Origin of the sequence: Clostridium sp. CX1 (genome assembly GCF_025398335.1) — a bacterium.
GTDB classification, from domain to species: Bacteria; Bacillota; Clostridia; order Clostridiales; family Clostridiaceae; genus Clostridium_AM; species Clostridium_AM tanneri.
Genome location: NZ_JAODOO010000001.1, coordinates 230,686 through 346,028, shown reverse-complemented (window position 1 = coordinate 346,028; position 115,343 = coordinate 230,686). Strand labels below are relative to the sequence as shown.

At 32.9% G+C, this 115,343-nt stretch carries 117 protein-coding genes, 1 pseudogene and 1 other annotated feature (2 of these 119 only partly in view); of the genes and pseudogenes, 26 read left to right on the top strand and 92 right to left on the bottom strand.

Going from position 1 to position 115,343, the window contains the following annotated elements; genetic code table 11:
- The 10 genes from N4T77_RS01605 to yeiL all read right to left on the bottom strand — a co-directional run.
- A protein-coding gene (locus tag N4T77_RS01605) for an efflux RND transporter permease subunit (RefSeq protein WP_261669960.1) crosses the window boundary here: on the bottom strand, positions 1 to 1,897 show its 5' portion. Its footprint begins 1,175 nt before the window's first position; only the first 1,897 of its 3,072 coding nucleotides appear in the window; the start codon lies at positions 1,895 to 1,897; its stop codon lies beyond the left edge, outside the window.
- A 16-nt stretch (positions 1,898 to 1,913) separates the two neighbouring features.
- Positions 1,914 to 3,149, bottom strand: coding sequence for an efflux RND transporter periplasmic adaptor subunit (locus N4T77_RS01600; protein ID WP_261669959.1), 1,236 nt, complete (start codon positions 3,147 to 3,149; stop codon positions 1,914 to 1,916).
- A 270-nt stretch (positions 3,150 to 3,419) separates the two neighbouring features.
- Complete coding sequence (locus N4T77_RS01595) at positions 3,420 to 4,106, bottom strand: ABC transporter permease (RefSeq protein ID WP_261669958.1); 687 nt, start codon at positions 4,104 to 4,106, stop codon at positions 3,420 to 3,422.
- The gene (locus N4T77_RS01590; RefSeq protein WP_261669957.1) at positions 4,099 to 5,019 is read right to left on the bottom strand and encodes an ABC transporter ATP-binding protein; all 921 of its coding nucleotides are present in this window, start codon (positions 5,017 to 5,019) and stop codon (positions 4,099 to 4,101) included. Before N4T77_RS01590 ends, N4T77_RS01595 begins: the two co-directional genes overlap by 8 nt.
- Before the next feature lie 52 nt (positions 5,020 to 5,071).
- Positions 5,072 to 5,995 carry a cell wall metabolism sensor histidine kinase WalK gene (locus tag N4T77_RS01585; RefSeq protein WP_261669956.1) on the bottom strand — a complete coding sequence of 308 codons (924 nt, stop codon included), beginning with the start codon at positions 5,993 to 5,995 and terminating at the stop codon, positions 5,072 to 5,074.
- 1 nt (position 5,996) lies between these two features.
- The gene (locus N4T77_RS01580; protein ID WP_315903153.1) at positions 5,997 to 6,668 is read right to left on the bottom strand and encodes a response regulator transcription factor; all 672 of its coding nucleotides are present in this window, start codon (positions 6,666 to 6,668) and stop codon (positions 5,997 to 5,999) included.
- A 147-nt stretch (positions 6,669 to 6,815) separates the two neighbouring features.
- Positions 6,816 to 8,237 (bottom strand): DUF4179 domain-containing protein, encoded by a 1,422-nt coding sequence (locus N4T77_RS01575; protein WP_261669955.1) that lies wholly within the window; start codon positions 8,235 to 8,237, stop codon positions 6,816 to 6,818.
- Between the two features lie 38 nt (positions 8,238 to 8,275).
- Complete coding sequence (locus tag N4T77_RS01570; protein ID WP_261669954.1) at positions 8,276 to 8,593, bottom strand: RNA polymerase sigma factor; 318 nt, start codon at positions 8,591 to 8,593, stop codon at positions 8,276 to 8,278.
- A gap of 38 nt (positions 8,594 to 8,631) precedes the next feature.
- Positions 8,632 to 8,805, bottom strand: a complete 174-nt coding sequence (locus tag N4T77_RS01565; RefSeq protein WP_261669953.1) for an RNA polymerase sigma factor — start codon at positions 8,803 to 8,805, stop codon at positions 8,632 to 8,634.
- A gap of 141 nt (positions 8,806 to 8,946) precedes the next feature.
- Positions 8,947 to 9,660, bottom strand: a complete 714-nt coding sequence (gene yeiL, locus N4T77_RS01560; RefSeq protein ID WP_261669952.1) for a transcriptional regulator YeiL — start codon at positions 9,658 to 9,660, stop codon at positions 8,947 to 8,949.
- A gap of 133 nt (positions 9,661 to 9,793) precedes the next feature.
- On the opposite strand from yeiL, the gene N4T77_RS01555 reads away from it, so the two are divergent.
- Complete coding sequence (locus N4T77_RS01555) at positions 9,794 to 10,609, top strand: purine-nucleoside phosphorylase (protein WP_261670012.1); 816 nt, start codon at positions 9,794 to 9,796, stop codon at positions 10,607 to 10,609.
- A gap of 90 nt (positions 10,610 to 10,699) precedes the next feature.
- On the opposite strand, the gene N4T77_RS01550 is transcribed toward N4T77_RS01555, so the two are convergent.
- Together N4T77_RS01550 and N4T77_RS01545 are read right to left on the bottom strand one after the other, a co-directional pair.
- Positions 10,700 to 11,389, bottom strand: a complete 690-nt coding sequence (locus tag N4T77_RS01550) for a radical SAM protein (protein WP_261669951.1) — start codon at positions 11,387 to 11,389, stop codon at positions 10,700 to 10,702.
- 17 nt (positions 11,390 to 11,406) lie between these two features.
- Positions 11,407 to 12,114 (bottom strand): B3/4 domain-containing protein, encoded by a 708-nt coding sequence (locus N4T77_RS01545; RefSeq protein WP_261669950.1) that lies wholly within the window; start codon positions 12,112 to 12,114, stop codon positions 11,407 to 11,409.
- A 443-nt stretch (positions 12,115 to 12,557) separates the two neighbouring features.
- Here N4T77_RS01545 and N4T77_RS01540 point away from each other — a divergent pair, with 443 nt between their 5' ends.
- Positions 12,558 to 14,177: a hypothetical protein gene (locus N4T77_RS01540; protein ID WP_261669949.1), complete on the top strand. Its 1,620-nt coding sequence runs from the start codon at positions 12,558 to 12,560 to the stop codon at positions 14,175 to 14,177.
- Between the two features lie 85 nt (positions 14,178 to 14,262).
- On the opposite strand, the gene N4T77_RS01535 is transcribed toward N4T77_RS01540, so the two are convergent.
- From N4T77_RS01535 to N4T77_RS01440, 20 genes are all read right to left on the bottom strand, one after another.
- The gene (locus tag N4T77_RS01535; protein WP_261669948.1) at positions 14,263 to 14,613 is read right to left on the bottom strand and encodes a DUF1048 domain-containing protein; all 351 of its coding nucleotides are present in this window, start codon (positions 14,611 to 14,613) and stop codon (positions 14,263 to 14,265) included.
- Positions 14,614 to 14,622: 9 nt separating this feature from the next.
- A complete protein-coding gene (locus N4T77_RS01530; protein WP_261669947.1) occupies positions 14,623 to 14,970 on the bottom strand; it encodes a DUF1048 domain-containing protein in 348 nt (115 codons plus the stop codon).
- Entirely contained in the window at positions 14,967 to 15,293 is a 327-nt protein-coding gene (locus N4T77_RS01525) for a PadR family transcriptional regulator (protein ID WP_261669946.1), read from the bottom strand. Before N4T77_RS01525 ends, N4T77_RS01530 begins: the two co-directional genes overlap by 4 nt.
- Positions 15,294 to 15,428: 135 nt before the next feature.
- Positions 15,429 to 16,877 (bottom strand): serine hydrolase, encoded by a 1,449-nt coding sequence (locus N4T77_RS01520; RefSeq protein ID WP_261669945.1) that lies wholly within the window; start codon positions 16,875 to 16,877, stop codon positions 15,429 to 15,431.
- Positions 16,878 to 17,262: 385 nt separating this feature from the next.
- Positions 17,263 to 18,126, bottom strand: a complete 864-nt coding sequence (locus N4T77_RS01515) for an AraC family transcriptional regulator (protein ID WP_261669944.1) — start codon at positions 18,124 to 18,126, stop codon at positions 17,263 to 17,265.
- A 144-nt stretch (positions 18,127 to 18,270) separates the two neighbouring features.
- The gene (locus N4T77_RS01510) at positions 18,271 to 19,170 is read right to left on the bottom strand and encodes a sensor histidine kinase KdpD (RefSeq protein WP_261669943.1); all 900 of its coding nucleotides are present in this window, start codon (positions 19,168 to 19,170) and stop codon (positions 18,271 to 18,273) included.
- Between the two features lie 17 nt (positions 19,171 to 19,187).
- Positions 19,188 to 19,943, bottom strand: coding sequence for an ABC transporter permease (locus N4T77_RS01505; RefSeq protein ID WP_261669942.1), 756 nt, complete (start codon positions 19,941 to 19,943; stop codon positions 19,188 to 19,190).
- Positions 19,936 to 20,859, bottom strand: a complete 924-nt coding sequence (locus N4T77_RS01500) for an ATP-binding cassette domain-containing protein (protein ID WP_261669941.1) — start codon at positions 20,857 to 20,859, stop codon at positions 19,936 to 19,938. The genes N4T77_RS01505 and N4T77_RS01500 overlap by 8 nt, the downstream gene beginning before the upstream one ends.
- 90 nt (positions 20,860 to 20,949) lie before the next feature.
- On the bottom strand, positions 20,950 to 21,642 hold the full coding sequence (locus N4T77_RS01495) for a response regulator transcription factor (RefSeq protein WP_261669940.1): 693 nt from the start codon (positions 21,640 to 21,642) through the stop codon (positions 20,950 to 20,952).
- A 33-nt stretch (positions 21,643 to 21,675) separates the two neighbouring features.
- A complete protein-coding gene (locus tag N4T77_RS01490; RefSeq protein WP_261669939.1) occupies positions 21,676 to 23,013 on the bottom strand; it encodes a sialidase family protein in 1,338 nt (445 codons plus the stop codon).
- A 292-nt stretch (positions 23,014 to 23,305) separates the two neighbouring features.
- Complete coding sequence (locus tag N4T77_RS01485) at positions 23,306 to 23,875, bottom strand: dihydrofolate reductase family protein (protein WP_261669938.1); 570 nt, start codon at positions 23,873 to 23,875, stop codon at positions 23,306 to 23,308.
- A gap of 209 nt (positions 23,876 to 24,084) precedes the next feature.
- Positions 24,085 to 24,969, bottom strand: a complete 885-nt coding sequence (locus N4T77_RS01480) for a Virginiamycin B lyase (protein ID WP_261669937.1) — start codon at positions 24,967 to 24,969, stop codon at positions 24,085 to 24,087.
- Between the two features lie 652 nt (positions 24,970 to 25,621).
- Positions 25,622 to 26,455, bottom strand: coding sequence for a nucleotidyltransferase domain-containing protein (locus N4T77_RS01475; RefSeq protein WP_261669936.1), 834 nt, complete (start codon positions 26,453 to 26,455; stop codon positions 25,622 to 25,624).
- A gap of 48 nt (positions 26,456 to 26,503) precedes the next feature.
- The gene (locus tag N4T77_RS01470) at positions 26,504 to 26,671 is read right to left on the bottom strand and encodes a hypothetical protein (protein ID WP_261669935.1); all 168 of its coding nucleotides are present in this window, start codon (positions 26,669 to 26,671) and stop codon (positions 26,504 to 26,506) included.
- Positions 26,672 to 26,712: 41 nt separating this feature from the next.
- The gene (locus N4T77_RS01465) at positions 26,713 to 27,207 is read right to left on the bottom strand and encodes a nucleotidyltransferase domain-containing protein (RefSeq protein ID WP_261669934.1); all 495 of its coding nucleotides are present in this window, start codon (positions 27,205 to 27,207) and stop codon (positions 26,713 to 26,715) included.
- A 147-nt stretch (positions 27,208 to 27,354) separates the two neighbouring features.
- The gene (locus tag N4T77_RS01460; RefSeq protein ID WP_261669933.1) at positions 27,355 to 27,879 is read right to left on the bottom strand and encodes a VanZ family protein; all 525 of its coding nucleotides are present in this window, start codon (positions 27,877 to 27,879) and stop codon (positions 27,355 to 27,357) included.
- Between the two features lie 205 nt (positions 27,880 to 28,084).
- Positions 28,085 to 28,945, bottom strand: a complete 861-nt coding sequence (locus N4T77_RS01455; RefSeq protein WP_261669932.1) for a hypothetical protein — start codon at positions 28,943 to 28,945, stop codon at positions 28,085 to 28,087.
- Positions 28,946 to 29,070: 125 nt separating this feature from the next.
- Entirely contained in the window at positions 29,071 to 29,802 is a 732-nt protein-coding gene (locus N4T77_RS01450; protein ID WP_261669931.1) for a GTP pyrophosphokinase family protein, read from the bottom strand.
- Positions 29,803 to 30,213: 411 nt separating this feature from the next.
- Positions 30,214 to 30,978: a class III extradiol ring-cleavage dioxygenase gene (locus N4T77_RS01445; protein WP_261669930.1), complete on the bottom strand. Its 765-nt coding sequence runs from the start codon at positions 30,976 to 30,978 to the stop codon at positions 30,214 to 30,216.
- Positions 30,979 to 31,156: 178 nt separating this feature from the next.
- Positions 31,157 to 31,417, bottom strand: coding sequence for a cupin domain-containing protein (locus N4T77_RS01440; RefSeq protein ID WP_261669929.1), 261 nt, complete (start codon positions 31,415 to 31,417; stop codon positions 31,157 to 31,159).
- A gap of 232 nt (positions 31,418 to 31,649) precedes the next feature.
- Between N4T77_RS01440 and N4T77_RS01435 the strand changes: the two genes are divergently transcribed.
- Positions 31,650 to 31,925: a YmaF family protein gene (locus tag N4T77_RS01435; protein WP_261669928.1), complete on the top strand. Its 276-nt coding sequence runs from the start codon at positions 31,650 to 31,652 to the stop codon at positions 31,923 to 31,925.
- 83 nt (positions 31,926 to 32,008) lie between these two features.
- Here the strand turns inward: N4T77_RS01435 and cls are convergent, their stop codons facing one another.
- The 7 genes from cls to N4T77_RS01400 all read right to left on the bottom strand — a co-directional run bounded on the left by cls (position 32,009) and on the right by N4T77_RS01400 (position 40,086).
- A complete protein-coding gene (gene cls, locus N4T77_RS01430) occupies positions 32,009 to 33,544 on the bottom strand; it encodes a cardiolipin synthase (protein ID WP_261669927.1) in 1,536 nt (511 codons plus the stop codon).
- Positions 33,545 to 33,698: 154 nt separating this feature from the next.
- Positions 33,699 to 34,121: a PPC domain-containing DNA-binding protein gene (locus tag N4T77_RS01425; protein WP_261669926.1), complete on the bottom strand. Its 423-nt coding sequence runs from the start codon at positions 34,119 to 34,121 to the stop codon at positions 33,699 to 33,701.
- 200 nt (positions 34,122 to 34,321) lie between these two features.
- Positions 34,322 to 34,837: a CBO0543 family protein gene (locus N4T77_RS01420; RefSeq protein ID WP_261669925.1), complete on the bottom strand. Its 516-nt coding sequence runs from the start codon at positions 34,835 to 34,837 to the stop codon at positions 34,322 to 34,324.
- Between the two features lie 122 nt (positions 34,838 to 34,959).
- The gene (locus N4T77_RS01415) at positions 34,960 to 36,108 is read right to left on the bottom strand and encodes an HlyD family secretion protein (protein ID WP_261669924.1); all 1,149 of its coding nucleotides are present in this window, start codon (positions 36,106 to 36,108) and stop codon (positions 34,960 to 34,962) included.
- A 19-nt stretch (positions 36,109 to 36,127) separates the two neighbouring features.
- On the bottom strand, positions 36,128 to 37,144 hold the full coding sequence (locus tag N4T77_RS01410) for an ABC transporter permease (RefSeq protein WP_261669923.1): 1,017 nt from the start codon (positions 37,142 to 37,144) through the stop codon (positions 36,128 to 36,130).
- A complete protein-coding gene (locus tag N4T77_RS01405; protein ID WP_261669922.1) occupies positions 37,141 to 37,884 on the bottom strand; it encodes an ABC transporter ATP-binding protein in 744 nt (247 codons plus the stop codon). The genes N4T77_RS01410 and N4T77_RS01405 overlap by 4 nt, the downstream gene beginning before the upstream one ends.
- Positions 37,885 to 38,166: 282 nt before the next feature.
- Positions 38,167 to 40,086: a [Fe-Fe] hydrogenase large subunit C-terminal domain-containing protein gene (locus N4T77_RS01400; RefSeq protein WP_261669921.1), complete on the bottom strand. Its 1,920-nt coding sequence runs from the start codon at positions 40,084 to 40,086 to the stop codon at positions 38,167 to 38,169.
- 224 nt (positions 40,087 to 40,310) lie between these two features.
- Here N4T77_RS01400 and N4T77_RS01395 point away from each other — a divergent pair, with 224 nt between their 5' ends.
- Positions 40,311 to 41,495, top strand: coding sequence for a cation diffusion facilitator family transporter (locus tag N4T77_RS01395; protein WP_261669920.1), 1,185 nt, complete (start codon positions 40,311 to 40,313; stop codon positions 41,493 to 41,495).
- Between the two features lie 73 nt (positions 41,496 to 41,568).
- Here the strand turns inward: N4T77_RS01395 and N4T77_RS01390 are convergent, their stop codons facing one another.
- The 5 genes from N4T77_RS01390 to N4T77_RS01375 all read right to left on the bottom strand — a co-directional run bounded on the left by N4T77_RS01390 (position 41,569) and on the right by N4T77_RS01375 (position 44,915).
- Complete coding sequence (locus N4T77_RS01390) at positions 41,569 to 42,198, bottom strand: TetR/AcrR family transcriptional regulator (RefSeq protein WP_261669919.1); 630 nt, start codon at positions 42,196 to 42,198, stop codon at positions 41,569 to 41,571.
- 101 nt (positions 42,199 to 42,299) lie between these two features.
- On the bottom strand, positions 42,300 to 42,770 hold the full coding sequence (locus tag N4T77_RS01385) for a hypothetical protein (protein ID WP_261669918.1): 471 nt from the start codon (positions 42,768 to 42,770) through the stop codon (positions 42,300 to 42,302).
- 17 nt (positions 42,771 to 42,787) lie between these two features.
- Positions 42,788 to 43,261: a hypothetical protein gene (locus N4T77_RS01380; RefSeq protein ID WP_261669917.1), complete on the bottom strand. Its 474-nt coding sequence runs from the start codon at positions 43,259 to 43,261 to the stop codon at positions 42,788 to 42,790.
- 51 nt (positions 43,262 to 43,312) lie between these two features.
- Positions 43,313 to 43,492, bottom strand: coding sequence for a nucleotidyltransferase domain-containing protein (locus tag N4T77_RS20255; protein WP_396125079.1), 180 nt, complete (start codon positions 43,490 to 43,492; stop codon positions 43,313 to 43,315).
- Positions 43,493 to 43,643: 151 nt separating this feature from the next.
- Complete coding sequence (locus N4T77_RS01375; protein ID WP_261669916.1) at positions 43,644 to 44,915, bottom strand: dicarboxylate/amino acid:cation symporter; 1,272 nt, start codon at positions 44,913 to 44,915, stop codon at positions 43,644 to 43,646.
- Positions 44,916 to 45,085: 170 nt separating this feature from the next.
- Here N4T77_RS01375 and N4T77_RS01370 point away from each other — a divergent pair, with 170 nt between their 5' ends.
- The gene (locus tag N4T77_RS01370) at positions 45,086 to 45,985 is read left to right on the top strand and encodes an AraC family transcriptional regulator (protein ID WP_261669915.1); all 900 of its coding nucleotides are present in this window, start codon (positions 45,086 to 45,088) and stop codon (positions 45,983 to 45,985) included.
- 25 nt (positions 45,986 to 46,010) lie between these two features.
- On the opposite strand, the gene kdpDN is transcribed toward N4T77_RS01370, so the two are convergent.
- The 3 genes from kdpDN to N4T77_RS01355 are packed head-to-tail and all read right to left on the bottom strand — an operon-like array spanning position 46,011 to position 49,607.
- Positions 46,011 to 47,135 (bottom strand): KdpD-like non-kinase potassium sensor, encoded by a 1,125-nt coding sequence (gene kdpDN / locus N4T77_RS01365; RefSeq protein WP_261669914.1) that lies wholly within the window; start codon positions 47,133 to 47,135, stop codon positions 46,011 to 46,013.
- A gap of 43 nt (positions 47,136 to 47,178) precedes the next feature.
- Positions 47,179 to 47,754 carry a sigma-54 dependent transcriptional regulator gene (locus N4T77_RS01360; RefSeq protein WP_261669913.1) on the bottom strand — a complete coding sequence of 192 codons (576 nt, stop codon included), beginning with the start codon at positions 47,752 to 47,754 and terminating at the stop codon, positions 47,179 to 47,181.
- 23 nt (positions 47,755 to 47,777) lie between these two features.
- A complete protein-coding gene (locus N4T77_RS01355; protein ID WP_261669912.1) occupies positions 47,778 to 49,607 on the bottom strand; it encodes an ATP-binding protein in 1,830 nt (609 codons plus the stop codon).
- 495 nt (positions 49,608 to 50,102) lie between these two features.
- On the opposite strand from N4T77_RS01355, the gene kdpF reads away from it, so the two are divergent.
- From kdpF to N4T77_RS01340, 4 genes are all read left to right on the top strand, one after another.
- A complete protein-coding gene (kdpF, locus tag N4T77_RS20250) occupies positions 50,103 to 50,180 on the top strand; it encodes a K(+)-transporting ATPase subunit F (protein ID WP_396125078.1) in 78 nt (25 codons plus the stop codon).
- Positions 50,181 to 50,196: 16 nt separating this feature from the next.
- A complete protein-coding gene (gene kdpA / locus N4T77_RS01350; protein ID WP_261669911.1) occupies positions 50,197 to 51,873 on the top strand; it encodes a potassium-transporting ATPase subunit KdpA in 1,677 nt (558 codons plus the stop codon).
- Positions 51,874 to 51,889: 16 nt separating this feature from the next.
- Positions 51,890 to 53,950, top strand: a complete 2,061-nt coding sequence (gene kdpB, locus N4T77_RS01345) for a potassium-transporting ATPase subunit KdpB (RefSeq protein WP_261669910.1) — start codon at positions 51,890 to 51,892, stop codon at positions 53,948 to 53,950.
- Positions 53,951 to 54,056: 106 nt separating this feature from the next.
- Positions 54,057 to 54,683: a K(+)-transporting ATPase subunit C gene (locus tag N4T77_RS01340; RefSeq protein ID WP_261669909.1), complete on the top strand. Its 627-nt coding sequence runs from the start codon at positions 54,057 to 54,059 to the stop codon at positions 54,681 to 54,683.
- Positions 54,684 to 54,941: 258 nt separating this feature from the next.
- Here N4T77_RS01340 and N4T77_RS01330 read toward each other — a convergent pair whose 3' ends face one another.
- Entirely contained in the window at positions 54,942 to 55,115 is a 174-nt protein-coding gene (locus N4T77_RS01330; protein ID WP_261669908.1) for a hypothetical protein, read from the bottom strand.
- A gap of 120 nt (positions 55,116 to 55,235) precedes the next feature.
- Between N4T77_RS01330 and N4T77_RS01325 the strand changes: the two genes are divergently transcribed.
- Both N4T77_RS01325 and N4T77_RS01320 read left to right on the top strand, forming a co-directional pair.
- Positions 55,236 to 56,438, top strand: a complete 1,203-nt coding sequence (locus N4T77_RS01325; RefSeq protein WP_261669907.1) for an amidase domain-containing protein — start codon at positions 55,236 to 55,238, stop codon at positions 56,436 to 56,438.
- A 262-nt stretch (positions 56,439 to 56,700) separates the two neighbouring features.
- On the top strand, positions 56,701 to 57,435 hold the full coding sequence (locus tag N4T77_RS01320) for a polysaccharide deacetylase family protein (RefSeq protein ID WP_261669906.1): 735 nt from the start codon (positions 56,701 to 56,703) through the stop codon (positions 57,433 to 57,435).
- A 183-nt stretch (positions 57,436 to 57,618) separates the two neighbouring features.
- On the opposite strand, the gene N4T77_RS01315 is transcribed toward N4T77_RS01320, so the two are convergent.
- The 9 genes and pseudogenes from N4T77_RS01315 to N4T77_RS01275 form a co-directional block, all read right to left on the bottom strand.
- The gene (locus N4T77_RS01315) at positions 57,619 to 58,263 is read right to left on the bottom strand and encodes an HD domain-containing protein (RefSeq protein WP_261669905.1); all 645 of its coding nucleotides are present in this window, start codon (positions 58,261 to 58,263) and stop codon (positions 57,619 to 57,621) included.
- A 145-nt stretch (positions 58,264 to 58,408) separates the two neighbouring features.
- Complete coding sequence (locus N4T77_RS01310) at positions 58,409 to 59,617, bottom strand: ABC transporter permease (RefSeq protein ID WP_261670011.1); 1,209 nt, start codon at positions 59,615 to 59,617, stop codon at positions 58,409 to 58,411.
- A 77-nt stretch (positions 59,618 to 59,694) separates the two neighbouring features.
- Positions 59,695 to 60,390, bottom strand: coding sequence for an ABC transporter ATP-binding protein (locus tag N4T77_RS01305; protein ID WP_261669904.1), 696 nt, complete (start codon positions 60,388 to 60,390; stop codon positions 59,695 to 59,697).
- 10 nt (positions 60,391 to 60,400) lie between these two features.
- Entirely contained in the window at positions 60,401 to 61,552 is a 1,152-nt protein-coding gene (locus tag N4T77_RS01300; protein WP_261669903.1) for an efflux RND transporter periplasmic adaptor subunit, read from the bottom strand.
- Between the two features lie 233 nt (positions 61,553 to 61,785).
- A pseudogene (locus N4T77_RS01295) lies at positions 61,786 to 62,019 on the bottom strand (DNA replication protein); the annotation flags it as partial.
- The gene (locus N4T77_RS01290) at positions 62,003 to 62,146 is read right to left on the bottom strand and encodes a hypothetical protein (protein ID WP_261669902.1); all 144 of its coding nucleotides are present in this window, start codon (positions 62,144 to 62,146) and stop codon (positions 62,003 to 62,005) included. The gene N4T77_RS01290 and the pseudogene N4T77_RS01295, both read right to left, overlap by 17 nt.
- A gap of 352 nt (positions 62,147 to 62,498) precedes the next feature.
- Positions 62,499 to 62,660 (bottom strand): YvrJ family protein, encoded by a 162-nt coding sequence (locus tag N4T77_RS01285; RefSeq protein WP_261669901.1) that lies wholly within the window; start codon positions 62,658 to 62,660, stop codon positions 62,499 to 62,501.
- 95 nt (positions 62,661 to 62,755) lie between these two features.
- A complete protein-coding gene (locus tag N4T77_RS01280) occupies positions 62,756 to 62,974 on the bottom strand; it encodes a DUF2922 domain-containing protein (RefSeq protein ID WP_261669900.1) in 219 nt (72 codons plus the stop codon).
- A 70-nt stretch (positions 62,975 to 63,044) separates the two neighbouring features.
- Positions 63,045 to 63,269, bottom strand: a complete 225-nt coding sequence (locus N4T77_RS01275) for a DUF1659 domain-containing protein (RefSeq protein WP_261669899.1) — start codon at positions 63,267 to 63,269, stop codon at positions 63,045 to 63,047.
- A 186-nt stretch (positions 63,270 to 63,455) separates the two neighbouring features.
- Between N4T77_RS01275 and N4T77_RS01270 the strand changes: the two genes are divergently transcribed.
- The 5 genes from N4T77_RS01270 (at position 63,456) to N4T77_RS01250 (ending at position 70,293) form a co-directional block, all read left to right on the top strand.
- Positions 63,456 to 65,147 carry a methyl-accepting chemotaxis protein gene (locus N4T77_RS01270; protein ID WP_261669898.1) on the top strand — a complete coding sequence of 564 codons (1,692 nt, stop codon included), beginning with the start codon at positions 63,456 to 63,458 and terminating at the stop codon, positions 65,145 to 65,147.
- A 621-nt stretch (positions 65,148 to 65,768) separates the two neighbouring features.
- Positions 65,769 to 67,463: a methyl-accepting chemotaxis protein gene (locus N4T77_RS01265; protein ID WP_261669897.1), complete on the top strand. Its 1,695-nt coding sequence runs from the start codon at positions 65,769 to 65,771 to the stop codon at positions 67,461 to 67,463.
- 207 nt (positions 67,464 to 67,670) lie between these two features.
- The gene (locus N4T77_RS01260) at positions 67,671 to 68,327 is read left to right on the top strand and encodes an ATP-binding cassette domain-containing protein (protein WP_261669896.1); all 657 of its coding nucleotides are present in this window, start codon (positions 67,671 to 67,673) and stop codon (positions 68,325 to 68,327) included.
- Positions 68,324 to 69,085, top strand: coding sequence for an ABC transporter permease (locus N4T77_RS01255; RefSeq protein WP_261669895.1), 762 nt, complete (start codon positions 68,324 to 68,326; stop codon positions 69,083 to 69,085). The genes N4T77_RS01260 and N4T77_RS01255 overlap by 4 nt, the downstream gene beginning before the upstream one ends.
- A 122-nt stretch (positions 69,086 to 69,207) precedes the next feature.
- The gene (locus N4T77_RS01250; RefSeq protein ID WP_261669894.1) at positions 69,208 to 70,293 is read left to right on the top strand and encodes a YncE family protein; all 1,086 of its coding nucleotides are present in this window, start codon (positions 69,208 to 69,210) and stop codon (positions 70,291 to 70,293) included.
- Between the two features lie 138 nt (positions 70,294 to 70,431).
- Here N4T77_RS01250 and N4T77_RS01245 read toward each other — a convergent pair whose 3' ends face one another.
- Positions 70,432 to 71,424, bottom strand: a complete 993-nt coding sequence (locus N4T77_RS01245; protein ID WP_261669893.1) for a DUF3231 family protein — start codon at positions 71,422 to 71,424, stop codon at positions 70,432 to 70,434.
- Positions 71,425 to 71,607: 183 nt separating this feature from the next.
- Between N4T77_RS01245 and N4T77_RS01240 the strand changes: the two genes are divergently transcribed.
- Complete coding sequence (locus tag N4T77_RS01240) at positions 71,608 to 72,285, top strand: TIGR01906 family membrane protein (RefSeq protein ID WP_261669892.1); 678 nt, start codon at positions 71,608 to 71,610, stop codon at positions 72,283 to 72,285.
- A gap of 137 nt (positions 72,286 to 72,422) precedes the next feature.
- Here N4T77_RS01240 and N4T77_RS01235 read toward each other — a convergent pair whose 3' ends face one another.
- From N4T77_RS01235 to N4T77_RS01200, 8 genes are all read right to left on the bottom strand, one after another.
- Complete coding sequence (locus tag N4T77_RS01235) at positions 72,423 to 72,884, bottom strand: CBO0543 family protein (RefSeq protein ID WP_261669891.1); 462 nt, start codon at positions 72,882 to 72,884, stop codon at positions 72,423 to 72,425.
- Positions 72,885 to 72,933: 49 nt separating this feature from the next.
- On the bottom strand, positions 72,934 to 74,196 hold the full coding sequence (locus N4T77_RS01230) for a hypothetical protein (protein ID WP_261669890.1): 1,263 nt from the start codon (positions 74,194 to 74,196) through the stop codon (positions 72,934 to 72,936).
- A 372-nt stretch (positions 74,197 to 74,568) separates the two neighbouring features.
- Complete coding sequence (locus tag N4T77_RS01225) at positions 74,569 to 75,630, bottom strand: C40 family peptidase (protein ID WP_261669889.1); 1,062 nt, start codon at positions 75,628 to 75,630, stop codon at positions 74,569 to 74,571.
- Between the two features lie 240 nt (positions 75,631 to 75,870).
- Positions 75,871 to 76,035 (bottom strand): hypothetical protein, encoded by a 165-nt coding sequence (locus tag N4T77_RS01220; RefSeq protein WP_261669888.1) that lies wholly within the window; start codon positions 76,033 to 76,035, stop codon positions 75,871 to 75,873.
- 160 nt (positions 76,036 to 76,195) lie between these two features.
- A complete protein-coding gene (locus tag N4T77_RS01215; protein ID WP_261669887.1) occupies positions 76,196 to 76,483 on the bottom strand; it encodes a hypothetical protein in 288 nt (95 codons plus the stop codon).
- 221 nt (positions 76,484 to 76,704) lie between these two features.
- Positions 76,705 to 78,687 (bottom strand): ABC transporter ATP-binding protein, encoded by a 1,983-nt coding sequence (locus tag N4T77_RS01210; protein ID WP_261669886.1) that lies wholly within the window; start codon positions 78,685 to 78,687, stop codon positions 76,705 to 76,707.
- Between the two features lie 18 nt (positions 78,688 to 78,705).
- Positions 78,706 to 80,436 (bottom strand): ABC transporter ATP-binding protein, encoded by a 1,731-nt coding sequence (locus N4T77_RS01205; RefSeq protein ID WP_261669885.1) that lies wholly within the window; start codon positions 80,434 to 80,436, stop codon positions 78,706 to 78,708.
- A gap of 85 nt (positions 80,437 to 80,521) precedes the next feature.
- On the bottom strand, positions 80,522 to 80,965 hold the full coding sequence (locus N4T77_RS01200) for a MarR family winged helix-turn-helix transcriptional regulator (protein ID WP_261669884.1): 444 nt from the start codon (positions 80,963 to 80,965) through the stop codon (positions 80,522 to 80,524).
- A 481-nt stretch (positions 80,966 to 81,446) separates the two neighbouring features.
- Between N4T77_RS01200 and N4T77_RS01195 the strand changes: the two genes are divergently transcribed.
- A complete protein-coding gene (locus N4T77_RS01195; protein ID WP_261669883.1) occupies positions 81,447 to 81,677 on the top strand; it encodes a glutaredoxin domain-containing protein in 231 nt (76 codons plus the stop codon).
- Between the two features lie 53 nt (positions 81,678 to 81,730).
- Here the strand turns inward: N4T77_RS01195 and N4T77_RS01190 are convergent, their stop codons facing one another.
- The 16 genes from N4T77_RS01190 to N4T77_RS01115 form a co-directional block, all read right to left on the bottom strand.
- Complete coding sequence (locus tag N4T77_RS01190; RefSeq protein ID WP_261669882.1) at positions 81,731 to 82,387, bottom strand: DUF3786 domain-containing protein; 657 nt, start codon at positions 82,385 to 82,387, stop codon at positions 81,731 to 81,733.
- A gap of 103 nt (positions 82,388 to 82,490) precedes the next feature.
- Positions 82,491 to 82,694: a hypothetical protein gene (locus N4T77_RS01185; RefSeq protein ID WP_261669881.1), complete on the bottom strand. Its 204-nt coding sequence runs from the start codon at positions 82,692 to 82,694 to the stop codon at positions 82,491 to 82,493.
- Between the two features lie 345 nt (positions 82,695 to 83,039).
- Complete coding sequence (locus N4T77_RS01180; RefSeq protein WP_261669880.1) at positions 83,040 to 84,455, bottom strand: IS200/IS605 family accessory protein TnpB-related protein; 1,416 nt, start codon at positions 84,453 to 84,455, stop codon at positions 83,040 to 83,042.
- Positions 84,415 to 84,600: a hypothetical protein gene (locus N4T77_RS01175; RefSeq protein ID WP_261669879.1), complete on the bottom strand. Its 186-nt coding sequence runs from the start codon at positions 84,598 to 84,600 to the stop codon at positions 84,415 to 84,417. Before N4T77_RS01175 ends, N4T77_RS01180 begins: the two co-directional genes overlap by 41 nt.
- 248 nt (positions 84,601 to 84,848) lie before the next feature.
- Entirely contained in the window at positions 84,849 to 85,475 is a 627-nt protein-coding gene (locus N4T77_RS01170; RefSeq protein WP_261669878.1) for a lysozyme inhibitor LprI family protein, read from the bottom strand.
- 149 nt (positions 85,476 to 85,624) lie between these two features.
- Positions 85,625 to 86,143, bottom strand: a complete 519-nt coding sequence (locus N4T77_RS01165; protein ID WP_261669877.1) for a nitroreductase family protein — start codon at positions 86,141 to 86,143, stop codon at positions 85,625 to 85,627.
- Between the two features lie 192 nt (positions 86,144 to 86,335).
- On the bottom strand, positions 86,336 to 87,826 hold the full coding sequence (locus N4T77_RS01160) for an amino acid permease (protein ID WP_261669876.1): 1,491 nt from the start codon (positions 87,824 to 87,826) through the stop codon (positions 86,336 to 86,338).
- Between the two features lie 357 nt (positions 87,827 to 88,183).
- A complete protein-coding gene (locus N4T77_RS01155; protein WP_261669875.1) occupies positions 88,184 to 89,704 on the bottom strand; it encodes a CoA-acylating methylmalonate-semialdehyde dehydrogenase in 1,521 nt (506 codons plus the stop codon).
- 81 nt (positions 89,705 to 89,785) lie between these two features.
- Positions 89,786 to 91,018 carry a PucR family transcriptional regulator gene (locus N4T77_RS01150; protein WP_261669874.1) on the bottom strand — a complete coding sequence of 411 codons (1,233 nt, stop codon included), beginning with the start codon at positions 91,016 to 91,018 and terminating at the stop codon, positions 89,786 to 89,788.
- 117 nt (positions 91,019 to 91,135) lie between these two features.
- Positions 91,136 to 92,482, bottom strand: coding sequence for an aminotransferase class III-fold pyridoxal phosphate-dependent enzyme (locus N4T77_RS01145; protein WP_261669873.1), 1,347 nt, complete (start codon positions 92,480 to 92,482; stop codon positions 91,136 to 91,138).
- 597 nt (positions 92,483 to 93,079) lie between these two features.
- Positions 93,080 to 93,682 carry an ABC transporter ATP-binding protein gene (locus N4T77_RS01140; RefSeq protein ID WP_261669872.1) on the bottom strand — a complete coding sequence of 201 codons (603 nt, stop codon included), beginning with the start codon at positions 93,680 to 93,682 and terminating at the stop codon, positions 93,080 to 93,082.
- Positions 93,672 to 94,607, bottom strand: coding sequence for an ABC transporter ATP-binding protein (locus N4T77_RS01135; RefSeq protein ID WP_261669871.1), 936 nt, complete (start codon positions 94,605 to 94,607; stop codon positions 93,672 to 93,674). Before N4T77_RS01135 ends, N4T77_RS01140 begins: the two co-directional genes overlap by 11 nt.
- Positions 94,608 to 94,617: 10 nt before the next feature.
- Entirely contained in the window at positions 94,618 to 95,484 is an 867-nt protein-coding gene (locus tag N4T77_RS01130) for an ABC transporter permease (protein ID WP_261669870.1), read from the bottom strand.
- Entirely contained in the window at positions 95,484 to 96,473 is a 990-nt protein-coding gene (locus N4T77_RS01125; protein ID WP_396125077.1) for an ABC transporter permease, read from the bottom strand. The genes N4T77_RS01130 and N4T77_RS01125 overlap by 1 nt, the downstream gene beginning before the upstream one ends.
- Before the next feature lie 54 nt (positions 96,474 to 96,527).
- Positions 96,528 to 98,132: an ABC transporter substrate-binding protein gene (locus tag N4T77_RS01120; RefSeq protein WP_261669868.1), complete on the bottom strand. Its 1,605-nt coding sequence runs from the start codon at positions 98,130 to 98,132 to the stop codon at positions 96,528 to 96,530.
- Positions 98,133 to 98,333: 201 nt separating this feature from the next.
- Entirely contained in the window at positions 98,334 to 98,684 is a 351-nt protein-coding gene (locus N4T77_RS01115; RefSeq protein ID WP_261669867.1) for a metal-sensing transcriptional repressor, read from the bottom strand.
- A gap of 746 nt (positions 98,685 to 99,430) precedes the next feature.
- On the opposite strand from N4T77_RS01115, the gene bioB reads away from it, so the two are divergent.
- A complete protein-coding gene (bioB, locus tag N4T77_RS01110; protein ID WP_261669866.1) occupies positions 99,431 to 100,387 on the top strand; it encodes a biotin synthase BioB in 957 nt (318 codons plus the stop codon).
- Between the two features lie 89 nt (positions 100,388 to 100,476).
- Here bioB and arsB read toward each other — a convergent pair whose 3' ends face one another.
- From arsB to lysS, 5 genes are all read right to left on the bottom strand, one after another.
- A complete protein-coding gene (gene arsB, locus N4T77_RS01105; protein WP_261669865.1) occupies positions 100,477 to 101,538 on the bottom strand; it encodes an ACR3 family arsenite efflux transporter in 1,062 nt (353 codons plus the stop codon).
- Positions 101,539 to 101,618: 80 nt separating this feature from the next.
- Positions 101,619 to 103,364, bottom strand: a complete 1,746-nt coding sequence (arsA, locus tag N4T77_RS01100) for an arsenical pump-driving ATPase (protein WP_261669864.1) — start codon at positions 103,362 to 103,364, stop codon at positions 101,619 to 101,621.
- 18 nt (positions 103,365 to 103,382) lie between these two features.
- The gene (gene arsD, locus N4T77_RS01095; RefSeq protein WP_261669863.1) at positions 103,383 to 103,781 is read right to left on the bottom strand and encodes an arsenite efflux transporter metallochaperone ArsD; all 399 of its coding nucleotides are present in this window, start codon (positions 103,779 to 103,781) and stop codon (positions 103,383 to 103,385) included.
- Positions 103,782 to 103,881: 100 nt separating this feature from the next.
- Positions 103,882 to 104,205, bottom strand: coding sequence for a metalloregulator ArsR/SmtB family transcription factor (locus tag N4T77_RS01090; protein WP_261669862.1), 324 nt, complete (start codon positions 104,203 to 104,205; stop codon positions 103,882 to 103,884).
- Between the two features lie 230 nt (positions 104,206 to 104,435).
- Positions 104,436 to 105,956, bottom strand: a complete 1,521-nt coding sequence (gene lysS, locus N4T77_RS01085; RefSeq protein ID WP_261669861.1) for a lysine--tRNA ligase — start codon at positions 105,954 to 105,956, stop codon at positions 104,436 to 104,438.
- Positions 105,957 to 106,041: 85 nt separating this feature from the next.
- Positions 106,042 to 106,295: a binding site (T-box leader), on the bottom strand.
- Between the two features lie 329 nt (positions 106,296 to 106,624).
- Between lysS and N4T77_RS01080 the strand changes: the two genes are divergently transcribed.
- The 6 genes from N4T77_RS01080 (at position 106,625) to N4T77_RS01055 (ending at position 111,372) form a co-directional block, all read left to right on the top strand.
- Entirely contained in the window at positions 106,625 to 107,611 is a 987-nt protein-coding gene (locus tag N4T77_RS01080; RefSeq protein ID WP_261669860.1) for an alpha/beta fold hydrolase, read from the top strand.
- Positions 107,612 to 107,983: 372 nt separating this feature from the next.
- A complete protein-coding gene (locus N4T77_RS01075; RefSeq protein WP_261669859.1) occupies positions 107,984 to 108,733 on the top strand; it encodes an N-acetyltransferase in 750 nt (249 codons plus the stop codon).
- A gap of 389 nt (positions 108,734 to 109,122) precedes the next feature.
- The gene (locus N4T77_RS01070; protein WP_261669858.1) at positions 109,123 to 109,374 is read left to right on the top strand and encodes a hypothetical protein; all 252 of its coding nucleotides are present in this window, start codon (positions 109,123 to 109,125) and stop codon (positions 109,372 to 109,374) included.
- 60 nt (positions 109,375 to 109,434) lie between these two features.
- Positions 109,435 to 109,722, top strand: coding sequence for a transposase (locus N4T77_RS01065; RefSeq protein WP_261669857.1), 288 nt, complete (start codon positions 109,435 to 109,437; stop codon positions 109,720 to 109,722).
- Positions 109,674 to 110,570 (top strand): IS3 family transposase, encoded by an 897-nt coding sequence (locus N4T77_RS01060; protein ID WP_315903152.1) that lies wholly within the window; start codon positions 109,674 to 109,676, stop codon positions 110,568 to 110,570. The genes N4T77_RS01065 and N4T77_RS01060 overlap by 49 nt, the downstream gene beginning before the upstream one ends.
- Before the next feature lie 223 nt (positions 110,571 to 110,793).
- On the top strand, positions 110,794 to 111,372 hold the full coding sequence (locus N4T77_RS01055; protein WP_261669856.1) for a hypothetical protein: 579 nt from the start codon (positions 110,794 to 110,796) through the stop codon (positions 111,370 to 111,372).
- 207 nt (positions 111,373 to 111,579) lie between these two features.
- Here N4T77_RS01055 and N4T77_RS01050 read toward each other — a convergent pair whose 3' ends face one another.
- Positions 111,580 to 112,500 (bottom strand): carbon-nitrogen hydrolase family protein, encoded by a 921-nt coding sequence (locus N4T77_RS01050; protein ID WP_261669855.1) that lies wholly within the window; start codon positions 112,498 to 112,500, stop codon positions 111,580 to 111,582.
- A 315-nt stretch (positions 112,501 to 112,815) separates the two neighbouring features.
- On the opposite strand from N4T77_RS01050, the gene N4T77_RS01045 reads away from it, so the two are divergent.
- The gene (locus N4T77_RS01045) at positions 112,816 to 113,349 is read left to right on the top strand and encodes a MaoC family dehydratase (RefSeq protein ID WP_261669854.1); all 534 of its coding nucleotides are present in this window, start codon (positions 112,816 to 112,818) and stop codon (positions 113,347 to 113,349) included.
- A gap of 155 nt (positions 113,350 to 113,504) precedes the next feature.
- On the opposite strand, the gene N4T77_RS01040 is transcribed toward N4T77_RS01045, so the two are convergent.
- The 4 genes from N4T77_RS01040 to N4T77_RS01025 form a co-directional block, all read right to left on the bottom strand.
- On the bottom strand, positions 113,505 to 113,915 hold the full coding sequence (locus N4T77_RS01040; protein ID WP_261669853.1) for an arsenate reductase ArsC: 411 nt from the start codon (positions 113,913 to 113,915) through the stop codon (positions 113,505 to 113,507).
- Between the two features lie 78 nt (positions 113,916 to 113,993).
- The gene (locus tag N4T77_RS01035; protein ID WP_261669852.1) at positions 113,994 to 114,488 is read right to left on the bottom strand and encodes an arsinothricin resistance N-acetyltransferase ArsN1 family A; all 495 of its coding nucleotides are present in this window, start codon (positions 114,486 to 114,488) and stop codon (positions 113,994 to 113,996) included.
- Between the two features lie 9 nt (positions 114,489 to 114,497).
- Positions 114,498 to 115,313, bottom strand: a complete 816-nt coding sequence (arsM, locus tag N4T77_RS01030) for an arsenite methyltransferase (RefSeq protein ID WP_261669851.1) — start codon at positions 115,311 to 115,313, stop codon at positions 114,498 to 114,500.
- A gap of 16 nt (positions 115,314 to 115,329) precedes the next feature.
- Positions 115,330 to 115,343 carry the 3' portion of a MarR family winged helix-turn-helix transcriptional regulator gene (locus tag N4T77_RS01025; protein WP_261669850.1) on the bottom strand. The gene runs 427 nt beyond the window's last position, so the window shows 14 of its 441 coding nt (coding positions 428–441); the start codon falls outside the window, past its right edge; its stop codon occupies positions 115,330 to 115,332.

The following is a 115,343-nucleotide window of genomic DNA, read 5'->3' as shown; positions in this document are numbered from 1 at the left end:
CTAAATCCTGACGGATTTTTGCTATAATTTCATCAATACCTTCTTTTCTATCTTTCTTATCTGAAAGTTTTACAGTGAGGTTAACTTTATCAGACTGAACTGTAGAATATATGTATTTTACATTCTTATTTTTCTTAACAATAGCTTCCATATCCTTACCGACTTTTGAAGCACTATTTAAGGTAGAACTTGAATCTAGACTTGCTGATATTGCTATCTGTCCATTGTCAGTTGCAGCAATAAATCCTGTTTTCAATTGTGTAGCTAATAGTAAACTTACTATTAGTAATCCTATTGGTATCATTAAAGTTATAATTCTGTGTTCTAGTGACCATTTTAGTAATTCAGAATAGGACTTAGATATTTTATCAAAGGATTCATTAAACCATTCCAGGAACCTTCCTATTATAGGTATCTCCTTTTCTTTACTGCTTAAATGCTTTGAAGAAAGCATTGGTACCAAAGTAAAGGCTACAAACAGGGAAACTAAAACACTGGCAGCTACAGTCATTCCAAATTGTACAAGGAACTTTCCTATCATACCATTAATCATAGCAATAGGAACAAATACTGCTACTATAGCAAGAGTAGTAGCTATAACTGCAAGTCCTATTTCCGAAGTACCCTCCTTTGCTGCTTGAATCGGACTTTTTCCCATGCGAAGATGACGTACAATATTTTCGATAACAACTATGGCATCGTCAATAAGTAATCCCACAGCAAGAGATAAAGCCATTAAAGAAACTGTATTAAGTGTAAAATTCATAAACTTCATTATTGCAAAGGTAGTAATTATAGATACAGGGATAGCAATGGCACTAATTGCGGTGCTGGCAATATCCTTAAGAAATATGAAAACTACAATTACTGCAAGTATGCATCCTTCTAGCATTGTGCGCTGAACATCTTTAACTGAATCTATTATAGAGGTGGAGTTATCAGCAACAAGTTCAATTCTAACTCCTGATGGCAAGCTCTTTTTAATAGTTTCAATTTCTTTTTTAACATCCTCAGCTACCTGTACTGTATTTGAGTTAGATTGCTTAACAACATCAATACCAATTGCTTCCTTACCATTATAGAAGGATAAGCTGTTCTTTTCCTTACTTCCATCTTCAACTGTTGCAATATCTTTAAGTGTAATTTCACTATTATTACGTTTTACAACTAGAACATTAAGAAAATCCTCAACCTTCTTTATAGACGAATCAGTTTTTAAACTTATTTGTGTGTCTCCACTAGAAACCTTACCACTAGATACATTAATGTTATCAGCACTTAAGCTATTGATAAGTTCTGAAACTGTAATATTAAAGGAATTCATTTTTTCTTTATCCAGCTTTATATGGATTTCTCGTTGTTGTTCACCAAAAGTGTTAACAGCTCCAACACCATTTATAGTTTGTAGTTTTTTTGCAATATTATCATCTACTATCTGTGATAACTCACTGTTAGACATTGTTCCAGTAACAGCAAAAGAAAAAATAGCTGATGCACTGGCATCAAATTTTGAAACTACAGGATCATCAATATCTCTTGGCAGACTATTACGGATATTAGATAGCTTATCTTTTACTTCCTGCATGGCCTCAGCTGAAGGCTTTTCTAGTTCAAAGGAAATAGTAGTACTTGAAACTCCTTCTGTTATAGTTGAGGTAACATGCTTCACTCCTGATATTTGCCCTACTGCATCCTCTACTTTTTTTGTTATCTTTGATTCAATTTGATCTGGGGCTGCTCCGCTTTGAATTATCCTAACAGATACCGTTGGCATGTCAACATCCGGAAGCTGATCCATAGGTAAACTTGTATAACTAACCACACCTAAGGCCAGTAAAGCAATAATTATTACAGTGATAAATACAGGTCTTTTTAAACTAACATCTGATAAAAACATAATTTAATTTCAACTCCTATTCTGCTGCTACTTTTACAGCATCACCATCTTGAAGTGTACCTACGTTAGTATAAATGATACTGTCTCCATCTTGTACTCCAGATTTTATTTCCACTGTATCTTCACTAATTTCTCCTACAGTTATATTTTGCTTTTTTGCTACTCCATTGTTGTTTACAAAGACATAATATTTTCCTTCGCTGCCTGCCAGTGCTTTTAAGGGAACCATTATTGCTTTTTTATTTTCATCAGTAGCAATTTTTATATTTCCAAATACACCGGGCTTAAGCTTTCCATCTTTGTTGTCAATTTGAATTCTACATTTAAATACTCGAGAAATAGGGTCTGCAGCTCCATCAATACTTTTCACAACACCATCATATTCCTCTGAATCTTTATCGCTGAGCTTAAACTTAGCCATTGCCCCTAATTTTACATAACTTAAGTCACTGTCTTTTACTTCAATAACAGCATTTATAGAAGATACATTTTGTACTTTTCCAAGAACTGTTCCTGGACTTAGATATTGTCCTACAGTAATGCTTTTTCCACTTATAATTCCACTAGTTGGAGCTGTAATAGTTGTATTTTTCAATGACTCTCTTAAAGTATTCAAATCTGTTTGTGATTTTTGTATATTAGCTCTTTGTGTTTCAGTGGAAAGACTTGAAGATTGTGAACTAGCCTTCGCTGATTCTAAATCAGCTTGTACTAATTTAAGACTAGATTCTGAAGTTTCAAATTCCACCTTTGAAACTGCTCCTTGATCAAAAAGAGCTTTTGTTCTATCATAATTCCTCTGGGCAGTTTCCAAATTGGTCTGCTGCTTATCAATCATTATTTGGGAAGAACTTGCTGAACTTTCTGCTGACCTTAATTGTGCTTCTGCTGCAGTAAGTTGTGCTTCACTGGATTTTATATTGTTTCTTATATCAGTATCATCTAGCTTTGCTAAAGCTTGACCTGCAGATACTGTTTGTCCATTTTCAAAGGAAACCTCAATAACTTTTCCACCTATTTTGCTACTTATAGTTCCTTCTTCAGATGCCTCTAGTGAAGCATTAAAGGATGTACTATTTGCCATTATATCTGCACTTGCCTTAACTACCTTTACAGAAGTCTTATTAATATTGGTTGTCATAGTTGAAGTGCTTTTCTTCGTTCCACCTAAAACAATACCTTTGAAAGCAAATGCTGCACAGGCAGTAATGAGTATAATCATCATACAAAGTGATTTCTTTCCTTTTAACATTTTTGAACCTCCTTATTTAATAGCAATCCTAATTATGTCTGCTCAGAATTTCTATAACAGTAAATAATTTATTTAGTGCATCTTTACTTATATTCAACTTTATTATATAGAAAATATCTTTAAAATTTATTGCTTAAATATTACATAATTCTTACATATGTTTATTCTCTTCCTGAACTGGAATATAAAAATATAATAAAAAAATGGGCATAATAGTTTAACCTGCATCAGTGTTAAACTATTATGTCCATTTTTGATTTAACTAATATTCTATTTACCCTCACTGCATATTACATCTCTATTATTTAAAGTATATACTATAGGGATAACTGTAAGAAGGCTTATTCCTAATAAAATAAGAGGCAGCCGCAAATATAACATAGGATATGAAGTCTGAAGTATTCCTTTTATTGAGTGCATTATGGTGGAAAAAATAATCATTAGAAGAAAAGATCTTTTTACTATTGCAAAAAACGAATATATCACTGTAAGCAAAGTACTTATTATTATGCCTATTAAGGTAATGTTAACTCCCTTAATAATAACCGACAGGTTAATGCTGTCTTTTATAAAAGGTTTTATGCTATTTAATGCTAGCAGTACTCCTATAGAGGAGATTGTATTGATAATAACTATAAAATAACAATATGAAAATACCACTACCATCTTTGCAATATATATTTTAGTTCTGCTAATTGGATAGCTAAACATTACATTTATAGTTTTATCCTTATACTCAGTAATAAATAATTCTGATAAAAGTACACATAAGAATATGTTAGTAACAAAATTTATACTGTGGGAATTAAATTGTATAACTTGCACCCAGTTATCTATTCTTTTACTTCTTACAGCAGGAATCAAAAGCATTGAAACTGCCAAGCAGGTAATAATAATAGCTAAACGCTTATCTCGCCTCTTCAATTTAAGAAACTCTATTTTTATAAGACTAATCATTTGATTTTCTCCTAATAAGTGAAATAAAATGTTCTTCCAATGTATCCCTTTTGATATTAATAGATTTAACTTCTACATTATTTTTACATAAGAATACATTTATTTTTCCACTATCATTTAATCTTTCATAAATTTTAATTTTGTTCAATCCAGATACGAGAAAGTTATTTATATTCATCTTCTCTGAAAGTAAAAAAGAAGCTTTATTTACATTATCAACTATAAGTTCTATGGAATGTCTGCTTTTTTCTCTAATACTTTCATAGTCTAGCTCTTCAAGGAGAATACCTTTATGAATTATACCTATAGTATCTGCAATTTGTTCTATTTCACTTAATATATGGCTTGATATTAAAATTGTGGTTCCATATTTTTTAGAAAGCATACCTAATAAATTTCTGATGTCTCTTATACCTAATGGGTCCAAACTATTGACAGGTTCATCTAATATTAATAAATCAGGTTTTGTTAATATTGCTCTTGCAATACCAAGCTTCTGTTTGGTACCAAGGGAAAGTTCACTGACTAACTTTCCTTCAAAATCCTTAAGCTGTACTATTTCTATTGCGTCATCAATGCAATTTTTTTCTTCATATCCCATGAAAGTTTTATGAATCTCTAAGTTTTCTTTAGCTGTAAGATTTTCATAAAAGGCAGGATATTCTACTACACTACCAACTTTCTTTAAAAATTCTTTACTGTTATTTGTTATAGGCTCATTAAATAATTCTATAACTCCAGAAGTAGGTTTAAGTAAATTTAGGATAAGCTTTAAGGTAGTGGTTTTTCCTGAACCATTTTGTCCAAGCAGCCCATAGATTTCTCCTTTTCTAATGTTTATATTTAAATTATTAATTATTACAGTATCCTTTATTTTCTTACATAAGTTAAAAGTCCTCACTGCATATTCCACTTTTTCACCCACATCATATAATATTCAAAATCAGCTATTAACTTATAAGTTCCTATTGTTTTTTTAAATAGAACTTGAATACAGTTCTCTCATAAGGAACACTCTTCAAATATATTTCTCCATTCATCTTGTTTATCAGTGTTTGAACAATTGTAAGTCCTAATCCACTTCCTTGATAATCCTTGTTCCTAGATTCATCTAACGTATACAACCTCTCAAAGACCTTGTTTTTCTCTGATTCTGATATGCCTTTGCCCTTATCCCACTGCTCTATCCATACTAGATCATTTTCTTCATAAAGTTTTATTCCTATTACCTTACCATCAGATCCATATTTTATTGAATTAGTTATAAGATTGTTTAAGACTCTTGTAATAGCTTCTTCGTTTCCTAAAGCCCATATATCCTTTTCCGGAATATCAATTTCTACATTAATTTTATTTGTCTCAAGAGTTTCATAAAAACTCAATATACTCTTTTTCGCAATTTCTGAAATATTTAACTTTACTATATTGATAACTTCATCCCCAGATTCCAATTTGGAAAGAGAAAAAAATTCATTCATAAGGGTTATAGTTTCATACATCTTTTTTTCTAGTTTTGTCAAATATTCTTTCTTTTCTTTTTCAGTTAGCAGAGAATTATAGTTAAGCTGGTCAATATATCCAAGCATAACTGTCATAGGTGTTCTTAAATCGTGAGATATATTAGAAATCATCTTTTTCATAGCTTCTTTTGACTCAGTTTCACTGACCTTTAATGTATAAAATCTTGAGATAAAACTATTAATTTCTAAGCACAAGCTTTTTATAATCTTGTCGCCTGTTACTAGTCTAATCCTGTCATTTACACTTTCAAAGGAAACTTTACTTAAGGAACTTATTATGAAAGATATGTCTTTGTTTTTCATATGTATTTTAGTTAAAAAAAGTATAATAGGTACAATAATTACAATAGCTATCAAAAAATTAATCATGCTATGTATCTCCTAATCTATAACCAATTCCCCAAACAGTTTTTATATACTTTGGATTGGAAGGATCTTCTTCAATTTTTTCTCTCAATCTTCTTATCTGGACTGTAACAGTGTTATCATCATTAATAAAATCACCTTTCCAAACACTGGCAAATATTTGTGCTTTGGTAAATACCTTTTTAGGGTTTTCAAAAAATAACTTTAATAATTCGAATTCCTTTGCAGTCAAATCTATATGATCTTCACCTTTTAGGATTTGATAGTTATCAAAGTTAAGTGTAAAGGGTCCTCTTGAAATTGATTTAGTACTATTTTCCTCTTTAATATAATAACCTATCCTTCTAAAGATTGCAGATATCCTTGCTGTTAGCTCAAGTACCGAAAATGGCTTGGCTATATAATCATCAGCACCTAATTCTAATCCTAAAATTTTATCAACTTCAGAATCCTTTGCAGAAACAATAAGTACAGGTACAGAACTAGACTCCCTTATTCTCTTTAATATTTCCTTTCCACTGACCTTAGGCAGCATTAAATCTAATAGGATTAAATCAAAAGTATTATTATAAAAAGCCTGTAAGGCCTTTTCACCATCATTGACTGCTACTATATCAAATCCTTCACCTTTGAGATGCCTACTTACAAGTTCAGAAATCTCCAAATCATCTTCTATTAGTAATAATTTATAAATAATTCGCCACCTCCTAATATTATATCTGCAACAGCTACAAAATTTCCCCTACCAAACCTTTAATAAGGTTATTTTAGTTCTAAGATTTAATAAAGTCAACATATGCCTCATCTTACACCGATACCATTTTTATTTTACCCATTCTATTTTCATCTCTTTCCCTACTAATTCATAACCTTCATCAAAATCTGGAGTTACAACTTCATAGTCTTTTAATCTGTTAAAATCTATTTTCCCTGTCTCTCTAGTTTCATCCTTATCTATCCTTAATACATAGTCATTATCCTTTACTCTTTCTAGCATCCCACTACCATAATAGGATTTTCTGTTGTTTCTATCTTTAGTTTTATCATATATATTAATTTGGCTATCAAAAATACTTAAATATTTACCCTGCTCAATTGTCAAATAAATATATGCATTTTCCTCTTTTTCTTCTATTTTGCTTATAATTATCTTTCCAAACTTTTCTGTATTTATTACTGCTGGAAGCTTGTCTAATGTTCCATGAGATACTTGTCCGTTTATTATTTCTTTTGGTATTACCCCGGCATTTATATCTTCCTCATTCATGTTTTGATACAGTTCATAAATTAATGGGACAGTTCTTTTTACCGGTGTTATTACTATAAACTTAGGTATTTCCTCATCTGCAGTATTAAATCTTTCCTCTCCCTTTGATTTTATTTGGTTTGTAGATGATCCTCCCCCCACCTTTTGCAGACCTCTTCCTTTATCGTCTGAGATAACAAAGTTGTAGTTTTTTTCAAATAGTGTATCTTCTCTCTCACTATCATTATTAAATGTGAAGTTCCACTTTTCAAAAACTATTCTGGATTTTATTGGACTTATCTGTAAGTCTGTTATTTTTAGCTTACCATATCCAAAATCAACATTTTTATTCACTTTTACAGCTTTTATTTTATCCTTCATACTATCAACGTTTATCTTAAAGTTAAGCTGCCAATTGCCTTCAATACCTGCTAATTTATTAATTTTTTCTTCAAAACCAAGTTCATTTATGGGTTTTCTAAAACTTTCAATTCCCAACCTTTCCTTTACTATATATGTGTTATCATCCACTTTTTCATAGCCCATATCCTCCCACTCATTCACTTCACTTCCAATGACTTTTATTTCCCTTCCGTTATATCTTACTGGCACTATAGCAGAACCGTAGATTTTATCTTCATCTATTTTTAATGCTTTATCACTCTTAACAATATACGCAATATAAATATCACTTCCATCATATACAGCTTCCTTAATTCTAAGCTCTATTCCTTTATCTTTGCATCTTGCTTCCATAGGTGTAGCATATTTAGATAACTTTTCATCCTTAAATAAGGATGTCTTACTGACTAAAGTTTTTACACCTGGTATTTCATAGGCTAAAGCAGGATTGCTATATAAGGTTCCACCTACTGCACCAATTGTCAATATTAATGCTGCCGCTGCTGCATATCCTTTTATTTTTCTCTTATCCTTGTTTCTCTTTATAATTTTATAAGTATCTTCTATTTTGTTATCAACTACAGCCGGTATATCCATATCCTTACATTTTTTTTAAAAGCTCTATTATTTCCTTATCACTTAACATTTCCTGCATAGCTTGTCCTCCTATCTGTAAATAATTCATTCAGTATCCTGCGTGCTCTATGAAGTCTTGATTTTACAGTTCCTTCTGGTATATTAGTCAGCTTAGCTATATCCTTTACTGAAATATCTTCAATATAATAAAGCTGAACTATTAATCTTAAGCTTCCATCTAAGCTATTAAAAATTTCTCTAAGCTCAATTTGCTCAAACTCCTCACACTTTGAGCTTTGCAAGACTACTTCATCTATACTCACAACTTTTTTACTACTTTTAATAAAATCCTTGCAATTGTTTATAAGAATTCTCATAAGCCAAGCTTTAAATCCACCGTAATCCTTTAAATTTCTTATATTTTTATAGCTTTTAATATGGTCTCCTGTATTAGGTCTGCTATATCTTCATCATTGTCAATCATGGACTTAGCAACGCTATACATGAGCTTTTTATGCATTTCTATAAGTTTAATAAAGGCTTCTTCATTACCTTTTTGTGCTCTTTTAACTAAAAACTCTAGCTCCACCCTGATGCCCCCTTCCAAACTTTACTGACAGCATGCTATCTATAATTAATTACATATACTAAGACGGTAAATTTGTTTATCAGGTTCAAACTAAATAAAAAATTATCTTTAAAAAAGGAAAGTGATGCCATGAGCAGAATTTTAAAAGGCTTCCCAAAGTCCGTTACCTAAGTCTGCTGCAAGGTTTTTTAATCTATCAAGATCTATAATTTTAAAGTAAGTGTTTTTCTTTTCAAGAATTTCACTTTTGCAAAGCATTTTTAATGTCCTTAAAAGATGTCTGTAGCTTGTGCCTAGTAAGTTTGCTAGTTCAGTTAAATTTTCACTGAATATCATAGCTCTTGCTTCATTTATATAAGTACTTGTTGCTGTGGCCAAAATATAGCTAGCTAACCTATTTTCTAAGGGGTAAAGTAAATTAATGGAGCTACTTTTAGATAACCTGATCAGTTTTTCACTTAAGGACCTGCACATAAATTGCATGAACTTAGTATCATCTAGTAAATATTCTCTAACTCTTTCAAGAGAAATTGCTATGCAGTAACTATCCTCTATAACCTGGAAATTTGAATTTGCCGGTTCTAATTTCATAAATTCTACATCCCCAATTATACTACCTGAATTATAAAAACATATTAATATTGTTTTACCATTGCTTAGTGATGAGTAAACTTTTGCTTTTCCTTCTACTAGAAAAAAAAGATGTCTTAAACTTTCTCCTTCTCTACAAACATGATCACCTTTACTAAATAGAAAAAGCTCAGTATAAGGTTTTATATCTTTACTGAAAAATTCATTTATATTGTATTTTTCAATGTATTGATTTATAAGTTTTGAATCATTAATTCTTTTCATTTTATGTCTTTACGCCTCCCAAAAAAATTCAAAAGAAAATTTCTTTAATCATTGTGACATATGTCATCATTACTTTCAATAATTCCATGATAAATTAATTTTATAATTTAAAGGAGGCATTAATATGAATAATATGTATGATAAGGTTGTAGAATCTGCAAAATATATAGGAGATAAGATTGGTAACTTTAATCCCAAGATTGCAGTTATTCTTGGTTCAGGATTAGGTAACTTAGTGGATGTATTAGAGGATAAAGAATATATAAATTATGAAGAAATCCCCAACTTTCCTCAGTCTACAGTAGAAGGTCATGAGGGAAGGTTAGTATTAGGAAAATTAAAAGGAATAGATGTACTAGCTATGCAGGGAAGATTTCATTACTATGAAGGGTATACAATGAAAGAGGTTACTTACCCAGTATATGTAATGCAACAGTTGGGAATAGAAAAACTAATCGTAACTAATGCTTGCGGTGGTATAAATACTGATTTTAATCCTGGTACATTAATGCTTATAAAGGATTTTATAAATTTATTTGGAGATAACCCACTGATTGGAGTTAATGATAAAAGATTTGGTACAAGATTTCCTGATATGTCTGAGCCTTATAAACTAGAGTTAATAGACAAAGCAAAATTACTAGCTGATGAAATTGGAATTGACTATAAAGAGGGAGTTTATGCTGGTTGTACAGGACCTTACTATGAAACTGCTGCAGAAATAGTAGCAATAGGCGGACAAGGAGCTGATGCTGTTGGAATGTCAACTATTCCAGAAACAATAGTTGCTAACTATTTAGGAATAGATGTCCTTGGAATAGCTTGTATTACTAACATGGCAACAGGAATACAAAAGCATAAGCATTCACACGAAAAAGTTGTGGAAATAGCTAAAAAGGCTTCAGCGGATTTATGTACTTGGGTAGCTAAGATAATAGAAAATATTTAAGTGACATTAGTAGGATACAACAAGAATGTTGTATCCTACCAAATATATTATAAATAAGCTTTAAAGTATAAGTTTCATTAAATTATCTGTCTATTCAGTTAGCAATACTTTTGAAATTTCCTCAAATCTTTCATCAGATATGCCAAGTTTTTTCTTAAACTTTTCATCATCCATTCTTGCGATAATTATCTTATCAGGAGATATTTCTTTAATAACATTTTTCAACCTCTGAATTGATTCTTCATCATCGTTATAGCCCTTAATAATTGTTATTTCAAATATAAACTTACCTTTGTATTGTTTATTAAAGGAAACCATGTTTGAAATGTATTCTTCTAAAGTATACCCTTCAATGGGTCTTTGGATTTTTTGAAAATCTTCTTCAGTTATTGTTTTTATCTCTCCAATAACTTCATCGCACATGTTAGCTATTTTTATATACTGGTCTTTACCTAGCAAATATCCATTAGAAAGCAATCTTACAGGCAGTCCTTTACCTTTGATTAATTTTATGACATCGATAACTTTATCATTAACAAAGGCTTCACCCTTTGAGTTAACAAAGATTAATTCTGCTTTAGTATTTTCTATCATGCTTTCCAGTTCTTTTAATGAGCTATCCATTTCATCAAATGACTTTTGGATATCTACTTTATTTTCTGATCTTCCAATAGGGCAAAATATACAGTCAAAGTTGCAATACTTCTCAGGAAGTATGTTAACTTCTAGTACCCTTCTTTCATTTTCAATATAAATATCTTTATAACTGAAACCACCCATCATCTTTTCCTCCCAAATTACTTTATTGATACTTCTTTATTGTTAATATCAAGAATTGAAATCTTGCATGTTCCACCTAAATTATCCTGTACTGTTTTTGCTAAATCTTTTAAAGCATTTTCAAACTCTGCTGTCCTTTTTTCGTCAACTAATTCAATGCATAGAAAAGCATTCTTCGTATTTTCAGTTAGCATTGTCCTCACTGATTCACGCCAATTCCAGCATCTACAAATTGCTCCCTGGTTATCCTTATATACTATTTCACCTTCATATGGTGGCTCACTTTTATCCGTTCCTAGTGTAACAAAATTTTCATTTCCAATTGCCTTAGTCAATCTTATATCACCAACAAAGGTATCTATATCCTCACCACCGCAAGGCAATGCATATCTTAACGAAATAGAATTGTAAATATCTACCAAAAGATTAATAGTCCCTAAGTGATTTCCATTATGCACTCTCTTTAATAATGCCTCAATAGATGACCTGGCACCTTTCTTTGTTTTAAACTTTTGAAATGCTTCTCTCCATACTTTTACTGCTTCATTACTGCTAAACTCTGGGTTTTGCAAATATTTTAAAGCTTCCTTTTCTGCCTCTAAAAGGGTTGCTTTATATTTTTCTTCGTCCTTTATACAATTATCTATCCCATTACAAATAACAATACCAATTCTCGCATTAGGAAACAGACTCCAAAAATCATCTTCAACTATAAAATATTTCATTATTACGCCTCCTAGTATAATTTGATTATTAATATTTATAAACCAGTTTCTACAACTGGTATTTAAAACTTTATTAATTTTTTCTGTAAATATTGGCCTTAAATAGCTTGTCTTAAAAAGCATATATCTAGGCTATAGTTTAGCATTTCCTTTTTTAGAATAAATTATTAGAAATTATTTTTCAATATTCACTTGTTATTATACAGTCTGTCTTATCCTACTGGACTTGCATAACTATTATCTTTTTAAAACAAATATTAAGCCAATTATGCATACTATGAAGTATCATTCTAAAACAAGTAAAAACAAAAAAGCCAAAGGAAATAATCTTAAAATATCTCCTAGGCTTTTATCCCTCCGTGAACACAATTTCTGCATATTAGTGCACATATTTTAATCCCTTATCATAAAATGATAGAGAGTCTTTGAAAGGAAAGAATCATATGTATAAGACAAATCCTACCTACTTTAACACTCCAATATACAGTTTAGCACCTTGTGCTAGCTGTAGAATGTGCTCATGCCTAAACTGTGTTAAAGCACCAATGTATGACTGGAACTTCTCAAGACAATTCTCTAATTATGCAGATGATGAAGATAAAAAGCTAACAGATTTTATCTCTACATTAGAAGAAAGAGGGTTTATTGTTCAGGAAGGAAAACTGGAGTATTTAGACATACTGAAGCTAGTTAGTGAAGGAAAATTTGACAATGCCTTTGCCAACAATGCAGGTGCTCCTTATGCAACCTATTTTCTTCCACCGGCGCCAAACCAAGATCCATCTCCCGGTCAAAAACCTCCAAAAGGATATAATCCTCAGGATCCTAATAATTACCCAGCTAATATAGAATACGCAGCACCTGGAATGGACTATAAGCTGCGTGCTGACGAAGCTATTGTATTAATCGGAAAGACACCTCCACCGGCATATAACTTTAGTTACAGAAGTTACCTTGGATTTGTAGAAAACAAACCGTCAAAAGATTACAGTGATAATATTACGGTAGGCAATGACTATACTGGTTTTTATCACGCTATCACTGCCAGCTTGGGTGATCAAATCAATAATCGTCGTATCTGGACTGATAGTACACCTTATGGGTCCCCTGGAAATCCCTTTAACAGTTCCACCATCATCATTACAACTGCAGACAGAGGCATAAATGCGCAAATGCGTGATGCTCTAGTTGCTTCAGGATTTAGTCCAGGTATTATGAACGATGACAACATCCCTATGGCAATGGTTAACATGGGTCTTGAAAAAGGAAAAGATACTTTCTCCTTTATAATGAGGGCTGCAATTTGGATAGATTATGATGTTGGCTGGGATTATATCAATAACCTCGAAAACTATGTAAAGGTATTACGTATTACTCCTAAAACTGCTTCTCCCGCTCTAGATCCTTGGCCGATACCAGCCCTTAAGAAGCATGAAACCGGCACTACTGAATTCCAGGTGGTTCCTTATGCAAGAAATGAACTGAATTATCTGCGAAATGAGATAATTAAGAAGTACCAAAATGAAGAATATGAACCTGTGGATCTGAATTCAAAACTCTGGATACTTGATGGTTATGAGGGAATATTACAGGATGTTAATGTGTATTATGATAACAGAGACGGCCTCTATATAAGGACAGATAAATTCCAATTAGAAACTGATGAGGATTTTGTGATAATATATGGCGTTGATCACGCACAAACCAGATTTGCAACATTTTTTAACATAAGCTTTTACGGCGAAGAATTATGGAATGGTGTTGTGGGAGCCAATATTACAGATGAGTTAAAGTACCCCGCAACCGAGTATTTTCCTAGAGATTATAAAAACTCAAAGTACTATTATGCAGTAAAGATGGCAAGAAAAACTGAAGAAGGTAATGAAGTTATAATACCATATAGTACAGGCAATCCTAAAGCCTCAGCATATGGTGTTGATAACAATGAGGATGCTTATTTAGGCTTCAGGATTTATGCAAATCCAGAAACAAATGTCGCCCCAGCTATCTTTGATACTATCTGGAGTCACGCAATCTTGTTTAGAAAAAAGAAAAAACAATAAATATTCAGTGAAATATAGTTTGGCATAGAAAACAGCACTAAAGCAAGTGCTGTTTTTCTTGTACCTAAGGCAACATTTTTCCCTTTTACCTTGTTTTATCCCTAACCTTTTTCATTGCCTTATTAACTTCTTGATCAACAGATTCTTGATAGATGTCAGCATAGGTTTTTGAATCTTTGATTAGATCGTCACAGAAAGCTGCTACATCACTGCCCGTTACTTCCAGCACGGCTTTCCCAAGAGCCGCGCCCTCTTCAAAAAGATCAATAATCCCGGAGAGCAAATCCGTCCCATCGGTTAGCTCAACAGGGCCGACCTTAAAGAGATATTTTTGAATCTCTTTATAAACAATCTGATAATCCTGCGGAAGCGCTTTCACACGAGCCACGTGCGCTCGCCACTTTTTTTTGCCTTCGATGATATCTTGTATGCTCATTTTATCCTCCTATTTACCTAATTTTTTTGCGATATTATTGTTGAGTTGCTGGCGCCACTTATCGCGATAAGACTTTGCTCCTTCTTCGCCAGCTAGTGCTAAGCAGAAGCCTTTGATATCGTCACCTAAAACCTCTTGAACACTTTGACCGTCCGCCGCCGTTTCTTCGAGCAGGCTAAGCACACCGTCAAGAATTGGCATGAGGTTGCGACCGGTGAAATCTGAATGCGACCAAAGATTAGAATTAATTTTTTCCCATGCATCTTGGTAATCAGCGGGCAGCTTTTTGGCACGAGCTTCAAAAGCTTTCATTTCTTTAGTCATGTCATTGCCTGTGATTTTTTCCCAAAAACTCATTGTGTTTCCTCCTTTAACTCATTAATTTTTGATGATAGGAACTCCCATTTTTCCCAGAACTTCTGTAATTCCTTGCGCCCTGCGTCATTGAGCGTGAAAAACTTTCGCGGCGGTCCCATATCCGATGGCTTTTTCGTAATTTCTACTAATTTATTCTTCTCAAGCCGCACCAAAATGGTATAAACTGTCCCATCCACAACGTCTGAAAATCCGAGGGCGTTCAGTCTCCGCGTGATCTCGTAACCGTAGGTTTCCTTCTGGCTTATGATTTCAAGAACACAGCCTTCCAGCACGCCTTTGAGCATTTCCGTAAGGTTCTCCAATGCAACTCCTCCTTGCTATTCTGTACAACCGGTATTCAGTATTACTTACTACGGCTATATAGTAACACATAGTAGTGATATCGTCAATATGATATATATGTATTTATTTTATTTAGGACTTTATATCTAAATCTATCAATTTCTACTTAATCTTCTCCTATAATATGTCCTCATAACTGTAACTACAACTCCAATTAAGAAAACTACTGTGAAAAATAACATAGCAGCTGGCCAAAGCCCAAAAGCATCTTTAATTGTAGCACTATTATTTTGTAGGTTTGGGACAATAAAAAACAACCAACCTATAAACAATACCGGAATAACTTGGGGCATTAGACGAAGATAATATCTCCAAGTGGGATGTTGTTTGCGTCTGTTGGACCACTCCCCACTGCGCAAAATACCTCTAATACCTAATATCAAGTATATTAGTGTAATGAAACCAAGTGATAAATCTATTATCGTAGGTGTAGGGGCTTTAGTATCGGGCATTTGTCCTTCAGTTAATTGGATAATTCCTGAACTAATTTCATATGAGTGTTCTAAAGTAGTTGTAAAGCTATTAAGCATCACAGCTACAGCATATCCACTGGAAGGTACAATATCTTGTTGTGCTTGTATAGTAGATAATGCCCCACTATGAGAAATACGTGCTGGTTTAATATTTGGAGAGCTTAAAGACCAACCAAGACCATATTTAGCGCTTCCCGGTTGAGGAGAATAGGATTCTTCTAGCAATGATTTTGATAGTAACCTTTCTCCATTCACATTTTTTCCCTCATTAGTGTGCATGGAAATCCATTTCCCCATGTCAGCAGCTGTTGAAATTACTCCTCCAGAACCAGCAAACATTTGCTCAAGCTCTGACCAGGGAAGTGCAGTACCGTATGCTGTTATATATCCTTTAGATAACCCTTTTACAGGATCACCAGAGTTGATAGCTGATAGTGTATCGTTCATTCCCAGTGGATAAAATATATTTTTCTTAAGATACTTAGGAAACTCCATACCGCTTATTACTTCTACTAATCGAGCAAGTACCCAATAATTAGCATTGCTATACAAATATTTATCTCCAGGCTGCCAATTAAGTTTCCAGTCATGTAGACGGTGAACACCTGCTTTTAAGGTGCTGGCTGGTGGCACAATCGTCGGATTCGGAATCCCTGATGTATGACTTAACAAATGCCTTACTGTAACCTTTTGTAATCTAGGATCATCCATTGTAAGTTCTGGCAAATACTTAACAACTGGATTATCTAGGTTAACTTTTCCTTCATCAACTAATTGCAAAACTGAAAATGCAGTGAAGGATTTGGAAACGGAACCTATTCTCATTAATGAATTTTCTGTTAAGGCTTTACCTTCAGAATCATGGCCATATCCTTTTCCATATATTACTTTACCATCCTTTACGATTACAATGGATGCCCCAGGTAGTCCGTTACGTTTTAAATAGTTAGTGACAAACTCATCAATAGCTTCTTTTTCTATAATAGCATCAGCATTAACTGATAAAGGATAAAAAATCAATGGCATTAAAAATACTATTATCATTAAGATAATATATAACCTTTTTCTCATTTTAATCTCTCCTATCTATTGTCTGTATCTTTACCTGAAGGGGTCTGGCCTGTTGTAAAAGCCTAACAAACCTGCAATTTTATCTTATCACTATTGTTTACCATGTGAGCTCTAAATAGCCCTGTTTTTTTCTTACCTTTATTCACATATTGTACTAAGTTTCCTTGTCCTCACTTGGTTAACTGATATATTCATTATGAACTATATGATTAAAGAAGCAATAAAGAAAGTCTTAAGAAAATCTTAAGTTACTGGTATGACCTACTAAATGAAAATTCCTTCAAACCACCAGTCTGAAGGAATATAAAACACACTTTGATTTTAATTTCACGTAAAATATTCCCCCTTTACTTAAAGGAGGAATACTTTCACATTAATCCTATTTTTATTTCTTGCGAACAGGAATCCAAACTTCACTATAAGCGTAATCTTTTTTATCTTTATCCATTTTAGTAAAAGAAAAAGATGGGGCATTGATTAGCTCGTAATCGGAAGAAGGAAGCCATTCTGAATATGTTTTCGCCATTGTTTCTTGTAAGGTAGAAGGAAATGGCCCTTCATTAGGAAATATAGCCCAAGTACAAGCATCCACTGGCACTTTTTCTAATAGATCACTTACTTGATTTTCAGTGGTTAAAATTCCTATCAGATGAGTTAAGTATCCTTCCTCTTTTAGGAAATTAGCGTCAGCCTCATAAGAAGCACTGACAACCTCATAAGGTTCCATATTTTGAAGAGAATGCATTTCTTCTTTTTGTTCCTCCGTTATGCTTTGTGCAAGCTTTACAATCTCGTTATTAACACCTTCAAATTGCATAGGAACACGCTTACTTACACCGACTAAATTAAACGCTGGTTTGTCTTCAATTCTAAATTCCATAGAAACTCCTCCCTTGACGGTTATTATGAATGAAAGTTTGGGAAATGATTTACTTATGCCTTTTTTCATTACATCTGAGGGTAAAAACCCACTCCATTTTTTAAATGCTCGAGTAAAGCCATCTATTGACTGATAACCATATTTAAAGGCAACATCTGTTACTTTTTCTCCATGTAATAAATCTTTACTTGCTTCCGACAGTCTTCTGTTTTTGATATATTCACTAAGTGTTAACCCTGAAAGGTAAAAAAATATCTTTCTAAAGTGATAGTCAGAAACCCCAGCATATTCAGAAATTAATTCAAAAGATAAATCATCAGTTAAATGATCTTCAATATAGTCAATTACATGATTTAATTCCTTTAACATTGCCCCCCTCCTTTCATATGTACATAATACCAAAGCTGCTTTAAGGACGCTCGACTTTTTTAATACAAAAAATATCGGACCTTTATTATAAATCATTTTATATTCTATAAATTTACAGGTCAGTAATTACTCTAGACTAGCATCCTAAAGATTGAAAGTTATATTGATAATAAGAAATGAATCCTCAACATATGCTTCAATTTCACCCTTCATCTTAATAACTAGGTTTTTTACAATTGAGAGTCCCAAGCCTGTAGTCTTCTTAGTTCTGGATTTATCAGCAGTATAAAAGCGCTTGAACAATTTCTTAGCCTCTTCATTATCTATATTAGGTGCATAATTTTTAAAACTAATACATACATGATTCCCTTCCTCTTTTACTGAAATAGATATATTTCCATTTCCATGATTTAAATAGTTCTTAATTAGATTCTGAAAAACCCTTTTTAGGGCATCTTTATCCGCATGGATATAAATCGGTGCTGAGGGCATTTGGATGCTTGGTTCCTCGCCTTTTGAAAGGAAATCATAATAAAACAGAGAAATTGCATCTGCAAGCACATTGCTCACATTAATTTTTTCAAGCTTCAATGGGTATTCATCGGATTCAATTCTAGTAAATTCAAAAAACTCGTCCAACATTTTAATTAATGTATCAATACGTCTTCTAATTATGCTGTAATATTCAGCCTTCTTCTCTCTAGGCGTATTCTCCGACTCCAACATCTGAACATATCCGGCAATAGAGGTTAGTGGTGTTCTTAAATCATGAGATATGTTGGTTATCTCCTCTTTAAATTCATGTTGAGCCTTTGAAATAGCTACTTTTTCAATTTTATAATAGTTAATTAAATGATTTAATTGAATTGCCAGTTCATTAATTTCCTTTGCTTTAATTTGAAGGTTAACTTTCCTATTTGTATCATTATTCCTAATAAACTGAAGTCTTTTAGCAATATTTCTAATCTCTCTTTTATAAAGGAAAATATAGGCGAATAGTACGCCTATGACTAATATAAGTATTATAGTAATTAACCAAAGCATAAAATCTGCCTCCAAGTCTATTTGATATCCTGCTTTTTAAAGATAAATCCTCCTATACCCAAACACAAAATCAGGTAGAATAAAGCCACCGCAATTGCTATCCTTATATCCACTACTTGTGGCTGTGGTACAGCAGTAGGCGAAAAGTTCATAAGCAGTAAAATTCTTCCTAGATAGCTATTGCCAACTACTGAACCTAAAGAGCCTAGTATTAAGCTGAAGAAAATGCTAAAAGACATTGTACCTCCTACATTTTTAATCAAAAATGCTATCATTAAAAATATAGATGCATAAGCTGTATATAACAAGCTTTGGATTAAAAACATTCGAACAAGCAGCAGCAAGTCATAAGTTGTAAAAGAACCGTATATGCCAAAAACAAAAATTGATGTAATGACCGTAAAAAATATAGCAACAAGCATCATTAAAATTGAACCTACAGATACTGTGATTAATTTAGATATATAAATTTTACTACGGCTGAAGCCTAAGGAAACAGAATCTTTAATTGTTCCTGCACTATACTCGCTTGTTATAAGCATTGTAATAAATATGGCCTGGAACATCGGAATAAAATATGGTAAAAAAGCTCTTTCCTTAAAAAGCATATATATCCAATGAAAAGTACTTTGGCTAAGCCGCTCTTTCATATGTGCTGAAGAACTAAAATCTAGTATTACATAGGCTACAAAGAAAGCAATCATAACCAAACAAATAAAAAAGGACTTGCTTCGCCTTAATTTATAAAAATCCGCTCTCAATAAGTTAAGCATAATTATTATCCCCCATCAATCTCATAAAATACCCCTCCAAGTCATCCCCCTTGGATTCAATAGAGTATATCTTTACATTATTCTTTGCAAGCTCCAAGCAAATTTCACCTGACATATCCAACAAATCATAAACCTTAATTATATTGTCTGGCAGTACCTCATAATTTGTTGTTTTAAAGGTGTCTTCTAAAACAAAAGAAGCCGCAGCGCTGTCACTCACCCTTATATCTAGATACTTTCTGCATTTTAGTTCTAACTCCTTAGCTGTAAACTCCTCTACTAACGAACCATTATTGATTACCCCATAGCGTGTTGCCATTTTAGATAATTCCCCTAATATATGGCTTGAAATTAAAATTGTTATACCCTGCTCTTCATTAAGTCTTTTTAAAAGCTTCCTCATCTCCACAATACCCTCAGGATCAAGTCCGTTTGTCGGTTCATCAAGTATGAGAAAATCCGGATTTCCAAGCAGCGCAAGAGCTAAACCCAGACGTTGTCTCATTCCTAAAGAAAAATTCTTAACCTTTTTCTTTCCCACATCTGATAACTCTACCACCTCCAATATATCGTGAATGACCTTTTTTTCAGGTATTCCCAGTAACTTGCCTCGAAGCTCCATATTCTCATATCCAGTAAAATCAGGATATAAGGCAGGGTGTTCAATTATACTTCCTATTCTAGGCAGTTCAGCATTAATATTTTTTTCACCCTTTCGTGAAAACAATTCTATTTCACCTTTTGTTGGTGTAACTAGTCCTGTAATCATTCTAATCATTGTTGTTTTACCAGCACCGTTTCTGCCAATAAAACCATATATATCTCCCTTTTTAATCTTCATATTTACATTGCTAACTGCAGTACTTTTTCCATATTTCTTTGTAAGCTCAAAGGTTTGTAATATATATTCACCCAATTTAAGCACTCTCCTCTTATTAACTTATGTACTTATTATGAATTACAGGATTTAAGAATCAATAAAAAAAGTCTTAATAAAGTCTTAAGTTTACTCACTCATTTTAAAGCCTATTCCCCAAACAGTTTGTATGTATTCCCCTATTGGATTTGCCTTTGCAAGCTTTGAGCGAATATTACTAATGTGGACATTTACAGTATTCTCATCCCCTAAAAATTCATCATTCCACACATGTTCGTAAAGATTTGACTTAGTAAACACCTTTTTAGGATATCTCATCAATAATTCCAGTATCAAAAATTCTCGCTTAGTAAGGCTTATAGGGGTATCGCCAACCTGTACCAAATAGGTTTCTGTATCTATGGATAAGTCTTTATAGATTAATTTATTGTTTTCACTAGGAATACTTAAAGCTTGATTATACCTTCGCATTTGTGCTTCAATTCTTGCAAGCAGTTCATCATTATTAAAGGGTTTTACAATATAATCGTCAGCGCCAGACTTCAGTAGATTAATTGTTGAGGCCTTATCGCTCTTTGCTGAAAGTCCAATAACTGGAACATTACTGTGTTTTCTTATTTCCTGTAGTACCAGCTCCCCACTAAGGCTTGGAAGCATAAGGTCAAGCAATATCAAATCTGTTTCAGTATCAAAAACCGTTAAAGCTTCAGTGCCTGAATAAGCTGGCTTTGCATTATAGCCATTCTGCTTAAGCAAGTCACAAATCATATTGCTTATATCTTTGTCATCTTCTATCACCAATATTGAAATTCTATTACTCATTTACTATTAACACCTACCTACATTAATTTATAATTAACCTGTTTCTTTAGAAGGCGGCTCCACCAATTCCACAAAACTCCAGGTTTTTCCCCTATCCTCTGATTTGTATTTTGCCATAACAGTGCCTCCCTTGAAATCCCCCTGTTCTCCCTGCCCTACTAAAAGAAACAATTTTCCACTTTCAACATAAGGAGTTTCTGGCTGAATAAAAGGTTCAAGAGTAACATCCATCCATTTTTCCCTGTGAACAGGCAGTATTACCGACTCAAAGGTTTTGCCTCCATCTTCTGTTCTATAAAAATTAGTAGCCGCACCGTCCACCTTTGGATAACTTATAAAACCCAGATTTTCATCTACAAAACCTGCTGACTGTAAAAGCCAGGTGCTAGGTCCATCCCCAACCTCTTTCCATGTGTCCCCGCCATTTGTTGTTTTATAGATCATTTGTCCTTCTTGAGACATAGTTCTTCCACTTGTTGCAATGACATAACCTACTGTAGCTGTTGGAAAACTGCAAAACTTCACTCTTGTACTATCTAAGGATTTACTTATTTCAGATGTTTTCCAAGTGATTCCACCGTCCTCTGAATGGATCATCATAAGAGGATGGTCTCTAGTGCCTCCATAAACAAAGGCAGTTTTTCCTGGTGTTATCACATAGCTTTTTTCCTGCAACTTATTATAATAAGGCCGTCCGTCTCCAACTGATACCAAGGTTTCCAGTGGGACAGGTACTTCTTTCCATGAACTTCCCTTATTATAGCTTACATAGACCATTTTATTTTCTATCTTATAGGTATATTGCTGATTTTCATAAGGAATTTCAGCTTCATATTTATGTTTATACTCATCTCTTTCTTTCTCACCACTACTTTGATATTTTTCTAAATCATATCCAGCAGGTCTTTGTAATTTAGTTACGGTGTAAGTGAAAGTTCCATCTGAGTTTAGTTCTTCTTTAAACCGTAAAACCCATTGACTTTTAACTCTGTTTTTCTCTATACTCCCATTCCAATTATAGGCACTTCTTTCATCTAATTTCTTTGTAACAATGGAAAAATCAACTTGAATTACATTAGTTTCTTTGATTTCAATACCATCAACAGAATACTCAATTAGCCTTTGATTCCTAGGCACATATTTCCCCCGATATTGCTCAGTATATGCTTCAAGCCACTTTGCTCCCACTACAGTAAGATCTTTTGTATTAACTTTAACAGAGAAGCCTTCTGGTGATTGAAACTTAACCTTACTTTGCTGGTATTTATAATAACCGAAATAACAAGCAGCTAGAATCACTATAACTGTGCAAAACACTGCCCCCACCCTATATAATTTCTTTTTTGGTTCTCTATTACTATTTTCAAACATGTATCTACTCTCCTACCTTAATTTTGGTGCCTTTTCACCTCTATTCTGCTACAACTAACAATATGATTTTTTAACCTAAGCATTCCATGTGCATATGGCACTGTTCCTATTCCACTGCCTAACTACCAATTCTATGGCCTCAGAAAGTTTTTTAATTTATTTTAATGGAATATAATTATAGCGGCAGCTTTATTTTATAAGCCGCCGCTATTTTATTCCCAGTATAGTGGTTTACTTTTTCCTTACCTAACATTACTTGCATATTTTTTATACATGCACTTCATCATAATGATTACTTCAATTCCCTTGGATGATAACAAAGCTGTACCACTCCGGAGGTGAATTTCCTCATATTAACAAGATTAAGTTCTACTCTCTGATTTATATTAAACAAAGGCTTGCCTGATCCCAAAACCACAGGGTGGATAGACAACCTATATTCATCAACAAGTCCTAAATTTATAAAAGTTGTTACAAGACTTGATCCTCCATAAAGCCAAATGTCTTTACCAGGTTCTTTTTTTATTTTTTCTACTTCATGCTGTAAATTTTCCTTTATCAGTGTTGCATTTCCATTAATTTCTGTAAGAGTTTTAGAAAATACATACTTCCTTTTACTGTGAACTAACTTCCAAATTTCTTTTTCCGTATCAGAAACCCCTTCATCTGGAATATATTGTCCCCACAAGTCGTAGCTTTTTCGACCATATAAAATTGTATCTATACTATTCAAAAAATCGGTAAACCCCATATCATCGTCCATTATACACCAATCAACTTCTCCCTTTGGACCTTCAATAAATCCATCCAGAGTCACTGCCAAATCTAACACTATTTTTCTCGAATTTATACTATTTGACATAGAATTTTTCTCCCTTCAAAGGTTCTATTTTAGATTTATTATAACACTACTCTTACAAGTATTATGTGGGAAACTTAAAAATATCTTGTGCCTGCGGGAAAAACAATAAGCTTTAATTAGTTTAAAATTATGCTCTCATTGGAGAGAAACCTCCTTATCTATACAGAACCCTTATTCGGTTCATATTTTTTATGAAAACTACATGGCTTCTAGAAGGTTATCTGCCCTATTTTATCTGACTCCTCGGCAAACCATATTCCTCCGTCTGGTCCAAGTACAAGTCCATGTGGCTCTGACCCTGGTGTAGGTATTTGATATTCTATAAGTTCTCCGGATAAGGTAATCCTACCAATTTTATTACGTCCCCACTCTGTAAACCAGAGGTCCCCATCTTTACCTGAAGCAATTGCATGTGGTTTAGCATTTTCTGTTGGCAGTGGATATTCAACAAATTCGCCGGATGTAGTAATTCTTCCTATTTTGTTTCCCATTATTTCAACAAACCAAAGACAATTATCTGTCCCTTTACAAATTCCAACTGGACCAGAAGCTGCAGTTGGTATGTTAAACTCAGCTATATCCCCCAACCTAGTAATTCTTCCAATTTTATTACCTTGATTCTCTGTAAACCAAAGTGCTTCATCAGGTCCTGATACAATCATTGAAGGAAATGAGCCTTGAGCAGGTAAATCATATTCACTAATTTCTCCGCTAGTGGTAATTCTACCAATCTTGTTACCAGTAATCTCCGTAAACCACATTGCACCATCAGGACCTAAGACTATTCCATATGGTCCTGCATTTGCAGTTGGTATATCATATTCTGTAATTTTACCTTCCATTGTAATTTTCCCTATCTTATTGGCTTTATATTCTGTAAACCATAAGTGACCTTCAGTTCCAATTGCTATAATCGAAAGTCCTGCATCTAAGGTTGGAACTGCATATTCTTTTATTTCACCTTCTGTTGAAATTCTTCCTATTCTGTTACCTGCATTTTCTGTAAACCATATAGCTCCATCAGGTCCTACAGTAATTCCATAAGGTCCTGATTTTTCTATTGGGAGATTATATTCACTTATCTTTATATTCATATACTTATCATCCTTTCATATCTTTAAAAAATAAAAAAACCTTTCCAACTATGAAGTTTCGGAAAGGTTATAAGTATCATCATATATAGTTAACACAAAACAACTATTCTGAATCAAGAATAGTATAATAGCGCTCTATAAAAAGTTAAATATGACATAATTATAATCCTATCCAAAACTTTTAGTAGTTTAGACCAACTCAAAGTAACATATCCTAACATTAAGAGATATGTTCGCTCTTATCTATACTACTGTAAATGCTAAAAACCGGATAAGATTATATGATCATTTTAACTAATCACCTCAAAGCTTTTATTTTAGTACATTTAGATTATATAACTTTTGAATAAAATAAGTCAAGGATCATGTCCTTGAACTTTAATTATATTAGCATTGTGCATAACCATAGTTATTTTCGCTATTATCATTATTCTCAACATCAACTAATAAGTCTTGACCAGGTCACTGTTACTATCTTGTTTTGATGTCATATTATCTACCTCACCGTATCTTCATATATTCATAAGTTTACCGTTTTCTAATAAAGTGAAAAAGTCGCTTTATTTCATTTATTTCTACCCTTAATTTTTTCTTGCTGAAACAATCAACATTATGGGATGGCGAATTTCATCCTCTATCTCTGGAATACCTTTCAAAAGTTATTTATTTCCGATACAATTTGCCTCACTTCATTATAAAGCTTCTCAGTCATGTGGTAGCATTCAAAAGGGGAAAAACCGAGTACTTCAAAAATATAATTAACCCTTTTTGCATATTTTTCAGGCTTATGTTCAAAAGTTTCAAGCAGTTTGATAGCTTTCTTTTCATTGATACAATAAGCATTATTGCATGCGAATAATACTTGGTTTAAACATGAAACTATACGAAAAACATGGCCTGCAATATAATATTTATCGTCTGCTGCCGCATTTGCCTTTACAAACATTAAAGAGAACTCAGCTTCAAACATAAAAAAGTTTATCAAGCTCTTCTTTAAAGCAGTAGGATAAATCTCTGCTTTTTTCTTCAATTCATTAAACACGCTATTTTTGTTATAAAGCACTTTGCTGATTGCTAATTCTCCACGATACATGGCGCTAATATATCCATGGGGATGTCCCGTCTGGTAATTAGCAGTAACAATTCCTTGCTCTGTATCTTTTACTATTTGTTCTACCCGTTTTATATCACGTAAAATTAAATCCACATGATGCCCATTTATGACTAACCATCCGCCGCCATTAACCCAATTACCCCATGCTCCGGGAGGTACAACAAGGTTGCTTCTATGCTCGTCATCCAACTCTGTAGCAAGTTGATTAATAGCATTCAGGTCAAATGATTCTAAATTGTAATAGATTCCAAAATCTATATCTGAATCCTTTGTATGAGTGCCTCTTGCACGTGAGCCTCCCAATACAATGCCTTCTATATAAGGCAAAGATGATAGCTTCTCTGTTACTAATTTAATAATATTATCTACCATACAAATACACTCCTTTGATGTTTATTATTGAAGGTTACACCTAAACTACTATTTTTTCTTTGCGATATAAAATACATAGCTGTAATAATCCTTAAAACGATTATACATGTCTGCTTCAATGAATTCTTTAACCTCATCAACATAATCATATTTTTTCAAGAATGCTTCCGACCATATTACATCAAAAGAACTTTTATCAAAGGCTAAGTTATCCATTATTATTCTCCTCGCAAGATATTTGTGTAACGTATAATATACTATTCTATAATAAGTCTATCAAGATTTTTCATATCGATTTTATCAACTTCTCTAGGCTCATATCCACTATGAAATAATTTTTGAGCCTCAGCAGAAATACATGGAATAATCCTACCTTCAAACACTGCAGTCGAAAACCATTTTGCTTCAAACTCATACCACCCACCTTGTGGATCAGCCTGTCTGGCACTTCCGTCTTCATTTATTATTAAAGGGTGTATATCAATGTATCCCAATTTCAGATGATATAACTCGATACGAGAAGGACTCCAATCAACTACAATCTCATAACCTATTTCTTTCAGTTTATTTAATAAAGTTTCCGTAAACTCTCCGTCAAAATCAACGTCAATATCTCGATGTTCTCTGTTTTGTTTTCCAAGTAAAATATCTATGCCCCATCCCCCATCTATCCAATATCTCATTTCCATACTATCTAATAAATCCAATACTTCTATTAAGTTTTCCTTGGTTACAATTTCTTTTTTATTCATAAAACTCTCCTTAAAATAATTATAATCCCTGTGCTTCAACTGAAATTACTTCATGGTTTTTTCAATTGCCTTTAAATTGCCATTCATTTTGTTCACCCAGTTAAGAAATAAGGTTCCCAGCAATAGCCTATCATTGCAATAAAGCTATTAGAATCTCATTTTCATCATGAATAAATAATATAATATAAGAGGTAATCCGATAGCAGATACTATTGTGATTGCAGTATGTACTTTTTTCTCATCTCGTAATATACACAATAAAAACTTGTACCCTAAAATACCAATCAATCCACCTAAACAATTTAGGATTATATCATCAATGTCTGATGATCCAATACCTAAAAGCCCTTGAATGATTTCAACAAACAAACTCACTATAAATATAAACAACGAATTGGTTATTACTCTTTTATCATTTTTGAATAATAACAAATATGCACCAAGAGGAATAAAGATAACTATATTGCCAATCACATTACCAAAGGCGAATCTTTTTATAGTAGCAGAGTTACTATATATATATTCCTTTATACTATAAAAAGGAATGAGATTGATTGACCTAGGCCCCGAATACGAAATTCTTGATACCAACAATATTTTAATTAGCAAAAGTATGTAACAAATGAAAACACCATATAAAAAGACTATTTCAATTCTCTCTCGTTTATTCATAATACCCCCATTTTTCATTTCATTCTTGCTTGTTCTCACTCATTATTATAGTACTGCAAAGTAAAAATTTATATCATAGTAATTTTATTAATAAAACCTTAAGGTTTTATTAATATAGCTTTAGATTTCCTCCTTGACTCTCAATCCATATATCTAAAAGTTCTTTTAAATCATCAACCTTTTCTTTATCTGTGGAACCTTCCTTTTAAATGCTCCTTCCACTACTCCCCCTAAACAACCTCTTACTTATAGCTCCAGACATTGTTAAAACAATCACATGGTAAAATATATAATACCACGGGTCCCACCATACATATCTTTTCAGTATTCCAATCTTCGTAAGAATTAGCGTAGTGACAAAACTAATACTTGCCATAACCAGATATTTTGATCCTCTGTGTCTCCAGTTGATCTTTATCAATATAGTAAAAATTATTGCTACCACTACATGATAAAGTGAGGCAAAGGCAGTTGTGTCATGGGCATAATCTTTAAACCACCCAGGAAAATAAGCCCTATTAGAAAGCCACATAATAGGAATAATATGCATACAGCCTAAAATCGGTGCAGTGCATAAAAATAAAAATATGGAGTGCTTAATTCCTTTTAATGGCTTTGATATTTGTCTATAAATTACCTTTCCTAAAGGAAAAAATACAAAAAGAAGGCCAAAGGTTGTATACCCTGTTTTCCACCAATTATGTTCATATATATTAAGCCTTAAAAACAGCCACTCAGTGAAAGTTAGAAATGCTGTAAAAAAGCTAATCCAAAGCCAATTCAATTTAAAGACACCTATTAAGGTAGCCAGGGCAGGTACTATTAGTAAGTTTGAAACAAGAGCACCTACATTACTATCATAATAGGAATTATATTTAATTATCTTAGGAAAGTATTGATAGCTGCCCCCAAAAATATAGATTACAGTTTCAATAAGAAAAGCAAATTCAACCATTACCAAGAATAACAATAAAAAACTAGATTTTCTTTTTTTAGAATATATAAAAATTAAAATGCCAAGGCTTATAATTGCCAATCCCATATACCACCAGGAATTAAAATTCATAATAACAACTCCTTTTACTATGGCCTTCTATATAGTATTATTATTTAGAGTTGTTTTATACTTGAGATTGACATAATTTTACCAAGGTCTTTCACCTTAACTAACCTTTAGTGCTGAAAACTCCCTTACCAAACACGTAAAAACTCGTCTGGGAGATAAAAGCTCTTATCGTCAATGAATATTTCCTGTAATTCATATTCAGGATTATCAGCTTCCTTAAAACTGTTAACTGCTTTATTTATGTTCTCCATCTTCTTGTCTAACTGAGCCACTGAAATAGCAGCCTCTCTAAGTTCATCCGTTAGATGCTTAGGTACTTCTTTATTGTATTTATAATAGATTTTATGTTCTAAACTTGCCCAAAAATCCATGCCAATAGTTCGAATTTGTACTTCCACACAGATATCTTCAACTCTGTCAGACATAAAAACAGGAACTTGCAGGATTAGGTGCAGGCTTTGGTATCCATTAGGTTTTGGGTTCTTTATGTAATCCTTACACTTAATAGTTTTTATATCCTTTTGATTTTGAAGCATTTCACTTAACTTGTAAATATCAGATACAAATGAACAAACTATACGAATTCCAGCAATATCCTGAATATTTTCTTTTATAGAAGGCAGTGAAAGTTCATATCCTTTTCTATAAATTTTCTTTAAAATACTTTCCGGTGTCTTTATTCTCGATTTAACATGTTCAATAGGATTATAGTCATGAACATACTGAAATTCCTGCTTTAAAATATCAATTTTTGTATTCAATTCGTCTAAACCAAACTTGTAAGTCATTAGAAATCTAGTCAATTCTGTCTTTAATATTCTCATATGTTTTAAACTTAGTTCCCTTTTTTCTTCCATCTTCTTACTACATTCCTTTCTTCATCTACCTGTAAATAGCACTAAATTCTAAGCCTTCTATTTCTAAACTATACCATAAGTATACAAAGTAATTGTTAAGTATTCCTAAACTTACACTAAATTATCTATTAAATCTACTTAAGTCTACATTATAAAGCTGTAATTATATAAATACTGTAAACTAATATATTAATTAGCGGAATTTAGTAATTCTCTGTCTCTATTATACCATAGAAGTTGTTGTCCTCTATTCATCATTCTAAGCTTTTATTCTTACACTTGATTAATAAGTGTCTTACTTTGTTACATAAATATAGCCTTCTCTATTGCTAGAAAAGGCATTGTTACATATTATTATATATATTATTTTTTATCTACTTTCACAAATCCTGAACATACTTTTACATTACATTAAAACTCAAAGCATATATAACTTAAGGTTCCATATACATAACTTTGATGTAAAAGCTTTGGGTTATGATTATTTCCACTTCCCATGGCTATAAACATAGGAACTATATGCTCTTCACGAGGTACAGCAAGTTTTGCATAGGGTGCTAACTGTCTATAATTAAACAAAACTTCCCTGTCATTATTTTCTACCTTTTCTATAAGCCAGTTGTCGAATTCCACTGCCCATTCTTCAGCTTTTTCTGAATTCCAGTCCACTGTAGAAAGATTATGAACAGTTGAGCCGCTTCCTATCACTAAGATATCTTCTTTCCCCAGTTCCCTAATTGCTTCTCCTATTTCATATTGTTTTTCCATTGATAACTCAGGGTTTACAGATACTTGAATAACAGGTATGTCTGCTTTTGGAAACATTAAATAAAGCACATCCCAGGCACCATGATCTAATCCCCTATTTTCATCAAGCTTACTCTCAATGCCATGATCCCTTAACATGGATTGCAACTTTGAAGCTACATCTACAGAACCTTGAGCAGGATATTTTATAGAGTATAATTCTTTTGGGAACCCATAAAAATCATATATCATATCATAAGTACTGTCTAAAGAGGAAATTGTGGTGATTTCGCTTTCCCAGTGTGCTGTAAATATGACTATAGCTTTAGGATTTAGTTTTTTCCCTAAGTCTTTAAGAAAATTAGTGTATTCATTTTTTTCCACCACAAGTGTTGGTCCTCCGTGGCATAAAAATAGCGAAGAAATCATTTTTTCACTTCCCTTTGTCTCTCATCATTTAATCATATCATTCTTATTTTATTCTGTGCTCAGGCCTATTTATTATTCATTTAATTGGAAGTACAATTACTCCACAAGATATTATTAATCCTTTTATCTAATAATAAAAAAACCTATTTCTTAACAGCGCTAAGAAATAGGGTGTTTATTATTCCACAACTGGAACTAAAAAAGAAGTTACATAGAGATTACTGTCTGTTCTAAGTGCATGCATTTCTCCCGCTGGAACAATAAATTCTCTTCCAACTGCAAGTTTTACCTCTTTATCTTCTAATACTCCAAAGCCCTCCCCTTTTATGCAATAAAAAATTTCATCATGCTTCGGGTGGTTATGTAATGCTACTTTTTTCTGAGCATCTATATGATATACATTTGTCACTATACCTTCTTTGATATCTTGTAAATTCATAATTAATTCCTCCTCAGAATATATTCCTTAAGCCAATGTAGTTTTCAATAATATCTTATCATATATTTTTACTGTCATCTACTTAATAAGAGGGAGCAAATGGAGCCTTCACTATTAGCTCCCTCCTTAGTTATCCTTTTTTATTGCACTGTATTTATGAGAATATTAAAGCACAAAACACAACATATGTCACATATTATATAAGTGTGAGCAATATTAATGGAGTGTAAAAATGTACCATACTCATTATTATTCAGGCTATACTTCAGTTAACGACAGGCACAGTCATGGATATTCTGGAAAAACCTCTCCAGCACCTACAGGAGTGCGTCATATTCATTATATAACAGGATATACGGACTTTGCTGATGGACACAGACACTATTATACAATGCAAACAAGTCCTGATTATCCAGTGCCTGGCGGACATATTCATTTTATTTCAGGTCCGACCTATATAACCGAGCAGCACTATCACTTTATTAAAGACAGAACAAGCGAAGACTAAATCGTTGTATACCGAAGATGGGAAAAAGTAGTGGGCCTTACAGCCACCTATGAGGCTCACTATTTTAAAATACATCCTCAAGCTTACATTAAGGGAGCAAAAATACGTAATACTGACCTTGCTAGTGCCTTATACCATTTAACATCTTTGAAGTCCTCTACTGTAATTTGTCTGCACATTTTTAAAGTACTAAGAAAGTCTTCCTTAATATTTACAATACCCTCAGAATTATACAGCCAAACACCACATTCAAAATGTAAATATAAGCTTCTAAAATCCATGTTTATGGTACCAACAACAGCATATTCATCATCTGCTACATAGGTTTTTGAATGAATAAACCCTGGAGTATATTCATAGATTTTAACTCCACTATCCACAAGAACTTTATAATAGGATTTGCTTACCTCATGAACATACCATTTGTCTGCATAATGAGGAGTAATTATACGAATATCCACTCCCCCTTTAGCTGCGGATGATAGTGCAGTTATCATTTCATTATCTATAATTAAATAAGGTGTAGTTATATAAAGGTATCTTTTTGCTTTGTTTATTAAGTTTAGATACACTATTTGACCAACAGTTTCATCATCTAATGGGTTATCTGTAAAAGGTTGGATATATCCATCTTTCTCCTGTGCCTTATGTGGTAAATTGTCATTCTTGAATTGGTTAAAATCCTCATAGGTTCCTCTAAGATAACCCCACATTGTTAAAAACATTACAGTGAGACTCCATACAGCCTCCCCCTTAAGCATTATAGCTGCATCCTTCCAATGACCGTGTTTTCTAAATTCATTTATGTACTCATCAGCCAGGTTAACGCCTCCTGTAAAGCCTGTGTGTCCATCAATTATTGCGATTTTACGATGATCCCTGTTATTCAATCTTGAAGACAATACAGGAATTAAAGAATTAAAAATACAGCACTTAATGCCCATTTCTTCAAGCTTTTTGTCATACCTATGGGGCAAAGTAAATATACAGCCTGCATCATCATAGATAACACGAACATCTACACCGGCAGCTGCTTTTTCTACTAGTATATCCAGTATGCTATTCCACATAACACCTTCTTCAATAATAAAGTATTCCAGAAATATATAATGTTCTGCTTTTTTTAGTTCTTCCTTCAGCCTTTCAAATTTCAATTCCCCAATTGCAAAATATTCCGTTATTGTATTCTTAAAAGGAGGGGAATAGGCATAATTTTGAATGTATCTGGACTGATTAGCAGCAGTTTCACTTTTTAATTTCATCTCTTCTAAAATAGATTGCTGTGGCTTAAGGGAATCCTTAGTCTTATCTACTATAGATTTCATTTTCTTCCTTTGTCTTTCGCTTAGTTTGTTGCCACGGTAAAAAATATAAAATAGCCCTCCAAAGATAGGAAAGAGCAGTATAGGTATTATCCAAGCAATCTTATATGCCGGATTCATATTTTTATTAATAATCCATAATAGAGCAGCTACACTTATAAATATACTTGCTCCATAGAAGATTGCAAAATAGTTATAAAACTTTAAAATTGCAGCTATTATAACTAAAAGTTGTATTAATATTGCTAAAAATACGAAAGCAACTCTGTGAAATAAAAATTTTTTAACAAATCTCATTTTTCTCATCTCTCTAAAATTACTATTTTGATATAGCTTTAACTATAAATATGGATAAAATTAAAGAAGCAGTTACCCTATTAGGAATACTGCTCTTTTATAGTATAACTATTCTATAATCTATTGTATATATCTTAACATATTAGTGTATAATTTATTTTAATTCAAAAATATTTAATCCTGAGTTGTCGTCAAACTGTCTTCCTATTTCTCCATCCACTTCTGTTAAAAGCATTTCACAAGTTCCACTTATCCAAGCTTCATTTAAATGACCGCCATAAGCTTTATACTCTTCGTCACTGACAGTTATATGTAAGTGAATGTATACTTCACCATCTTTTCTTGATACATTTCCAGTAAGATTTGTAATTTCAAAATCTCCACTTAAAGTTTCTGAATGATAAACCTTTGTATTTGTATTAAAAAGTCCAATCTTAACCTTATCTGCAGCACCAATTGCACTTATAAAGCCAGCCTTTATATTGTTTTTTTCACATATTTCTTTAATATTGCTTACGATTTCTTCACCTTTATCTATTCTTATAACCCAATTTGAACCTAATTTTTTACAAATCATTTTTATCCCCTCACTTTTCAGTTTTAACATAATTAATTGAAGCTATGTATGCAACTTCTTGTAAGCTTTGTTGAATCTTTCATTCAGCTTAAAGGAAAAATTGCCATCTTTTACCTCATTACTTTTATTATACAAGAACTTGCCTTTAGAAACAACTTATTTTCCTTTTAACAGCTTCTATTCATTTATTAACTAAAAGATTACTTCTGTAAAAAAGGGATGTTAAAGATTTTCATTATAAATCCAAGAAGAATAAAAGCGATAATCCATGCTAAAATAGGGTTCTTATGGTGAATAATCAGTGAAGGAAATACAACAACATTGTGAAGTAAGGACCACCATATATTCCAGCCATTATAATTCTTCTGCATTCCAATGGAAGTTGTAAATAATTCTATGCTTATATAAATAGCAACCCATAATGCTATATAAGCAACCTTATGTGATAACTTTTTAGGAAGATTAGATAGAAATAGTAGTGTAGTTGCAAAAAATATTGTAAATATTATAAATAGCTCATTTATAGCAGGTACTATAAGGTCAGGTTGAAATTTCCATAAAGGTTTATCGCAAAAGACCAGGTGGTAAATAAGATTTCCCATGCCAAAGAACAACATAGTGGGATAATATCTCTTCCAGTTTTTTAAGTCCCCCCATTTATATGCACTTGTAATCCATAATGAAGCCATTGTTATTCGTATTAATGTATACCTCATAGCAAATCTCCTTTAACAAATATCAACTATAGTTTTCTGCAAAATGTCAGCAGTTATTCAAAAATGCATAATATTCGTCATGAAGACTTAATCTATAGAGAAGGTTTACCTTTATCCGATGACTACTTTAAAGGAATTTGAGCTTCTCCAGTCATTCCAGACTTTAATATTCCTTTGCTGTCCTTTATGGCAATCTTTATCTTAGTAGCTATGTGCTTTCCTTCTGAGGTAGATTGTTTATCCTTAGGTGTGTATTCATTTTTTAAAGCAATATAACTAATCTTACCAGTTTGAGTACCAATGGAGGTCTTTACTGTTAAAGGCTGATTGTAATAAATTTTACCTAGATATTCATCTGGTATATAACAAAGCAGGTATAAATCATCTTTAATAGCTATATCTGCAATATTGCTTCCTACATTAACTATATCACCTAATTGAAAATTCTTACTTACTATAATTCCGTCAGCTAAAGCTACAATGCTGCAGTTATTTAAATTATTTTCAGCCTGATTTAATTGTGCAATGGTTTGATCTAAATCTCCCTGTGCTGCTTCAATAGCTTCTTTTGTTGCCCCACTTTTAAGTAAATTGACCTGTGCCTCTGCTGCATCATAATTTGCCCTTGCCTTATCAATTTCTTGAGGAGTGGAACCATTTTGTAATAAAGCTAACTGTTGTTTTGAACTTTCTAATTGATACTGTACAGTAGAAAGTTGTTTTGAGGTTGTATCTAATTTATATTTAGCATCATCTAATTCACTTTTTGATACTGCACCTACCTGGTACAGTTTTAGAGTATTGTTATACTGTGTGTTTATATGGTCATAGGTTAACTTTGTAGAGTTTAAAGCTTCTTCAGATATTGAAACAGTATTTTTAGCCTGTTCTATTTGTTCAGCTCTGTTACCAGAGGTTAAAAGATCTACCTGTGCCTTTGCTGCACGAGCCTGTGCCTCTGCCTGCTCTATTTGTTCTGGACGAGTTCCTGACTTTAACTCCTCCAGCTTTGCTTTTTTCATATTAACCACTGCCTGCAGCCCTTCAACAGTATATTTCTGATTTGTATTATCTATTACAGCTATAACTTCACCTTTTTTTACTGGTTGTCCCTGTTCTTTTTTCATTTCTATAATCTTCCCTGCAACAGTACTATTTGCTGATATAATATTATTTTCAATATCCCCTTTTAAGGTTAAAGTACCTGACTTTGAAGAACAGCCTGTGGTAATAAGAGCAGCGGATAAAAGGCATATAAATAATTTTTTCATAAAATTTCACCTCATTTACTTATATTTTTCTGTATTTCTTAAGAGCCAATATATTTGCTATGATGAAAAATATACAAATTCCTATTAGAACAAAGACATCCACTCTAATAGAATTCCAGCCCTTTCCTCTTATCATAATATTTTTAAGAGCATCTGCTATGTACCATAGAGGTGTAAACCTTCCAATAGCCTGCAGCCATGGCTCCATAGTACTTAAATCAAATAGCCCAGAAAAAAACACCTGTGGCACCACAATTATTGGTATGAATTGAATCATCTGCAATTCATTACTAGCAAAGGCAGATATAAATGTACCTATGGTAAGAGCAACCATTGCAGTTAATATTGTTATTATAAGTACCAAGGCAAAGGAGCCTATCATCATCATATTGAGAATATTAATTGAAAACCAAGCTATAAGTGCAGACTGTATTATAGTAAAGGCTCCAAAGCCTAGTAAATAACCTATAACAATTTCCCACCGCTTTATAGGTGTAGCAAGAAGTCTCTCTAAGGTACCGCTGGTACGTTCGTTAAGAAAGGCAACTCCTGCTATTAAAAAGACAAAGAAGAATACAAAGAAACCAATAAGTATAGGTCCAAAGTTATCGAAGGAAGCCATATCCTCATAACCATATAAATAAGTAATATCTGGCTCAGTAGAAGGCATTAACTGCTGGGTTGCCCCTTGCACCGACATAATGACAGCCTTGTTTTTAGTTGGGTCACTGCCTTCTAATTTTATTTTGGGAACTCCTCTTTCGAAATTAATTATTGCATCAACCTTTGAAGAGGTTAGTGCTTCATAAGCACTGCTCTCATCATACCTAATTATCCTTACATCGTCCTCCTCTAGTTTATTAACCAGATTAAGAGGTGCGTTAACTACTCCAATCTTTGGATGGTAATCTGTACCGTTAAAGACAAAGGACATTAAGGTTAATACTAGTATTGGTGCAAAAATCATTAGACCAATAGTACGCTTATCATGAGCTAGCTGAAGCAAGATTCTAATCATAACTGCTTTTATTCTCAATTTCCTTCACCTCCGTAGTACAAGAATGCCTCCTCAATATTAGATGAACCAGTGGCAGCTTTAAGCTCCTCTGGGGAACCTACCGCAATTAATTTGCCATCACGAATCATTCCAAGGTTGTTACACTTCTCAACTTCATCCATTACGTGGGTAGTAACAATTATGGTAGTACCTCTATTTTGCAGCTTGTAGAGTTCTTCCCATATAGACTTACGGAGAACAGGGTCAATACCAACGGTAGGCTCGTCCAGTATCAAAATTGGAGGTTCATGAAGTAGTGCAATGGCAAGAGATAGACGTCGTTTCATACCACCGGAATACTGTTTCACCTGTTTCTTTAAATGCTCTGACAAATTTACAAGCTCCATAACTTCCTTAATTCTCTCCCTTTGCTTTTCCTTTGTAAGATTATACATAGAGGCAAAAAACTTCAGATTTTCTTCTGCAGTAAGTTCTCCGTATAGTGCATCTGACTGTGCCATGTATCCTATTTTACTCATCATTGAAAGCTTTGGCATTTTTTCCTCTAGTACAAATACCTCTCCACTGGTAGGACTGTCAACTCCGGCAATCATTTTTACCAAGGTTGTCTTACCAGACCCTGAAGGGCCAAGCAATCCTAAAATTTGAGAATAAGGTACTGCTAGAGTAATATCAAAAAGTACTTGTTTTTCTCCGAAAGCTCTATTAACCTTTTCAATTCTAATACAGGGCGAACCTGTAATTTTTTTATTTTCCATGGATTCACTCCTCTCTAGAAAAAACTATATTATATAAAGCTAATCTAATTGATATGATTTTTATTAAAATTAATGAACGATGTGTCTATTATTTCTATGTAATCATTATAATTTAGTGTACACCTATGTTCAATAAACAGAATATCTATATGTGACTATTAATAGACAGATTCTTAAAAATTGTCTATTTTTTAAATGCAAAACTAAACCTCGAATTTCTCCGAGGTTTAAATATCAAGTCAAAACTGCAGTTTTATAACAAGGTATGACTTCAAATATGTTTTATTTTCTTAATAGATCTCTATTTAACTTTTCTGCTTCCGATACAATATGTTCTGTAGTAGAGGTCAGCTCCTCCACTGAGGCACTTGTCTCCTTTGCAGCAGCAAGTACATTTTCAATATTAGTGCTTACTCCATTTATAGAAGTTCCTAGGATGTCTATCAGTGAAACAATACTATCTAGAGCTGACTGTACTTTTTCATTATTTTCAGTAGCCATTGACACCGTATCCTTCGTTTCTTCTGCAAGGTTTCTTACCTCTGAAGCTACTACTGCAAATCCCCGGCCGGCCTCTCCAGCTCTGGCAGCTTCAATACCAGCATTAAGGGACAATAAATTTGTTTGAGAAGCAATTCCCATTATAACCTCTGACATCTGTAAGTAACCATGGAAGCTAAGTCTTAAATTACCTACCTCATCTACCGCATCCTTTGAGGCTTTGTCTATAAATTTCATTTTCTCCGTTACATTTGTCATATCCTGAGCTGTGTTATCAGTAATTGTAGTTAGTTCATTTAGAGCATTGTATATAGAAGATATATTGTTATTTAACTTGTCCAAAAATTCTTGTTGAAGTACTGAAACCTCCTGAGTTTTAGATAGTAAGGTTTCAACCTTCTTATGCTCTTCAATGGTTTTTTCATGCTCTTCAAGAACTTTCTTTCTATTATATTCAAGACAATTTTCCACCACATTGTTCCCCTGTGCAATTGCAACGGCCATAGACCTGCAATTCTTATATCCGCAAGCGGAGCAGTCAATAGTTCTTTCTTCCTCAGTAAACTTAAGAAGGCTCCTAAAACTATTGTTTATTTCCTCCTCAGACAACCTGGCTTTTGAGGATCTGTCACTGTAAGTCACTTGGAAGTCAGCCATTTTCAATATTCTATTAAAGCTTTTAACCATATCCATTAGTAAGGATTTCTTGAAAACACTCTTTTTTCTGGAGTGTATTTCTTGAGTTTTCTTTAACAGCAAAGCATCCATTTCATCTATTGTGAAGGTCTTCTCAGTGGCAGTGCCCATTGCACATCCCTCTGAACAATTTAGTATATCAACTAGCAGTGGTAAATTATAAGGTCTCTTATGTAACTCATTTAGATACTCCTGTACCAGATGAGGACCTTCTATTCTCTTAATGTGAAAACCTTTTCCAAAAACCTGCTCAACAGATTCTTTTAGTCCTCCCGGAGTAGGATACCAAAATCCAACCAGACTTTCTGGTGAGTCAAAATCAGCTTCCTCTGAGGAGCCTCCTTCTGCATTATAAATAGTCATTAGATTTTTAAAGGTTACATTGTAGTCAATAGCACCATGTCTCTGAAACTCATCAACCTTTCCAATACAAGGTGAAATAGCAGCAATCTTCCCTTTAAAATTATCATATTTCTTTAGATAAACCGCTGCACAGTGCATTGGAGAACCTATTGGGCTTAAATAAGGTATTAAGTTTGGATAGTATCTTTCTATGCTGTTTACTATTACTGGACAGGGCTGAGCAATAACTGACTTTAGTCCCTTCTCCTTAATAGCATTAATGTACAGTACAGTAGTAATATCAGCGCCAAAGCTTACGTCATATATAAGCTTTACACCCTTCTTTTTTAGCCAAGCCAAAACCTTTTTATATTCCTTAGGATAATTTAACATAAATGCCGGCGCTATAATTACAGATATTTCTTGCCCTTTTTTTAACGCTTCAGTAAAGCTGTTAGTATCATCTAGATACACTCTAGCATTATGTGGACATTGCTTTATACATTCCCCGCAGGAAACACAATTTTCCTGATTAACATTAATTTTTAACTTCCCCTCTTTATTTATTACTTTATTTGCAAGAAATTGAGGACAGGAACGAATACACTTATTGCATCCTTCACATCTATCCTCCAAAGAAACTATTAACTTTTCCCTCAACATATACTTTCCTCCCTATTGAAGTACATATCCTAAAGTTAAATGAATATTTTATAACTCCCCTTTTATAAATCCCCTACAGTATATATTCTATGAACTTACTGCAAATCCTTTTATTAGACAACTACTCTTGTGAGAGTAAAGTTTTACTTATAACGGATGTCACATTGTGGTAAGATATATATGGTACATTGTATTTAATCATAATTTTCAAATGAGGTGTGGTAATGGTTTCAGATTTATTGATAAAAAAATTTGTAAAAAACTACTCTGATGTTAAAAACAAAAAAGTTAGAGAAAGATATGGATACCTTGGTGGTATAATAGGAATCTTAGTAAATATACTTCTCTTTGGAATTAAATTTACTGTAGGAACACTTGTAAATAGTATTGCTGTAACTGCTGATGCCTTTAATAATCTCTCTGATGTAGGCTCTTCCCTGGTAACTATCTTTGGCTTTAAGCTCTCTAATAAGCCTGCAGATAGGGAACATCCTTTTGGACATGGCAGGATAGAATATATTTCTGGATTAATAGTGGCATTTTTAGTATTGTTAATAGGTTTTGAATTTATTAAAAGTTCCTTTGAGAGAATAAAAAATCCTACTCCAGTAGAGTTCTCTGTAATTCCCTTTGTTCTGCTGTTAGTTTCTATATTATTCAAGATATGGCTTAGCAGATTCTATAAGAATATAGGTACTAAAATAAATTCCTCTGCCCTTAAAGCTTCAGGAGTAGATGCCATTAGTGATGTAGTTTCTTCTTCAACGGTGGTGCTCTCCCTTTTTATTTCTAGATTTACTTCACTGCCTATAGACGGATACATAGGCATGGTTGTTTCCGCTGTTATTCTTTACGCTGGATATAACTTAATAAAGGATACACTAGACCCTCTTCTTGGTGCTGCTCCAGATAAGGAACTGGTAGAAGATATTCAAAGAATGATCTTAGATTATGACCACATAGATGGAGCCCATGATTTGCTAGTTCATAACTATGGGCCTGGAAGAATTATTGCTTCTATTCACGCAGAGGTACCTTCAAATATATCAGTAGTTAAAATTCATGAGATTATAGACAGAGCAGAGAAAGAAATATCCGCTGCTCTAGACATATACTTGGTAATACACATGGACCCTGTTACTACTGATGATGAGGAAATATTGGCTGCCAGAGAAGAGCTTACAGAAGCTTTAAAGACTATTCCTATAGTAAAATCCTTTCATGATTTTAGAGTTGTAGGAGAAGGGGAAAAGAAAAATTTAATTTTTGACGTAGTAATCGATGCAGATCATACACTTACTAAAGCTGAAGAGCTTGATTTACAGAAAAATATAAATGTTCAACTGAAGAAATTTCATCCTGAGCATAATGCAATTATAACTGTAGATAAGGATTATTTAGGAGTGTAGATAATTTCTTAAAATTAAAGAACTCTTATCACTATAGGTTAATGGTGATAAGAGTTCTTTAATTATTATATATCTAGTCATCAGATAAGTGTATTTTATTATTTAGCCCTACCACCTTCAAAGGACCAAGTAAAAACATTTTGGATAATATTGCTGCCATCTCCTCTGGAGATTCTTCCATACCATTTTCAAGCCACTGTTGAAGTACACCTAAATGGGCTGAAATTATGTATGACACAAAATAGTTTTTTGGAATTAACATATTTTCCGGGTTAAAAGTTTTAATCAGCTTCTTTTCAAATATAGTAGTCTCCATAAACTTCTTAATCTTTGCTTGAAACTTAGAATCCCCTTTTGGACCTAAAATCCCCTTCATCAACATTGAATTTTCCTTAAAGTATTCAAATATTTTTATTACAAAGGGCATAGGTTCTCTTATAGCATCTATGTTCATAAAATCTGTAGAATCGATGATCTTTATTTTCTCATAAAGTTCTTGCATTACTTCATTTTCCACCTGTTCTAGCAAATCATACTTGTCCATATAGTGAAGATAAAAGGTTCCCCTATTTATATTAGCTCTTGTAGTTAAATCAGTAATTGATATGTCATTAAAGCCTTTTTCCTGAATTAACTCTGACAAAGCCTTTCTTATCATCTCTTTTGTTCGTATAGTCCGTCTATCATTGGACGATTTTGACATTTTCCTTCTCCTTCTATGCAGGTATTTTTAGTAAGCAGTCTTGTGTATATTACAATGTACATTATAATATACACAAAGAAGATTAATCAACATAATGTCTTTTAATTTTTCTCTCTATGTAACTTAAAATAGAGAATAAGAAGAATAGAGTATACCATTAAATATATAGGAAAAGAAAATTCTATCTTATATCCATTTTTATAATGAAATACCCCTAACCTATGTCCTATCCATTCAACTCCTATAGACATTATTGCTAAAGCTAAAACATACAAGGTTACATATTGTTTTTTTAATTTAAATTTATCAAAAAAATAAGCAATAAGATAACTAAAGGAGCCATATGAGGTGTAAAGTAAAAAATCAATTATTTCATATTTTGAATTATTATTATCATCATAGTAGTCTAAAGTAGGACCACCTAATATAAAATCAAAGGTAACACCAGCTACAGCTATTCCATATAAGATGAATATTATTGATATAAATAAGGGAAATCGTTTAGGCAGCAGAAAAACTAAAATATAAAATGCTAATAATGCTATTACAAACCATTCATTTTTATTAAACATATTAGTGTCATAAGTAATCATTTATACATTGCACCTCTTTTTTCAAGGGTACCTAATCCTTTATTAAGCACTAGAGATATTAAAATATAAAAAGAATTTAGAAGTATAGAGAAGAGGTAGCTCCATTTTGCATAGGTATAGAGCCTTAATTCTATATTAATAGCTTCTAATATTGCAGTTAGTGCTATTAGTAAAATTGTCAATACTGCCTTTTTTAAATGTGTATCTGCTGTATTAAACTTATCAATAAAGATTATTATCAGAAAGGGGGTTATTGCACATACATATAAACAAAGTGCCAAGAATTTAATTTTATCTTCAGTCAGCTTAATTAATTCCATATTTAGACTAATACTGAAAATTATGTTTACCTCCACAATAACCAGTATCATACAAATTATTATACCTTTTATTACCTCGTGTTTTTCTGTACCTGTTATATAGTAAGTGATAACTAACCAGGAAACTGTAATATATAATACTAGAACCATAGGATACCTCTCAAGTTTATCTAGAAAATTTTGTTATAGCTATAGTATTACTCAACAGTGAAAAAATATGTAAAAAATAACACCACTATCTGCATCTTGATAAATCAATTTTACTTCCTTTATAATTACTAAAACATCTATGTCACTCTCAAGACTAACATTGTAAGTAAGACAACTTCCAAATAACCATACCTCCTTAACACACTGTGGTAATTCCTTGCTATTTTCCAGTAATATTGATTGGTGCTTTAAGATTAAATTACAAATAACTGCCCCCTCATCTCACACCCTTTAAGGGTGGGATGAGAGGGCAATTTATGATATAATAAACATACTTCTTTTTAATCACTCAAGAATACCACGCTTTGAAGTCTGTACTTTTTTAGGAAACTGCCTTTCCTAAGTTCTCTACCTTTCCTGCAATCCAATTCCTTCCCTCAACAAATCTTGCTACCATCATAGCACATACAGTATTTCCTGTAGAGTTAAGCAGCGTTGCAGGTGCATCAATAATTGTACTTATAACTGCTATTATTGGTAAAACTTCTGGTGGGAAGCCATAGACACTTATAATAAGCATCTCTCCAATCATTCCGCCTCCTGGAATAGCTCCCATTACAGCACCTACTAAGTAAGATACGCATATTATTCCAACTATCGCTTTAACGCTGGTCATATCTTTCCCGAAAAGCCCCATCAAGAAGACAATTTTTAAAACTCCTCCTATTACAGAACCATCCTTATGAGTATTAGCCCCAAGAGGAACTACCGTTTCTGCAATGTCATCCGTTACTCCCATCTTCTTTGCATACTCTAGGTTAACTGGTATACATGCGGCACTGGAACAGGTAGCCAGAGCGGTTATAGATGGAGCTATGGCATTTTTCCAGAAGGAGAAAAGACCTGGTTTTCCTCCAGCTATGAAGGCATATAAGGTGAACATACCAAAATAATAGATTATTGCAAGTACTACATATAGGATAAATGCTCTAAGGTATCCTTGAAGTATTTGTGAGCCAAGTTGTCCTATTACTGTAGCAAAATAGCAGCCAAGTCCTATTGGAGCATAATACATTATTATTTTTACTACATTCATTACCACTGTTGTACCAGATTCTAAAAGTTTAGCAATAGGTTTTCCCTTTTCTCCAGAAAGCACTGTTCCAATTCCAAAAATTATTGAAAATACTATTAACTGAAGCATATTTTTTCTCGAGAACAATGACACAAAATCAGAAACAGTAAAGGTGTTTACCAGCTGCTGAAGCAGCCCTGTTTGTTCTGATTTTTGAGCAGTCTCCGCTGTATCTGCTATGACCTTTTGAATAATTCCTGGGTCTACCCCTTTAGTTGGATTTGCAATTAATGCTCCAGTAACTCCAATTATCGCCGCTGCAAAGGCAGTACAGGTAAAGACTAGTACAATCCCAAGCATTATTTTCCCCAATCTTTTCATACTTCCCATATTTGCTATGGCAGAAGCAACGCTAAAAAATACTAGGGGCACAATTACAGTAAACATTAAGTTTAAGAATAGATCACCAAAAGGCTGAAGTACCGATGCCTTTGGACCCATAACCATTCCTACAATTCCTCCGATAATAATTGAACCAAGCAATATTATAGAGGACTTATATCCCTTTAAAAATTTCAATACATCCACTCCCTTTCATAAATAACTATTAGTCCTTATGGATAGAATATTATACCATGTATTCTAATATATATTATACACATAGTTTTTACTATTTTCCTAGCTAAAACTGCTTCAAATATTGCAAAAAGTGCTATAATATATCTATACTGTGTGTAAAGGAGATAATTGTGGAGAAGGAAGAAGCTATATTAAAAGTAAAAAGAGGCTATCTTAATGGTGATTTTCAGTATTTTCACCTAGCAGATAGAAAGAGTCTGGAGTTTGAATCCCATTATCATGAGTTTAATAAAATAATAATCTTTATATCCGGTGATGTAACCTATTTAATAGAAGGAAAGGCATATAAGCTGAAGCCTTGGGACTTGCTTTTCGTAGGCAGCAATGACGTTCATAGACCTATAATAAGCGCTGATGAACCTTATGAAAGAATAATTATCTGGGTAAATTCTAGGTTTTTAGAACTGCATAATGTAGAAGGCAGCAATTTACTAACCTGTTTTAGTTTTTCCTCACGAAAAAAAATAAACTTACTTACCCTTATGCCAGAGAATGTTAACAGTATTAAGGCTACTTTAGCTTCTCTTGAAGAGGCTGTTAATGATAACTCCTTTGGAAGCGCTATTCTTAAAAACTCTCTGTTCCTTCAATTTATTGTTTATATCAACAGGCTCTATCTTGCAGTGAAAACTAATAAAGAAGAAAGTGATGTTGAATATGATAAGCGGATTTCAAGTATATTGGAGTATATTAATAAAAACCTCGGTGATGACCTGTCTGTAGAGAATATTGCCTCTAAATTTTACATGAGTAAGTACTATCTCATGCATAAATTTAAAACTCAAACAGGTTATACTTTGCATAACTATATTCAGCAAAAGAGACTAATGCTTTCAGCATCGCTAATAAAAAAAGGGAAGCAAATAACAGAGGTGTCCCTGGAATGTGGTTTTAAGGACTACTCAAGCTTTGTAAGAGCTTTTAAAAAGACCTTTGAGCTCTCCCCTAAACAATATTACAAGACAATGCTAGAGATGGAAAACTCTTATGATATGAAAAAGCATAGGTAATAATATTTTCCATCCCTTTAATTCCTTATTCTCTAGGATCTGCTACTACTAATACATCTACATACTTAGTTCCCCTCATAATTTTTCTTACAATAGATCCTCTCAATATTTCATGCCACCTGGTTCTCGCAGACTGGCCAATTATAACTTGTGTTATTCCATTTTCTTTAGCAAATTTAATTATGGGAACAGCAGCATCCTTAGAGGTGGCAACCTGAAACTTTGCATCTAGTTTTGAACAAAGCTGAGTTAAATCATCAAGTTTTCTTAATTTACTTTTATCCTCTGAAATATTTTCCCTTCTCACATGAAGTACGTAAAGGGGAGCTTTTAGCATTTTTGAAATTCTGTAACCCCTTCTTATAAGATACTCTGCATTAAAGTTAACATTAACACATACAAGTATTTTTTCTTGTGCTCCAACAAGACCTTCAACATGTTTTTCCTTCTTGTACTCCATAAGGTGTTCATCTACTTCATTTGCAACTTCTCTAAGGGTAAGTTCTCTCAAGGCAGTTAAATTTCCCACTCTAAAAAAATTATTAAGAGCAGTTTCTATTTTATCTTTGCTGTAAATCTTTCCACTTTTTAGTCTATCTCTTAGGGCATCTATAGATATATCAATTACCTCGACCTCATCAGCAATCTCTAACATAGAATCGGGAATAGTTTCTCTAACCTTTACACCAGTCATTCTATTTACATAATCATTTAAGCTTTCAAGATGCTGTATGTTAACTGCAGTCATAACACTAATACCACTGTTTATAAGCTCTAAAACATCTTGATAGCGTTTTTTATTTTTAGAGGTAGGTACATTAGTATGGGCTAACTCATCTACAATAACCACCTGAGGCTTTCTTTTTGTTATCCCATCTAAATCCAATTCTTTAAGAACTACACCTTTATAGTGTATTTCCTTCAGTGGAATAAGCTCAAGATCTTTAATCTGCTCAGCAGTACCTTTTCTGCCATAGGTTTCAACTAGTCCAACAACAACATCAATATTTGTTTCTCTCATTTCGTGGGCATCTCTGAGCATTTCACAGGTTTTACCTACCCCAGGAGCAGCTCCAATATATAACTTAAGTCTGCCTTTGTTTGCGTTTTCAATTTCCTTCAAAAATTGGTCTGGAGATTTTTTAGACATAAACTACACCTCAAATTTTATATAATTAACTCTACGGCTAGTACTATTTAAACTGCCTGCTGATATTATAGAATCTTTCCGCCTCTTTTAAATCCCCTCTAAGCTCATATATCCTAGCTAAAAGTTCATATACTTCGCCATTGTTTACATTAGTGGATAAAGCCTTTTTCAATATATTAAAAGTTTCCTGAAGTTCTCCTATTTTTAATAGTTCTTTAGCTTTTTTAATGTATTTATCTGTAGAAATCGCATCACTTTCCAGCTGCGGCTCTACTTCATTAAGTACATGTCTTACCTTTTCTGCAGTAAAGGGCTTTTGAAGATATGCAATAGCTCCCAGTTTAGTACATTCCACCGCATTTTTAACTGTTCCAAAGGCTGTCATTACTATAACGGGAGTCTCTATTCCTATAGCCCTTATCCGTCTTAATACTTCTGTACCGCTTATCTCAGGCATTTTTATATCTAAAAAAATTAAATCTACTCCCTCATTTTTTAATAAATCTAAAGCTTCTGTCCCATTACTTGCTGTTAAAACCTCATAACCAGTAAACTCCAGACAAGTAGTAAGCAATAGCTTTATATTTTTTGTATCATCTACAACAAGAACCTTCTTCATAATAACCTCCTGTTATGCTAAACTTATTCATACAATTGAATGGTAAAAGTAAAAGTACTGCCTTCTCCAAAGGTGCTTTCACACCATATTTCACCACCTTGAGCCTCTACTATTTCTTTGGCTATAGCAAGACCTAAGCCAGTACCCCTGTCTTCTTTACCCTTAACTTGAACAAACTTTTCAAAAATCTTTTCTACATAGTTTTCAGGTATTCCTTCTCCGGTATCTTTAACAGATACACACATCTTGTTTTGCTTAATAAAAGAACTAATTATTATTTTATCTCCTCTATGAGTAAATTTTAAGGCATTTGATATTAAATTATTTAAAACCCAAGTTGTTTTTTCGAAATCTACTTTAACCTTTGAGACAGAATCAATTGAATTATAATGTAAGCTTATATTCCTATCATATGCCTGATTAACAAATCCTTTAATACTATTTTCAATAATAACTTCTATAGAGTAAGCTTCTAGTTTAAATATAGATTTACTAGATTCTAACTTAGAAAGATGAAGCAGGTTATTGACTAACTTTAATAGTTTTTCACTTTCTTCATTTATGGTAGATATTATCTCTTTTTGCTTTTTATTCACATTTCCAGCAATTTCGTCACAAATTAAACTTGCTCCCATCATTATGGAAGTAAGTGGAGTCTTAAACTCATGTGATATTGTGGCTATAAAATCACCTTTAAGCTTTTCAATTTCCTTAAGCTCAGTTACATTTTGAAAGAGAACTACTAAGCCGTATCTTTTATTGTCAACTTCCATAAGCTTAGTAACCAATACATTATAGTAATAATCTTTGTGATTATAGCTAAAATAAAATATTTTCTGTTGTACTTCCTTTTCATCTGAGTTATATGTATTTTTTATATAATCATACAATTCACCATTTCTCACTACTTCAAGAAAATACTTATTTAATATATTCTCTTCACTAAGGTTAAATAGCTGTTCGAAAGCATCATTTATCAGAACTATTTTATAGTCTGTGTCCATAACAAGTATGGGGTCTGAAATGCTTTTTACAATGGCTAAAGATTTATTTTTCTCCGCCAAAAGCTTGCCTAAGGTACTCTGCTCAAATTGAAGAAGTCTCTTAGTCATATCATTAAATTCCTTAGATAATTCTCCAACCTCATCCTCGCTTACTATTTCTGTTTGTTTGTCTAATTCCCCTTCTTTAAGTACTCTCATATTATCTCTTAGTGCATATAGTGGACTTAAAAATTTGTTTAGTGATAACCAAGCAACAGCAAAGCCTAATAAAACAAAAAGAACTAACAGAATTGAAATAATATACATAGACTGCTCCGAGTCTTTTATTACTCGCTCCTTGCTGTTAAACATCGCCTCTTCGTTAAGATTTGATACACCTCTAATAAGCTTTTTTAATTCACTGTACTGTGGATACATTTTATTATTGTAAAAATTTATGGTCTCATCAGTATTATTCTTTACTGCCCTCTCTTGAAGCTGAGAAAATAAAGCCAAGTATTGTACATAAGAATTTTCTATTTCCCGAACAAGCTGTTTTTCACCAACTTCTGTAAGGTTTGATTTCTCCACATGATACCACCTGTAAAAGTTATTGCTATGGTTATAAAAGTTGGCTATACCTTGATTTTTATTAATATTCATATAAGTCAAAGCGGCAGAATTCTGACCTTCTAATGCCTCAAGCATATAACTAGCTGCATCTATGCTTTTATAATTATCTGTCATTAACCCTTGGATACTTCTCTCTAAGGAATAGATATTGGCTATTGAGGCTATTCCTACTACTGCAATTGTAAATACTAAAAATAAATAAACAATTAAAAATTTGCCTTTTAAGGTCTTAATCATAGATATGCTCCCTCTTATAAACCTTTATTTAATATAGACTAGTATAAATTTTACAACTCTAAAAGTCAATTTACATATAAAAACTATATCTAAAATAAAGAAAACTTGATTCTTCATAGGAAAGAAGAAGTTAGTTTAACTACATCAGCTCTTATAAGGCGAATAGCCTTAAGGAAGCACAGGTTTTACTTTTCGAATTGTAGGAGGGCATAGGTGTATAATCTTAGTGTGTTATAGATACAGAATCATTAAGCTTGTATTTAATAATATAAATATTAATTTTTAGGAGGGATAATATGAAGGATATAATTTTTGCAGGAATATTACTCCTATGCTTTGTAGCAGCTTTTTTATTTACTAATTGGTGTGACAAACAAATATCTAGTAAAGAAGATGGTTAACATTGGTAAATTAAAGTGTTACTCTAACCTATAATTAATACAGGTAGGGATAACTCTTTAGTTATCCAGTGTTACTACTGAAAGGAGAAGGTATATGATAATTTTAATTATAGTATCAGTTTTACTGTTTATTTATCTAGGCTATGCCCTTGTTAACCCAGAAAAATTTTAGGAAGGTGGAAGCATAAATGGACATTCTACAAATTGTAATATCCTTAGGGCTGTTTATTTTAATTGCTATTCCTTTAGGAAAATACTTATATAAAGTTTCTGTAAAGAAAAAAACGTTGTTAGATTCTGTTCTAAATCCTGTGGACAAGTTAATATACAAAATTACAGGTATAAAAGAGGAAGAGATGAACTGGAAAACCTATCTTTTATCTTTATTAGTTACAAATGCAGTAATGACACTTATAGTATATTTAATTTTTAGACTTCAAGGTATGGGAATTTTTAATCCAAATGGCATAAAGCCTATGGAACAATCCCTATCCTTTAACACAGCTATAAGTTTTATAACCAACACAAACCTCCAGCACTACTCTGGAGAATCTGGACTTTCTTATTTAAGTCAAATGGCTGCTATTACTTATTTAATGTTTACCTCAGCAGGTACTGGTTATTCAGCAGCAGTAGCTTTTATAAGAGGTTTATCAGGAAAGAAAAGCTTTGGGAACTTTTTTGTAGACTTAGTAAGAATTCACACAAGAGTGCTTCTTCCACTTTCAGTAATAGTTACTTTATTATTGGTATGGCAGGGAACACCACAAACTCTATCTTCTAATCTTACAATTAATACTATAGAAGGAAAACTTCAAGATATACCCTTAGGTCCTGTAGCTTCCTTAGAAGCAATTAAGCATATAGGTACAAACGGAGGGGGATTTTTTGGGGCAAATGCAACACATCCCTTTGAGAACCCAACACCTCTTAGTAATCTAATTAACATGTTATCTATGATGATACTGCCTGGAGCTTTAGTGCTTGCATTAGGTCACATGCTAAAAAATAAAAAACAAGCCTATGCCATATTTGCGGCTATGTCTGTTTTATTTATAACTTCTCTTACCCTATGTTATATATCAGAAAAAGCAGGCAATCCTATACTTGGAAAGCTTGGCTTGAGCCAATTAATGGGAAGCATGGAGGGTAAGGAGGTAAGGTTTGGTATAGCTGGATCTTCCTTGTTTACAACTGTTACTACAGCTTTTACTACGGGAGCAGTGAACAATATGCACGATACTTTAACTCCACTTGGTGGCTTAGTTCCACTATGGCAAATGATGCTTAATGTTGTCTTTGGTGGTAAAGGTGTAGGCCTTATGAATATGCTTATGTACATCATATTGACAGTATTTCTATGCGGGCTTATGGTTGGAAGAACTCCAGAATTTCTCCAAAAAAAAATAGAAGGTAAAGAAATGAAGCTGATTGCTATAGCTATTCTTGTACACCCAGTAATAATTTTGATACCTTCTGCTATTGCTCTAATAACTCAAGGCGACATGGCGGGAATAACAAATCCCAGCTTCCATGGTTTAAGCCAAGTGCTATATGAATTTGCTTCCTCTGCTGCTAACAACGGGTCAGGCTTCGAGGGCTTAGCAGATAACACAATCTTTTGGAATACTGCTACTGGACTTGTAATGTTCTTTGGAAGATATATGAGTATAATACTTCTACTTGCAGTAGCAGCCTCTTTAGCAGAAAAGAATCCAGTTCCAGTTACAGATTCAACCTTTAGAACAGATAACTCCATGTTTGTTGTTATGCTTAGTTCTATAATTATTATCGTGGCAGCTTTAACCTTTTTCCCAGCCTTATCATTAGGGCCTATAGCAGAACACTTAACTCTTTGGAGATAGTGAGGAGAGATTATATATGAATAAAAAAGGTAAAAATAAATTTATGTCTAAAGAAATTGTTACTAAAGCAATAAAGGATGCTTTTGTTAAGCTAAACCCAGCCTACATGATTAAAAGTCCTGTTATGTTTATAGTAGAGCTTGGAGCAGCAATTACCCTGATTTTAACTATATTCCCAAATATATTTGGAGATAAAGGTGAAAATTTAAGACTCTATAATGCTTTAGTATTTATAATACTTCTTATTACCGTGTTCTTTGCAAACTTTGCAGAATCAATTGCTGAAGGCAGAGGAAAGGCACAAGCGGACAGCTTAAAGAAAACCCGTAAGGATACTAATGCAAAGCTTCTTGGTTCAAACAACAGTATAAAAATTGTCAGTTCAAATGAAGTAAAAAAAGATGACATTGTATTAGTAGAAGCTGGAGATATCATACCAAACGATGGTGAAGTTATCGAAGGCATAGCTACTGTAGATGAGTCTGCCATAACAGGGGAATCTGCTCCAGTGGTTAAGGAAGCAGGCGGTGATTTCAGCTCTGTCACAGGTGGAACGAAGGTAGTAAGTGACTTCCTAAAAATTAGGATAACTGCAACTCCAGGAGAGTCTTTTCTAGATAAAATGATATCCTTAGTTGAGGGAGCTTCAAGACAGAAGACTCCAAATGAAATTGCTTTAAATACCATATTGGTCAGTTTAACTATAATATTCTTAGTTGTTATTGTTTCATTACTTCCTATGGCTAACTATTCAGGAGTAATTATTAATGCAGCAACACTAATAGCTCTGTTAGTGTGTCTTATTCCTACTACTATAGGGGGACTGCTTTCTGCAATAGGTATAGCAGGTATGGACAGAGTTACTCGTTTTAATGTTATTGCCATGTCTGGTAAAGCTGTAGAAGCCTGCGGAGATGTAAGTACTATGATACTAGATAAAACAGGTACAATAACTTTTGGTAACAGAATGGCTGCTGATTTTTATCCCGTTGATAATATTTCTAAGAATGAGTTAACCAAATTTGCTCTTATATCTTCAATTAAAGATGAAACTCCTGAAGGAAGATCTATAGTAGAACTTGCTAGTAAGCTTGCAATTTCAGTTAACACTAAAGAATATGAAGGCTGTGACTTTATAGAATTTACAGCACAAACAAGAAAAAGCGGCTTAGACCTAAAGAACGGCACACACATTAGAAAAGGTGCTGCAGATAGTATTAAAGACTTTGTTAAAGAACTGGGAGGTATAATACCTGAAGATCTTGATAAGATAACTGAAAAAATATCAAAGCTGGGTGGCACTCCTCTTGTAGTATCTGTAGATAAAAATATTCTAGGAGTTATATACCTAAAAGATACAGTAAAGCCTGGTCTTATAGAAAGGTTCGATAGACTTAGAGAGATGGGCATAAAAACTATAATGTGTACAGGAGACAACCCTTTAACTGCTGCAACTATTGCAAAGGAAGCGGGAGTAGATGAGTTTGTTGCAGAGTGCAAGCCAGAGGATAAAATAGCGGTTATTAAAAAAGAACAGAGAGAAGGAAAGCTTGTTGCCATGACAGGAGATGGTACAAATGACGCCCCTGCCCTTGCACAAGCTGACGTTGGTCTTGCTATGAACAGCGGAACCGTTGCAGCAAAGGAAGCTGCTAATATGGTGGATTTGGATTCTGACCCAACAAAAATACTTGAAGTTGTAGAAATAGGAAAACAGCTTTTAATAACAAGAGGTGCACTTACAACCTTTAGTATAGCAAACGATGTTGCCAAATACTTTGCTATTATTCCAGCTATGTTTGCTGCTGCTATACCACAGATGAATCTTTTAAATATTATGAGGCTTCAAAGTTCACGAAGTGCTATAATTTCAGCTCTAGTTTTCAATGCTATAATTATACCTCTATTGATACCTATAGCAATGAAGGGGGTAAAATATAAGCCTATGAAGGCATCTATGCTGCTGGCAAGAAATGTGCTGATATTTGGTGTTGGTGGTTTAATTGCTCCTTTTATAGGAATTAAAATAATTGATATTGCTATTACACCACTACTTAAAATATTAAACCTTGCTTAGGGCTGATGAAAAAATAGTTTTGACTATAAATTTTCATTGTTAAAAGATTAAGAAGTGATTTATAGGTAACCTATAAATATGGCTTTAATTGAAAGGATGAAGGTCTATGAAAATTATAAAAAAGGCTTTTCTTTTAAGTATTGTTTTATTAATTATATGCGGAATAGGCTATCCACTGTTAATGACAGGATTAAGCCAGCTTGTTTTCCCAAGGCAGGCTAAGGGAAGTATTATAGAAATAGGTGGAAAAAAGGTAGGTTCTGAGGTTTTAGGGCAAAGCTTCAGTGATGCAAGATTTTTTAAAGGAAGACCATCAGCAGTAAATTACAATACCTATACAGAAGCAGACACAAAACCGGATAATGAAGGAAAAACCGCTTACTTAGGAGTTTCCTCTGGTTCTCAAAATCTTGCACCGAGCAATCCTGCCTTAGCGGAAAGAGTTCAAAAGGATATGGATGCTTTTCTAAAGGCAAATCCTGATATTAGAAAAGATCAGCTGCCTGCAGATCTTTTAACTGCTTCTGGTTCTGGGCTTGATCCCCATATAAGCCCTAAAGCTGCACAGCTTCAAATCCCTGCTATAGCTAAAGCAACGGGTATAGGCGAAGTTCAATTAAATAAAATAATTGACAAATATACAGATGGTAAACAGCTTGGAATATTTGGTGAGCCTAGAGTAAATGTTTTGAAAGCTAATTTGGAAATATATAAAATTCTAAATATGAGATAGGCTAATATTATTGGTGCAAAACTTAAAGTCTATGTATAATGCTAATGATGGAATTTTCGCAGTTTTATACTTTACCGAGGGAACAGCTACCATTTCTTCTTTTACTGATGAACCAGAAATATTTTCACTATAAAGTCATTTTAAAAGCTGGCCTTATGCTGCCAGCTTATTTTTATATAATACTAGAACTTTTCTGTCCTATAAGGTCGACATTCTTAGTTTACCTTGCTCATCTGCTTTTTACATAAACTTTTCTATTTATGGATTATTTTTAGAAACAAGCTTTTCTAGACAGGCTTTGCCGCCTGGACAGTTTTGAATATGTTCTTTAATACTTTCTGCTAACTCTACTGAGTCAACTCCCATGCTCTCAAATATGGAGCCTATTTCAATTAAACGTTTAACTTTTTCATCTTCAATATTATAATCCATCAGTATCCCCCCATAAACATTAAATTTTTCTATATTATACCATAAATATTAACAATAAAGAATTACAAAAACCAAAACTTGTATCAAGTAAATATAGTTTTTTTGGTTAAAATAATACTATTGAATTATAAAGGTTTCTACAAGGAGGAATGCAGGCTGAATACATATTTTAGTTCTATAAAAAAATTGTTGTTAGCATTATTTATTTTTTTATTTAGTTTTTCCAGTTTAAGCTATAATGCCTATGCTTCTACTAATTCTGAGCCAGTTGATCAAAATGAATTAAAACTTGAAGTTGAAAGAATATATAATGAGCGTTCAAAAGCCCTTGTCTCTGGTGATATTTCCTCTTTAAATACACTTTTTGATACTTCGAAAAAGTACGGCAAATGGTCACTCGCGCATGAAATTAAACGTGTAAAATATCTTGTTGATTGGGCAAGGGAAAGAAATATAGTATTTAGTAAAATAGAGTCTGCAATAAGAATAAAAAAAATTTACCCTAAAGGAGATACAATAAAGATAGCTTTAGAAGAATCCTATAAGTTTGACTATTCTTATAACAACGATACTGACTCTTCAATTAACTCTTTTGGTGTTGGTATAAGACACACTGCAAGCTTGATTAAAAAGAATGACAAGTGGGTTATTTATAACGATTGGTATACAGACTGCTTTGAAGATGCCTTACATAGTTATTCTAGTGATGTGTCCAATTTTTCACCAAGGTTAAATCTTATAGATACTCTCAGAGATAAGCTAGATACAACTTATCAAGCAGGAAGCTATTACAAACGTTTTTACGACCGCGAAAAGGCTGTTGCTTATGCGGATAAATACTGTGGAGCAGCTTGGGGAAGTGGTAATAATTTTAAATACAATAAAAAATATAATGATTATAACGGTATAGGTGGAGATTGTACCAATTATGTCTCCCAAGTATTAGGTGATAAAGAAGGAGGCGGTATGCCTATTGGTGGTGCTTGGACCTCAGGTAGTCGAGCTTGGGCTAATGCAGATGGTTTAAAGAGTTATTTAGTAGGCAGTGGAAGAGGAAGTGTTATTAGCGTTGGTACCTTCAAGGAGTTAACTAAGCCGTCAGAAACTCTTCCTAATGGAGCAGTTGGAAAATTACAACTTGGTGACTTAGTTGCTTATGAAAAAGGTAGAGGAAATATAGATCACTTTGCAGTAGTAACAGGTTTTGATTCTCATGGTTATCCTCTAGTAAACTCCCATACTACAGATAGATATCATGTGCCTTGGGATTTAGGCTGGGGTGACGCTAAAATCAGATTTTTTCTTATACACATAAATGGATAAAAAGTTCCTTTGTGAACAACATATGAATGATACTACAGAAAAATTTGGGTGCACTGGATACCGGTGTGTTTGATAGATGTACACACCTGTTTTTAGTGCAGTCAAAAGTTTTGTTATATCTGTCATCACATATAAAATTTATGAGGTAGTATAACTGATAACTCAAAGTGTTGGTACTACTATGCAATATAGTAGTTCTTTGACATTGGAAGTTAGGTTTATTTAAAACTTCATTAAAATCTACGGAAGGGATGAATGTATTATGAAACGAAAGATAAAAACATTATTCTTTCTTTTAATATTTTTTGCATATATACTTGTAACAACTTCTAATTATAGTATTAAAACATCTAACTCTAAGGCAGCTTTTTCAAGTGCTAATAAAAATATAATCTATTTAACCTTTGATGATGGCCCTAGTTCAATTGTAACTAATAATATCTTAGATGTTTTAAAAGAGCAAAATGTAAAAGCCACCTTTTTCATAATAGGAAACAATGTTAAAGGTAGCGAAGATGTATTAAAAAGAATTTATAAGGAAGGTCACAGTATAGGCTTACATACTTACAGCCACCAATACAAACAAATTTATTCAAGTGAAAATTCATTTATTGAGGAAATGATAAAAACATCAGAAGAAATAAATAGGGTAATAGGCATCAAACCTAACATTATTAGGTTTCCCTATGGAAGTAATTGCTACTTAAACAATGATTTTTTAGTAAAATTGCATAATAACAATTTTAAGGTCTATGATTGGAATGCTTCCATTTCAGATGGAACAAAACCCTATTCTTCTCCAGAAGAGTTTGCTAAAGAAGCAATTGCAAGAGGTAGCGGAATACCCTATATTGTCTTTCTCATGCACTGTAATAATATAAATGTGAATACATCTAAAGCATTACCTCAAATTATTCAGCATTACAAAAAACTTGGATATGAATTTAGAACTATTACAAATAATACACCAGAATTTTATTGGCGGCCTTCTAAGTAAATGTTGCTGGTACTGTTCTAAATTATAAATTGAATATTGTAGAGAAAAAATATGAATTTAAGGTAATTACAGAAGATAATCCTGAGAATTTTCAAAGGAAAGAATTAACCGTATTCTAAGGACTTAGCCCTTGGAATACGGTTAATTCATGGTGATGTTTTCATAAGATCTGCTGTATACCTCCTACATTATTCCATCCCATTCATTAAAAAACTCTGATAAAAAACTCTCCATATATTGATGTCTGGATTTAGCTATTCTTTTAGCAGTTTCTGTATTCATTAAATCTTTTAATTTTAAAAGTTTTTCATAAAAGTGGTTTATAGTAGTTCCATTAGATGAAGAATACTCCTCAAAGCTCATATTGCCCTTAGGTTTTTCATTAGGTATATGCAAAGCTCTATTTTTACTACCTCCATATGCAAAGGTTCTTGCAATACCAATAGCCCCAATTGCATCTAATCTATCTGCATCCTGTACTATTTTCCCTTCTTTGCTTGCAGGAACCTGTGTGCCTGTCCCTTTGAAAGATATTGAGGAGATTATATCACATATAGCCTTTATCTTTGTATCCTCTATATTATTGTCCCTTAAAAAGGTTTCTGCATTTGAACAGGTGCCTGGATTTCCGTGAAATAATTTATAATCATCAACATCATGCAGCAGAGAAGCTAATTGAACTATTTCTAAATCAGCCTTTTCTTCTCTGCAAATATGAGTAGCTAATTTATAAACCCTAACACTGTGATAGTAATCATGTCCACTATAATCATTTTCAAATCTCTTTCTAATATGCAGCAATGTTTTTTCTAATAAATCTTTATTCATAACTCTTTCCCCAATCTAAAAATATGAAGTAAAACTAGAATCAGATGGAGTCTTACCCCACCTGATCCTAGTTGAAGGAATCCTTAGAAATCATTATAAATCAATGAAAGGAGCCTTGTAAATATACTAAAATTATTACCTCTCTTTATTCATGTCTTAAAGCATCAATAGGGTCCAGATCCGCTGCTTTCTTAGCAGGATATATACCAAAAAATATTCCAACTGCTGAAGAAAACAGTATAACAGCCAGTATAACCTTAGGGGATACAACAGGAGTTATTCCTGCAAAGCTTCCGATAAAATATGAGCCTAAAATACCAAGAATCATGCCAATTATTCCACCTATTAGAGCAATGATAAGAGACTCTGTTAGAAACTGCATTAATATGTTTCTAGTGGTAGCCCCTATTGCCTTTCTTATGCCTATTTCTCTTGTTCTTTCCGTTACGGAAACCAACATAATATTCATTACACCTATTCCTCCAACTAATAAGGATATGCCAGCTACTGCACTAATAAAGGCTGTGAAAATCCCCAGTACCTTGTTAATCTGGTCTAACTGTTTCAAGAGACTTTCTGCGCTATAGATATCTCTCCCAGCATTGTTATGTCTGTTTTCCAGAATGCTTATAGCTCCATTACCTGCATTTTCACTATCTTCCTTTGCAACAGCTACTACAACTATGGACTCAATAAGGTTCTCACTGGGATATAACTGCTGTACAAAGGTTGCAGGAGCTGATATCATAGCTGGCATATTCTCATCTGCTCCTCCAAACATTCCCATTTGATTTTTTGATATTCCTATTATAGTTGCCTTCTTTGGAAAAATTTTAGCTCCAAGATTAACGGTTTTGCCCACTGCATCTTCATAGCCAAAGAGAGCTTTTGCAGTAATATTATCTATTACTATTGTAGGCTTTCCTTCTAAATATTCTTCTCTATTAAAGTATCTTCCATATATCAGTTCCGTATCACCAATATTTCCATAATCTTCATTGGCTCCTGTTATAAAGGCCCTTTTGGATTTAATATCAGAGCTTACTATTCCTTGTTTCTGCAAGGTAGGAGATACATATTTTACAGTAGGAATTCTCTCTTTTATCTGTTCTACATCCTTTAAGGTTATATAGTCACTTTTGTCTGCCTTCTGCTGATTCACTTTGATACTTACAGAGGCAGCTCCTATTTTTTCAAATTCACCGGTAATAGCATTCTGCCCACCCTGTCCTAGTGAAACTATAGCTATTACTGAGCTTATGCCTATAATAATTCCAAGCATGGTGAGAAAGGATCTCATTTTATTTGCTTTTACACTTTCTATCGCTATTTTAAAATTTTCTTTTATATTCATATTCTTAGGCAATCCTATGCAAGTAAAGCTTAAATTCACCTACACTAAATAAGCTCTGCCTTTCTCCTCTCCTTCTGCTATTCTATAATTACCCTATCTTTAACTTGTTCATCACTTACTATTTCCCCGTCAGTAAACTTTACTATTCTCTTAGTGTGCTTTGCCACCTCCGGCTCATGAGTGACCATTATTATAGTAGAACCTTCTCTATTTAAATCCTGAAAAATCCTTAATATTTCTAAAGTAGATCTAGTATCTAAGTTTCCAGTAGGCTCATCTGCCATAATCACTGCAGGATTATTCACTATAGCTCTTGCTATAGCAACCCTCTGCTTTTGTCCACCAGAAATTTCATTTGGTCTGTGCTTTATTCTATCCTTTAAACCGACCTTTTCAAGGGCTGTCATAGACTTTTCTTTTCTAAGCTTTTCTGAGATGCCAGCATAAACCATAGGAAGTTCTACATTTTCTAAGATGGTCATACGAGGAAGTAAGTTAAAGGCTTGAAAAACAAAGCCAATTTCCTTATTTCTTATTGCAGCAAGCTCCTCTTCTTTTAAATTAGTGATGTTCTTGTTATTTAATATATAGCTGCCTTCATCCATTTTATCTAAGCACCCTAAAATATTCATAAAGGTAGATTTTCCTGAACCAGAAGGTCCCATTATGGCAGTAAACTCTCCCTTTTCTATTTTAAGACTTACCTTTTTTAATGCTGTAAAACTTATTTCTCCTGTATTATAGGTTTTAACTATATCCTTTACTTCAAGCATGGCATCCTCCTTAAGCAGCTTCCTTTACTTTAGTTCCGTTGCTAATAACACTGCCTGGATTTAAGATAAGTTTTTCTCCACCGGAAAGTCCCTGCAAGACCTCTGCCTCTGTATCTGATTTAATTCCTGTCTTTATGTTCCTTTGCGTTGCAATACCACTACTGTTTACAAAAACATAACTATTGCCATACTTATCACTTTTTATAGCCTCTACTGGTACTTTTAAAATATTACTTTTACTGTCCAGCAGTATATCTACATCTACATCAAAGTCTACCTTTAGATTTGTATCCTTATCCAAAATATCTATATCACCTTCAAGAGTTGTCTCTCCACCAGCAGGGGAAGAAGGCTTTGATGCAGCAGGGCTCAGAAAGGAAAGCCTTCCTTTGAAGACACTGCCTCCGCTTTTTATACTAGCCTCCTGTCCTAAGGTTACCTTTTCCGCATCATATTTTCCCAGCGACACTACTGCTTTTAAATTATTTAAGTCCTGTACCGTAACCAATGGTTGAGATGGATTTGGTACTGCCCCCTCTACTGCAGTTAAAGAGGTTACTACCCCATCCAATTGAGATACAATTCCACTGCTAACAGCACTTAGTTTTGAATTAGCAGCATCTAAAGCTGATTTGGCCAGTGCCACGGAGTTATCCGCCTGCTGCAATTTTGATTCCGGTATAGGTTGAAGTGCACTTCTCTGCTGCTGAAGTCCAGAAAGGGCTGCTTTTGAACTTAAATCGCTGCTTTTTTCCAGTTCCTTAATTTTTTTATCTAACTCATTAATCCTTGAGTTTATGGAATCCCTTTGACTTACTAATTCTCTTTTTTGAAGGAGGGCATTATCATATTGAAGCTGCGCCTGGTTAACTTGAGAACTAAGCTCTGATAAATCATAATTAATGAGATTTTGTCCCTTTGCAACAGCATCTCCTACCTTCACTCTCACATTTCTTATTTTTAACTGAGTGCCAAAATAGTCCTTTGCATTTTTTGATTTTATAACTGCAGTAGTAGAGAGATACGCCTTAATGTCTCCTTTTTTCACCACTGCTGTTTTTACTGGTTTAACTTGATTTTTTCTTTTGCTGTATATTCCTAAAGAAAGGACTGCTGCTATTACTAAAAGAACTGCTGCTGTTGTTATTACCTTTTTCTTCATTGGTTTCTATCTCCTTATTTAGTTGTGCAAATTTCTAAATTTATTTCATGGCTAAAAAGGTGCTGTCCTTTAACTAAGCAGTGTCTTAGCCAGTACCTTTAATAGAATTAACTTTTCATACTATAATATTGTTTGTATTTAGGAATTTTATATACATATAAACTTTTATAGCAAAAAGTCCCCTAAGTTTCATAAAAAAGGCAGATACTTGAACTCCTAAGTTCCTATGCCAACTATTTAACTCTGTAATTATTCTCCCTTCCCTCAATCTCCACAATATAGTCTTTGCACATCTCAATAATCCTGCTTCCTATCCCCTCATCAAAATATAAAAGTTCTTCTGGAGTAAACTCTGAGGACACGATAATAGGCAGATTATTCATGTATCTGTAATTTACTATTTCAAAAATAATATTTATATCCGATTCATTAATCTTTCCCTTAAATAAATCATCGATAATCAGCACTTCTGCCAAATTGAAAGTATTCATTTATTGCATAACCCATAAACATGTTGTTTAGTTCTAATAAGGCTTCTTCCTTCATGTTCCTTACATCTTTTAAGAATGATATGTTCTTCTCCTTACAATCCATTACCCCATCCCCCATTTACTATGATATTTTCAGACCTTGTCTGAGAAAATTAGGCTTTTATGAACTATAATGACCGCATAAATACATTCTTAATTCTTTATGCATAATACATACTCATTTTTCGCTAAATTTGTTGAGGTTTTCCTGTGATTTTTTTCTGTCATTTAAAGACAATTTACCTGAATTTACTTGTGTTAGTGTAGTTTATTCTCATTTCTGGTGTATATTATTTCTGCTTTCATATTCTTTTTAAGAAATTGCAAAAAATAAAAATGGAACAGAGTTTTACCTAAAAATTCTGTCCCATTTTCGTATATTTTTATTTTCAACTATATAGGTAATAACAGTAAAATTATCCTTTCGAAGAGTTTAAATTTTGCCTTATGGTAATAGAAAGATCATTTATACTTAAAGTAAGTACTTCAAGTTTACTTTCAAATCTAACTAATAGATAAACGGATACCGCTATAGGAAATCCTAAATTGCCTACAGTTGTTAAAAATTCTGCACTCATCTAATCACTCCTTTTTTATTTAATAATTTCTCTATAGAATAAAGCAGCTAACTTTCTAGCTAGCTGCTTTACTTATTACTTAATATTACTTAATATTATTTAACTTTAAGCTCAGTAGTACTTCTATCAACTAGCTCCGCTGAGTCTATAAGTTTTAAATCCCCACCAGTGGATGTGAAGATATTTCTAGCAATTATGACATCCATAGCAGCCTTTACCTCAAGGTCTGTTAGATCCTCTCTAACGTTGTTAACTCTTACTGCCGTCTTTTTTCCTTCCTCATTTAAAAAATTCATTACTAGAGTTTTACTCATGGCATCCTTCCCCCTTTTCACTTAGTTTGCAGTGACTTAATATGAATGATTTTTTGTTACTGTCAAGGAACTATCGATTAGTTATTACACTTTGATCTTCCCTTAAAACTTGATCTAAAGTCTTACCTATAAGCTTTTCAACTTCCTTTGCTACATCAAATAAATCCTGTTCTGCAGCAGAGACTTTAGCCTTTGAAAAACTCTGACTTTTTATAATGTCCTTTCCCTTTGAATCCACCCCGTCAATGTACTTAATTATTAATGTAGTGCTTAATTTTGTTGCTGTTGCAGCCATATTTACCAACTCCTTTCACCTAATATATACCGATATTTTTAGAAAAGGTGACAGAGTTTTTTTAATTTTGTGGAACAATACGCTTCTAGTTCCTCTTTGAAATAAGTATGTATTGCCAAGTAATAGCAACGCTTATATAATGATATAAGACTATTAAAATACAGTACTTACGGAGGAATGCTAAAAATGACAAAGATATCAAATATTAAACTTACTAGTGGAATTCATTTTTTAAACTTAGCGGCACTATTGTCTATTTTTGTTATAGGTTTTTTTGGCCTCAGAGGGGTTGCCACTGTTAACAAAAATCTGACATCAATGTATAAAAATCAGCTTATTCCTATTACCGAATTAGCTAATATACGATCAAATTATTTAAGAATTAGAATTCAGGTAAGTAATGGAAACAGTAATTATACTCCAGAAGTTAACAATAAAATTAAAAACTATCAGAGTATAATTGATACTAAATTAAAAGACTATAAAAACAGCCTAGATAGTTATGAGAAAAAAGAGGTAGATAAATTTGAAGAGGCATATTCTAACTATATGAGTTTATGGGAAAAACTCAGCACAAAATCAAGTAATGGTGAAAAATTTTCAGAAGAAGATTTGGCTAAGCTGAATGATTTTGGAAGCAAAGCAGAAGATGCCTTAGCAACTCTCCTTGCAGATGAAGAGAAGGATGCACAAAAATTAAATTTAGAAAGTGATGCTATTTTTATTACTACAAGAAATAATCTTTTTTATTTAGGCGTTGCTTTAATGGTAATGTCTTTAACAATTGGAGCTTTTATAGTTACAACATTAAAAAAATCTTCTAAAGATATGATAAATAAATTAGAAATTTTATCAAAAGGGGATCTTACCGTACAGATTGAAACTGATGAAAAAAGTGAATTTGGTATTATGAAAAAAGCACTTGCTGAAACAGTATACAATATTTCTAATATGATAAAATTAATTAAGGATAAATCTTATATTATTGAAAATCACTCAGGGGATTTGTCTGCTATCTCAGAAGAAATGGATTCATCCTCAGAAAACGTTGCAGCAGCAATACAGGATGTTGCTAAAGGAACTAGTGTGCAAGCAGGAGATTTAGTAAGCATATCCGGTATAATAAATGATTTTAGTGAACAATTAAATAAGATGGTATTATCAATTAAAGACATTGACAACAATTCAAAAGAAGTAGCTGTTATGACTAATGAAAGTAATGGAAATATGCAGATAACTATTAGTTCAATAACTAATATAAATGGTTTATTTAAAGAGTTTACTAGTAAAGTATCGGGACTTGGCGAAAACATAAACAAAGTTAACGAAATTACCGGCCTTATAAACAGCATTGCTGATCAGACTAATCTGCTTGCTTTAAATGCAGCTATAGAAGCCGCAAGAGCAGGAGAAGCAGGTCGAGGCTTCTCAGTTGTAGCAGAAGAAATAAGAAAGCTTGCTGAACAGTCTAAGACTTCATCTGAGGATATTAATTTACTTCTTAATAATATATCTCAAGAAACTGACATAATTATGAACAATAGTGTAATGGTAAATAATGAGCTTGAAAAGCAGTTAACTAACATTGGCAGTGTGATTCATTCATTTAAGAAAATAATTGAGGCTGTTGAAGATGTCAACCCTAAAATTGAAGAGGTAAGCAGCTCTGCTGTAGTCCTTGAAAAAAATAAAAATGAGATAAGCACTCGAGTTGAAGCCGCCTCTTCTATAGCAGAAGAAATATCTGCTTCATCAGAAGAAATCGCAGCATCTTCGGAAGAAATGAGTTCCTCTTCCCAGGAAGTTGCCCATACAGCACAAAAATTAAGTGAACTGACAAAGGACATGATAGAGCAAGTAAATAAATTTAAGCTATAGATGAACTATAAAATTTCTAATATGTCATGAGAATAAACAGAATTCTTGACTCAGCTGTTGATTTTTTCAACCTATAGTGATGCAATATGAATAAATTTGAAACTTGAGGTGAAACAATGATTAAATTTTCTTGCTAGTTTTTAAAGTGCAATGTGATAGAAAGCTAAACGGATATGTTCTGTTTATTTTGTTGTACTTATGCAAGAAAATTGTTCTTTTTTCTCCTAATGTATACTGTTATGTTATGCTATAACCATTAGCTAAACTATGTATATTTGTGAGCTGTAAGAATAATAATTTCTTGCAGCTCTTATTTTTTATAAATAATGATGTTTTATACACTATCAAAAGGAGAACAAAACAAAGGATAGTGCAAATATCAAATCTATTGAATAATAAGATTAATACCGGCGCAAACATGAGCGTATATTTCCTACTGATTTCCTCCTCTCTTATAGCTCTATCTCCCCTACTTTCATACTGACAAAAATTGAGCTAGAAAGGGAAACTATTGTAAATAAAAGTAATAAATATGTATATTTATTTATATATTGCCAAGTAATAGCAACGCTTATATAATGATATAAGACTATTAAAATACAGTACTTACGGAGGAATATTATGATGAAAAAAATCTCAAATATTAAACTTACTAGTGGAATTTATTTTCTAGCAGTATCAGCATTACTTTCCATTTTTATTTTAGGGTTTTTAGGTATAAGAGGGGTTACCATTGTTAACGACAATATGACATCAATGTATAAAACTCAGCTTGTTCCTATTACTGAAATAGCAGATATACGATCAAGCTATTTAATAATTAGAATTCAGGTAAGTAGTGCAAATGCTACTTATAACCCTGAAGTTAATAATAAAATTAAAAGCTATCAGAATGTAATTGATACTAAATTAAAAGGCTATAAGAATAGTATAGATACTGATGAAAAAGAAGATGTTATTAAATTTGAAGAGACATACTCTAACTATATGAACTTATGGGAAAAACTAAACGTAAAGTTAAGTAAAGGTGAAAATTTTTCAAAAGAAGATATTGCTCAGCTAGATAGTTTAGGAAGCAAGGCAGAAGCTGCTTTGGCAACTCTTGTGGCAGATGCAGAGAAAGATGCAAATAAAGTAAATTCACAAAGTGATGACCTTTTTATTGCTACACGAAATAGTATTTTTTATTTAGGCGTTACTTTAATGACAATATTTTTACTAATAGCAGCTACCATAATTATAACAATAAAAAAATCTTCTAGAGATATGATAAACAAATTAGAAGTTTTATCAAAGGGAGATTTTACTGTAGAGATTGAAACAAATGAAAAAAGTGAATTTGGCATTATGAAAAAAACACTTGCTGAAACAGTAACCAATATTTCTAATATGATAGAAGTAGTTAAGAATAAATCCTATACTATAGAAGATTACTCAGAAAACTTATCTACTATCTCAGAAGAAATGGCTTCATCCTCGGAAAATGTTGCAGGGGCAATACAAGATGTTGCAAATGGAACTGGTGTACAAGCAGGAGATTTAGCAAGTATATCAGGCATAGTAGGTGATTTCAGTGAACAATTAGATAATATGGTGCTATCAATCAAGAATATTGATGACAATTCAAAAGAAGTAGGCATTATGGCTAGTAAAAGTAATGAAAGCATGCAGGTAACTATTAATTCAATAACTAAAATAAGTGACCTATTTAAAGAATTTACTAATAAAATATCAGGACTTGGCGAAAATATAAACAAAGTTAACGAAATTACTAACCTTATAAATAGCATTGCTGAGCAGACTAACCTGCTTGCTTTAAATGCAGCTATAGAGGCTGCAAGAGCAGGAGAAGCAGGTCGAGGCTTTTCAGTTGTAGCAGAAGAAATAAGAAAGCTTGCTGAACAGTCTAAGACTTCATCTAAGGATATTAATTTACTTATTAGTAATATATCTCAAGAAGCTGGCATTATTGTAAATGACAGTGTTATTGTGAATAGTGAGCTTGAAAACCAATTAACTAACATTGGCAGTGTAATTCATTCATTTAGAAAAATAATTGAAGCTGTTGAAGATATTAACCCTAAAATTGAAGAGGTAAGCAGCTCAGCTGTAGGCCTTGAAAAAAACAAAAATGAGATAAGTACTCAGATTGAAAATGCCTCTTCTATAGCAGAGGAAATATCTGCTTCATCAGAAGAAATAGCGGCATCTTCGGAAGAAATGAGCTCCTCTTCCCAGGAAGTTGCCCATACAGCACAAAAATTAAGTGAACTGACAAAGGACATGATGGAGCAAGTAAATAAATTTAAACTATAAGTTTTTTTAATACCATGACCTGTTATTTAGTTTATTATTTATATTTTAAGCTGAAATATCACTTAAGGCCCCTAGAATCTAATTTTAGGGGCTACTCCCTTACCTAAAACATTCCTTCACCATTAACCTCCAATACAAATTTGACTTTAATTTTTGTTGCATTATAATATTATAATTAGAATATCCTTAATCTGGGAGGTGTTGTTATTGTCCTTACTAGAACTTAAAAATCTATGCTATGTTCACCACAATGATTTAATACTAGAAAACATAAGTCTATCAATAAATTCCGGTGATTTTGTTTCATTAGTTGGCCCCTCCGGTGGTGGCAAGAGTACACTTTTTAAAATCTGCTCCCACCTGATCAGCCCCACTTCAGGAACTATTCTTTATAAAAATAAACCTTTTATTGAATATAATCCTGTTGAGCTTAGGAAAAACATATCCTATTGCTTTCAAACCCCACAACTTTTTAGGGATACTGTTATGGATAACTTAAACTTTCCCTATGCCATAAGAAATATGAAAGCAGACCTTAATAGAATAGAAGAACTATTACATACCTTTAGCTTGGATAAGAATTATCTAAATAAAAGTATTGAAAACCTTTCAGGAGGAGAAAAACAGAGAATAGCCCTTATTAGAACACTGATATTTAAACCTGAAATACTCCTTTTAGATGAAGTTACTTCGGCTCTAGATGTAGACAATACCTTAATTGTTGAAGATGTTATTGAAGCTTTGAATAAAGATGGTATTACTATACTTTGGATTACACATAATCCTGAGCAAAGTGTAAAGTTTGCAAATAAAGTGGTAACCATTGAAAGTGGAAGAATTAAATCTGTGGAGGTGATAAGATGAGCAACGGTGCAAACATGAGCATATATTCCCTACTGATTTCTTCCTCTCTAGTAGCTCTATCTCTCCTATTTTCATACTGGCAGAAATTGAAACTAGAAAGAGAAATAATAGTTGGTGCACTTAGAGCTGTAATTCAATTAATAATTGTAGGATACATACTTAACTACATATTTGGTTTAAAAAGTCCCCTTTTTACAACTCTATTATTAGTTTTTATGACCTTCAATGCTTCCTATAATTGTGCTAAGAGAGGTAAAGAAATAAAGAATGCTTTAGCTATTTCCTTTATAGGAATTACCTTAGGAACGTCAATTACACTATTCATACTCATATTTTCAAGAGCAATTAAATACGAACCCTATCAAATTATCCCTGTAGGTGGAATGATTATAAGTAATTCAATGGTTGCCCTAGGCTTGTGCTTTAAGCAAATGAGTGCAGATTTTAAAAATAAGAGAGAAGAAGTACAAACTAAACTTGCTCTTGGAGCAGATATTTACACCTCTTCTATTGAAATAATTAGAGATTCTATTAGAACTGGCATGCTTCCAACTGTAGATTCTACAAAAACTCTTGGAATTGTATCACTGCCTGGTATGATGACGGGATTAATACTGGCAGGAACTTCACCGATAAATGCTATAAAATATCAAATAATGGTTACCTTTATGCTTTTATCAACTACTTCTATAGCGTCTTTTGTAGCTTGTTATCTAGCCTATAAGAGTTTTTTTAATACTCGTAAGCAGCTAATATAGGAATCACAAAGAAGGATTTATCCCTGGACAAAATCAGAATAATTTCTTGATAATTTCCTCATACTAAATAATTATAATAACTATACACAAATAATTATTATTTTCAAGAAAGGATGATTTTAGTGCTTAAATCCAAGTATTTAAAAGTTATAGGTACTATAACAATACTGACTATAGCCTTAGTAGGCTGCGGTAATGAAACTAAAAATGATACTTCTAAGCAAAGTAAGGAGCCTACTACTCAAAGTCAAAACAAATCTGAGAAAAAGGCCTCCTATTACTATTCTGCTAATGAAGGTGGGAGTATATCCAAAATAGATGCAGCAACAAATAAAGTATTAGAGACTATAAAAGACAAAGGTTCTCCTCATAACGTTCAAGTTTCACCGGATGGAAAGGTATTAGCTGCTACTTCAGCTGTTAAGATGAAAGAAGGTCAGACAGAACACGGTACTATGAGTATGAATGGTTCTGCATTATTTTACGATGTTGAAACAAATAAACTTATAAAAGAAGTAGAAGTAGGTAAGCATCCCGCTCACGTAGTGTATACCTCTGATGGTAAATATGCCTTAGTAACTAATAACGAAGATAATAATGTCTCAGTAATTGATACAAAGGATTATAATGTGGTAGGTAAAATTTTCACTGGCAATGGTCCTCATGGTTTTCGTATTTCAAAGGATAATAAATTCGCTTATGTAGCTAATATGAATGAAGATACTATAAGTGTTCTAGACATTGTAAACTTTAAAGAGATTAGAAAAATTAAAGTTGGAAAGACTCCTGTAACTACTGGCATAACAAGTGATGGTAAAACTCTTGTGGCAACTGTAAATGGTGAAAATATTTTAGCTGTAGTTGATCTTGCTACTGATAAGGTTGAAAAAATACCTGTAGGCGTAGGTCCAGCTCAGGTATATCTTCAGTCTGATGATAAATTTGCCTTTGTAGCAAATCAAGGTACTGAGAGCAGTCCTTCAAATACCGTAAGCAAAATTGATTTAACTGCAAAGAAGACTGTAGCTACAATAGAAACCGGTAAGGGTGCCCACGGAGTAGTAACAACTGCTGATAACAAATTTGTTTATGTAACTAATATGTACGATAATACTATAAGTGTAATTGACAATTCTCAAAATAAAGTAATTGCAACGGTACCTACTGATAAAACACCTAATGGTATAAGCTATAGGGAATCTAAATAGTTGCATTATAAACCCTAATAAAGACAGGTATAATACTAATTTATGTATTTTATCTGTCTTTATTTAGATTTAATATCCTATTCTGTTTAAAGATGTTGAATGCTCAAAGGACAAACAATCTTTAGCCTCATCTATGAGCTAATTTTTTTTCCGTGCTGGTAAAGGAGGTTGCTCCAGCCACTTATTATTAATCAATAAGTCTACTCCTTTATTTGCATAAAGCCCTACTTCAACAATAAGCTTTCCATACATAGCAGTTAAATCTCGCCTTTGGCTTTGCGCTAAGGATATTCCATAATTGCCAATTCCAAAGCTATTTAAGAACACTGTATGATTGAGCATAAATCTATCAGATAGTGGTGATTTTTCTCCAGAGTAAGTTAATACCTCTGAATCAAGAGAAATAGATTGAGACACCTCTTCTTTTAGAAGTTTATCCGAAAATAATTTTACATACTTATCTGCCGTTTCCGCTCCCTTAGTAAAATAATCTTTAATCTCCCTTGAACTTGCAACTCGACTGAATCCTGCCATAAGTGCTTTTCCAATAGAATTGCTAAGCTGATTATAAAAAAGCTGCTTGATTTCTAAAGAAGACAAGTTTCTTATTTCTCCTAAATAACCAGCAAAGAAATCATTATTCTCTACAAACTCAATTTTACTACGAGTATCAATATATGGAGGTTTTAGATTAATATCTTTTGAAGCTAGTATATTTATTACATTTTGATGAACCTCCTTCAATTCGTCAACCCGTTCTTTAAATAACTCTCTAATATCTTCACGATTAGATTCAACATATGACAAAGCAAAGTTATTAAAAGCAAATTTTACCAGACTTTCTCCGTAAACTATATAAAATTTATCAGAAAACAATCTGGAGGCATTGGTATTTACATCTTCCGGTAGTATACCTCTTGGTACTGGTATACATTCTTCCATAAAAATATTAGCGTAATCAGTAATATGCTGTTTAGTTGCAGAAATGACATACTCCATATATTTTTTAATATCTTCATCTTCAACGTTACTTAAAAAATATGAAAATAGGTTATGTATTAATGAGTCAAAAACATAACTATTCCACAGATGGCTAATTTCCGCAGTGGTTAATTTACTATTTAAGCTCAACTTTACTCCTCCCAATCATTTTTAACTTTATAATACCTCTAACTAAATGAAAATATTCTTACTTAAATATATATCCTTCTGTAATTTGGTGATATTAGCGGCAAAAGACTTCATATTATCTTCATATTTATTTTTTATAATAATTACTGTATATGCTAAAATTCAATGAATGGAGTGAAAGAAATGAACTCACCAGGTTACGGTTATGAGGTAAATGTATCTAAAAAGAGAGAGTATAAAATACTACAAATATTATTTTCCTTGACTTTTAGTCTACTTATTATTTTTACCGCAGTGAAGTTAACACTTATGTTTAAGCCTTTATACTATTTTGATATTCAATATTTGAATATACCGGAGCAATCAAATTTTAGCAAGGATGAAATAGTAAAAAACTATGATTATGTTATTAACTATCTATTAAGTCCAAAGGAGCAAGAATTCAATCTTCCTTCAATAGCTTATTCAGAATATGGACAAATTCACTTTAAGGATGTTAAAAAAATTTTTAATTCTATTGATCTTTTGCTGATTATAACTGGATTCATCAGCTTAATAGGTTTTATTAATAATATAAAAAATAAAAATTTTCACTTTCTAAAACAAACTTCTTCAATACTAATAATTCTTCCTATAGTTCTTTTAACAGTCTTTATGATAAATTTTAACGCTGCTTTTACTATATTTCATAAAATATTTTTTAGAAATGATTATTGGCTATTTGACCCTAAAATAGATCCTATTATTAATATACTGCCAGAAAAATTTTTCTATCATTCTGCTTTATTAATAGTAGCTCTACTAATTATAAGCATACTATCCTTAAGGCTAATTTATAAAAAACTAGCAGCAAAAAAATAAACTTATCTTCTTCATAAGTTCTACACATTTATCTATTATAATTTACTTATCCCCTTATTATAAAATAAATCCCCAGAATAAGAAGTGTATCGACAAAATTATTGATACACTTCTTATTATTTTTACCGCAGCTACTTTCACTTTTTAAAAAACCACTTATTATATTTTTGTGATAGGTAAAATGTGACAAAAAATTTAATCCAGGTTATAAACCAATTCCAGTGAATATATGTAAGAATATCAGTATATCTTTCTTCGATTACCTCAATAATTGTTAAAGTAGTACAGTAATAAAAGTAGTACATAAATTTAGCAAAAGCACTTTTCTTTTCAGGATAGTTAACTACGAATATGGCACAAATAGCAGGATATAAAAAGAATTCAAATAAAAAACTTGCTTTAGTTGCATATGGGAAAAATCTAATAGGATATTCAATTAGTCTATACTCTGCAACGGCTAAACCTACTGACCACGTTATTAGTAGTTTAAATAAATAAGCTACATGTGCTTCACGAATTTTATCTTTAGGAATGAATCGAAATAGTAATATAATTACTAAAATAACCTCAACAATATAAATTATATACTCCTTGCTCAAAAAAACCTCCTTCTGGCTATTCATTTTTCCTAGTAAATATATAGCCGGATTAAGAATTATTCACATCTAATTTTCTAACACCAAGAGCCTTGTGAGCCCAGAGTATATCCTTGACCATCTCCAACTGACTCTCTATGCACTCTATTATGATAACCACCTCTGTTGCCCTTTTATCACTTTGTCTATCAATATACTTTTTAGTTATAATCAACTTAATGATTAGACCTAAAGCAAAACTTACAGATATACCAATTAAACCCCATAGTAAAGGCCCCCACTTTAGGACAAAACCATATATCCCTCCAAATATTCCACCTATAACAGCAAGGATAGCCGGTAAATCAAATAAACTGAGACCGTCAGAACCATGAATAGAATCAAATAGGGCTCTTTGTTCACCTTTTTTATCCATAGGAATAGCCATAATATTTTCTTTCTTAATTCCTTTCATCTCAATTGCTGTAATAGCTAACTCTAAATATATTGAATGCTCAAAGGTAGAAATAATATACATATTATCACCTCCTAGGTTCTTCTTTAATGGCATTACAAAGTTTGGATTTTGGTAGTGTTTTTTTAAAAACTTAGATTGTTCCCAATCAAACAACTTGTTATTCTCAACTGTGTTTGTATAAGCATCATACATAGCAAAAAAATACACTGATGGGATATTCAAAAGCCACTGCATATCTAAAGTAGACTTTACCTGTTGAAAATCTCCTAATAAGGTATAATGCATTGCTGGAAGAAAATTAGCATTTAAACATATCACTATCCACCAAGTAACAAGAAAGAATGCTGTAATAAGTCTATGAATGTATAGTTGGCCTGCACCTGGAATCAGCAATGACCAAATTGTTGAAACCCATGGACTTCTTTTATCTAAATAGTTGATTTCTATTGAACTTATTTTAAAAGGTTTAATTTCTGCATCTTCTCTGGCAGCCAACATATATGCATGGTTTAAATCAATTGTTGTTCTATAACTGTCCCAAACGGAGAATAGGTATGTAGGTATGTAGAAAGACATCCACTTAATATCTACAACTTCCTTAGCCTTTTCAAAGTCCCCTATAAAAGAGTAAAGAATCAACAAATTAATATGTGCATTGCGATTTACAAGCACTTCCCATATAAACAAAAAAAATCCTCGTAAATACTTTGATAGTAACAAATGTCCCATTCCAGGAAATGCTATTGACCAACATGCAATTATAAATGGATTTCTTAAATGTAATTGAGTTGTTCCTAGTAAACTAAGATAGGCTACTGACCTTTTTGCTAAAGGTTCGCCATATTTAAAGCTGCCCATAATCTACTCCTTCAATCATATACTCTTCTTATATTATTCACATATTTTTAATAATTACACCAAAACCTACAGATAGTGGTGAACCTACAGATAGTGGTGAAAGAGGCTACAGAACTAATTAAAACTATATCTAGCAAAAACTGCCTATCTTTAAATATGGTAAAGATTATAATCAATGGAACAATAAATCCTTTATATCTTTATCCATTTAATCCAGCTCCCCTCTTAGAGTAGTTTTTTCTAAGAGTATAATTTTATTCCTATAACTATAATATCCAACAGGAAAATGAAACCCTGAGTATAATAATTGCCTGGATAAATAAAAATTCTCCTGTTAATTCAAAATCAATTGAGTTAACAGGAGGATTTTTACTATTTAACCCTACGACCAGTTATGTAATCTCCTCTAGTCATAGGAGAAATCTTAATTACATCTCCGGTACGTGGGGAATGTATATATGCATTATTACCTACGTATATCCCCATGTGAGTAGGATTTCCGCCTTTACCAAAAAACACTAAGTCCCCTGGCTGCAGCTGATCTCTTGATACACCTACTCCATCTTGTATTTGGTTGTAAGTAGTTCTTCCTAGTGAAATTCCGAAGTGATTATACACATACTGAGTAAAGCCAGAGCAGTCAAATCCAGTACTCGGTGAAGTTCCTCCCCATAGATAAGGGGTTCCTAAAAAATTAGAAGCATATGCTACAACGTTATCGCTGCTTACCACAGAATTTACAGTGGAACCGCCTCTAGATAAAGTTACCTTTGGTGCTGCAGCTCTTATACTGGCTACTTGATTTACCGCTGTACTTACTTCTGCTTGTTCCGCTGATGCATATTCTCTTTGATTCACTTTAGCTTCTTCTATCAACTTTTTCTGGTCATTTTTACTTTTATTAAGTTCCGCTAATTTCTTCTCATTCTCTGACTTTAGTGCTAATAAGTTCTTATTTTCTGTTTTCAACTTGTCCACTTTATTAGCTATATCCTTTTGTTTTGCAGTGTAATTTGAAATAACTTTATTATCAAAGCTGATAATTCTCTTTGCCATATCAACCTTTGAAACAAAGTCTCCAAGTCCCTTAGAGTCTAAGAGCATATCTAAATATCCGCTAGACCCATTTATGTAAATTGCTCTCATCCTTTTACTAAATAGCTCTCTTTGTTTATTGAGTTCAGTCTCAGCTGCTTTTAATTCATTTTCTGAAGACTTAATATCCTTTTCCTTTGTTAATATTTGATTTTTGTTCTGGTCGATTTTGTCCATTACCCCTTCTATTTGGTTGTCCAAATTTTCTATACCTCTTTCAAGTTCTTGAACCTTTGAATATGTATTAGTGGCATTTGATGATGGGTTCGCATAGACTACACCATTAACAGTTACTGTAAGTGCCAGCACCATTAATAGCTGCTTTAATCTTTTGTTCAATGTTATCTCTCCTTAACTTCAGTCCTTATTATAAGATTGGGCATTAAATTAAGTCGTATACTTTATCAGTCCATAATAATGTCTATAATAAATATCTTACCAAAATACTTAGAAATATGAAATGCTACAATTTTTACCATCTCATATAGTATTGGCGTTTTTTTGTATTATACGAAAATAATATGAAGATTTTATGAAGATAAAAATCTGAAATACCCTTTAGCATTTCAGATTTCACATTCATTCTAATATAATTTTAAGATTTTCAGAAAACAGTACCCTTTTCGAATCTACAATTACCCTCTTATCTTCAACAGACTTAAATCTAAAAGATAGAAATATATGAAAATCATCCTTATCTATTTCTGAAAAACCTGCTGGAATATTTTCATCCTTTGATACCATTCTAACAGAAGGAATGTACTGAATCTCAGCACGATAGCCACTTCAGCAAGTTTTTCCTCCCATTACAGTCATGTCCAAGACTATGGTGTTACAGTTTTTCTTACCTAAATATTTTTTTGCTCTATCAGTAATTACTATATCCAATAAAATCACACCTTATTTATACTATTTCCTTAGTGCTGCTTTCCTTACCAGAATTGCTGCAGCAGCTTTTTTCTTTGTTGCCGCCTATCATCATGAAGATCATTGAAATCATCATTATTGGGCATATAAATGGTGCTATTTTCCCAACTATACTACCTGCACCTGGGCTGAATCTTGTTATCAACGGCAAAAATCCTACAAGCAACATAGGTAAACCACAGCATATTATCATATGAAGCATATGCTTCAATGGATTATGCTTATTACTCTTATTATTTTCTTTATTATTTCCGTGACAGTTCATAGCTATCCCTCCATAAACTTAAATTAATTTTCTTAATCACCTTGTAGTTACATTATATATAATCCATGTAAAGAAATTATGAAGAAAACAATTATAAATGACCTTCTCTTCCAGGAAACCCATATGGCTAGGGATAATAATAAAGAGAAATGTAAAAATATAGCTGTACAATCCTTGTAATACTAGTGATTGTACAGCTTAAATTTAATTTTCTCCTAACTTTAAACCGCTTCTTCCCTATTTCCTCCAGTAAACTGGCTGTTATAGAGATCTGCATAAAACCCGCCTTTATTAAGAAGTTCTTCATGATTGCCCTGTTCAATTACTCTACCATTATTCATTACAAGAATTAAGTCTGCATCCTTGATTGTAGATAATCTATGGGCAATAACAAAGCTTGTTCTTCCCTTCATAAGATTATTCATTGCCTTCTGTATTTGAGCCTCCGTTCTTGTATCAACACTACTTGTAGCCTCATCAAGAATTAATATAGAAGGGTCTGCTAGTATTGCACGGGCTATAGTTAAAAGCTGTTTTTGACCCTGTGAAATATTTGTTCCTTCTTCATCAATTACTGTATTATAACCCTGTGGAAGAGTTCTTATAAAGTGGTCTGCATGAGCTGCCTTTGCCGCTTCAACTACTTCTTCAAAGGTTGCGCCAGTTCTTCCGTAAGCTATGTTATCCCTTATAGATCCACTAAATAACCAAGTGTCCTGAAGAACCATACCAAAGATAGTACGAAGTTCTCCTCGCTTAAAGTCTCTTATATCTACACCATCGATACTTATTTTCCCATCATTTATCTCATAAAAACGCATAAGTAGATTTATAAGTGTAGTCTTACCAGCTCCTGTTGGACCTACAATGGCAATAGTTTGGCCTTGCTTAACATCAATGTTCATATCCTCTATAAGAGTTACTGTTTCTTTATAGCCAAATTTAACATGCTCAAATTTAACTTCACCTTTTAGAGGAGCTATTACCTTGTTCTTCTCTTTTATTGTACTAGCTGCTAAATCAATAACCTTAGAATCCTCTTTATCGGAGATCTCTTCTTCTTCATCTAATAATTCAAAAACACGCTCTGCTGCCGCTACAGTAGATTGAAGAATGTTAGCTATATTTGCAGTTTGGACTATTGGCTGACCAAATTGTCTTGCATATTGGATAAAGGCTTGAATGTCACCTACTTCAATTCTGTTTTTTGTTACAAAAATTCCTCCAACTACACAAACAAGTACATAACCTATATTGTTTATAAAGTTCATAAGCGGCATGATTATACCAGATATAAACTGCGCTTTCCAGCCTACATTGTAAAGTCTTTCATTTATTTCATTAAACTCCTTTACAGACCTTTCCTCATGTCCAAAAGCCTTTATTATTCTATGTCCTGTAAACATTTCCTCTACATGACCATTTAGCTGACCTATAGTCTTTTGTTGTTCCTTAAAGAAGTTTTGAGACTTCTTAGCAATACCTGTTGTTACAAGTATAGAAAGTGGTAGTGTTACCACTGTAACAAGAGTAAGCCAAGGACTTATAGTAAGCATCATTACAATAACACCTATGATAGTTACCACAGAAGTAATAAGCTGTGTCAAACTCTGCTGGAGAGTTGTAGATATTGTATCTATATCATTAGTGACACGACTTAGTATTTCTCCGTGGGTACGGGAATCGAAATACTTTAAAGGCAGTTTTGTAAGCTTATGGTTAACATTGTTACGCATATCATAAACGGTATTTTGTGCGACACCTGCCATAATATATTGTTGAATATAACTAAACACTGAACTTATAATATATAGTAAAATTAGATAAAGTATTATCTGTCCTACATAATTAAAGTCTACAGAAGGAACTCCTTGACTCTGCAAATTAGCAAGTATTCTAGGATCTCCTCCTTTTTTGACTGCCTCTGCTGCTCCACTTAACTTTTGATAGTACATATATTTCGCCATAAGTCCTTCAAATAGTTTTGTAGTGGCTTTCCCCATAATCTTTGGGCTGACAATGCTGAAAACTGTACTTAAAATTGCTGTTAAAAACACTGCAATAAGCTTAAATTTTTGTGGTGCTAAATATTTAATCAATCTTCTCATTGTTCCCTTAAAATCTTTTGCTTTTTCTACAGGCCTACCTAATGCCCCACCAGGTCCTCCTGGCCCTCTTTTAGGTCCATTATGCTTTTCACTCATATTTATCCCTCCTTACTATTAAGCGTTAAGTTCTTCTTCTGATAACTGAGATGCAGCTATTTCACGATATATATCACAATTTCTTAAAAGTTCCTTGTGAGTTCCCATTCCTGCTATCTTTCCGTCATCTAAAACAATGATTCTATCTGCATTCATAACGGTACTAACCCTTTGGGCAACAATAATCATAGTTGAATCCTGTGTTTCTTCTTTTAGTGCTGTTCTTAGCTTTGCATCTGTTTTGAAGTCAAGAGCAGAAAAACTATCATCAAAGATATAAATTTCCGGCTTTCCAACTAAAGCACGAGCAATAGAAAGACGTTGTTTTTGTCCACCGGATACGTTATTACCACCCTGTGCAATAACTGCATCATAGCCTTCCTTCATATTAGAAATGAAATCTGCTGCCTGCGCTACCTCCGCTGCATGTTTGACTTCATCTATAGTTGCATCTTCCTTACCATATCTGATATTTTCAGCAATAGTACCTGTAAATAACACTGCCTTTTGAGGAACAAAACCTATTTTTTCTCTAAGGACTTTCTGTGACATCTCTCTAATATCTACTCCGTCCACTAAAATACTGCCCTTTTCAACATCATAGAAACGAGGAATTAAATTTACTAAGGTAGATTTTCCTGAACCAGTTCCTCCTATAACCGCTGTTATTTCTCCTGGCTTTGCACTAAAGGAAATATTCTCTATAGCCGGTTCTTCTGCACCAGGATATTTGAAGGTAACATCTTTAAATTCTATATATCCTCTTTCATTGCTTGTATCCTTAGGCTGCTCTGGGTCCTTAATTTCTGGAACTATATCTAATACCTCATTAATTCTAACCGCTGAAGCCTCTGCACGAGGAATTAACACGAACATCATGGAAACCATTATCAATGAGAACATAATCTGCATAGCATATTGAATAAATGCCATCATTGAACCTACTTCCATATTTCCAGTATCTATTAGCTTACCACCAAACCAAATAATTGCTACCGTTGTTAAATTCATTATAAGCATCATAGCTGGCATCATGAAAGCCATTATTTTGTTAACTTTAATGGCGATATTAGTCAAGTCACCATTTGCCTCTTTAAATCTTTCCTTCTCGTATTCATTACGATTAAAGGCACGAATTACTCTTATACCTGTAAGATTTTCACGTACAACTGCGTTTAACTTATCAAGCTTTACCTGCATTACTTTAAATAAGGGTACTCCTCTACTTGCAACTAAAGCAATAACTGCAATAAGAATTGGAATAACTACCACAAGTATTAAAGATAGCTGTCTATTTTTTGATACAGCCATAATTATACCGCCTATACACATCATTGGCGCAGTTATCATCATTCTCATTATCATAATAGTTACCTGCTGAACCTGCATAATGTCATTTGTAGTTCTTGTAATAAGGGAGGATGTCCCTATTTTGTTAAATTCATTTAAAGAGAAACTCTCTGCTTTTGTGAAAACTTCTCTTCTAACATCCCTACCAAATTTTGTAGCAATTTTAGAGGATAGTAAACTTGCTAGTATCGTGCAAATAGCACTGCCACCGGCAACTAAAAGCATATATCCACCTATTTTTATAATGTAATCTGTATCTCCGTGAACTATTCCCTTATCAACTATATCTGACATCAAGGTTGGCAGATATAAATCTGAAAGGGCTTGAAAGAACAATAGTACTAAAATGGCAGCTATAGTAGCTCCATAAGGCTTTAAGTACCTAAATAATTTAATCATAATATCTCATCTCCAATCTACTATCCCTACTTAGATTAATTTTTCATATAATGCTGTTCTTAAATTTAATTAATTTCTGAAAATCTTATTTTTCATCACATACTTTGTTTAAGTTGTCTCTAACCTGCATTAATAGCCTGCGAAGCAAAATTTGTTCTTCTGATGTAAAATTATTAAAGCAATCATTATTTATAATTTTTACAACTTCACTTACTTCTGTCCAAACTTCTTTCCCCTGGTCAGTAAGATATACCCTTGAAATTCTCTGGTCATCAGGGTCCTGCTTTCTTTCAACTAAACCAGCTTTCTCCATTCTACTAAGCATAACTGTAATAGTAGCTGGCTTAATCTTTAACTTTTCTGCTAATTCCCTCTGACTCTGCCCATTTTTCCTATGTAGTGCATATAACATGGGCGGTTGACCAGGATATACTCCAACTTTGTCTAGCAGCAGATGGGTACGATGATAATGTAATTTTATTATCTCCAGAAAAATCATATATAATGAATCCCTCTCATGAAAGTCCATTTTATCACCACCTATTTGTTTAGTCGACTAAGTATATTAAGATACTATCATTAATCTTGATAATTAGTCAATATATCATATAATTCAATTTATGTCCTTCTAAACTGTTTACATTGCTAGTATGCTTCATTATACTTTATTTATTATAGCATTATGAAAGTATTATTTACATTAATAACTTTAGCAAATAATAGTTAGTCTACTAATTTTTATTCGCTAAAATTATTCCTTTATATCTTTAACATAATTTCAATTTTAATCATATAATATATATAGGAATTTAAGGTTTATAAAGATTTCTCATTAGAATAATTTATTTATCCAGTGAAAGAATATATAAAGATTGAGATTTTTCAAAATAATTAATATAAATTATTTAATAATAATCTTTACAAATACCAATGTTTACTATATAATTAGAATATAGAAATTATATAACTGTTTTAGTTATATAAAATATAAATACGATGGAGTGATTTTTATGAAAAAAGTAGATATATATACTAGCAATACTTGCGGTTACTGCCACGCAGCTATGGATTATTTTCAAGAAAACAATGTTGAGTTCACTGAACATAACATTTCAGAGGATGCAGAAGCTAGAAAAGAATTGATGAAAAAAGGCCATAGATCTGTACCGGTTATCGTAATTGACGGAGAAGAAATCATTGGTTTTGATAAAGAAAGAGTATCTTCTTTATTAGGATTATAATCTATAAAGAAAGAGGTATGCTAACTAAATAAGCATACCTCTTTCTTTATAGATTAATTGTCTCTGTAAAAGCAAGCAGCTGAAATTAGTTCATCTGCTGCCATGGAACATAAACCAGCTAAGTCCTCTACATGAAGCTCCTTGGTAGCTGAATAATCATAGAGGATGGTAGCAGTTGCTTCCAATTCCTCATCTGATAACCATAATACAAACCTCATTGGAACATTTGGCAATACATTAATTTCTATTCCAACATCTCCAGAAGGTATCTCTTTTCCACCTAATTTAAGACCAGCTTTTAAAAAAAGCTCACCTTTATCCCCAAAGAATTTTACTAATTTATTTATGCCCTGAAGTGCAAAGCCATTATAAGCATGGCCAACTCCCTCTAACTCTCTAAAGGGTACCCATTTTTGTGTCAGACCATTATTAGTACATCGGTAAAGATAGCTAAGTATTACCGTTTTATCAATTATCTTTCTGTTTTCCTCCTTAGAAAAACTTTCTTCAGCATTATTTTTCAAAACAACCCTTCCCTTTGGATAGGAAATTAGGTATTCTCTATTGAAATAAGTTAAAGTGAGCTGATTTTTTTCAACATCGTAGTAAGCACCACTTCTTCTAGCAACTTCTTCTGGGTCATACTTTTGAAACTCTTCACATAAAGTTTCATAGCATAGATTATAATTGTTCTTTTTATCATTGCCCATATTAGATATCCCCTTTTTAATATAGTTATAGATATAGGATAGATTTATATTTATAATAAACAGATTGTATCTTTGAAATGCGACTATTCTTCAACAGCTTAAGTTATTTACTTTCTTCTAACTTTTTATTAACTATATATGTTAGTTCTTCCACTGTGGCTTTTATTTCTTCTAAGTCATCTTTTTTGCAACTATCAGTACATATTGAAAGATAAATATATTCTAAAGACTTAAGTATTTCTTCTTTGTTAATTTCCAAAATAAATAAACCCTGATTTCTAAAACTATGACAAATTGACTTTTTCATAGTTTTTCATCCTACTCACTAAATAGGACGGTAGTATCACAGGATTCAACTACTAGGATTAAGACAATCATCTTAAAATCTCGCCTTACATCTAGGTAATGCCTTAAGACTCCTTTAAGGAAACTCCTTTTTGTTCCTCAAAGGAGTACTCGAAGAGTAAGCGACCACTACAAAATCTCTGATTTTGAGTGTCTGCTTAACCAATTCGCACAAAATCAGAGATTTTGGCTCTCTGCTTAAGTCCTGCAAGATTATGGGTGTTACCCATTCCTCAAGTATATTATTCTACCAGAGCCTTTCCTTCTAGGTGTACTCTAGCAGTTTTTATGTCTTAGAAGTTAAGATTTATGCTATTCCTAATATTTGTTTCCTTTTTACTATCCAAAAATCAGGTTTTTCACCTACCTTTCTTTTTATAATTTTATCTATATGACTCCATTTACTCCATTCATTCTTTTGATTAAATAACTTAATATCATCTATAAATTTATTTTTTAATAATTTAGGTATTCTCTCTTTAAATTTATAACTTCTCCTGGCTATTACCATAGCAGCACCATTATGGACTTCCATTCCATACTGATGACAATATTTATACAATCCTATTTTACTTGTATATTGTGGTTTTACTTTAACTAATTCTATACCTTTCTTATAACAAGATGCCTTAAGCATTGTCAACAGTTTCGAGTATATAAACCCATGCTTTATTCTTGCAAATTTACTTTGAACATCTTTATCATTTTTAAATTTTAAATTCTCAATAACTAAGCCACAATTATAATTTTTAGCAATTAAAACAGCTTGCTTAACTAATTCACCACATAAATTTAACCTTCTATTACTTCTAGCATATAATAGTTCATGTTGTTTCAAGTAAGTATGCCATTTGTAGTTACCTTTGTTATCTATCATAGTTAAAGCTATGCCATTTGGATTAGTATCTATACCTATAATCCCATTATGTCCTGTATATATTTCATCTGGCTTTCTTAGCTCAAAGGTTATATGGCAATAATACTTCCCTTTTTTCTTAATCATTTCTACTTGGTAAGCTTCCCTAGTAGCTAAATGATTTAAAAATAGGCTTCTATAATCAGTTCCATTTACTTTACCAGTCTTTTTTGATAATTTTTGCGGCAAATATATAGGAACTTCCATTTTTACCGCTCTATTATTTTCAGTTTTTTCAAGAGTAGATATTTGGAGATAACTCATGCCATTGTTTATTATTACTCTTAAATTTGGATTACCCTTTTTTGTTTTATCTCCTCTTGAATAAATGCGGTTGTTTCTGCAAGCTTTCCATTCTTCATTGGATATTAGACCCTTGCACCTTTTTAAAAACATTTGTTTAGTTCCGAAAACTACAGATGGAATAGCATTAGTATGGATGAACTCCCTGAAATATTCAGCCTTTCTCTGTCTCTTATCCAACTTTTTAAGTAAAGCAGTTCGCTTTTTTTCTGATAAATTTTTCTTCTTATCCTTTAAAATATTTTCAATTGTAGTAACCTTTTTAACATAACTTTCATAGTTCATTTTTACTAATTCTTTTTGCGAAGCAATAGTTTGCCTTGCACTTTCTACTGCATCTTTTGCCTGCCTTATATTAAGATTAAACTTAGAAGCTACATCTTTTTCTAAATCCACCCTTCTTTTACCTTGTAATATTCTCTTAAAAGAATATCTTATAGCCGTTGAAAACACTAACATCATATTATCTATAACTTGAATTTGTTCCTTTGTTTGATTTATCAAAAGTGCTTTTATCGTTATTTTCACTGTTTTCCATCTGCCTTTCCAGCTCTAATTCTTCAAGAGCTTTTTTTACTTTTCTTCCACCCCCTGAACCATAAAGCCTTGCTGAAAAGCAAGTGACAACACTTATTAAATCCTGCACCATTTCTTCATTAGGTTCTAATTTTTCTTTTGTTCCACTATCTATAACTTTTATTTTGCACTATCTGTTTTGGTGTTCTACACTGGTCAAACACATCTACCTGACATTTTTATCCGATGACTACCCGCTCTAATACTTCCTCGCACACAGTGAAAGCGATTCGCACCAAATCAAAGATTTGGGCTCTCTGCTTTTCTGCAAGAGAGAGCAAAGAGCGGCTACGTCCCTTGATTCGTTCAACTATCTAATCTTTATTTCATATACTTTTCTACTAGTTCATAGCATCTATTTTTTGTTGTCTCTGCTAAGGAACTAACATATAGTACTGATTCCATTGTTCCACCCTTCATTTCTGAGGATGCCTCTTTAGCTTTAGCATCTCTATAGGCTATCCACTTAATTTCTTCACTCTGTAATTTTTTCATATCATTAGAAGATAGTTGTCCTTTTAGTACGCCATAGATTTCATTTAAAGCAGCATCCCATCGTTTATACCTTTCACTTGCAGCCTCTCTCATGTCTGCTGTTACTCCAGAAGACTCTTTTTCTTCTAAATCCTTTAATCCTAGTTCAATATTGTTTAGCTTAGTTCTATATTCTTCTTTCCTGCTTATATTCTGAATACTAATACCGACATTCTTTTTATCCTCTACTTTGTTCTCTACCTTAGCTTCTTCTTTGTTCTCTGTTTTATTCTCTACCTTAGCTTGTTCTTGGTTCTCTGTTTTATTCTCTGTTTTATCATCTACTTTGTTCTCTACCTTATCCTCTGTGCTAGTCTTTACTGGCTCAGTATTTGTATTTTCTGCAGCACTACTTCCACAGCCAGCTAATCCCAGTGATAGTACTAAAATTATAATTCCTAAAATTTTTTTCATATTTTCCCCCAATAATAAGCTTATAATTTGAATTATTTTGAATAACCATGCCTTATAATGTTAAAGCATGGTTTATTTTTAAGGAGGTATTAAGCAAACAAATTTATTATTTACAAAGTTAAAATACCTCCTCCTTGTTTGATATTCCTCTAAAAGCTTTCGTAAAAAACTATGTCCTCCAAAGGTTTACGAGCTTTGTCATGTCTATCTGGTGATGCCGCTTCACCTTCTGCGTAACCTACTGCTAGTATATTCACTGGCTCAAAACTCTCCGGTAAATTAAATTCCTTCTTTATAACCTGAGGGTCAAAATAGCATATCCATACTGTTCCAAGCCCCTGTGCTGTAGCCTCTAGCATCATATGGTCTGTAACAATGGTTACATCTATGTCCGATATCTTCTTTTTATCAAAAGGCCTCTTCCATACAGCACTATGATCTACACAGGTAATAATAGCAACAGGTGCACCGTATACATTGGCAGATTTACTAAGCTTTTCTAGTCCCTCTTTCTCCTTTATAACAAGAATTCTTTGAGGCTGAGTATTAGCTCCTGTAGGGGCAACTCTTCCAGCCTCTAGTATTCTCATAAGTTTTTCTTCTTCTACCTTTTTACCTTGATATTTTCGTACGGAATAACGTCTTTTTGCAAGCCCTAAAAAATCCATAGTTTTCACCCTTTTCTAAAATTTATTATACTAAGATAATATCACAAAACTTAGCTTTTAATACTACTTACTTCGTTAAATTATTAATTATTTTATATATTTAAAGTGCCCTAGCGAAGACACTAGGGCACTTTAAATATATTTTAAATACACTTTAAATTCATTTTAAATATGTACCTTTTTATACGTTATTTATACAACTTTTTTATACTCAGAATGTGAAAAATCACATTCCATAAGAGGAACTAATTTTGTCTTATGTTTTATTTTATATACAACATAAATTGCTATAAATATAGGAATAAGTGCATAATTTGTTATAAAATCAAACCAGCTAAATGTCTCAGCTTGGAATACCCAAATATTGGCACCAAATATAACAATTGTACATAATATAGTTGCAAATATAGGACCAAATGGATACCATAATGCTCTATACTTTAAATCTTCAACCTTGTTACCTTGAGCAACATAAGCTTTTCTAAATCTATAGTGACAAATAGCTATACCTAGCCATGCAAAGAAGCAAGTAAGTCCAGATGCGTTATAAAGTATATAATATATTTTTCCATCTCCAAACATAGAAGCAAAGAATGCTGTAGATGCAACTAGTGTTGTAAGATAAATTGCATTCATTGGAACACCACGTTTATTTACCTTTCCAAATACCTTAGGAGCTTTGCCTTCCTTAGCCATAGCATACAACATACGGGATGCAGCATAAAGTCCAGAGTTACCACAGGAAAGTACAGAAGTTAGTATAACTGCATTCATTATAGAGGCAGCAACTGCAACACCAGATCTTTGGAATACTATTGTAAATGGACTGAAAGCTACATCTGCTACTCCGCTTTTTAATAAGTTCGGATCAGTAAATGGAATAAGGAAACCTATAACAGTAATTGTACCTATATAAAATAGTAGAATCCTCCAAAATACTGTATTAATAGCCTTTGGTACGTCTTTTTCAGGATTTTCAGATTCGCCGGCTGCAAGTCCAACAAGTTCTGTACCTTGAAAGGAGAATCCAGCAGTAAAAAATGAAGTTAATATAGCTGATATTCCACCAACAAAAGGTGCAGAATGACCTTGTCCATCACTAAGAGTCCAGTTACTAAATCCAGGTGACTTTCCTCCCATGATACCGAGAATCATAAGAACCCCAACAATAATGAAGATAACAATAGTTACAACCTTAATACCTGCAAACCAAAATTCTCCTTCTCCATATGCTTTAGCAGATAATATATTTAACCCAACTAAAATCGTTAGAAAAATTATACTCCAGATAGTTGTCCCTGTGTTTGGAAACCAAAATTTAATGATAAGTCCAGCTGCAACTAACTCAGCTGCAACAGTTATAGCCCAGGCAAACCAAAAATTCCAACCTAATGCAAAACCTAAAGCCGGATCAACAAACTTTGTTGCATAGGTTTCAAAAGAACCGGATATTGGCATCTTTGTTGCCATCTCTCCTAGTGAAGTCATTAAAAAGTAAACCAGTATGCCCATAACAGCAAATGCTGTAATAGCCCCTCCTGGACCTGCAGAACTTATAGCATTTCCGCTTGCAAGGAATAGTCCAGTTCCTATTGCGCCGCCGATTGCAATCATGTTCATGTGTCTTGCTTTTAAACTTCTTCGTAATTCAGCTTCATGATTTTTTTCAATGTTTGTGTTCATTTGAACTCTCTCCTTTCATTCCTTCGAACCTATAATTCCGTTTTGCAAAAACTTATATAAGTATAAAAAATAAATTATAATTATACAAGGGCCCTGTCAGTCAGTTACAAGTATTTTTTAGCCATATCTTTCAAAATTACTTTAAATTTCTCTTTATTTTATCAAATTACCACTTTGTATTGAATTTGTTCATCTTTTTTTAGGATACCTAATATTTGCTCTAATTTTCATGGGATAAATTGTAGTTATCCATTAAAGATTACTGATGTATAAAGTAAAAAGGATAGCTATTAACTATCCTTTTTAGACTGCTGACAAACATATTTTAAATAGGCACCTTTTGGGGTAGTTTTATACCTATTTTCCGCCTAAAGAACCATCCCAAGAATCCACATTAGTATTCTTCTTTTCTTCTTCGTCAAACCATCTAGTAGTTACTGCCTTTGTTTCAGTATAGAATCTTATTCCGTCTTTGCCTAGGCAGTGTAGGTCTCCTATAAAGGAATTCTTATGACCTGTGAATGGGAACATAGTTACTGGAACTGGAATTCCTACATTTACTCCAACCATACCGCCGTCAGTTCTTCTAGCAAACTCACGAGCATAATGACCGCTTTGAGTAAATATTACGGAACCATTTGCAAATTGGTTTTTGTTCATAAGTGCAAGTCCTTCTTCAAAATCCTTAACTCTCTTTATGCATAGAACTGGTCCAAATATTTCGTTATCTCCTACTGACATTTCAGGAGTTATGTGGTCAAGTATTGTAGGTCCTAAATAGAATCCACTTTCATATCCTTCTACTTTAACATCACGGCCATCTAATGCAAGTGTTGCTCCTTCTTCTATTCCTTTTGCTATCCAACCAGTTACAAAGTTTCTATGTCCAGCTGTTACTACTGGTCCAAGTTTTGAATCCTTTTCATATGCTGGTCCAATCTTAAGCTCCTTTGCATATTGCTTTAATAATTCAACTAACTTATCTGCTATACTCTCTTGAACAACTAATGTTGATAAAGCCATACATCTTTCTCCAGCACATCCGAAGGAAGAGTTTATTATTCCGCGAGCAGTTCTTTCTAGTGCTGCATCTTCAAGTACTAAACCATGGTTCTTAGCTTCACATAATGCTTGTACTCTCTTGCCATTAGCTGCAGCAGTAGAGTATATGTGTAATCCAACAGAAGTTGAGCCTACAAAAGTTATACCTTTTATTTCAGGATGGTTTAGGAAAATTTCAGCTTCATTTCTGCTGCAGGTAACTACATTTATAACTCCATCTGGAAGTCCAGCTTCTTTCCATAACTCTGCGCATCTTAATGCTGTCATAGGTGTCATTGAAGATGCTTTTATAACAATTGTATTACCTGCTGCTACACATAGCGGAGCCATCCAGCCCATTGGTACCATACCTGGGAAATTGAAAGGAGCTATTCCTGCAAAAACTCCTAATGGCTCACGGTATAAAACAGTGTCATAACCAGTAGATGTGTTCATTAAGGATTCTCCCATCATAAGAGTAGGAGCTCCACATGCAAACTCAACACATTCTATAATCTTTAATATGTCCCCTCTAGATTCTTCCCACACTTTTCCGTGCTCTGTTGCTACCATGCGAACAAGTTCTTCCTCATGCTTTAAAACAAGTTCACGGAATTTATATAAAACTTGAACTCTCTTCATTACAGGAGTTTGTGACCATGCTGGAAAGGCATCACTTGCTGCTTTTATTGCAAAGTTAACGTCTTCTTCAGTGCAGCATGGAGCTTGTGCTATTACTTCTCCAACACTTGGATTAAATACATCCATGTACTTTTCTGTTCTAGATTCTTGATACCTTCCATTAGCGAAAAATCCTAATCTCTTTACTTCTTTCATAATTAAAACCCTCCCAAAATTTCAGTATTTGACCTAAGTTAAAATATTTTAATATGCAGGAAGCATATGTTATATTTCAAATTAATATTTTTTATCTTCTGCCCCAAAGTAATTGATTTGTTTTACTAAATATCCCAAGTAAAACTCCAGTCTCAATTTTGTGTCTGTCAAATCCCTTTTTATTATTTCTTGTATTTTATTGATCTTGTACATCAGAGTATTTCTATGCATATAAAGTTTGTGTGATGTCTGAATATAATTACCATTTTCCTGAAGAAAGGTATGAAATATTTTTGAGTAATCTGTATGGTTTTGTAAGTCATATCTCTCCAACCTTCCTACTGTATCATCATAATATTCCTTAAGAAGATTAATATTTTCTATTTCAGTAAGCAGCTTATAGGCTCCTATATTAGAGTAAAATATTGTTTCATCGGAGCCACCTTCTGCTTTTAGGACTTTTAAAGCCTTTTCAGCTTCATTATAACTTCTCTTTATTTCATTAAACTCTGTATAAGCATTTCCAATTCCAATATTTATACTAATATCAGCGAAGCTATGCTTGACGCTTTCCCTTATAATCTGAGAAAGCATTGTTAAATCTGTAAACTTGTCCTTTTCATTGATCTGCAGTATTACTACAGAGTCCTTTTGCAGAAAACTTATTGGTTGAAATCTAGGATCCCAAATGGCACCATTTACTGCTCTTAAAAAATTATCTTTAATATAGGCTATACTTTGTTCATCTTTAATATTTTTAAAGGATAAATATTCTTCCAGCTTATCTATTGCCACAGTAATTACTCTAAAGGAATTGAAGTAACTGTATCCATAAGCTGACATTCTTTTGGTGAAATCTTCATAAGTGATTCTGTTAAAAAATATTATGTTTTTTAACAAGTCTTGATAGGAACTTTCTTCTATTTGTCTTTTCACTATATCACCACAAATTATTCTTGTTATTTCTGCCAAATTAGATTCCCAGGGAACCTCAAATATTGGAAAACCTTCTTCATTTGCCAGTTCTCTTATTTCCTCTGGAACCTTTGAAAGATATTTACCTACATTTACAATAAGGCCAGATGCTTTTCTTTCTATAATTCCCTTTACAAGCTTAATAAAACTTGAACTATCTTCAAAAACTCCAATGCCAGTAAGTATTATAAGCTCGTCATTTTGTACATATTGTACTATATCAGGAGTTTCTACATTATGAACCCATCTCGTTACCTTAGAAACTCCATTGCCTCCCCCTACTAGTTTTAAATCCTTCAATTCCGGTAAACTCATTAATTGATCAATTCTAACGCCCATAATCGAACCTCTCTCTTAAGATATATTTAAATTTCCATTTATTACATTTTAGTATATTCTAAAGATTCTGTCACTATAATAGTTATTTTCTCAATTATGGGCATTTTTGAATACTTTCTATTCCTCTACATAACCATCAGCAATAGTCAAAGCCTTATCAATTGCTAGGAATGCTTCCTTCATTTCTTCCTCACTTATTGTACAAGGTGGTACAATAAACATATAGTTCCATCTTAGATACATATAAACACCATCATCCATAAAGGATTTTTTCACTCTATCCATTGCTTCTCCGCTTCCATTCCATGGAACAATAGGTTCTTTAGTCTCACGATTTTTTACTAGCTCTATACATCCAAATAAACCTATATTTCTAACATCTCCTACAGATCTATGCTTCTCTTTCATTTCAGCAATAAACTTAGCTAGTAATTCTCCCTGTGCCTTTGCATTCTCTATTACTTTTTCTTCTCTATAAGCAGTTATTGTTGCCACTGCAGCAGCACAAGCTAAAGGATGTCCACTATATGTCAAGCCGCAGAAGAGATTTTTATCATAAATTTTCTTTGTAACTTCATCGGATACTCCAACTGCCCCTAAAGGTACATAGCCTGAGTTAATTCCCTTTGCCATAGTCATTATATCTGGAAGAACACCAAAGTTATCTATACCAAACCATTCACCGGTTCTTCCAAAGCCACTCATAACCTCATCTGTAATAAGAAGAATATTATATTTATCACAGAGTGCTCTTAGCTGAGTAAAGTATTCCTTAGGTGGAATAAATATTCCATTTGATCCTGTCACTGACTCTACAATTATTGCAGCTACAGTATCTGGATTTTCATACATTATTGTTTCTTCAATGTGTTTAACACATTCCATATTGCATTTTCCATATTCTTTACCAAAGGTACATCTATAGCAATATGGGTCATAAACTTTTACAACTCCAGGCATACCAGGCTCAACTGGTGGTCTTCTTGGATCTCCTGTTAGTGCGATTGCACCATAGGTTGATCCATGATATGAGCGATAGCGTGAGATGATTTTCCACTTTCCAGTTGCTAATCTAGCTATTTTAATTGCATTTTCATTTGCATCTGCTCCACCGTTAGTAAAGAAGAAGTGATTTATGCCTTCTGGAGTTACTTCACTAAGTAGTTTTGCTAGAGTACTGCGGGCTTCATTAGCAAAACCTGGTGCTGCAAAACAAAGTTTATCAGCCTGATCTTTTATAGCCTTTACAACTTTAGGATGTTGATGACCTATATTTTGATTTACAAGCTGAGCAGCCATATCCAAATATTTCTTACCGTTACCATCCCAGAAATAGCAACCCTCTGCTTCATTAACTACCATAGGATTAAGCTTGGACTGTACCGACCATGAATGGATCATATGATCCCTATCATTCTTGTAAACTTCGTCAACATTTACTTTTTTTAACTCACTAGTATTCATTATTTACACACCTCGCTTTATTAAATAATCAAATAAATATATTTTATAATTTAAATTTTTATATTTTAACTTTGCGATTACTTCCTTGCATAATTATAGTATCATTTCCTCAAAATGGAGTATATGTATAAAGTGAACAACCTTTTTGTGCTTTTTACCAAATTTTTAATTACTTTTAATAAAGATAAAAAAAACAGACAATATGATCTTAATATTGTCATGTTTTTAACATATTTGTCTATTTTCTAACAATGCTTCACCCTTGATTTATATGGTTTTTATGCGCTTTCTCCTATATATATTTATTTGTATTGCCCTTAAATATTACTATAAATAAAATAATAGTTGTGAATCTACTAACAAATACCATATTTATAACTAAAATAAACTAGCTAAATACAGGGCTGATACAATGATAAAAACTAAACCCTTGAAAAAAATGAAGTCTCATGATAAAACTTACACCTTTGTAAGCTTTATCATGAGACTTCATGCCAGAAGAGATGAAAATCCCCTAAACTTTAATAACAAACTGAAGTTATTTTGAAAATTGAAATCTATGTGTGATATATGATAATTATAATAGTCAGGGTATAATTATTGTTTTTCTAACTCAACAACTCTGTAACAGATTTTACCAACCAAACTTGATTCATGACTTATTACAACAACACCAATATTGTGCTCCCTAGCATAATCTATAACAACTTTCCAGATCTGCGCCTGGGTAATGGCATCTAGCATAGTAGTCATCTCATCTGCAATGATAAACTTTGTTTTTTCCGTTAGCACCCTAAGTACACAAAATCTTTGTAATTCACCACCGGACAACTCTGTAGGCCATCTATTTAACCAATCTTCTTTGATGCCCATAGCGTCCATTAATTCCTTAGAAGGCTCACCAGCCTCAGAAACTATTTTACTCATTTTCCACAAGGGATTTACAGCTTTCTCAGGATGTTGGAAAATCAACTGTACTGGGTTGTAATCCTTATTGTTATAATTACAATCCTCTAGTATAACTTTCCCGCTTTCAGGCTCTTCGTATCCTGCTAGGATTTTTGCCAATGTAGTTTTTCCAAAACCACTTGGTGCCACAAGGCCCACAATTTCACCGCTTTCAACAGAAAAATCAACATCCTTTAGAATATATCTCTCTTTATTATATTTAAAATTTATTTTTTCTGCCTTAAGTCGCATAAATACATCTTACCTTTCCATCACGTATTTCTCGAAATTCCGGCCTTTCTTCCATGCACCTTGCATTTTTTTGCCAGCATCTATCATAGAATAAACAGCCCTTTGGAAGCTCATTTGGCATAGGCTGAGTTCCTTCTAGTGGTATAAACTCCTTATTAGGCAAGGCTCTGTTCAGTGCTTTTGTGTAAGGATGTCTTAATTTTTCCCCATCTCCATCAAAGTCTGACACATTTGCAACCTCCAACGTTGTTCCTGCATAAAAAATCGCAATGTTATCTGCAATTTTCAGAGCTGCCTGTATGTCGTGTGTAATCATAAGTATTGCACATCCGTTATCAGCAAGTTCTCTAAAATCCTTAAGTACTTCTTTTAATGCTTCTTCATCTAAGCCTGGAGTGGGTTCATCGGCAATTATTACTTTTGCATCGGACACCAGCGCTGTGGATAGCAATATCTTTCTAGCCATCCCCCCGGACAATTGGAAAGGATAATAGCTTTCAACTTTTTTCCCAAGACCATACTTGGAGAACAAACTTGTAACTATATTTTCTTTCTTTTTATCATCGGCTATTGAAATAGCAACCTGTTTTTTAACCTGCTGCAGCGGGTCTAAATAGTTCACCGATTGTGGTATCAAAACAATTTCTTTTCCCCTTAGTTTTTCCTTATCCTTCTTAGTAAGAACATTGCCTTTATATGTTATTTCACCCTCTGTAACTGCATTATCTGGCAAAATGTCAAGTATCGCATGTGCCAGCAAACTCTTTCCCGAACCACTGGAACCAACTACTGCTAGAATTTTGCCTTCGTACAATTCTATATCTAAATTTGTTATAACCTTCAAATCTCGTCTTCGAAGTCCCTTCGTATATTGAGAGAAGGAAACTCCTAAGTCCCTTACTTCTAAAATTGGTTTCTGTTCCATCTGTTTCTCCTTACTTATACGCTTTCTTTGGATTTATTAACTTTCCAATATTCTTACCAACACAATCTACTAGCATTGATATCAACACCAGGCTAAAGCCAGGGAAAAAGGCTAACCACCATTTACCACTTGTTAGATATTTCATAGATTCAGAAAGTATAACGCCTATTGCTGGTTCGTGTGGAGGTAATCCAAATCCTAAAAATGTTACTGAGGCTTCATGTAGAATTGCATGGGGGAAAACTAAAACCATTCCTACTACAAGCTGTGGAATTATGTGAGGCAAAACATGTTCTTTTGCTATATAAAAACTGCTTTTTCCAAACTTTCTTGAAATCTTAGTATATTCCATTTCCTTTATTTGCATTACTTCTGCTCTAATTACTCTAGTTAGTGACGTCCAATGGGTAAGAGCAACTCCTATTACTATACCTTTAAGTCCGCCGCCAACAGCTATTGAAATCAATATTATTACTAATGTATGTGGTACTGATAACATCAAATCTATTAACCATGAAATGAAATAGTCCACCTTGCCTCCAAATAGAGGCGCTGCTACTCCTAAAATCATCGCTATAAACCCACTGGTTACAGAACATAGTATACCGATTTTCATACTTATACTAAGTCCCTTTACCGTTCTAAGTAACATATCTCTGCCAACCCAGTCAGTGCCAAAAGGATGGTCTAAGGAAGGGGATATAAATATGTTTACTAAATTTACTCTTAGTGCGTCCATATCTATTATGCTTCCAGCTACTAGTACGGCTATGAAGGATGCTGCAAGGGCAGCTGTTGATATAATAATTTTTTCTCTAACTCCTAGATTAAAACCACGTAGTTTAGCTCCTACTTTTAAGTTTCCTGCTCCTTCCATTAAATCTTCTGCACCTCCCTTATTCTTGGATCTACTACTCTATATAACAAATCCGCCAAAGTATTTCCAACATATACAAAGACTAAACTTATTATGACAACTCCCATAAGCAATGGTAAGTCCCCCTTCAATCCTGCCTGAACTGTAGCTTTCCCAAGTCCAGGATATGAAAATACTTGTTCAACAAATATTGCTCCACCAAACAATTCACTAAAAGATAAAAATTGGAGAGTAATTGCTGGAAGTGAAACATTCTTTAATACATGATTAAATATTATACTTTTTTTATTTTCACCGCGAGCTTTTGCAAATAATACATAATCTGTTGCAAGTATTTCTATAACCTTTTGCCTTGTGTGCATACATATATTGGATATTCCTATTAAACCTAGAGTAATTGCAGGCAAAATAACATGTCTTGCTTTATCTGCAAAACTAACATCCTCTGCAGTAGTTCCAATAGGGACACTTAGTGCCATAGGAAACCAACCCAGCATCACCGAAAATATCATTACAAACAATATTCCCAACCAAAAGGTAGGTGTTGAAATTAATATATAACAATAGGTATGAATAATTTTATCAATTGTTTTACCCTCATTTGCACCTGATATTAAGCCTAAAACAAAGCCTACTACACCTGATAAAACCCATGCTATACTCATAAGCGCAAGTGAAGATAAAAACTTCTCACCTATAATTTCAAGAACTGGACGTCTATAAATCATAGACGTCCCCCAATCCCCCTGAAGTATAGAGGTAAACCACGCCATGAAGCGCTCAATAGGTGGCTTGTTCAGCCCCCAATGTTCTGCAATTAACGCTCTTTGTTCTGCACCTACTTTAGTGCTTGCACCAACATAAGCTGTAACCGGATCTATTGGGGATAATTCTAAAAGTATGAAGGTAACTATACACACTGCCACTAAAAGTGTAATAAATTTTATAACCTTTTTTGTTAGGAACCTTGTAATACCATTACTTTTTATCACTTTTTCATCCCTCACCCTAACTATCTTTTTCAATATTTAGATAATTTAATTTTATTTCCAAGACCACTCTGCTACATTATCAAAAATTCTTCCGCCATGAGGCTGTACTATAGGATTTCCAAAAGTAAAACCTTCAGCAGCTAAGTATACATGATTTGCATTTGCAAGCCAAGCATAAGGTGCATCTCCCTTTGGTGAAGCATATTTCTGAAGTTCACGCCAGTAAGTAATAGCTTCTTTTTCATCTGTAGAATTTAATGCTTTATCTATATTATCGTTAACACTTTTATTGCTATAAATGCCTGAATTATTCCAAGGTACAGAACCACCAGCTATTCCTCCATAGTATAGGTTGTACAATTCAGAAGGATCTCCTGATCCAAAGCCGTATAATACTGCTTCTTTATGAATATCAGGTAAAATTGTATCCCAAGTTGTCTTTTTTAGTGTAACTTCTATCCCTATTGCTTTAGCAACATTAACAAATTCCATTCCCATTTCCTGTCTATAATTACCCTCTGTATATAGCAAATTAAATGCTGCCTTAAGCCCATTTTTTTCTACAATACCGTCCTTATTAGTATCAACCCATCCGCCTTCAGCTAGTATAGCTTTTGCAGCATCAACATTAGCATATTCATTAGCAGATAATACTGTATTCTCATTTAGCCAAGGCATATTTTCAAGTCCTGTGGTGGAAACACTACCGTAGCCGTTCAAGATGCCTTTAACGATTTTTTCTCTGTCTACCGCCATATTTAAAGCCTTTCTGATAGCAATATCAGAAGTTACGTTATTACCCATTACTGAACCGTCTTCTGCAACCTTTCCTTCATTTGGTACCATTGGAAAACTAACTCCATAACACTCGATACTTTTTATGTCTATTACTTTTGTTCCTTCAACTTTCTGTGCAGCCAATGTGCCGTTTATTTGCGCTACATCTACATCACCATTCTTAACTGCTGCAAAAGCTGTATCAGTATCTAGAAATACCATAGTTAGCTTTTTAATTTTTGGAACTTCTCCGTAATATTTATCATTAGCTTCTACAATAACCTGCTGTCCTTTATCCCATTGAACAAACTTATATGGACCAGAACCAATTGGTTTGTCTTTAAAGCTTTCATTATGAGCATGCTTTGGTACTATTCCAAGATAGGCAAGTCTTTCTAGAAAAGGTGAATAAGGTCTAGTTAACTTGAATGCCACCGTTGAATCATCAATTTCTTTTATGCTCTCAATCATGGTCAAATCAATTTCACTACCAGATTTTTTAGCTGTTTCATATGTATATTTAACATCTTCAGCCTTTACTGGAGTTCCGTCTGTAAACATTGCATCTTTCCTTATGGTAACTGTCCATGTCAACTTATCATCTGATACTTTATAGCCTGTAGCCAAGTCATTTTCCCATCCTAATTTTTTGTCTCTTTTAAACAGTGTTGAAAAAAGAACCTTTGTTATGGAACCATGGCCACCTGTTGTAGAGTCGAAGCCAGCTTCTGGTTCTGCACCTATAGCCGCGATTATTTCACTGTTTGCAATTCTTTGCTCCCTGCCAGATACCTTTCCTTTGCTGCTACCACAGGCTGTGAAGGATGTAACAGTCATAGCTGCAATAATTGACAATGATAATAACTTTTTTAATTTCATTTTTCTCCCCCCAAAAGTAAACAATTAGTCTAACAACATCTGATATATGGATAACTCACCTTATCCTTACCAGTTTTTATTCCTTAACTTTATTTTAACATGCCCAAGTAATTGAACAAGCCCCCCTTGGGGATATTTGTTATATATTTAACTATATTTACTATATTGGGTTGATTTACCATAGTTTTTTTATTAAAATATTTACTTTACAAACTGATTTATAGCCTTCTTCAAATTTTCTATTGCTTCCCAATCTTTATTTTCGACAGCGTCCACAATGCAATGATCAATATGATCCTTTAATATTACCTTACAGGTGTTATTAAGAGCTGCAATGACAGCTGACAATTGAATTAATACCTCACTGCAGTCCTTCCCACTTTCTACCATACGCTTTACTGATTCCAGGTGTCCCGTTGCACGAGATATGCGGTTTAGGACCGCTTTAGTATTATGATGACTATGTTTATGCTTATGTCCCTCATTATGGCTATGTGAATATTCTGTTCCATCAGATTTCTTATGGCTGTGGACTTGTCCTTTTTCTTTCATAATTGACTTATCTCCTTTGTTTTAAATATTTGGATTTAATTAACATATAAATATCTTTTTATATCTCCGCAATTGAAAATTAGGAATAAAATCTAGCCAAACTCCAAATACATCTGGATAATATGAACATCTATCCATGAAGTGGAAACTTGAATCAGATGGAGTTTCAATTTCATCTGATTCTCAGTTGAACGAATCCAGGGACGTAGCCGCTCAGAACGTAATCTTAGAGAAAAGTAGAGAGCCAAAATCTTTGATTTTGTGTGAATCACTTTCACACCCTGCGAGGGAGTATTAGAGCGGGCAGTCATCGGATAAATTTTATATATTATACCATTTTACCACATTTTTGTACATATAACCTGCCGTTGTAGATTGTGTCGAGTTCTAGTGTATAATCTTATTTTTTAAATTTATCCATTATAAACTTAGTAAAACTTCTTTGGTGAAAAAACATTATTGTTAACCACATTCAAATTGTAGGTTGACAATTCTTTTCTACTCATATATACTTCAATATATCCTAATAATTCATACTAAACAGAGTTCTTGGCATCAGAGGGAGTTTTAACTCCCTCTGATGCTTAGAAATCGTTATCCAGGGACGTAGCTGCTCTTTACTCCCACTTGGAGAAGTGGGAGTATTAGAGCGGGTAGTCATCGGATAAATATGGGACATCCATGCAGCTTCAGTTAATACTAAGATGTTTTACTTATATTTAAATATTTATATGGGGGATTTTAATATGAAAGACTTAGCAAAAGAAATTATTCATGGCAGAGTTTTAAAAAGAGGAGAAGATTTCAGTTTTTTTTTAACTGCAGATTCTAATGAACTATTTCAAGGTGCTAATATGATTCGTCAGGAATTATGCGGCAATAAGGTTGACCTTTGTACTATCATTAATGGACGCAGCGGCCGCTGTAGTGAAAACTGTAAATTCTGTGCACAATCTTCTCATCATCATACTAGAATTAAAGAATATGATTTTTTAGATACAGAGATAATTTTAGAGGATTGCAAAAGAAACGAAGCAAAGGGCGTGCACCGATACTCTATTGTCACCGCTGGCAGAACCTTAATAGGTAAAGATTTTGATAAAGCTATAGAGACATATAAAAAAATTCATGAAGAATGCAGTGTCAATCTCTGTGCTTCTCACGGTCTTTTAACAGAGGGGCAGTTTATTCATTTAAAAGAGGCTGGCGTGTCAATGTATCATGCCAATATAGAAACCTCCAGACGGAACTTTCCTAATGTCTGTACTACTCATACATATGAAGATAAAATTCATCAACTTAAACTGGCAAAAAAGGCAGGTCTTAAAGTTTGTTCTGGCGGTATCATTGGTATGGAAGAAACTTGGGATGACCGTATTGATATGGCTATAAGCCTGTCCGAATTACAAGTAGAGTCTATTCCTATCAATGCACTTATGCCTATTAAAGGGACATACTATGAAGATTTAGAACCTCTTTCTCAGGAGGATATTTTAAGAACAGTTGCTATATTTCGTTATATTAATCCAACTGCATATATTCGTATGGCAGCAGGTAGAAACTATTTTGAAGAAGGTGGTGCAAAGATATTCTTATGTGGTGCTAATGCTACAATCACTGGAGATATGCTAACCACTGTAGGCAATAATACTATACAGGATAAAGAAATGTTAACTAGTTTAGGTTTTGATATCTCAAAATAATATCTAGTTATTGATAATTTTCATATGAGGCTAATTTATTTCAAACCTAGTTAATTTTAAAAAGCCAGATTACTCTGGCTTTTTTAAAATTAATTCTCTACGGTTTTCTTGTAGTTAAAATATTTCCTGCCCCATCTCAAGGCTACATTAACAAGTGCTATCATTACAGGCACTTCAATAAGCGGGCCTATAACCGCAGTAAATGCCTCCTTTGACTCAATTCCAAACACTGCAACAGCTACAGCTATGGCAAGCTCAAAGTTATTGCTAGCTGCAGTGAAGGCAAGAGTTACAGTTCTATGATAGTCTATTCCTGACTTATGACTTATAAAGAAAGAAACAGAGAACATTATTATAAAGTATATAACTAAAGGTATTGCTATTTTTACAACATCCATTGGAAGTTCAATTATATACTTGCCTTTAAACATGAACATAATAACAATAGTGAATAATAAAGCAATTAGTGCTAGTGGACTAATCTTAGGTATAAACTTTTTAGTATACCATTCTGTTCCCATCTTAGGTTCTAACAATAATCTTGTAAGCATACCGCCAACAAATGGTATTCCTAAGTAAATAGCTACTGATGATGCTACCTCTCCCATAGAAATATGCACAGCCATACCTTCTAGCCCTATGAGCTTTGGAAGTACTGTTATAAATAAATATGCAAATACTGAGAAAAACACAACTTGGAATATGGAGTTAAAGGCAACAAGGGCTGCTGCATACTCGTTGTCTCCATCAGCAAGACTATTCCATACAATTACCATAGCAATACATCTTGCTAGTCCAATAAGTATAAGTCCTACCATAAAGTGAGGGGTGTTTCTCAAAAATATCACTGCAAGAGTAAACATCAATACCGGTCCTATTACCCAATTTTGTATTAGAGATAAAACTAAAACTCTAGGATTTCTAAATACCTTTCCTATTTCCTTGTAATTTACCTTGGCAAGTGGTGGATACATCATCACAATAAGACCTATAGCAATTGGAATAGATGTAGTACCTACAGATAACCTTGATAATGCTTCTGATAAACTAGGTACTGCCCATCCTAAAAATACTCCTAATCCCATGGCAATAAAAATCCATAATGTGAGATAACGGTCAAGCCATGATAACCTTGAAGATTGACTACTCATAATACTCCCCCTGAATACTTAATTTTAATAAAAGTTCACTGAAAAGCTTTTTTAAGTAAACTTTACAGTGAATTTATTATTTAATTGATAAGATCTAATAATCTTTCCCCTTTTACTTCTTCTGCTTTCCATTCAATAACTGCAAAATTTCCTTTAGAAATTTCATCTACCTTATTAATCCATTGAATTTCGTTGCTAGCTTTAGCTTTTAATATTTCATTAGTTGTGTTAGCAGCATACATACTAGAATTGATTACCCACCATTTACTATGGATACCAGCTCTCTTTAAATCTTCCTGTAATCTCATTGCTTCATAAACTGGTGTTGTTTCTGCAAGAGTTACAATGACAGCATCTGTATGCTCTTTTTTTCTTAGTTTAGGCAGCAAATTCCTAACTGATTCTGGTATATCTCCTTGAGAACGCTGTATCTCCCTGTTATAGCTTTGGGTTGAATCTAAAAGTAATAGAGTATGACCTGTAGGTGCAGTATCTATAACAACTACTTCATTCTCCGATCTCTCTACTATCTCTGCAAAAGCTCTAAATACGGCAATTTCTTGGGTACAGGGTGATCTTAAATCTTCTTCTATATAAGCTAAATCTTCTTCTCCCATTGTCTCCCTTGCTTTACTTAGTACTTCTTCCTGATATTTTGCTAATTCTTCTTTTTCATCAATATGACTTAGAGTAATACCAAAGTTTTCATCTAACACAAATTTTAAATGAGCTGCTGGATCAGTAGTTGTCAGATGAACTTTTTTGCCCTTTCTTGCTAGACCTAATGCAATAGTGGCAGCTATAGTAGTTTTTCCTACTCCACCTTTGCCCATAGTGAAAATGACTTTCTTATTGCTATTATATAAATCCTCAATTACTGTCTCTAATTTAGGTATTTTACTTACATTTAGTTTTTTACTACTATGCTTTACATTGTCTTCCTTTAAAAAAGCTCTTAAATTTTCAAGACCAGTTATATTATAAGGTCTTAGTGGTATTTCAAAGATTTCCATATTCTTTAAATACTGAGGCATTTCTTTAAGTGCCTTCTGTTGTTTTTCATATAAAGCAGTTGATAGCTCATCATTATGATTTTGTAATACACCATTAATGACAAGAATTTGATTATTTACTCCGATGTCCTGCAGTTCCTTAGAGGCTCTCTCTGCTTCTTTAAGAGGGGAATCCTCTGGTCTAGAAACTAAAATAAGGGTTGTCATATTCTTGTCTGCCAAAGTCTTCACAGCATTTTTATAAACTTCTTTTTTACTCTCAAGGCCCGCTAATTGTCCAAGACAGGATGCGCCATGAGTATTCTCACTAATGAAATTACTCCAAGCAGAAGGCAATTGTAACATCCTTAAGGTATGACCTGTTGGTGCTGTATCAAAAATTATATAATCAAAGTCTTTTTGAACCTTATCATCTGTTATAAAGTTAGAAAACTCATTAAAAGCAGCTATTTCAACGGTACAGGACCCTGAAAGCTGTTCCTCCATATTTTTAATAGCTGCCTCTGGAAGCTTCCCTCTAAAAGGTCCCACTACGCTTTCTCTATATTCACTAGCTGCTTCTTCTGGATTAAAATTTGCAACTACAAGATTTGGTACATCTTTTATTTGAACTCCTTTATTATTCAGTTCTGTATTAAAGACATCTTGCAAATTTGAAGCTGGATCTGTGCTTACTAACATTATTCTTTTCCCCTGATCTGCTAAGGTGATAGCAGTAGCACAGGCCGTTGAAGTTTTACCAACTCCACCTTTTCCAGTAAAGAATAAATATTTAGTTAACTGTATCTCATTAAGATTAAATTTTTTATTCAAAAGTATTTCCCCTCTCTTTTAGCAGCAACCACCTTTGCAGCCACAGTCCTTAGATTTTCCTTTATTTAAGTCAATTATCTTACCTATCTTGGCTTCAGCCTTAAGATAACTTTCTGGAATATCTAACATAGTACAAAACTCTTCATTAGTTGGATATGCTTTAGTTTTAACAACTTCGCCATCAACAAGGACTACTGGCAGTATATCTACACCTTCCGTATTAAGCAATTCATTGATAACCTTGTTGTCTACAAAGGCTTGAGGACTGCTAGTTAGATTGAATCTTTCAACGATAACCCCTTTGCTTTTTAGGTTATTTAACACAGTAGACACTCTTAATAATTCTGGATCAACGCTAGGACCGCAAACTCCTGTTGGACAACACATTGCTGGATCAAAAATAATCATTTTTTTCATAATACCCATCTCCTTAATACATCTGGTGCATATCTCTATCCACCGATTGATTATACTTATTTTATATAGAAACTACATGTAATCCATGTAGTCCTTGATTTTATTTACAGTTACAATTTGGTTTGCTTTTACAAATGCAATCATCTGTATCTGTTACAAGATTCATAAGAAATAACATTAATTTATTACAGTTAGAAGTATTTAGGGAGTAGTAACTCCACTGCCCTTCCTTTCTGGTGTTAACTATACCGCACTCTGCCAGCACCTTCATATGATGTGAAAGAGTAGGCTGTGTGAAGTCAAAATGATCTAGAATGTCACAAGCACATCTCTCCCCACAGGATAAAATATCAATTATCTTTAATCTATTAGCATCTGCAAGAGCTTTAATAATTTTCGCATTTTCATCATAGTTTAAGGCCACTTAATCACCTCCATATAGATAATCATCTATATATAATATATACCATTATCAATATAACGTCAATGTAATTCAGATTTATTCATACAAAAATAGTATCAATATATATCACCCTCTATATGAGCTATTTTATGTATGAAATTATGAGAGGTTACTATATAACTAAAATAAAAGGACTCATATCAACACTTTTTATAGCGGATATGAATCCTTTTTCTTATATGTATATATTATTATCTTTTAATTAGAGGAAATGCTATAACATCTTTTATGCTATAAGAGCCAGTAAGGAACATTATCATTCTATCAATACCTATTCCTAATCCTCCAGTAGGTGGCATTGCAGTATCGATAGCAACAGCGAATTCTTCATCCATTGGACTAGCTGTTTCAAGTCCCGCTCTTAGTTTTGACGCTTGTTCATACAAAAGAATTCTTTGCTTCAATGGGTCATTGAGTTCTGAATAAGCGTTCCCAAGTTCAACACCATAAGCATAAGGTTCAAATCTTTCAATTAAATCTGGGTTATCCCTATGACTTTTACAAAGTGGAGAAGATTCCTTTGGAAAATCTATAACAAAAGTTGGTTGAATTAGCTTCTTTTCAGAATACTCTTCAAATAAATTAACTATTAGTTCGCCCTTAGAGCATTCATCAATAACTAATCCTTCACTTTGGCTTTCTACTAAGAGCTCATTATCCTTAATGTACTTAATAATTTCTTCCCTGGTAAGCGTATTAACATCAATTCCTGTATCCTTTTTTACAAGGTCACACATCTTTTCTCTCTTCCATGGAGCTTTAAAATCAATTTCTACATCTCCATACTGAATCTTTGTTGTGCCGTTAACCTTAGCGAATACATATTCATACATATTTTCCATAAGTTCCATCATATCATTATAATCAGCATAAGACATATAACATTCAAATAAGCTGAATTCTGGGTAATGTGTTCTGTCAATTCCTTCATTTCTAAAAGCTCTTGCAAAGGTATAAACTCTTTCGATTCCTCCAACTATAAGTCTTTTCAAATATAATTCTGGAGAAACATTCATATATACATCACAATCTAATGCGTTAACAAAGGTTGTAAATGGCTTCGCTTCTCCTCCACCGTATTTGGTATCTAGGACAGGGGTATCTGCTTCGATAAAATTTAAATTATTTAAGTATTCCCTAATTGCTGTTATTGCTCTTGAACGCTTGATAAATCTTTCTTTAACATCCGTATTCATTATCATATCTAATGAACGATGTCTTTGCCTTAAGTCAGCATCTTGAATACCGTGATATTTTTCTGGAAGTGTTCTAATAGATTTTGATAGTACTTCAAATTTTCTTGCTTTAATGGTAATCTCACCTGTTTGAGTCTTAAATACAGTTCCTTCAATTCCAATAATATCTCCAATATCAATTAATTTTAAGATTTTATAACTTTCAGCGCCTATTAGGTTCTTACTTAAGAATATTTGTATACTTCCTTTTTCATCTATAATATTAGCAAATGTAGCGTTTCCCATCCTTCTTATCAGCATGATTCTTCCTGCCAATATGAATTCTTGTTCTTCTTTTATATTCTCAAAGTTATCATAAACGTCCTTAGTATGGGTTATGTCTTTGTAACTATAAGGATATGGGTTAATTCCCAATTCATAAAGCTTATTTAATTTTTTAATTCTTTCCACTACAAATTCATTTGAATCTGGCATTATATTTTCTAAGTTTTCTACACTTTCAAATTTCCTGTACATTTTAGCTATACCACCTTTAATTATTTATTTACCATTTAATAAATTTTTGGACAAATAAAAAAACCTTCACCTCCAAGATCTTAATCTTGAGGACGAAAGTTATATCTTCGTGGTACCACCTCAGTTTATCCATATGTCACCATATAGACCTTTTCAAGTACGTAGTTAACTATATACTCTATAACTTATAACGGGTTATACCGTCACAGCCTACCCCTGAAACCAAGCTCGGTGTGCAACTCTGAGACCTTTTTCAATAAAAAATCCTTGCTCATTCTCACCTTGCAGAGCTCTCTGTAAATTCATATATTTATCTACTTTTCTCTTCATAGTCTTTACAAGATTATACCATAAAAAATTTACATATGTCCATACTTCAAATTGCTACTATTTGTGCGAATAAATAGTAGTAATCATATGGTAAGAGTAATTCACATTCTTCTTATAATGCGGCGTAACTATTGAAATTAAAAATACGAATAATGTTTTTTGAGAATTGAATACTATTATGCTAAAAGATGGAACTGTTTCAACCTCATTGGAAACACGGCTGTATTTTACATACAAATTATGATATAATTTCCACTATAAAAGTCAAAGTAATGAGATATTGCGTAATACTTATAATATCAACTTATGAATAGTTATATTTTAGGGGGAGTTTATAAATGAATTTAGAAACAAAAAAAGATAAAAGAAAAATCAAACTAATAGGTGTAAAACGATTTAGAAAGTACGTATTTAGGGCTTTAATTTGCACAGTTATTATTTTATTAATTGGTTTTTCATACGAAAAAATTGGTGAATATACTGATGTTAACCACTACCCTCCAGTGGGAAAAATGGTTGATGTAAATAATCATAAAATAAATGTTTACAGCAAAGGAGAAGGAAAGATTACTGTGGTTTTTGGCTCAGGACTTAATACTCCAAGTGCATATTCAGATTTTTATCCTATTTATAATGAAATATTAAAATATGCTAAAATCGTTACATATGATAGGCCGGGACATGGCTGGAGTGAAGTTACAGATGAGCCAAGAGACATAGATACAATTGTAAAGGAAATGCACACCGCCCTTGAAAAGTCAGGACAAAAACCGCCGTATATACTAGTTGGTCACTCATACGCATCATTACAGGCAATAAGATTCGCACAGACATATAAAAACGAAGTATCTGGGGTGATGCTGATAGATGGTGTTAATCCAGAGTATTATGCAAAAAATGGTTCAGAAATTTCAAGTGGAACCGTAGCTAAATATAAATTCCTAAAGTCTGTGGGCATAGCAAGGTTGATACTAAACCATACTGATTTATATTCAAAAAATTTTAAATCTCTACCTGATGACCTAGAACAATTATATTTTGGAATGTTTCTAAAGACAATGTTTAACAAAAATATTGTAGAAGAAGGAAAAATGGGAAAAGCTAGTGCAAAGCTTATAATAGCTAATGGTCATTTAGGTAATCTACCACTGAGAATATTATCTGCTCCAAGTGACACAGAATGGAATGACAGTCAGGTTGCATTGAAAGAGTGGTCAAAGGATAGCGAACAAATAGTTGTTAATGGAGCAAGACACGCTATACATCAGTCTAATCCAGAGGTTGTAAGTGAACAAATTAAAAAATTATTAGAAAATAATAAATAGAAGATGTTTGATTATTGCAACCGACAATTTGGCAGCAGGTTTTTAGTTTTAATACTTTACAATTCTTTAAAAACTCCCTGGAGTAACTTGATTCGGACTTTTCTAATTTTGCCTAACTATCGTAGGGCTAGGATAGTTAGGGATTATGAAAAAAATGCGAATTAAATAGATTAATTAAAACGTTCTTTAAAAACTGAATATTGCGATGAGTAGAAATTCCTCTCAAATGTAATTTTGCTAAAACGTTGTGGTAATGCATTCCATATATGTTATAATTATTCTATAATCAAAGCATAATTGTATTACCATTCAAGTTAGTCATTTTTCAAACTGACAGATAAATAGGAATTTATAAGAGAGGAAAATTTAAATATGTGTACTGATTTTGTAAACTTAACAACAGAAAACCTTGTTAATGAGCATTTATGCTGTATTATACGCAGTAAAAAGCCACATCAAGGTATTGACGCAAAGCGACAATGGCTCTCAGAGCGACTAAATGAAGGCCATGTCTTTAGAAAGTTAAATGCAAGAGCTACGGTTTTTATTGAATATGCTCCTCTTGAAACTGCTTGGGTTCCCATAATTGGTGACAACTATTATTATGTGTATTGCTTATGGGTTTCTGGTAGTCACAAAGGAAAAGGGTATGGGAAATTGCTGATGGAGTATTGTTTGGCTGATGCCAAAGAAAAGGGTAAATCCGGCATTTGTATGCTCGGAGCAAAGAAACAAAAATCTTGGCTTTCAGACCAATCATTTGCGAAGAAGTTCGGCTTTGAGGTTGTTGATAATACCAATAATGGTTATGAATTGCTTGCACTTTCTTTTGACGGAACAATGCCAAAGTTCGCACAAAATGTTAAGAATCAAGAAATTGAAAGCAAAAAACTAACAATTTATTATGATATGCAATGCCCCTATGTTTATCAAAACATTGAGATGATAAAGCAGTATTGTGAAATGAAGGACGTTCCTGTATCTTTAATTCAAGTGGATACGCTACAAAAAGCAAAGGAATTGCCTTGTGTTTTCAATAACTGGTGTGTGTTTTATAAAGGGAATTTTGAGACAGTGAATTTGTTAGATATCGCCTATTTAAAGAGAATACTTAAAAAATGAAAATACAATTTTGGCTTTTCACGTTGATTATTAGGACTATCTATTAAAAAGAAGTACCCTATGAATGTAAAAATGTAAAGGCGAAAATATAGTTACAATAGGAGAGTATTATAGGTATAAGGCTCGTTAAATTTCAGTATTACGAGTATATTTAGGTGAACAATTTTCTTATTTAACCAACAATTAATAAAATTCAATAGTTTTCTAGGACACCGCATTATTCAGAGATGGATTTTGAGGTATTCTTTTAGTTCGCAATTCAAAGATTTTACTTATTAATCATAAAACTACGATAGCTGTATATTGGTAATTTAAAGCGACTTATGAAAGATGAAAAATAGTTCAATAAATAGGAATTTGTTTATATTAGAACTTGAAGGAGAAATGATTTGAATAAAGTACAGAAAACTGCTTATGAATTAATACAAGCAGACGCAAGGTTTTTATATACATTAACTTACATTTCAAAAAATGCTCAAAATATTAGTAGCAATTATATTTGTATGAGCCTACCTTATATCGGACTTTTTGCAGAAGGTACAGAGCAGTGGTGCAAAAAAGTTGGATTAAATGCCCCTCGATTTAATCCAACTGAGAAAGTATTTTATACGCAATTAAGACAGGGTGACGTGATATACTAAAGTTGTAACACTGGTTTCGCAGAATCTAGTATAATAAGATTTAAGAAAGTGGTGTTATAAATGGCAAATAAAAAATATAGTAAAGAATTTAAGGAAAAGATAGCTAAACTAATCCTAGAAGATGGAAGAACTCTATCAAGTGTCTCAAAAGAATATAATATAGCTAAATCAACCATTAATGGATGGATAAAAGTTTTTGAGAAAGATTGTATCGAATGTAAAGACATGATATCTCCCAGTGTACATGAAGAGCTTAAGAGATTAAAGAAACTTACTGCTGAGCTTGAAAAGGAGAATGCATTTCTAAAAAAGGCGGCAGCCTTCTTCGCCAAGGAAATAGACAGTTAGTATATAAATTCATTGATTTAAATCAGGCTAAATTTGGTGTGAGATGGCTTCTTAGACGCTTTGGAATATCTCCTAATGCTTATTATAACTACTTAAAGCAAAGGCGAAAGCCCCTCTATGCAAGGAAGCATTTAGTGCAGAATCAAATCAAAGAAATCTTCCATAGTGAAAGTGGGAAGATGGGATACAGAATGATAAAACTCCAGTTAGAGAAACAAAAAACTAACTTGAGTCTATTAACTGTACACAAATATATGAAAGAACTAAATCTTAAATCTGTTGCCTTTAGAAAGAAGCCTAATTATGTAAAGGGGACTCCTCATAAGGTCTTTGAAAACTTATTGAATAGAGACTTTACAGCATCTCAAAAAAATCTAAAGTGGTGCACTGATTTTACTTATATTCGTTCTTCTTCTGGTAAGATGTTATATAACTGCTGCATATTAGATTTACATGATAGAAGCATTATGGCAAGTAAAATATCTACAAATATAACTTCAGATTTAGCTATAGAAACTCTTAAGGAAGCAATTACTACGCATAAGCCCTCCTCAGAATTAATCCTACATAGTGACCAAGGCTCTCAATATACCTCTAAAGCTTTCACAGACTTTTGCAGTACTAATAATGTTAAGCAATCTATGAGTAAAGCAGGGTGTCCTTATGACAATGCTCCTATGGAGTCTTTTTATGGAAAACTTAAGAATGAACATTTAAATCACTACACTATTAAAAATAGTTCTCATCTAACCGAATTGATTAATGACTATGTGTTTAGATATTATCATCATAAAAGACCACATAGCTCATTAGGTGGGCTTACGCCCTTTGAAAAGAGGTATTTGTAAAATTAATCGAACTAAGTGTTACAATTTTGCTTGACCATGTCAGGGACACAAGTTTTTTGAAAAAAGTTATGAAGATTATGCTACTCTGCTTTTTGAAAAGTTTACAGAAAGCGAAAATTACTTTTATAGCATACGTAGATTACGTGAAAAGATATTTGGATATTACAATTTAGGTACTGATTTGTGTAATGGTAAGTTTTGTGGTAATACAATTTTGTGTTCAATGTATACTCCTATAAACCTATTAGGGAATGAGGGCGTGGGGGCATGGATAGGAGATATGAGCATAGTTGCTGGAAAGTTAGCAGCTTCTGTGGGTTGCAAGGAGTTTCCGATATATAGATATAATGATAATCTCATTGTTCAATACAAAGATTATCATTTTTATAAAAATTCACCACTGAAGATGAGTGACGATTTTGGCTTTCTGCTTTTCTCTATACTTTGCAGTATTAATTATGCAATAGAGTTTATTGAAAATTATTTTATAGATGAGATTCCTCAAAAATTTAAATTTGCATATTTACAGTATTACTATCTTTGTGATTTCATTAAAGAGGTGAACACTCAAGAGAATACTGATTTTTATATAGATGACTATTTATGTGATAGAAATTTCCGTAACTGCCTCGCTCATTATGGTTTGGGGCAGTACATAAGTGAGAATGAAATCATTTCAGACGATATACTAAAAGGATTAACAAATAAAGCCTTTGGAAAAGACTATCTAACTACAAAAGTGGAGCTCTTTGAAATTCTACGAAGTTTAACTAGGCAAATAAGACAAATAATTTTGAAATAATATGCAAGAATATCTGTTATTAGTCTATAGTTTAAATGTTATAATCAAATTCCAATTTGTAGAGTTGAGTTAACATGATTTTGAGTTCAGTTCTGTCGGATTCTTATATGGTCTAATAATTGTAAATTTACGATATATAAATAATTAAGCGGCCATATACCAATAGAACTTGGTACCTTAGCCGCTTAAATTTATATTAAAAACAATTTATTTATTTTCATTTATTTCAAACTTTAAAATTTCTGGTCGATTGTAGTGACCAACTGGATCCCAATCAAATTTGGACTGTATAATTTGATTTAAGTCTATTTCAGCTGTTAAAATACCTGCTTCATCAAATAATGGACCTGCTACATATTCTCCATAAGGATCGATTATACAGCTGCCTCCCCTGCACATAACCTCAGGCTGATTTTCAAGATCCTTATAATATTTTAAATCAGTTGGATACATAGATTTTTCAACATATTGATTACTCATGATTACAAAGCATCTTCCTTCAAAGGCAATATGTCTTAGTGTAGCTTGATATACGTCTCTTTGGTCAGCAGTTGGTACTATATAGAGATTTACTCCCTTCATATACATAGCCATTCTTGCAAGAGGCATATAATTTTCCCAGCATATTAATGAACCCATTTTTCCATAAGGAGTATCTACTACAGTAATTGTTGATCCATCATCTTCGCCCCATATAACTCTTTCAGCGGCTGTTGGTTTTAATTTTCTATGTCTTCCTAAATACCCTTCAGGACCAAAAAATAGATTACAACAATGTAATGAACCATCAAGTCCATAGCCATTTTTCTCAGTAACTCCTATTGATAAATAGATACCTAATTCCTTAGAAAGCTCTGCAAGCCTGTCCACCTCTGGACCAGGTACTGCCACTGAGTTATCATAATATCTTTGATAGTCTTCTCTTGCTTCCATGGTTCTGCTTCCTATTAGCATACCGAAAGTAAGTCCTCTTGGATAACATGGTATAAAGCTCTCAGGAAAGACTATGAGTTTTGATCCATTTGCAGCTGCTTCTCTTGTGAGTTTTATAGTCTTCTCCATAGTTTTTTCCAAGTCAAATATCACTGGCGAATCTTGAATAACAGAAATTTTTAATCTTTTTCCCATTTTCTCATATCCTTTCAATGTTCCTACTATTTTTTATTATCTGTATTTTCATTATATTATAGCACAATTGCATCATTAATAAATTAAATTTCAATTTTAAAAAATAGTATTTAAAAAAGGAAAACAAATTTTCAAGGGAGAAAGTCTGCTCTCATTGTAGACATGATGAAGTGTCCAAAATTTGAAACTAGAGAGGCAATTTATATATAGTAATGTTAAGTATTGGAATTATAATTGATATTCTGTATAATTAAATAAGAACACAATTGTAATTTTTGTGATATATTATAACAGTTATATAGGAGAATAATAAGAATGATAGATTTATTTAGGGCATTTACAACAAAGGAAGATTTTTTTTATGATGGTGCATTTATTGCTAAAATAAAATATCAGCGGTTTCAACCCCAGTCAGATAAGGAAACTTATAAAAGTGAAATTGTAAAAAGTAATAGGAGGCTTTGTGTAATCAACTGTAGTGGATACGCTAATAATAAAATTGCAGAAACACTAACGGTTTATTTAATGATGAATGTAACGGTTAAAGAGCCTGTTGAACCAGAGATTGTTGAAGATACTGGTACTTTATGGCGTAATTTTTCAAAAGAAGAAATTGCAGATTTTAGTCATCTAACAGGAGATACAAATTCCATTCATCTTATAGAAAATCCAGTTGTACAAGGAATGTTTATTCTAAAAGAACTTTGTGACACAACTCAAACTAATGAAATAGAAGTAAAATATATTCATCCTGTTTATGGATGTAACCCAGTTTATATAAAACATGAAGGAAATATTCTAAAAGGATTTAGTAATGGGATATTATGCTTCCAAGCAACTTTATCTTAAAGTCTTTTTACAAAAGTGTAAGTTAAGGGAAGGTTTAAATTACTTCCTTTAAAAAATTTAATATTATCAACACTATTCTTAAACACAGCTAAAAATTAAAAAACAAAAAAGCCTATGGAAATATTATTAAATATCTCCTAGGCTTTTGTTCAATTCTATAAATTAATTTCATTATTTTTAATTCTTCTTGCTAAATCTTTTACTTTCTCTTCAATAGCCTTTGCTGTTTTAATAAATTCTTCATCATTTTTTCCAGATGGATCTTCTAGCCCCCAATCTTCCTCATGCTTTGAAGGAAGGAATGGACAAACTACATTGCAGCCCATTTTTACAACTATATCTACCTCTGGTATATCATCAAGTAACTTAGACCTTTGTGTTTCATTCATATCCACCTTATATAAATCCTTTATTATTCTTACTGCATCCTGATTTATTTGAGGTCTTAACTCTGTTCCTGCTGAATAAGCTTCAAAAACATCAGAAGCTAATAGCTTTCCAAGCGCCTCTGCCATTTGAGATCTGCAAGAATTATGAACACATATAAATGCTACCTTTGGTTTCATAAAAAATCATCCTCCGTAAAATACTTATCTTATCTTAGATTGATTGTAAAAACAATTTTTATTTCTCCTCTATTATACCTATAAAAGTTTCTCCATGATAGTGATATTAACAAACTTTCCATCAAGTATTCCTTGATTTATATAAGTGCCGACTTCTCTAAAGCCAGTAGACTTATATAATCTTTTACCTATTTCATTAGATTCAAAGGTACTTAAGATTAACTTATGAAAATCCTGTTCCTTAGCTATTTCAATTAAATAATTTAATATCTTCTTTCCTAATCCCTTTCCTCTCATAGTTCTTTCTACATAGACTGAAATGTCGCCAACTCCGCTGTAGCAGCATCTTGAATTAAAAACATTTATAGAGGCCCATCCCCTAACTATACCTTGGCTATCTTCAATTACTACAACCTTATACCTCTCACCTCTTGTAGTAAACCACTCCTTCATTTCGTCTATATCCCTTATCCTAGTTTCTAAGGTGGCAATCCTATCTTCAATGCCTTCGTTATAGATATTAGTTATAAATAATATATCTTCAATTTTTGCTTTTCTTGTAATATAATTCATCTTCATCACCTACTTATACGCCTTAACATGTGCTCCTGCATAAGCACCGTCAAGTAATTCAGCATCAATTTGGCTATATAAATCTCCTAAACCCTTTTGTTTTGCTATTTCCTCAATAATTTCCTTTGTGTATAAATTCACTGGAGTAATTTCCACCTCTTTAAATCCAACCCTTTTCAGTATATCCTCATAAACCTTTAAATCTAAGGCTCCAGCAATGCACCCTACCCACATTTCAGCACTACGCTTGATATCTTCAGGAACTTTCTTTAATTGAACTATATCTGCTATGGCAAGTCTGCCTCCAGCTTTTAGAACTCTATAAGCTTCTCTTAAAGCATTCTCTTTGTCTTCACATAGATTAATCACACAATTTGAAGTTATAACATCTATAGTTTTATTGTTAAGAGGAATATCTTCTATATATCCTTTGATAAATTCCACATTGGTAACGCCTATCTTTTCTTTATTTCTATTTGCTAAATCAAGCATTTCATCGGTCATGTCAAGACCATAAACCTTACCTTCTTCGCCTACATACTTTGATGATATAAACACATCAATTCCGCCGCCGCTTCCTAAATCAAGTACTGTCTCCCCTTTCTTAAACTGTGCTAGAACTACTGGATTGGCACAGCCTAAAGAAGCATTTACAGCATCTTCTGGCAAACCTTCTAAATACTCTTTTGTATAAATGTTTGAGTTGTTGTCAATATTTCCACAGCAGGCAGTTCCACATCCACAGGAACTTTGAGACTTAGTACTAACTTGTTTTGCTATACCTCCATAATAAGCTTTAACTTTACTTTTAATATTTTTTTCCATAATCCTTCCCCCTTAATTAACAACATTTAT

Bases quoted from the DNA above. Each gene is read 5' to 3' on its own strand.
- N4T77_RS01120 (WP_261669868.1), bottom strand. From the start codon at position 98,132: ATGAAATTAAAAAAGTTATTATCATTGTCAATTATTGCAGCTATGACT.
- N4T77_RS01575 (WP_261669955.1), bottom strand. From the start codon at position 8,237: ATGGATATACCGGCTGTAGTTGATAACAAAATAGAAGATACTTATAAA.
- N4T77_RS01205 (WP_261669885.1), bottom strand. From the start codon at position 80,436: ATGATTAAATTATTTAGGTACTTAAAGCCTTATGGAGCTACTATAGCT.
- arsD (WP_261669863.1), bottom strand. From the start codon at position 103,781: ATGAAAAAAATGATTATTTTTGATCCAGCAATGTGTTGTCCAACAGGA.
- N4T77_RS01305 (WP_261669904.1), bottom strand. From the start codon at position 60,390: ATGCTTGAAGTAAAGGATATAGTTAAAACCTATAATACAGGAGAAATA.
- kdpDN (WP_261669914.1), bottom strand. From the start codon at position 47,135: ATGTCTAAAAAATCTCCAGACCAATTTTTGAAGGAAATTGAAAACGCA.
- N4T77_RS01520 (WP_261669945.1), bottom strand. From the start codon at position 16,877: ATGAGAAAAAGGTTATATATTATCTTAATGATAATAGTATTTTTAATG.
- N4T77_RS01230 (WP_261669890.1), bottom strand. From the start codon at position 74,196: ATGGGCAGCTTTAAATATGGCGAACCTTTAGCAAAAAGGTCAGTAGCC.
- N4T77_RS01310 (WP_261670011.1), bottom strand. From the start codon at position 59,617: ATGAATATAAAAGAAAATTTTAAAATAGCGATAGAAAGTGTAAAAGCA.
- N4T77_RS01390 (WP_261669919.1), bottom strand. From the start codon at position 42,198: ATGTCAAAATCGTCCAATGATAGACGGACTATACGAACAAAAGAGATG.
- N4T77_RS01595 (WP_261669958.1), bottom strand. From the start codon at position 4,106: ATGATTAGTCTTATAAAAATAGAGTTTCTTAAATTGAAGAGGCGAGAT.
- N4T77_RS01275 (WP_261669899.1), bottom strand. From the start codon at position 63,269: ATGGCTGCAACAGCAACAAAATTAAGCACTACATTAATAATTAAGTAC.
- N4T77_RS01115 (WP_261669867.1), bottom strand. From the start codon at position 98,684: ATGAAAGAAAAAGGACAAGTCCACAGCCATAAGAAATCTGATGGAACA.
- N4T77_RS01075 (WP_261669859.1), top strand. From the start codon at position 107,984: ATGTGTACTGATTTTGTAAACTTAACAACAGAAAACCTTGTTAATGAG.
- N4T77_RS01130 (WP_261669870.1), bottom strand. From the start codon at position 95,484: ATGGAAGGAGCAGGAAACTTAAAAGTAGGAGCTAAACTACGTGGTTTT.
- N4T77_RS01340 (WP_261669909.1), top strand. From the start codon at position 54,057: ATGAAAATTATAAAAAAGGCTTTTCTTTTAAGTATTGTTTTATTAATT.
- N4T77_RS01420 (WP_261669925.1), bottom strand. From the start codon at position 34,837: ATGAGGTATACATTAATACGAATAACAATGGCTTCATTATGGATTACA.
- N4T77_RS01330 (WP_261669908.1), bottom strand. From the start codon at position 55,115: ATGGATTATAATATTGAAGATGAAAAAGTTAAACGTTTAATTGAAATA.
- N4T77_RS01035 (WP_261669852.1), bottom strand. From the start codon at position 114,488: ATGAATTATATTACAAGAAAAGCAAAAATTGAAGATATATTATTTATA.
- cls (WP_261669927.1), bottom strand. From the start codon at position 33,544: ATGAGATTTGTTAAAAAATTTTTATTTCACAGAGTTGCTTTCGTATTT.
- N4T77_RS01400 (WP_261669921.1), bottom strand. From the start codon at position 40,086: ATGTTGAGGGAAAAGTTAATAGTTTCTTTGGAGGATAGATGTGAAGGA.
- N4T77_RS01145 (WP_261669873.1), bottom strand. From the start codon at position 92,482: ATGAATACTAGTGAGTTAAAAAAAGTAAATGTTGACGAAGTTTACAAG.
- N4T77_RS01210 (WP_261669886.1), bottom strand. From the start codon at position 78,687: ATGAGTGAAAAGCATAATGGACCTAAAAGAGGGCCAGGAGGACCTGGT.
- arsM (WP_261669851.1), bottom strand. From the start codon at position 115,313: ATGGAAAAAAATATTAAAAGTAAAGTTAAAGCTTATTATGGAGGTATA.
- N4T77_RS01200 (WP_261669884.1), bottom strand. From the start codon at position 80,965: ATGGACTTTCATGAGAGGGATTCATTATATATGATTTTTCTGGAGATA.
- N4T77_RS01040 (WP_261669853.1), bottom strand. From the start codon at position 113,915: ATGAAACCAAAGGTAGCATTTATATGTGTTCATAATTCTTGCAGATCT.
- N4T77_RS01510 (WP_261669943.1), bottom strand. From the start codon at position 19,170: ATGCTTTGGTTAATTACTATAATACTTATATTAGTCATAGGCGTACTA.
- N4T77_RS01440 (WP_261669929.1), bottom strand. From the start codon at position 31,417: ATGAATTTACAAGATATCAAAGAAGGTATAGTGACAAATGTATATCAT.
- N4T77_RS01290 (WP_261669902.1), bottom strand. From the start codon at position 62,146: ATGGATTGTAAGGAGAAGAACATATCATTCTTAAAAGATGTAAGGAAC.
- N4T77_RS01600 (WP_261669959.1), bottom strand. From the start codon at position 3,149: ATGTTAAAAGGAAAGAAATCACTTTGTATGATGATTATACTCATTACT.
- N4T77_RS01215 (WP_261669887.1), bottom strand. From the start codon at position 76,483: ATGAACTGTCACGGAAATAATAAAGAAAATAATAAGAGTAATAAGCAT.
- N4T77_RS01320 (WP_261669906.1), top strand. From the start codon at position 56,701: ATGAAACGAAAGATAAAAACATTATTCTTTCTTTTAATATTTTTTGCA.
- N4T77_RS01155 (WP_261669875.1), bottom strand. From the start codon at position 89,704: ATGAAAGAAGTAAAGAGATTAGGATTTTTCGCTAATGGAAGGTATCAA.
- N4T77_RS01190 (WP_261669882.1), bottom strand. From the start codon at position 82,387: ATGGGCAATGATAAAAAGAACAATTATAATCTATGCTATGAAACTTTA.
- N4T77_RS01585 (WP_261669956.1), bottom strand. From the start codon at position 5,995: ATGATTAATTTTTTGATAGCTATTGTAATTATTGTACCTATTATACTT.
- N4T77_RS01385 (WP_261669918.1), bottom strand. From the start codon at position 42,770: ATGTTTAATAAAAATGAATGGTTTGTAATAGCATTATTAGCATTTTAT.
- N4T77_RS01080 (WP_261669860.1), top strand. From the start codon at position 106,625: ATGAATTTAGAAACAAAAAAAGATAAAAGAAAAATCAAACTAATAGGT.
- N4T77_RS01360 (WP_261669913.1), bottom strand. From the start codon at position 47,754: ATGAAGAAGGTTCTTGTTGTAGATGATACAAAAAATATAAAGCTATTG.
- N4T77_RS01455 (WP_261669932.1), bottom strand. From the start codon at position 28,945: ATGAATTTTAATTCCTGGTGGTATATGGGATTGGCAATTATAAGCCTT.
- N4T77_RS01135 (WP_261669871.1), bottom strand. From the start codon at position 94,607: ATGGAACAGAAACCAATTTTAGAAGTAAGGGACTTAGGAGTTTCCTTC.
- N4T77_RS01470 (WP_261669935.1), bottom strand. From the start codon at position 26,671: ATGGATAACTTAGCCTTTGATAAAAGTTCTTTTGATGTAATATGGTCG.
- N4T77_RS01465 (WP_261669934.1), bottom strand. From the start codon at position 27,207: ATGAATAAAAAAGAAATTGTAACCAAGGAAAACTTAATAGAAGTATTG.
- N4T77_RS01185 (WP_261669881.1), bottom strand. From the start codon at position 82,694: ATGAAAAAGTCAATTTGTCATAGTTTTAGAAATCAGGGTTTATTTATT.
- kdpF (WP_396125078.1), top strand. From the start codon at position 50,103: ATGATAATTTTAATTATAGTATCAGTTTTACTGTTTATTTATCTAGGC.
- N4T77_RS01490 (WP_261669939.1), bottom strand. From the start codon at position 23,013: ATGTTTGAAAATAGTAATAGAGAACCAAAAAAGAAATTATATAGGGTG.
- N4T77_RS01495 (WP_261669940.1), bottom strand. From the start codon at position 21,642: ATGAGTAATAGAATTTCAATATTGGTGATAGAAGATGACAAAGATATA.
- bioB (WP_261669866.1), top strand. From the start codon at position 99,431: ATGAAAGACTTAGCAAAAGAAATTATTCATGGCAGAGTTTTAAAAAGA.
- N4T77_RS01555 (WP_261670012.1), top strand. From the start codon at position 9,794: ATGTATGATAAGGTTGTAGAATCTGCAAAATATATAGGAGATAAGATT.
- N4T77_RS01050 (WP_261669855.1), bottom strand. From the start codon at position 112,500: ATGGGAAAAAGATTAAAAATTTCTGTTATTCAAGATTCGCCAGTGATA.
- N4T77_RS01285 (WP_261669901.1), bottom strand. From the start codon at position 62,660: ATGAGTGCAGAATTTTTAACAACTGTAGGCAATTTAGGATTTCCTATA.
- N4T77_RS01415 (WP_261669924.1), bottom strand. From the start codon at position 36,108: ATGAAAAAATTATTTATATGCCTTTTATCCGCTGCTCTTATTACCACA.
- N4T77_RS01475 (WP_261669936.1), bottom strand. From the start codon at position 26,455: ATGGTAGATAATATTATTAAATTAGTAACAGAGAAGCTATCATCTTTG.
- N4T77_RS01425 (WP_261669926.1), bottom strand. From the start codon at position 34,121: ATGATTTGTAAAAAATTAGGTTCAAATTGGGTTATAAGAATAGATAAA.
- N4T77_RS01300 (WP_261669903.1), bottom strand. From the start codon at position 61,552: ATGAAGAAAAAGGTAATAACAACAGCAGCAGTTCTTTTAGTAATAGCA.
- N4T77_RS01405 (WP_261669922.1), bottom strand. From the start codon at position 37,884: ATGGAAAATAAAAAAATTACAGGTTCGCCCTGTATTAGAATTGAAAAG.
- N4T77_RS01530 (WP_261669947.1), bottom strand. From the start codon at position 14,970: ATGAGTTTTTGGGAAAAAATCACAGGCAATGACATGACTAAAGAAATG.
- N4T77_RS01570 (WP_261669954.1), bottom strand. From the start codon at position 8,593: ATGAGAATTCTTATAAACAATTGCAAGGATTTTATTAAAAGTAGTAAA.
- N4T77_RS01150 (WP_261669874.1), bottom strand. From the start codon at position 91,018: ATGGGCGTTAGAATTGATCAATTAATGAGTTTACCGGAATTGAAGGAT.
- kdpB (WP_261669910.1), top strand. From the start codon at position 51,890: ATGAATAAAAAAGGTAAAAATAAATTTATGTCTAAAGAAATTGTTACT.
- lysS (WP_261669861.1), bottom strand. From the start codon at position 105,956: ATGTACAGGAAATTTGAAAGTGTAGAAAACTTAGAAAATATAATGCCA.
- N4T77_RS01445 (WP_261669930.1), bottom strand. From the start codon at position 30,978: ATGATTTCTTCGCTATTTTTATGCCACGGAGGACCAACACTTGTGGTG.
- N4T77_RS01175 (WP_261669879.1), bottom strand. From the start codon at position 84,600: ATGGTGCAGGATTTAATAAGTGTTGTCACTTGCTTTTCAGCAAGGCTT.
- N4T77_RS01240 (WP_261669892.1), top strand. From the start codon at position 71,608: ATGAACTCACCAGGTTACGGTTATGAGGTAAATGTATCTAAAAAGAGA.
- N4T77_RS01460 (WP_261669933.1), bottom strand. From the start codon at position 27,879: ATGAATAAACGAGAGAGAATTGAAATAGTCTTTTTATATGGTGTTTTC.
- N4T77_RS01480 (WP_261669937.1), bottom strand. From the start codon at position 24,969: ATGAATATAAAGATAAGTGAATATAATCTCCCAATAGAAAAATCAGGA.
- N4T77_RS01055 (WP_261669856.1), top strand. From the start codon at position 110,794: ATGTATACTCCTATAAACCTATTAGGGAATGAGGGCGTGGGGGCATGG.
- N4T77_RS01065 (WP_261669857.1), top strand. From the start codon at position 109,435: ATGGCAAATAAAAAATATAGTAAAGAATTTAAGGAAAAGATAGCTAAA.
- N4T77_RS01170 (WP_261669878.1), bottom strand. From the start codon at position 85,475: ATGAAAAAAATTTTAGGAATTATAATTTTAGTACTATCACTGGGATTA.
- N4T77_RS01515 (WP_261669944.1), bottom strand. From the start codon at position 18,126: ATGTTAAAGGAATTAAATCATGTAATTGACTATATTGAAGATCATTTA.
- N4T77_RS01435 (WP_261669928.1), top strand. From the start codon at position 31,650: ATGTACCATACTCATTATTATTCAGGCTATACTTCAGTTAACGACAGG.
- N4T77_RS01220 (WP_261669888.1), bottom strand. From the start codon at position 76,035: ATGGTATCAAAGGATGAAAATATTCCAGCAGGTTTTTCAGAAATAGAT.
- N4T77_RS01380 (WP_261669917.1), bottom strand. From the start codon at position 43,261: ATGGTTCTAGTATTATATATTACAGTTTCCTGGTTAGTTATCACTTAC.
- N4T77_RS01315 (WP_261669905.1), bottom strand. From the start codon at position 58,263: ATGAATAAAGATTTATTAGAAAAAACATTGCTGCATATTAGAAAGAGA.
- N4T77_RS01160 (WP_261669876.1), bottom strand. From the start codon at position 87,826: ATGAACACAAACATTGAAAAAAATCATGAAGCTGAATTACGAAGAAGT.
- N4T77_RS01355 (WP_261669912.1), bottom strand. From the start codon at position 49,607: ATGATTAAGACCTTAAAAGGCAAATTTTTAATTGTTTATTTATTTTTA.
- N4T77_RS01165 (WP_261669877.1), bottom strand. From the start codon at position 86,143: ATGGATTTTTTAGGGCTTGCAAAAAGACGTTATTCCGTACGAAAATAT.
- N4T77_RS01540 (WP_261669949.1), top strand. From the start codon at position 12,558: ATGTATAAGACAAATCCTACCTACTTTAACACTCCAATATACAGTTTA.
- N4T77_RS01395 (WP_261669920.1), top strand. From the start codon at position 40,311: ATGGTTTCAGATTTATTGATAAAAAAATTTGTAAAAAACTACTCTGAT.
- N4T77_RS01450 (WP_261669931.1), bottom strand. From the start codon at position 29,802: ATGGAAGAAAAAAGGGAACTAAGTTTAAAACATATGAGAATATTAAAG.
- kdpA (WP_261669911.1), top strand. From the start codon at position 50,197: ATGGACATTCTACAAATTGTAATATCCTTAGGGCTGTTTATTTTAATT.
- N4T77_RS01255 (WP_261669895.1), top strand. From the start codon at position 68,324: ATGAGCAACGGTGCAAACATGAGCATATATTCCCTACTGATTTCTTCC.
- N4T77_RS01140 (WP_261669872.1), bottom strand. From the start codon at position 93,682: ATGCGACTTAAGGCAGAAAAAATAAATTTTAAATATAATAAAGAGAGA.
- N4T77_RS01195 (WP_261669883.1), top strand. From the start codon at position 81,447: ATGAAAAAAGTAGATATATATACTAGCAATACTTGCGGTTACTGCCAC.
- N4T77_RS01265 (WP_261669897.1), top strand. From the start codon at position 65,769: ATGATGAAAAAAATCTCAAATATTAAACTTACTAGTGGAATTTATTTT.
- N4T77_RS01505 (WP_261669942.1), bottom strand. From the start codon at position 19,943: ATGCTTAACTTATTGAGAGCGGATTTTTATAAATTAAGGCGAAGCAAG.
- N4T77_RS01045 (WP_261669854.1), top strand. From the start codon at position 112,816: ATGATAGATTTATTTAGGGCATTTACAACAAAGGAAGATTTTTTTTAT.
- N4T77_RS01535 (WP_261669948.1), bottom strand. From the start codon at position 14,613: ATGAGCATACAAGATATCATCGAAGGCAAAAAAAAGTGGCGAGCGCAC.
- N4T77_RS01485 (WP_261669938.1), bottom strand. From the start codon at position 23,875: ATGTCAAATAGTATAAATTCGAGAAAAATAGTGTTAGATTTGGCAGTG.
- N4T77_RS01545 (WP_261669950.1), bottom strand. From the start codon at position 12,114: ATGAAATATTTTATAGTTGAAGATGATTTTTGGAGTCTGTTTCCTAAT.
- yeiL (WP_261669952.1), bottom strand. From the start codon at position 9,660: ATGAAAAGAATTAATGATTCAAAACTTATAAATCAATACATTGAAAAA.
- N4T77_RS01550 (WP_261669951.1), bottom strand. From the start codon at position 11,389: ATGGGTGGTTTCAGTTATAAAGATATTTATATTGAAAATGAAAGAAGG.
- N4T77_RS01280 (WP_261669900.1), bottom strand. From the start codon at position 62,974: ATGAGTAAAACTCTAGTAATGAATTTTTTAAATGAGGAAGGAAAAAAG.
- arsB (WP_261669865.1), bottom strand. From the start codon at position 101,538: ATGAGTAGTCAATCTTCAAGGTTATCATGGCTTGACCGTTATCTCACA.
- N4T77_RS01270 (WP_261669898.1), top strand. From the start codon at position 63,456: ATGACAAAGATATCAAATATTAAACTTACTAGTGGAATTCATTTTTTA.